Annotated in this window: 100 protein-coding genes (2 of these 100 running past the window's edge); 55 read left to right on the top strand and 45 right to left on the bottom strand. The window is 71.6% G+C overall.

Features of this window, described 5'->3' with window-relative positions; genetic code table 11:
* Together RM572_RS06190 and RM572_RS06185 are read left to right on the top strand one after the other, a co-directional pair.
* A protein-coding gene (locus tag RM572_RS06190) for a ferrochelatase (protein ID WP_311672261.1) crosses the window boundary here: on the top strand, positions 1–1,050 show its 3' portion. 63 nt of this gene lie to the left of the window's left edge; only the last 1,050 of its 1,113 coding nucleotides appear in the window; the start codon falls outside the window, past its left edge; it ends in the stop codon at positions 1,048–1,050.
* Positions 1,051–1,156: 106 nt separating this feature from the next.
* Positions 1,157–1,933 carry an inositol monophosphatase family protein gene (locus tag RM572_RS06185; protein WP_311672306.1) on the top strand — a complete coding sequence of 259 codons (777 nt, stop codon included), beginning with the start codon at positions 1,157–1,159 and terminating at the stop codon, positions 1,931–1,933.
* Positions 1,934–2,278: 345 nt separating this feature from the next.
* Here RM572_RS06185 and RM572_RS06180 read toward each other — a convergent pair whose 3' ends face one another.
* Positions 2,279–2,473 carry a hypothetical protein gene (locus RM572_RS06180; RefSeq protein ID WP_136182039.1) on the bottom strand — a complete coding sequence of 65 codons (195 nt, stop codon included), beginning with the start codon at positions 2,471–2,473 and terminating at the stop codon, positions 2,279–2,281.
* Positions 2,474–2,884: 411 nt separating this feature from the next.
* Between RM572_RS06180 and RM572_RS06175 the strand changes: the two genes are divergently transcribed.
* From RM572_RS06175 to RM572_RS06160, 4 genes are all read left to right on the top strand, one after another.
* The gene (locus tag RM572_RS06175) at positions 2,885–3,538 is read left to right on the top strand and encodes a response regulator transcription factor (RefSeq protein ID WP_027763166.1); all 654 of its coding nucleotides are present in this window, start codon (positions 2,885–2,887) and stop codon (positions 3,536–3,538) included.
* Positions 3,539–3,541: 3 nt separating this feature from the next.
* Positions 3,542–4,801 (top strand): sensor histidine kinase, encoded by a 1,260-nt coding sequence (locus RM572_RS06170; RefSeq protein WP_311672260.1) that lies wholly within the window; start codon positions 3,542–3,544, stop codon positions 4,799–4,801.
* Between the two features lie 426 nt (positions 4,802–5,227).
* Entirely contained in the window at positions 5,228–5,527 is a 300-nt protein-coding gene (locus RM572_RS06165; RefSeq protein ID WP_023528427.1) for a DUF4193 domain-containing protein, read from the top strand.
* 17 nt (positions 5,528–5,544) lie between these two features.
* Positions 5,545–6,447, top strand: a complete 903-nt coding sequence (locus tag RM572_RS06160) for a hypothetical protein (protein WP_311672259.1) — start codon at positions 5,545–5,547, stop codon at positions 6,445–6,447.
* A 53-nt stretch (positions 6,448–6,500) separates the two neighbouring features.
* Here RM572_RS06160 and RM572_RS06155 read toward each other — a convergent pair whose 3' ends face one another.
* Positions 6,501–7,028: a DUF3093 domain-containing protein gene (locus tag RM572_RS06155; protein WP_311672258.1), complete on the bottom strand. Its 528-nt coding sequence runs from the start codon at positions 7,026–7,028 to the stop codon at positions 6,501–6,503.
* Positions 7,029–7,089: 61 nt separating this feature from the next.
* Between RM572_RS06155 and RM572_RS06150 the strand changes: the two genes are divergently transcribed.
* The 6 genes from RM572_RS06150 (at position 7,090) to RM572_RS06125 (ending at position 11,103) form a co-directional block, all read left to right on the top strand.
* Positions 7,090–7,683, top strand: coding sequence for a PaaI family thioesterase (locus RM572_RS06150; RefSeq protein ID WP_311672257.1), 594 nt, complete (start codon positions 7,090–7,092; stop codon positions 7,681–7,683).
* Complete coding sequence (gene dut / locus RM572_RS06145) at positions 7,680–8,204, top strand: dUTP diphosphatase (RefSeq protein ID WP_311672256.1); 525 nt, start codon at positions 7,680–7,682, stop codon at positions 8,202–8,204. Before RM572_RS06150 ends, dut begins: the two co-directional genes overlap by 4 nt.
* Before the next feature lies 1 nt (position 8,205).
* Positions 8,206–8,997 carry a DUF3710 domain-containing protein gene (locus RM572_RS06140; protein ID WP_027763171.1) on the top strand — a complete coding sequence of 264 codons (792 nt, stop codon included), beginning with the start codon at positions 8,206–8,208 and terminating at the stop codon, positions 8,995–8,997.
* A 133-nt stretch (positions 8,998–9,130) separates the two neighbouring features.
* Positions 9,131–9,892 (top strand): ABC transporter ATP-binding protein, encoded by a 762-nt coding sequence (locus RM572_RS06135; RefSeq protein ID WP_311672255.1) that lies wholly within the window; start codon positions 9,131–9,133, stop codon positions 9,890–9,892.
* Positions 9,889–10,287: an OB-fold nucleic acid binding domain-containing protein gene (locus RM572_RS06130; protein ID WP_027763172.1), complete on the top strand. Its 399-nt coding sequence runs from the start codon at positions 9,889–9,891 to the stop codon at positions 10,285–10,287. Before RM572_RS06135 ends, RM572_RS06130 begins: the two co-directional genes overlap by 4 nt.
* Before the next feature lie 3 nt (positions 10,288–10,290).
* Positions 10,291–11,103, top strand: coding sequence for a DUF3159 domain-containing protein (locus RM572_RS06125; RefSeq protein WP_311672254.1), 813 nt, complete (start codon positions 10,291–10,293; stop codon positions 11,101–11,103).
* A 748-nt stretch (positions 11,104–11,851) separates the two neighbouring features.
* Here the strand turns inward: RM572_RS06125 and RM572_RS06120 are convergent.
* On the bottom strand, positions 11,852–12,520 hold the full coding sequence (locus RM572_RS06120; protein ID WP_027763173.1) for a potassium channel family protein: 669 nt from the start codon (positions 12,518–12,520) through the stop codon (positions 11,852–11,854).
* Positions 12,517–13,188 (bottom strand): potassium channel family protein, encoded by a 672-nt coding sequence (locus RM572_RS06115; protein WP_027763174.1) that lies wholly within the window; start codon positions 13,186–13,188, stop codon positions 12,517–12,519. The genes RM572_RS06120 and RM572_RS06115 overlap by 4 nt, the downstream gene beginning before the upstream one ends.
* A gap of 69 nt (positions 13,189–13,257) precedes the next feature.
* On the opposite strand from RM572_RS06115, the gene RM572_RS06110 reads away from it, so the two are divergent.
* The 4 genes from RM572_RS06110 (at position 13,258) to RM572_RS06095 (ending at position 17,693) form a co-directional block, all read left to right on the top strand.
* Positions 13,258–15,342: an APC family permease gene (locus RM572_RS06110; RefSeq protein WP_311672253.1), complete on the top strand. Its 2,085-nt coding sequence runs from the start codon at positions 13,258–13,260 to the stop codon at positions 15,340–15,342.
* A gap of 115 nt (positions 15,343–15,457) precedes the next feature.
* A complete protein-coding gene (locus RM572_RS06105; protein WP_311672252.1) occupies positions 15,458–16,837 on the top strand; it encodes a class I SAM-dependent RNA methyltransferase in 1,380 nt (459 codons plus the stop codon).
* A 155-nt stretch (positions 16,838–16,992) separates the two neighbouring features.
* Positions 16,993–17,253 (top strand): ribbon-helix-helix domain-containing protein, encoded by a 261-nt coding sequence (locus tag RM572_RS06100; RefSeq protein WP_311672251.1) that lies wholly within the window; start codon positions 16,993–16,995, stop codon positions 17,251–17,253.
* Positions 17,250–17,693, top strand: coding sequence for a PIN domain-containing protein (locus RM572_RS06095; protein ID WP_311672250.1), 444 nt, complete (start codon positions 17,250–17,252; stop codon positions 17,691–17,693). The genes RM572_RS06100 and RM572_RS06095 overlap by 4 nt, the downstream gene beginning before the upstream one ends.
* Before the next feature lie 121 nt (positions 17,694–17,814).
* On the opposite strand, the gene RM572_RS06090 is transcribed toward RM572_RS06095, so the two are convergent.
* Together RM572_RS06090 and RM572_RS06085 are read right to left on the bottom strand one after the other, a co-directional pair.
* A complete protein-coding gene (locus tag RM572_RS06090) occupies positions 17,815–18,753 on the bottom strand; it encodes an aldo/keto reductase (RefSeq protein WP_311672249.1) in 939 nt (312 codons plus the stop codon).
* Between the two features lie 306 nt (positions 18,754–19,059).
* A complete protein-coding gene (locus tag RM572_RS06085) occupies positions 19,060–20,727 on the bottom strand; it encodes a bifunctional NAD(P)/FAD-dependent oxidoreductase/class I SAM-dependent methyltransferase (protein WP_311672248.1) in 1,668 nt (555 codons plus the stop codon).
* Positions 20,728–20,803: 76 nt separating this feature from the next.
* Here RM572_RS06085 and RM572_RS06080 point away from each other — a divergent pair, with 76 nt between their 5' ends.
* A complete protein-coding gene (locus RM572_RS06080) occupies positions 20,804–21,361 on the top strand; it encodes a helix-turn-helix domain-containing protein (RefSeq protein ID WP_311672247.1) in 558 nt (185 codons plus the stop codon).
* Positions 21,362–21,429: 68 nt separating this feature from the next.
* Here the strand turns inward: RM572_RS06080 and RM572_RS06075 are convergent, their stop codons facing one another.
* Entirely contained in the window at positions 21,430–22,158 is a 729-nt protein-coding gene (locus tag RM572_RS06075; RefSeq protein ID WP_311672246.1) for a GNAT family N-acetyltransferase, read from the bottom strand.
* A gap of 571 nt (positions 22,159–22,729) precedes the next feature.
* On the opposite strand from RM572_RS06075, the gene RM572_RS06070 reads away from it, so the two are divergent.
* The 11 genes from RM572_RS06070 (at position 22,730) to RM572_RS06020 (ending at position 35,229) form a co-directional block, all read left to right on the top strand.
* The gene (locus RM572_RS06070) at positions 22,730–24,310 is read left to right on the top strand and encodes a sensor histidine kinase (protein WP_311672245.1); all 1,581 of its coding nucleotides are present in this window, start codon (positions 22,730–22,732) and stop codon (positions 24,308–24,310) included.
* A 3-nt stretch (positions 24,311–24,313) separates the two neighbouring features.
* Positions 24,314–24,718 carry a roadblock/LC7 domain-containing protein gene (locus tag RM572_RS06065; protein WP_311672244.1) on the top strand — a complete coding sequence of 135 codons (405 nt, stop codon included), beginning with the start codon at positions 24,314–24,316 and terminating at the stop codon, positions 24,716–24,718.
* The gene (locus RM572_RS06060) at positions 24,715–25,071 is read left to right on the top strand and encodes a DUF742 domain-containing protein (protein ID WP_027763182.1); all 357 of its coding nucleotides are present in this window, start codon (positions 24,715–24,717) and stop codon (positions 25,069–25,071) included. The genes RM572_RS06065 and RM572_RS06060 overlap by 4 nt, the downstream gene beginning before the upstream one ends.
* Positions 25,052–25,672 carry a GTP-binding protein gene (locus RM572_RS06055; protein ID WP_311672243.1) on the top strand — a complete coding sequence of 207 codons (621 nt, stop codon included), beginning with the start codon at positions 25,052–25,054 and terminating at the stop codon, positions 25,670–25,672. Before RM572_RS06060 ends, RM572_RS06055 begins: the two co-directional genes overlap by 20 nt.
* Positions 25,669–27,108, top strand: a complete 1,440-nt coding sequence (locus RM572_RS06050) for a cytochrome P450 (protein WP_311672242.1) — start codon at positions 25,669–25,671, stop codon at positions 27,106–27,108. The genes RM572_RS06055 and RM572_RS06050 overlap by 4 nt, the downstream gene beginning before the upstream one ends.
* Before the next feature lie 330 nt (positions 27,109–27,438).
* Complete coding sequence (locus RM572_RS06045; protein ID WP_311672241.1) at positions 27,439–28,557, top strand: selina-4(15),7(11)-diene synthase; 1,119 nt, start codon at positions 27,439–27,441, stop codon at positions 28,555–28,557.
* 31 nt (positions 28,558–28,588) lie between these two features.
* Entirely contained in the window at positions 28,589–29,935 is a 1,347-nt protein-coding gene (locus RM572_RS06040; RefSeq protein ID WP_311672240.1) for a cytochrome P450, read from the top strand.
* Positions 29,936–30,568: 633 nt separating this feature from the next.
* Positions 30,569–31,660, top strand: a complete 1,092-nt coding sequence (locus RM572_RS06035) for a polyprenyl synthetase family protein (protein WP_311672239.1) — start codon at positions 30,569–30,571, stop codon at positions 31,658–31,660.
* Positions 31,657–33,237 carry a phytoene desaturase family protein gene (gene crtI, locus RM572_RS06030; RefSeq protein ID WP_311672238.1) on the top strand — a complete coding sequence of 527 codons (1,581 nt, stop codon included), beginning with the start codon at positions 31,657–31,659 and terminating at the stop codon, positions 33,235–33,237. The genes RM572_RS06035 and crtI overlap by 4 nt, the downstream gene beginning before the upstream one ends.
* Positions 33,224–34,234 (top strand): phytoene/squalene synthase family protein, encoded by a 1,011-nt coding sequence (locus RM572_RS06025; protein WP_311672237.1) that lies wholly within the window; start codon positions 33,224–33,226, stop codon positions 34,232–34,234. The genes crtI and RM572_RS06025 overlap by 14 nt, the downstream gene beginning before the upstream one ends.
* Positions 34,231–35,229, top strand: a complete 999-nt coding sequence (locus RM572_RS06020; RefSeq protein ID WP_311672236.1) for a DUF5914 domain-containing protein — start codon at positions 34,231–34,233, stop codon at positions 35,227–35,229. The genes RM572_RS06025 and RM572_RS06020 overlap by 4 nt, the downstream gene beginning before the upstream one ends.
* Before the next feature lie 46 nt (positions 35,230–35,275).
* Here RM572_RS06020 and RM572_RS06015 read toward each other — a convergent pair whose 3' ends face one another.
* From RM572_RS06015 to RM572_RS05965, 11 genes are all read right to left on the bottom strand, one after another.
* Complete coding sequence (locus RM572_RS06015; RefSeq protein WP_311672235.1) at positions 35,276–36,868, bottom strand: FAD-dependent oxidoreductase; 1,593 nt, start codon at positions 36,866–36,868, stop codon at positions 35,276–35,278.
* Positions 36,820–37,539, bottom strand: a complete 720-nt coding sequence (locus RM572_RS06010) for a methyltransferase domain-containing protein (protein ID WP_311672234.1) — start codon at positions 37,537–37,539, stop codon at positions 36,820–36,822. The genes RM572_RS06015 and RM572_RS06010 overlap by 49 nt, the downstream gene beginning before the upstream one ends.
* Positions 37,540–37,569: 30 nt before the next feature.
* A complete protein-coding gene (locus RM572_RS06005; protein ID WP_311672233.1) occupies positions 37,570–38,760 on the bottom strand; it encodes a lycopene cyclase family protein in 1,191 nt (396 codons plus the stop codon).
* A complete protein-coding gene (locus RM572_RS06000) occupies positions 38,753–39,571 on the bottom strand; it encodes an anti-sigma factor (RefSeq protein ID WP_311672232.1) in 819 nt (272 codons plus the stop codon). The genes RM572_RS06005 and RM572_RS06000 overlap by 8 nt, the downstream gene beginning before the upstream one ends.
* 60 nt (positions 39,572–39,631) lie before the next feature.
* Positions 39,632–40,312 (bottom strand): class F sortase, encoded by a 681-nt coding sequence (locus RM572_RS05995; protein ID WP_311672231.1) that lies wholly within the window; start codon positions 40,310–40,312, stop codon positions 39,632–39,634.
* 26 nt (positions 40,313–40,338) lie between these two features.
* Positions 40,339–41,181 carry a DUF4397 domain-containing protein gene (locus RM572_RS05990; protein ID WP_311672305.1) on the bottom strand — a complete coding sequence of 281 codons (843 nt, stop codon included), beginning with the start codon at positions 41,179–41,181 and terminating at the stop codon, positions 40,339–40,341.
* Positions 41,182–41,528: 347 nt separating this feature from the next.
* Positions 41,529–43,184, bottom strand: a complete 1,656-nt coding sequence (locus RM572_RS05985; RefSeq protein ID WP_311672230.1) for a tetratricopeptide repeat protein — start codon at positions 43,182–43,184, stop codon at positions 41,529–41,531.
* A 247-nt stretch (positions 43,185–43,431) separates the two neighbouring features.
* Positions 43,432–44,034 (bottom strand): hypothetical protein, encoded by a 603-nt coding sequence (locus RM572_RS05980; protein WP_311672229.1) that lies wholly within the window; start codon positions 44,032–44,034, stop codon positions 43,432–43,434.
* A 67-nt stretch (positions 44,035–44,101) separates the two neighbouring features.
* Entirely contained in the window at positions 44,102–44,704 is a 603-nt protein-coding gene (locus tag RM572_RS05975) for a hypothetical protein (protein ID WP_311672228.1), read from the bottom strand.
* A gap of 52 nt (positions 44,705–44,756) precedes the next feature.
* Positions 44,757–46,949 (bottom strand): DUF6571 family protein, encoded by a 2,193-nt coding sequence (locus tag RM572_RS05970; protein ID WP_311672227.1) that lies wholly within the window; start codon positions 46,947–46,949, stop codon positions 44,757–44,759.
* 11 nt (positions 46,950–46,960) lie between these two features.
* The gene (locus RM572_RS05965) at positions 46,961–47,281 is read right to left on the bottom strand and encodes a hypothetical protein (RefSeq protein WP_311672226.1); all 321 of its coding nucleotides are present in this window, start codon (positions 47,279–47,281) and stop codon (positions 46,961–46,963) included.
* 394 nt (positions 47,282–47,675) lie between these two features.
* Here RM572_RS05965 and RM572_RS05960 point away from each other — a divergent pair, with 394 nt between their 5' ends.
* Entirely contained in the window at positions 47,676–48,338 is a 663-nt protein-coding gene (locus RM572_RS05960; protein WP_311672225.1) for a lysophospholipid acyltransferase family protein, read from the top strand.
* Positions 48,339–48,368: 30 nt separating this feature from the next.
* Here the strand turns inward: RM572_RS05960 and RM572_RS05955 are convergent, their stop codons facing one another.
* From RM572_RS05955 to RM572_RS05940, 4 genes are all read right to left on the bottom strand, one after another.
* Positions 48,369–48,644, bottom strand: a complete 276-nt coding sequence (locus RM572_RS05955; protein WP_311672224.1) for a DUF3253 domain-containing protein — start codon at positions 48,642–48,644, stop codon at positions 48,369–48,371.
* A gap of 183 nt (positions 48,645–48,827) precedes the next feature.
* On the bottom strand, positions 48,828–49,700 hold the full coding sequence (locus RM572_RS05950) for a hypothetical protein (RefSeq protein ID WP_311672223.1): 873 nt from the start codon (positions 49,698–49,700) through the stop codon (positions 48,828–48,830).
* A 152-nt stretch (positions 49,701–49,852) separates the two neighbouring features.
* A complete protein-coding gene (locus RM572_RS05945; protein ID WP_311672222.1) occupies positions 49,853–50,893 on the bottom strand; it encodes a hypothetical protein in 1,041 nt (346 codons plus the stop codon).
* 202 nt (positions 50,894–51,095) lie between these two features.
* Positions 51,096–51,332 (bottom strand): hypothetical protein, encoded by a 237-nt coding sequence (locus RM572_RS05940; protein ID WP_311672221.1) that lies wholly within the window; start codon positions 51,330–51,332, stop codon positions 51,096–51,098.
* Positions 51,333–51,911: 579 nt separating this feature from the next.
* Between RM572_RS05940 and RM572_RS05935 the strand changes: the two genes are divergently transcribed.
* On the top strand, positions 51,912–55,265 hold the full coding sequence (locus tag RM572_RS05935; protein ID WP_311672220.1) for a type ISP restriction/modification enzyme: 3,354 nt from the start codon (positions 51,912–51,914) through the stop codon (positions 55,263–55,265).
* 11 nt (positions 55,266–55,276) lie between these two features.
* On the opposite strand, the gene RM572_RS05930 is transcribed toward RM572_RS05935, so the two are convergent.
* Positions 55,277–55,504: a hypothetical protein gene (locus tag RM572_RS05930; protein WP_311672311.1), complete on the bottom strand. Its 228-nt coding sequence runs from the start codon at positions 55,502–55,504 to the stop codon at positions 55,277–55,279.
* Complete coding sequence (locus RM572_RS05925; RefSeq protein WP_394813531.1) at positions 55,501–55,740, bottom strand: hypothetical protein; 240 nt, start codon at positions 55,738–55,740, stop codon at positions 55,501–55,503. The genes RM572_RS05930 and RM572_RS05925 overlap by 4 nt, the downstream gene beginning before the upstream one ends.
* A gap of 204 nt (positions 55,741–55,944) precedes the next feature.
* Between RM572_RS05925 and RM572_RS05920 the strand changes: the two genes are divergently transcribed.
* The 9 genes from RM572_RS05920 to RM572_RS05880 all read left to right on the top strand — a co-directional run bounded on the left by RM572_RS05920 (position 55,945) and on the right by RM572_RS05880 (position 77,659).
* Positions 55,945–56,787 carry a helix-turn-helix domain-containing protein gene (locus tag RM572_RS05920; protein ID WP_311672218.1) on the top strand — a complete coding sequence of 281 codons (843 nt, stop codon included), beginning with the start codon at positions 55,945–55,947 and terminating at the stop codon, positions 56,785–56,787.
* On the top strand, positions 56,769–56,981 hold the full coding sequence (locus tag RM572_RS05915; protein ID WP_311672217.1) for a DUF397 domain-containing protein: 213 nt from the start codon (positions 56,769–56,771) through the stop codon (positions 56,979–56,981). The genes RM572_RS05920 and RM572_RS05915 overlap by 19 nt, the downstream gene beginning before the upstream one ends.
* A 145-nt stretch (positions 56,982–57,126) precedes the next feature.
* The gene (locus RM572_RS05910; RefSeq protein ID WP_311672216.1) at positions 57,127–58,317 is read left to right on the top strand and encodes a serine/threonine-protein kinase; all 1,191 of its coding nucleotides are present in this window, start codon (positions 57,127–57,129) and stop codon (positions 58,315–58,317) included.
* A 74-nt stretch (positions 58,318–58,391) separates the two neighbouring features.
* Positions 58,392–61,646 carry a DEAD/DEAH box helicase gene (locus tag RM572_RS05905; RefSeq protein ID WP_311672215.1) on the top strand — a complete coding sequence of 1,085 codons (3,255 nt, stop codon included), beginning with the start codon at positions 58,392–58,394 and terminating at the stop codon, positions 61,644–61,646.
* Positions 61,643–67,285: a hypothetical protein gene (locus RM572_RS05900; protein ID WP_311672214.1), complete on the top strand. Its 5,643-nt coding sequence runs from the start codon at positions 61,643–61,645 to the stop codon at positions 67,283–67,285. Before RM572_RS05905 ends, RM572_RS05900 begins: the two co-directional genes overlap by 4 nt.
* Entirely contained in the window at positions 67,282–74,115 is a 6,834-nt protein-coding gene (locus tag RM572_RS05895) for a DEAD/DEAH box helicase (RefSeq protein WP_311672213.1), read from the top strand. Before RM572_RS05900 ends, RM572_RS05895 begins: the two co-directional genes overlap by 4 nt.
* Complete coding sequence (locus RM572_RS05890) at positions 74,115–76,451, top strand: UvrD-helicase domain-containing protein (RefSeq protein ID WP_311672212.1); 2,337 nt, start codon at positions 74,115–74,117, stop codon at positions 76,449–76,451. Before RM572_RS05895 ends, RM572_RS05890 begins: the two co-directional genes overlap by 1 nt.
* 96 nt (positions 76,452–76,547) lie before the next feature.
* Entirely contained in the window at positions 76,548–76,985 is a 438-nt protein-coding gene (locus RM572_RS05885; RefSeq protein WP_311672304.1) for a DUF2397 family protein, read from the top strand.
* Positions 76,967–77,659 (top strand): DUF4232 domain-containing protein, encoded by a 693-nt coding sequence (locus RM572_RS05880; protein ID WP_311672211.1) that lies wholly within the window; start codon positions 76,967–76,969, stop codon positions 77,657–77,659. The genes RM572_RS05885 and RM572_RS05880 overlap by 19 nt, the downstream gene beginning before the upstream one ends.
* 71 nt (positions 77,660–77,730) lie before the next feature.
* Here the strand turns inward: RM572_RS05880 and RM572_RS05875 are convergent, their stop codons facing one another.
* On the bottom strand, positions 77,731–77,967 hold the full coding sequence (locus RM572_RS05875; protein WP_311672210.1) for a class III lanthipeptide: 237 nt from the start codon (positions 77,965–77,967) through the stop codon (positions 77,731–77,733).
* Positions 77,968–78,199: 232 nt separating this feature from the next.
* Between RM572_RS05875 and RM572_RS05870 the strand changes: the two genes are divergently transcribed.
* The 3 genes from RM572_RS05870 (at position 78,200) to RM572_RS05860 (ending at position 83,318) form a co-directional block, all read left to right on the top strand.
* Complete coding sequence (locus RM572_RS05870; RefSeq protein ID WP_311672209.1) at positions 78,200–79,402, top strand: sensor histidine kinase; 1,203 nt, start codon at positions 78,200–78,202, stop codon at positions 79,400–79,402.
* The gene (locus tag RM572_RS05865) at positions 79,390–80,034 is read left to right on the top strand and encodes a response regulator transcription factor (protein ID WP_311672208.1); all 645 of its coding nucleotides are present in this window, start codon (positions 79,390–79,392) and stop codon (positions 80,032–80,034) included. The genes RM572_RS05870 and RM572_RS05865 overlap by 13 nt, the downstream gene beginning before the upstream one ends.
* Before the next feature lie 245 nt (positions 80,035–80,279).
* Positions 80,280–83,318, top strand: a complete 3,039-nt coding sequence (locus RM572_RS05860) for a helix-turn-helix transcriptional regulator (protein WP_311672207.1) — start codon at positions 80,280–80,282, stop codon at positions 83,316–83,318.
* Between the two features lie 91 nt (positions 83,319–83,409).
* On the opposite strand, the gene RM572_RS05855 is transcribed toward RM572_RS05860, so the two are convergent.
* The 4 genes from RM572_RS05855 to RM572_RS05840 form a co-directional block, all read right to left on the bottom strand.
* Positions 83,410–85,011 (bottom strand): ABC transporter ATP-binding protein, encoded by a 1,602-nt coding sequence (locus tag RM572_RS05855; RefSeq protein ID WP_311672206.1) that lies wholly within the window; start codon positions 85,009–85,011, stop codon positions 83,410–83,412.
* Positions 85,008–87,701, bottom strand: coding sequence for a class III lanthionine synthetase LanKC (gene lanKC / locus RM572_RS05850; RefSeq protein ID WP_311672205.1), 2,694 nt, complete (start codon positions 87,699–87,701; stop codon positions 85,008–85,010). The genes RM572_RS05855 and lanKC overlap by 4 nt, the downstream gene beginning before the upstream one ends.
* Before the next feature lie 96 nt (positions 87,702–87,797).
* Positions 87,798–87,911, bottom strand: coding sequence for a class III lanthipeptide (locus tag RM572_RS05845; protein WP_311672204.1), 114 nt, complete (start codon positions 87,909–87,911; stop codon positions 87,798–87,800).
* A gap of 558 nt (positions 87,912–88,469) precedes the next feature.
* A complete protein-coding gene (locus RM572_RS05840) occupies positions 88,470–89,306 on the bottom strand; it encodes a hypothetical protein (RefSeq protein ID WP_311672203.1) in 837 nt (278 codons plus the stop codon).
* 260 nt (positions 89,307–89,566) lie between these two features.
* On the opposite strand from RM572_RS05840, the gene RM572_RS05835 reads away from it, so the two are divergent.
* The 7 genes from RM572_RS05835 (at position 89,567) to RM572_RS05805 (ending at position 94,220) form a co-directional block, all read left to right on the top strand.
* A complete protein-coding gene (locus RM572_RS05835) occupies positions 89,567–90,562 on the top strand; it encodes a hypothetical protein (protein ID WP_311672202.1) in 996 nt (331 codons plus the stop codon).
* A gap of 90 nt (positions 90,563–90,652) precedes the next feature.
* On the top strand, positions 90,653–90,808 hold the full coding sequence (locus tag RM572_RS05830) for a hypothetical protein (protein WP_210732773.1): 156 nt from the start codon (positions 90,653–90,655) through the stop codon (positions 90,806–90,808).
* 22 nt (positions 90,809–90,830) lie between these two features.
* Complete coding sequence (locus RM572_RS05825; protein ID WP_136181951.1) at positions 90,831–91,052, top strand: hypothetical protein; 222 nt, start codon at positions 90,831–90,833, stop codon at positions 91,050–91,052.
* Complete coding sequence (locus RM572_RS05820) at positions 91,025–91,999, top strand: sulfite exporter TauE/SafE family protein (protein ID WP_311672201.1); 975 nt, start codon at positions 91,025–91,027, stop codon at positions 91,997–91,999. Before RM572_RS05825 ends, RM572_RS05820 begins: the two co-directional genes overlap by 28 nt.
* Positions 92,000–92,022: 23 nt before the next feature.
* A complete protein-coding gene (locus tag RM572_RS05815) occupies positions 92,023–92,871 on the top strand; it encodes an urea carboxylase-associated family protein (RefSeq protein ID WP_311672200.1) in 849 nt (282 codons plus the stop codon).
* A gap of 115 nt (positions 92,872–92,986) precedes the next feature.
* Positions 92,987–93,586 (top strand): dihydrofolate reductase family protein, encoded by a 600-nt coding sequence (locus tag RM572_RS05810; RefSeq protein WP_311672199.1) that lies wholly within the window; start codon positions 92,987–92,989, stop codon positions 93,584–93,586.
* Positions 93,579–94,220 (top strand): class I SAM-dependent methyltransferase, encoded by a 642-nt coding sequence (locus RM572_RS05805; protein ID WP_311672198.1) that lies wholly within the window; start codon positions 93,579–93,581, stop codon positions 94,218–94,220. Before RM572_RS05810 ends, RM572_RS05805 begins: the two co-directional genes overlap by 8 nt.
* Positions 94,221–94,314: 94 nt before the next feature.
* Here the strand turns inward: RM572_RS05805 and RM572_RS05800 are convergent, their stop codons facing one another.
* From RM572_RS05800 to RM572_RS05785, 4 genes are all read right to left on the bottom strand, one after another.
* Complete coding sequence (locus tag RM572_RS05800) at positions 94,315–94,446, bottom strand: putative transporter small subunit (protein ID WP_027763205.1); 132 nt, start codon at positions 94,444–94,446, stop codon at positions 94,315–94,317.
* A 16-nt stretch (positions 94,447–94,462) separates the two neighbouring features.
* Positions 94,463–96,211 (bottom strand): sodium:solute symporter family protein, encoded by a 1,749-nt coding sequence (locus RM572_RS05795; RefSeq protein WP_311672197.1) that lies wholly within the window; start codon positions 96,209–96,211, stop codon positions 94,463–94,465.
* A 539-nt stretch (positions 96,212–96,750) separates the two neighbouring features.
* Entirely contained in the window at positions 96,751–97,686 is a 936-nt protein-coding gene (locus RM572_RS05790; protein WP_311672196.1) for an ABC transporter permease, read from the bottom strand.
* The gene (locus RM572_RS05785) at positions 97,683–100,475 is read right to left on the bottom strand and encodes an alpha/beta fold hydrolase (protein WP_311672195.1); all 2,793 of its coding nucleotides are present in this window, start codon (positions 100,473–100,475) and stop codon (positions 97,683–97,685) included. Before RM572_RS05785 ends, RM572_RS05790 begins: the two co-directional genes overlap by 4 nt.
* A 341-nt stretch (positions 100,476–100,816) precedes the next feature.
* Between RM572_RS05785 and RM572_RS05780 the strand changes: the two genes are divergently transcribed.
* Positions 100,817–102,067, top strand: coding sequence for an erythromycin esterase family protein (locus RM572_RS05780; RefSeq protein WP_311672194.1), 1,251 nt, complete (start codon positions 100,817–100,819; stop codon positions 102,065–102,067).
* Between the two features lie 27 nt (positions 102,068–102,094).
* Here RM572_RS05780 and RM572_RS05775 read toward each other — a convergent pair whose 3' ends face one another.
* A complete protein-coding gene (locus RM572_RS05775; protein ID WP_311672193.1) occupies positions 102,095–103,138 on the bottom strand; it encodes a hypothetical protein in 1,044 nt (347 codons plus the stop codon).
* A 310-nt stretch (positions 103,139–103,448) separates the two neighbouring features.
* On the opposite strand from RM572_RS05775, the gene RM572_RS05770 reads away from it, so the two are divergent.
* Positions 103,449–104,303: a helix-turn-helix domain-containing protein gene (locus tag RM572_RS05770; protein ID WP_311672192.1), complete on the top strand. Its 855-nt coding sequence runs from the start codon at positions 103,449–103,451 to the stop codon at positions 104,301–104,303.
* Positions 104,300–104,485: a DUF397 domain-containing protein gene (locus RM572_RS05765; RefSeq protein ID WP_311672191.1), complete on the top strand. Its 186-nt coding sequence runs from the start codon at positions 104,300–104,302 to the stop codon at positions 104,483–104,485. Before RM572_RS05770 ends, RM572_RS05765 begins: the two co-directional genes overlap by 4 nt.
* Before the next feature lie 24 nt (positions 104,486–104,509).
* On the opposite strand, the gene mnhG is transcribed toward RM572_RS05765, so the two are convergent.
* Genes mnhG through RM572_RS05735 form a run of 6 tightly spaced genes read right to left on the bottom strand, consistent with a single transcriptional unit; the run spans position 104,510 to position 110,600 of the window.
* On the bottom strand, positions 104,510–104,920 hold the full coding sequence (gene mnhG, locus RM572_RS05760; RefSeq protein WP_311672190.1) for a monovalent cation/H(+) antiporter subunit G: 411 nt from the start codon (positions 104,918–104,920) through the stop codon (positions 104,510–104,512).
* Positions 104,917–105,183 carry a monovalent cation/H+ antiporter complex subunit F gene (locus RM572_RS05755; protein WP_311672189.1) on the bottom strand — a complete coding sequence of 89 codons (267 nt, stop codon included), beginning with the start codon at positions 105,181–105,183 and terminating at the stop codon, positions 104,917–104,919. The genes mnhG and RM572_RS05755 overlap by 4 nt, the downstream gene beginning before the upstream one ends.
* Entirely contained in the window at positions 105,180–105,752 is a 573-nt protein-coding gene (locus RM572_RS05750; protein ID WP_311672188.1) for a Na+/H+ antiporter subunit E, read from the bottom strand. The genes RM572_RS05755 and RM572_RS05750 overlap by 4 nt, the downstream gene beginning before the upstream one ends.
* Positions 105,749–107,284, bottom strand: a complete 1,536-nt coding sequence (locus RM572_RS05745) for a Na+/H+ antiporter subunit D (RefSeq protein ID WP_311672187.1) — start codon at positions 107,282–107,284, stop codon at positions 105,749–105,751. Before RM572_RS05745 ends, RM572_RS05750 begins: the two co-directional genes overlap by 4 nt.
* A complete protein-coding gene (locus RM572_RS05740) occupies positions 107,281–107,745 on the bottom strand; it encodes an NADH-quinone oxidoreductase subunit K (protein WP_311672186.1) in 465 nt (154 codons plus the stop codon). Before RM572_RS05740 ends, RM572_RS05745 begins: the two co-directional genes overlap by 4 nt.
* Positions 107,742–110,600: a Na+/H+ antiporter subunit A gene (locus RM572_RS05735; RefSeq protein WP_311672185.1), complete on the bottom strand. Its 2,859-nt coding sequence runs from the start codon at positions 110,598–110,600 to the stop codon at positions 107,742–107,744. Before RM572_RS05735 ends, RM572_RS05740 begins: the two co-directional genes overlap by 4 nt.
* Before the next feature lie 187 nt (positions 110,601–110,787).
* Here RM572_RS05735 and RM572_RS05730 point away from each other — a divergent pair, with 187 nt between their 5' ends.
* The 3 genes from RM572_RS05730 to RM572_RS05720 all read left to right on the top strand — a co-directional run bounded on the left by RM572_RS05730 (position 110,788) and on the right by RM572_RS05720 (position 112,728).
* Positions 110,788–111,447, top strand: a complete 660-nt coding sequence (locus tag RM572_RS05730; protein WP_311672184.1) for an acetoacetate decarboxylase family protein — start codon at positions 110,788–110,790, stop codon at positions 111,445–111,447.
* Between the two features lie 79 nt (positions 111,448–111,526).
* Positions 111,527–112,180 carry a leucine efflux protein LeuE gene (leuE, locus tag RM572_RS05725; RefSeq protein WP_311672183.1) on the top strand — a complete coding sequence of 218 codons (654 nt, stop codon included), beginning with the start codon at positions 111,527–111,529 and terminating at the stop codon, positions 112,178–112,180.
* A gap of 113 nt (positions 112,181–112,293) precedes the next feature.
* On the top strand, positions 112,294–112,728 hold the full coding sequence (locus tag RM572_RS05720) for a VOC family protein (protein WP_311672182.1): 435 nt from the start codon (positions 112,294–112,296) through the stop codon (positions 112,726–112,728).
* Positions 112,729–112,809: 81 nt separating this feature from the next.
* On the opposite strand, the gene RM572_RS05715 is transcribed toward RM572_RS05720, so the two are convergent.
* The 5 genes in view from RM572_RS05715 to RM572_RS05695 are tightly spaced (at most 35 nt apart) and all read right to left on the bottom strand, a layout consistent with a single transcriptional unit that may run on beyond the window.
* Complete coding sequence (locus RM572_RS05715) at positions 112,810–112,953, bottom strand: hypothetical protein (RefSeq protein ID WP_168711332.1); 144 nt, start codon at positions 112,951–112,953, stop codon at positions 112,810–112,812.
* A 35-nt stretch (positions 112,954–112,988) separates the two neighbouring features.
* Positions 112,989–113,195 (bottom strand): hypothetical protein, encoded by a 207-nt coding sequence (locus tag RM572_RS05710; protein ID WP_311672181.1) that lies wholly within the window; start codon positions 113,193–113,195, stop codon positions 112,989–112,991.
* 24 nt (positions 113,196–113,219) lie between these two features.
* A complete protein-coding gene (locus tag RM572_RS05705) occupies positions 113,220–113,813 on the bottom strand; it encodes a DUF5947 family protein (RefSeq protein ID WP_311672180.1) in 594 nt (197 codons plus the stop codon).
* The gene (locus tag RM572_RS05700) at positions 113,810–114,457 is read right to left on the bottom strand and encodes a NifU family protein (protein ID WP_311672179.1); all 648 of its coding nucleotides are present in this window, start codon (positions 114,455–114,457) and stop codon (positions 113,810–113,812) included. The genes RM572_RS05705 and RM572_RS05700 overlap by 4 nt, the downstream gene beginning before the upstream one ends.
* Positions 114,450–115,343 carry the final stretch of a nickel-dependent hydrogenase large subunit gene (locus tag RM572_RS05695; protein WP_311672178.1) on the bottom strand. The gene runs 909 nt beyond the window's last position, so only the last 894 of its 1,803 coding nucleotides appear in the window; its start codon lies beyond the right edge, outside the window; the stop codon is at positions 114,450–114,452. The genes RM572_RS05700 and RM572_RS05695 overlap by 8 nt, the downstream gene beginning before the upstream one ends.

Genomic DNA, 115,343 nt, shown 5'->3' with positions numbered 1-115,343 from the left:
GAGGGCCCCGAGGACGTCGTGCCCTTCCTGGAGAACGTCACCCGGGGCCGCGGAATCCCCCGGGAACGCCTGGAGGAGGTCGGACGGCACTACTACCGGTTCGGCGGGGTCAGCCCCATCAACGCGCAGAACCGGGCACTGGCGGAGGCGCTGCGCAAGGACTTCGCCGCGCACGGACTCCGTCTCCCGGTCCACTGGGGCAACCGCAACTGGGAGCCGTACCTCACCGACGCCCTCCGCGACGTCGTCCGGGACGGCGCGCGCCGCGTCCTGGTGCTCACCACCAGCGCCTACGCCTCCTACTCCGGCTGCCGGCAGTACCGCGAGAACCTCGCCGAGTCGCTCGCCGCACTGGAGGCGGAGGGCCTGGCGCCGCCGCGCGTCGACAAGCTGCGCCACTACTTCAACCACCCCGGCTTCCTCGACCCGGTGACCGACGGCGTCCTCGCCGCCCTCGGCAGGCTCCCGGAGGCCGTGCGCGACGGCGCCCACCTCGCCTTCTGCACCCACTCCATCCCCACCGCGTCCGCCGAGACCTCCGGCCCGGACGGCGGCGCGTACGTCGCCCAGCACCTCGACGCGGCCCGGGTGATCGCCGCAGCGGTACGGGAGGCCACCGGCGTCGACCGGCCCTGGCGGCTCGTCTACCAGTCGCGCAGCGGCTCGCCGCAGGTGCCCTGGCTGGAGCCGGACGTGTGCGACCACCTGGAGGACCTGCACGGCTCCGGTGCGCCCGCGGTCGTCATGATCCCCGTCGGCTTCGTCTCCGACCACATGGAGGTGCTGTACGACCTCGACACCGAGGCCATGGCCAAGGCCGAGGAACTGGGACTGCCCGCCGCCCGCTCGGCGACCGTGGGCGACGATCCGCGCTTCGCCGCGGCCGTCCGCGAACTGGTGCGGGAACGGGCCGCCACCGAACGCGGCGAACGGCCGCGGCGCTGCGCGCTCGGCACCCTCGGGCCGAGCCACGACGTGTGCCCGGCCGGCTGCTGCCCGGCCCGCACGCCGAAACCCGCCGCGGCCGGTGCGGACAGCCCGTATGCCTGACCCCCGCCCGACCCCGACGACGAGGAGCACGAGCACCGTGACCGACGGACACCACCGGCCCCGCGACGCCTCGGACCCCGACGCGCTCGACCGGCTCAAGGCCGACCTGCTGGAGACCGCGCTGGCGGCGGCGGAGCGGGCCGGTGTGCTGCTGCGCGACGGGCGACCGGACGACCTGGGCGTGGCGGCCACGAAGACCAGCCCCATCGACGTGGTGACCGAGATGGACCTCGCCGCCGAGAAGCTGATCACCGGGCACCTCGCCGAGCACCGGCCGGACGACGGCGTGCTCGGCGAGGAGGGCGCCTCGGTGGACGGCACCAGCGGAGTGCGCTGGATCGTCGACCCGATCGACGGCACCGTCAACTACCTCTACGGCCTCCCGGCCTGGGGGGTCTCCGTCGCCGCGGAGTACCGGGGGGAGACCGTCGTCGGCGTCGTCGAGATCCCCTCCCGCGCGGAGACGTTCCGGGCCGTCGCCGGGCACGGCGCCTTCCGCAACGGCCGGCCGGTCCGCTGCCGGCCCTCTCCCTCGCTCGACCAGGCCCTCATCGGCACCGGCTTCAACTACGTCCAGGAGCGGCGCGTCGCCCAGGCGGAGGTGGCGCGCCGTCTCGTCCCGCAGGTCCGCGACATCCGCCGGTCCGGCTCCGCGGCCGTCGACCTCTGCGACGTGGCCGCGGGCCGGCTCGACGGCTTCTACGAACGCGGACTGCATCGCTGGGACTGGGCGGCCGGCGACCTGATCGCCCGCGAGGCCGGTGCCCTGACCGGTGGCCGGCCCGGCGAGCCGCTGGGCGAAGACCTGACGGTCGCTGCCTCCCCGGGGGTCTTCCGCACCCTCCAGCCCCTCCTCGACGCCCTCGGCGCCTGGCACGACTGAACCCTTCCGTGCCCGCCTCCTCACGGCGCGCAGCGGAGCACCGGCGGCCGTCGCCGCCTCCCCGGAAGCACCGTCGTGACGGCGCTCGCCGGGCGCACCGGGGACGTCCGGCCGAGCCGGAGGGCCCGGCCGTGCGCGGTCCCTGGCGGTCCTTGGTCCCGCCGGGCGCTCGCTGTCCGGGCGGGACCGCGGTAATGCGTCCCGCGTCGTCCCGCGTCCCTCGCGGGCGTGTTCCCCGCGGGCCGGCCCTCGCTTCGCGCGCCGGGCCGGCTTCCGGCTCCGCACAGGGGTGTGTCGGCGGCGATGGCGCAGCCCGTCGTGGAGGGACGGCCGCGAACGTCCGCGTCAGCAGGGGGAGGCGCTGACCCCCCGGCTGATGCGGTCCACGTCCACGCCGTGATCGGCGGCGATGCGCCGCAGATCCTCCAGTTCGGCCTGCTCGACGTCCACGAGGAAGTCGTCGCCCGACTCACGAGCGGCGTGCAGATCGGACTGGGTGCTCCGTATCCGCTGCAGAATGCCTGCGGTGAACGCGTCCATGTGCGCCCCCTCGTCATGGTCGGCGGCACGGGGGTGTGCCGAGGGTGATGGGCACGATCACGACGTGCTGCCCGGCCGACGCGAAAGCCCGGGTGGGTCGGGCCATGCCGCCGGCAAGGCGTGATCGTTGGGTGTGCACTCGTCCTCCCCACCTTGATGCCGGGGAAAACCTCACCGGCGGCGAAAAAAATCCCGGTCGTCCCGCGTCCCGCTTCCGCACGCCCGTCACCTCCTCTTACCGCCGGTTTACCGGCGGGGCGGGCAGGATGAGGTGAGGACGCCGCGGGGGTGCGGCGCGGCGGCGGGCGCCGCCGCGCCCGTGACCGCCCCGGCGGCGCCGCCACCCGCCCCGCCGGGGCGCACCGAGGACAGGGCCGGACCGACCGGACCGGACAGGGAAGGAAGACCGCCGTGCGCGTACTCGTCGTCGAGGACGAGCAGCTGCTCGCCGATGCCGTGGCGACCGGACTGAGGCGGGAGGCCATGGCCGTCGACGTGGTCTACGACGGCGCGGCCGCCGAGGAGCGCGTGGGCGTCAACGACTACGACGTCGTCGTCCTCGACCGGGACCTGCCGCTGGTGCACGGCGACGACGTCTGCCGGGCGATCGTCGAGTCCGGTCTGCCCACCCGCGTGCTGATGCTCACCGCGTCGGGCGACGTCAGCGACCGCGTCGAGGGCCTGGAGATCGGCGCCGACGACTACCTTCCCAAGCCCTTCGCCTTCAGCGAGCTGATCGCCCGGGTCCGTGCCCTGGGCCGTCGTACGACCGCCGCGCTGCCGCCCGTGCTGGAGCGGGCCGGGATCAAGCTGGACCCGAACCGCCGCGAGGTGTTCCGGGAGGGCCGGCAGGTGCAGCTCGCGCCGAAGGAGTTCGCGGTGCTGGAGGTGCTGATGCGCGGCGAGGGAAACGTGGTCTCCGCCGAGCAGCTGCTGGAGAAGGCGTGGGACGAGAACACCGACCCGTTCACCAACGTCGTCCGCGTCACCGTGATGACCCTGCGCCGCAAGCTCGGCGAGCCACCGGTCATCCTCACCGTCCCCGGCGCCGGGTACCGGATCTGAGCCATGGCCGACGCTCCTACGCCCGCGCCCGCTCCGCCGCCCCCCGACGCGCCCCCGAAGCCCACCTGGGACCCGCGTGAGCCGTCCCGCCCGTACCCCTGGCTGCGGCCCACGATCCGGATACGGCTCACGCTCCTGTACGGCGGCATGTTCCTCATCGCCGGCATGGTGCTGCTGACGATCATCTATCTGCTCGCCGCCCAGGCGCTGTACGAGATCAACGAGCTGCCGTTCAAGATCATCGGCGTGGAGGCGCAGCTGACCTCCAACACCTGCCCGGAGCTGGCCGGGCGGATGCCCGCCGAGGAGCTGATGCGCCGACTCGCGCAGTGCAACGACGTGCAGCGCGCCCATGCCCTGGACGAGCTGCTGCGCAGCTCGCTGCTGGCGCTGATGGGCCTCGCCCTGGCCGCGTTCGCGTTCGGCTACGTCATGGCCGGCCGGGTGCTGTCCCCGCTGGGCCGCATCACCCGCACCGCCCGCCAGGTGGCCGGGTCCGACCTGCACAAGCGCATCGAGCTGGAGGGCCCGGACGACGAACTGAAGGAGCTGTCCGACACCTTCGACGAGATGCTGGACCGGCTGGACCGGGCGTTCACCGCCCAGCAGCGCTTCGTCGCCAACGCCTCGCACGAGCTGCGCACCCCGCTGGCCATCAACCGCACGCTGCTGGAGGTGCAGCTCTCCGACCCTGAGGCGTCCCCGGAGGTCCACCAGCTCGGCAAGACCCTGCTGGCCACCAACGAACGCAGCGAGCAGCTGGTGGAGGGCCTGCTGCTGCTCGCCCGCAGTGAGAACGAGATCGTCGACCGCAAGCCCGTCGACCTCGCCGAGGTGGCCGGCCGGGCCGTGGAGCAGATGCGTGCCGACGCCCAGACGGCGCACGTGGAGCTGGGCGGCCTGCGCCCGCCCGCGTACGTGCAGGGGAACGGGGTACTGCTGGAGCGGGTGGCGCTGAACCTGGTGCAGAACGCCGTGCGCTACAACCTTCCCGAGGGCGGCTGGGTGGCGGTGAGCACCGAGGCGCAGCCCGGGCACGCGCTGCTGGTCGTGGAGAACACCGGGCCGCACGTCCCGGCCTACGAGGTGGACAACCTGTTCGAGCCGTTCCGGCGTCTTCGTTCCGAGCGGACCGGAAGCGACCGGGGCGTCGGCCTGGGGCTGTCCATCGTGCGGTCCGTGGTGCGGGCCCACGGCGGCACCGTGCAGGCGCGGCCGAGGGACGAGGGCGGCCTGGTCGTGTGGGTCGTGCTGCCCGTCTGAGCCGGGCCTCGCGGCTCGCCCGAGGGTCGACCGAAGGGGTGTGAGGAGGAGCACATGTACGGAATTCGGCGGACACGGACGCCGCCGGGACGGGCGCCCGCGCGGCTGTGATCGATCACACAGGCGATTTCGGCCGCATCGACGCTGTGTGATCTTCGACCGGGAAGAAATGCCGGAACGTCCGGGTTTCGCCTGGTGCCGATCGTGGGCAGACCACGGAGTGTCGCGCGCCAAGTGCGACTTTCGGACCGTCTACGGTCCTGATCGACTGCCCACCCGATCACCTCTTCGGGGGTCGGGTCGGGTGTCGATTGAGTAACAGACCTTGATGTGAGGCAAAATCTCCGCCTCAGGTCGGGCACAAGCCCGGCCTCTCACGCGTTACGTGCGCTGAGACACCGCATACACCCAGAGGGGGAGAGCGACATGGCAACGGATTACGACACACCACGCAAGACCGACGACGACGTCAACGAAGACAGCATCGAGGAACTCAAGGCGCGACGGAACGACAAGTCCGCGTCCAACGTCGACGTGGACGAGTTCGAGCAGGCCGAGGGCCTCGAACTGCCCGGCGCCGACCTGTCCAACGAGGAGCTGTCGGTCCGCGTCCTGCCGCGGCAGGCGGACGAGTTCACCTGCATGAGCTGCTTCCTGGTGCACCACCGTTCGCAGCTCGCGGCCGAGAAGAACGGGCACCCGATCTGCCGCGACTGCGCGGCCTGATCCGGTACGCCCCCGCCGTGGCGGCAGACGACGCACGTGATGCCGAGCGAGGAGCCCAGGACGAGGGCGCCTCGCTCGCACCGGTGCCCGCGCGCCGCCGCCTGCCGCGCGCCCCGTGGGCGCGCCGGAGCGGCGCCGACGCGGCCGACGGCGACGCCGGTGCCCGAGGAGGGGCGGAATCGGCGGCCGAGACCGAGCGGGCCGGGAGCGGGGACGTGCCGGAAGCAGCAGACCCCCTCGATCCGGACGCCCCCGACGACCGCTCACGGCGCGGCCGGGTCCGCGCCTTCCTCGGCGTGGTCGCCGACCGCATCGTGCAGACCGCGCCGCGCATCCCGGTGCGGGACCTGGAGACGCTGCGCCGCCAGTTCCCGGGCCTCGGCCCGGAGGAGATCGCCGACCGGCTCGTCTCGGGTGCCCTGAAGGGCTCGGCGACGGTCGGCGCCGGCGTGGGCGCGGCCGCGATGATGCCCGTCCCGCCGGCGATGCCCACCGAACTCGCCGCCGAGATCGTCGGCGTCGCCTCCATCGAGCTCAAGCTGATCGCCGAACTGCACGAGGTGTACGGCCGCCGCGCCCCCGGCACCCTCCAGCAGCGCACCGCCGCCTACCTCCAGGCGTGGACCTCCGAGCGGCGGATCGACCTCACCAAACCCGCGACGGTGAACGCCGCGCTCGGCGTGCAGATGCGCCGCGAACTGCGGCAGCAGCTCCTCAAGCGGACGCTGCGCAACCTGCCCAGCCTCACCCCGTTCATGGTGGGTGCGGCCGTGGGCGCGGTGATGAACCGGCGCGACACCGCGAAGCTCGCCGAGCGGGTCCGCACCGACCTCCGACGCGTCGCCGTCCCCTGGCACGAGCTGCCACCGCCGGGTGAACTTCCCCCGCCCGGTGCTCCCGGGCTCCCGCCCGGCCGCTGAGCCCGCCCGCAAGGGTCCCGGGCCCCACCGGGCCCACGGGTCCCTTCGGCCCGTCAGCCCTCCGGAGCGGCTTCCCCGGCCGCCTCCAGCGCCGCCACCAGCGCCTCCGGCCGCCGCGTCGAGACGTACACGTACGGCGTCGGGTCCTCCGGGTCCGTGACCTCCACCCGCACCGCCGTGCGCACGTACCCCCGCAGCAGCATGTGCGCCCGCGGATCGGCCTTGTACGTGCGCCACGCCTGCGCCTCGTCCGCGTCCAGCGCCCGTGCCTCGCCCAGCGCGGCGACGGGGATGCGCGCGTCCCCGGCGACCAGCGAGCCGGCGACGACCCGCACCCGGGCCGACCCGTACGCGCTCACCCCGACCGCGGCCGCCGCGCCCGTCACCACCAGCCCGACCAGCATCGCCACCGCCCCCACCGGCAGCAGAATCAGCCCGCCCGACAGCCCGGCCAGCACGGCGATCAGCCACCACGACCTCGGCGCCGTCAGCCGCTCGTCGAACGGCCTGGCCGGCCGTGCGGCCCCCTGCGGGGAAGGTGCGGACGGGGACGACGGCGCGGGGGTGGAAGGCTGCTCCATGTCTCCAGCTTGGCACGGCCGCGCGGGGCCGCCGCCCTCCGCGCCGGTAAGGTCTGCACACGTGAGTGCAGACCGACCCGCCCGAACCTCCCTGACGCCGCCGGACGACGCCGTGACCCCGGTCCGTCACCCCGACGCGCCCGCCCCCGGCGAGGTGCTCGGCTCCCACTACGACCAGTGCTTCGGATGCGGCGAGAAGCAGCCGCACGGCCTGCACCTGGAGGCCCGCGCGGGGGAGGGCGTGACCGTCACCGCCGAGTTCACCGTCAAGCCCGCCCACCAGGGCGCACCCGGTCTCGCCCACGGCGGGGTGCTCACCACCGCCCTGGACGAGACCCTCGGCTCCCTCAACTGGCTGATGCACGTCATCTCCGTGACGGGCCGTCTGGAGGCCGACTTCGTCCGCCCGGTCCCCGTGGACACGGTGCTGCACCTGGACGCCCGGGCCACCGCCCGGCACGGCCGCAAGATCTACTGCACCGCCACCGGCCGCATCGGCGGCGCGGACGGGCCGGTCGCCGTCCGCGCGGACGCCGTCTTCATCGAGGTCAAGGTCGAGCACTTCGTCGACCACGGCCGCGAGGCCGAGATCCAGGCCGCCATGGCCGACCCGGACCAGGTCCGCCGCGCCCGCGCCTTCGAGGTGAACCCGTGAGCCGGCCGCCCGTCGACGTGCTGATCCGCCGCCTCGACCCCGAGGTGCCGCTCCCCGCCTACGCCCACCCCGGCGACGCCGGCCTCGACCTGGTCACCACCGAGGCCGCCGTGCTCGCCCCCGGCGAACGGACGCTGCTGCCCACCGGGGTTTCCCTCGCGCTGCCCGACGGGTACGCCGCCTTCGTGCACCCCCGATCCGGCCTCGCCGCCCGCTGCGGCCTCTCGCTGCTCAATGCCCCCGGAACCGTGGACGCCGGGTACCGTGGAGAGATCAAGGTGATCGTGGCGAACCTCGACCCGCGCGAGACGGTGCGGTTCGAACGGTTCGACCGCATCGCCCAACTCGTCGTGCAGCAGGTGGAGAAGGTGCGCTTCCACGAGGTGGAGGAGTTGCCGGGCTCGGCACGGGCCGCGGGGGGCTTCGGTTCGACCGGGGGCCACGGCACCGGCACCGCTGCACGCCAAGAAGATTCCGTTGTGGTCGAATCCGGCCTGGACGCCGACCTGAGAGGACAGTGACGTGTTCGGACGTCGTCGCAAGAAGAGCGAAAAGCCTGAGAGGGGCGCCTCGGACGAGTTCGAGACCGAGCAGTCCGACGGTGGCGGGAGCGACGCCACCGGCGCCGACGGCGTGACCGACGCCGAGGCGCAGCGCGTCAAGCTGCCCCCGGCCCCGCGACCGGACGGCCCGTGGGACCTCTCCGAGGTCGGCGAGCCCGGCAAGGGCCGCGTCAATCTCGGCGGCATCTACGTGCCCGGCGTGGAGGGCATGGAACTCCGCGTCGAGGTCGCCGGCGACGCGATCGTCGCGGCCACCGTCGTGCTCCGCGACAGCGCCGTCCAGCTCCAGGCCTTCGCCGCCCCCAAGCGCGAGGGCATCTGGGAGGAGGTCCGCGAGGAGATCGCCGCCGGCATCACCAAGCAGGGCGGCGTCATCGACGAGAAGGAGGGCTCGCTCGGCTGGGAGCTGCGCGCCCAGGTCCCGGTCCAGCTGCCCGACGGCAAGCACGGCGTGCAGGTCGTGCGGTTCATCGGCGTCGACGGCCCGCGCTGGTTCCTGCGCGGCGTGATCTCCGGCCAGGGTGCCGTCCAGCCGGAGCAGGCCGGGCTGCTCGAGTCGATCTTCCGTGACACCGTCGTGGTGCGCGGTGAGTCGCCGATGGCCCCGCGCGACCCGATCGTCCTCCAGCTCCCCGAGGACGCCCAGATGGTTCCCGAGGGTGTCCGGCAGGAGACCGTCGAGGAGGGCTCCCGGTTCGCCGGAGGCATCGACAAGCTCCAGCGCGGCCCCGAGATCACCGAGGTCCGCTGACCCCTGCCGCAGCCGCGCACCGCGCGGTACGGTCGTCCCGGCCCCGCCGCCGCGACACGCCTCAGGGCGTCGCGGAGCGGGGCCGGAGGTCCGTAGGGGGACCTCCGGGCACGCACGGGGACCAGGGGGGCACATGAGCGACGCCGCACCGGAGGAGGCCGGCACCTCGCCGGAGCAGCGGCCCGAGCCGATGGTCGTCGTCGAGGGCCTGCACCGCACGTACGGCGGTGGCGCCACAGCCGTGCATGCGCTGCGCGGCGTCTCGTTCACCGTGCCGCGCGGCCGGCTCACCGCCGTCCGCGGACGCTCCGGATCGGGAAAGACCACCCTCCTCAACCTCGTCGGCGGGCTCGACACTCCCGACGACGGCACGGTCACCGTCGACGGCACCGCCCTCGCCGATCTGACCGGTGAGCAGCTGCTGGAGCTGCGCCGGGACCGCGTCGGCTTCGTCTTCCAGGGCTTCGGCCTGCTTCCGGTGCTCACCGCAGCCGAGAACGTCGGCGTCCCACTGCGCCTGCGGCGTGCCCCCACCGCAGAACGCGAGGAGCGCGTCGCGCTGCTGCTCTCCCTCGTCGGCCTCGCCGACCATGCTGCACAGCGTCCCGGTGAACTCTCCGGCGGCCAGCAGCAGCGCGTCGCCCTCGCCCGCGCCCTCGCCAACCGCCCCCGCCTGCTCCTCGCCGACGAGCCCACCGGCCAGCTCGACGCCGACACCGGGCTCGCCGTGATGGAACTGCTCCGCGCCGTCGTCCGCAGCGAGGGCGTCACGGCCCTGGTGGCCACCCACGACGAGGCGCTCCTCGGCCTCGCCGACGAGGTGCTGGAGCTCACCGACGGCCGGGTCCGGCAGGGCCGGGAACCCTTGCCCGGCGCGGGTACGCTGGCGCTATGAAAGGTGCCACCCGCGACGAGCCCGCCCACGGGCGCTTCCGGCGCTTCCTGGAGCGGCTGTCCTCCTCGGAGGAGGATCTGCGGTCCGCCGAACTGCGCGAGGACACGGCGACCACCGGCTGCACGCGCATCAGCGAGTGCACGGACCGGCAGTTCGTCCGCGTGACCGGTACACTGCGCACCGTGACGCTGCGGCCACGCGCCGGAGTTCCCACCCTGGAGGCCGAACTCTTCGACGGTTCGGCCGCCCTGGACGTGGTGTGGCTCGGCAGGCGGGCGATCGCGGGTATCGAACCCGGGCGCAAGGTGATCGCCTGGGGCCGGGTGGCGATGAACCGGGGCCGCCCCGTGCTCTTCAACCCCAAGTACGAATTGCGACCCCTCGGACAGGAGTAGCGGGTGACCTCACTCGACAGGGACACCGCCCACCAGAACCGTGAAGGGGTCACGCCCCCGCCCGCCGAGGACGGGGCCCCGGCCTCACCGGACGGAGCGACGTACCAGGCCGAGACGCACGCCGCGCTGCTGGAGGCGTTCGGCGGCCTCCGCGGGTTCATCGAGACGACCGTGCCCGGGCTCTGCTTCATCCTGATCTACACGATCAACCGGGACATCCACACCGCGGCTATCGCCGCACTCGTCCTCTCCGCCCTGATGGGCGTCGCACGGCTCCTCGGCCGCAGCACGGTCAAGCACGCCTTCAGCGGCGTCTTCGGCGTCGCGGTGGGCGTCGCCTTCGCCGTCTTCACCGGGGACGCGAAGGACTTCTACCTGCCGGGCATGCTGTACGGGCTCGGTCTCGCGCTGGCCTACCTGATCAGCGCGGCCACCGGCTATCCGCTGCTCGGCATCATCCTGGGGCCGATCTTCAAGGAGAACCTCTCCTGGCGCACCCGTAACCCGGGCCGCAAGCGCGCCTACGTCAAGGCCAGCTACGCCTGGGGCTTCATCTTCCTGACCAAGTCGGCGATCCTCTTCCCCCTGTACTTCTTCGCCGACCCGACCCGCTTCGGCTGGGTCACCGTCGCCCTGAAGATCCCCCCACTGCTGCTGGCCGTCTACCTCACCTGGATCTTCCTGGCGAAGGCCCCGCCGCCGATCAACGTCCTCGCCGAGATGGAGGCCGAGGAGGAGGCGAAGGCGGCGGCGACCGCTCCGAAGGCCGACGACGCCCCCGGGCCCGCGCCCGAACGCGGCCGCCACCGCGCGTAGGCGCTCCGGGCCGGGCGGCCGACCCCGCCCCGCCGGGACCGGGGCAACCCCGGGGGACGGTGCTCCGCCCGCATACACCCCCGCCCTGTTCGCCGCCTCGGCCCCCCGCAGCAGCGACGGGCCGAGCGCGTGCCGGACGGCGCCGCCGGGACCCGGCCGGTCGTGGAGTGGGAGCGCCGCCGGGCGCCCCCTCTCCGCCGTCACCGGCTCCCCAACCCCGCCGGTCGCCCCGACGAGGCGGCTGCTGGGCTCTCGCTCCGGTTGCCGTCACCTCCTCACAGCCCTGCGGCGACGGACTGCGCAGGGCCGCCGGGATGCGGCTCCACCTCCTCCCGGCGCCCCGCGCCCGCAGGCGGGGTGGTCCGGCACCGGCCGTACCCGGTCCGCCCGGGCGCGCCGGTCTGCGGCTGCGCGCCCTGTGCGGGGGAGTGGTCCTCGGCCGACGGCGCCGGTCCCGTCCCGTCTCGGTGCGTCCGCTGACGGCGTCGCCCGCCCTCGTCCAGCGGTGACCCGTCCGCGCGTCCGGCCCGCGAAACGGTGGCCGTCGCGCCGGAGGCCGCCGGCTCTCCGGCCGGCGAAGCGGGCCGGGCCCCGGTCCTTCTCCCGGCTGCTGCGGCGAGCTGCCCGGCCGCCGGCGGAGGTGGTCTCCGGGCGCGAGAGCCACCGGCGGGGAGTCCCCCCCCCGGCACAGGAGGTGGGGCGCGGAACCCCGCGGCCGCGAGGCGCCGTACGTCGGCTGCCTCGGGCGTCAGCCCGACCCGCGGACGGACAGCAGGTCCTCCAGCTGCTCCTCCCGCGCCGGCGCGGCCACGAACAGCAGTTCGTCCCCGGCCTCCAGGGCGTCGTTCGGGTTCGGCGTGAGCACCCGGTTCCCCCGGATGATCGTCACCAGCGCGGTGTCCTGCGGCCAGGCCACGTCGCCGACCCGCGTCCCCGCCAGCGCGGCCTCCGGCGCGAGCGTCAGCTCGACCAGGTTCGCGTCGCCCTGCGAGAAGCGCAGCAGCCGCACCAGGTCGCCGACGCTCACGGCCTCCTCGACCAGCGCCGACATCAGGCGCGGCGTCGACACCGCGACGTCGACGCCCCACGACTCGTTGAAGAGCCACTCGTTCTTCGGGTTGTTGACCCGGGCCACCACCCGCGGCACCCCGTACTCGGTTTTCGCCAGCAGCGAGACCACGAGGTTCACCTTGTCGTCGCCGGTCGCCGCGATCACCACGTGGCACCGTTCCAGCGCCGCCTCGTCCAGCGACGTGATCTCGCACGCGTCGGCCAGCAGCCACTCCGCCAGCGGGACGCGCTCGACGGAGATCGCCGACGGCGTCTTGTCGATGAGCAGCACCTCGTGGCCGTTCTCGAGCAGTTCGCCCGCGATGGAGCGGCCGACGGCTCCGGCACCCGCAATCGCCACCCTCATCGCTGCTGCGCCTCCTCGGGCCCCTTCGCGAAGGCCGCTTCCGTCTCGGCGACCTGGTCGGTGCGCATCATCACATGCACCAGGTCACCCTCCTGCAGCACGGTCTGCGACGTCGGCAGCATGGCCTCGCCCAATCGGGTGAGGAAGGCCACGCGTACGCCCGTCTCCTCCTGGAGCCGGCTGACCCGGTGGCCCACCCACTCCTCGGACGCGTGCACCTCCGCGAGCTGCACGCCGCCGCTGGGGTCGCGCCACAGCGGTTCCGCGCCCGACGGCAGGAGCCGTCGCAACATCTGGTCGGCGGTCCAGCGCACGGTCGCGACCGTGGGGATGCCGAGCCGCTGGTAGACCTCGGCGCGCCGCGGGTCGTAGATGCGGGCGGCGACGTTCTCCACGCCGAAGTTCTCCCGCGCGACCCGTGCCGAGATGATGTTGGAGTTGTCGCCGCTGCTGACGGCGGCGAACGCGCCGGCCTCCTCGATCCCGGCCTCCCGGAGGGTGTCCTGGTCGAAGCCGAGCCCGGTCACCCGACGCCCGCCGAAGCCGGAGCCCAGCCGGCGGAACGCCGTGGGGTCGCGGTCGACCACGGCGACCGTGTGACCCTGCTGTTCCAGGGCCTGTGCGAGCTCGGCGCCTACGCGTCCGCAGCCCATGATCACAATGTGCACGCCCGTCCCTCTCATCCGCTGCAGCGGGCCGTATCAGCATCGCACGAGTGCCCGCGTACGATCCTCCCCGTGCCGAAGTTGACCGACCTGCCGAAGCGGATTCTCATCGGGCGGGCCCTGCGCAGCGACCGGCTTGGACAGACCCTTCTGCCCAAGCGCATCGCCCTTCCCGTGTTCGCCTCGGACCCGCTCTCCTCCGTGGCGTACGCGCCCGGCGAAGTGCTGATCATGCTGTCCCTCGCCGGGGTCACCGCGTACCACTTCTCGCCGTGGATCACACTGGCGGTCGTCGTACTGATGTTCACCGTCGTGGCGTCGTACCGGCAGAACGTGCGGGCCTACCCCTCCGGCGGCGGCGACTACGAGGTCGCGAACACCAACCTGGGCCGGCGCTCGGGTCTCACCGTGGCGAGCGCGCTGCTGGTCGACTACGTGCTGACGGTCGCGGTGTCGATCTCCTCCGGAGTGGAGAACCTGGGGTCGGCGATCCCCTTCATCGTGGAGCACAAGACCGCCTCCGCCGTGGCGATCATCGCGCTGCTCACCGTGATGAACCTGCGCGGCGTGAAGGAGTCGGGGAAGCTCTTCGCCATCCCCACCTACTGCTTCGTCTTCGGCGTGTTCTGCCTGATCGCGTGGGGCGCGGTCCGCCACTGGATGTTCGGTGACGACCTGCGCGCGCCCAGCGCCGGCTACGAGATCCAGACCGAGCACCCCGGCGGTCTCACCGGCATCGCCCTCGCCTTCCTGCTGCTGCGGGCCTTCTCCTCCGGCTGTGCCGCGCTCACCGGCGTCGAGGCGATCAGCAACGGCGTGCCCGCGTTCCGCAAACCGAAGTCGAGGAACGCGGCCAACACCCTGGCGATGATGGGCGCCATCTCGGTCACCATGTTCTGCGGCATCATCGGCCTCGCCCTGGCGACCGACGTGAAGATGGCGGAGAACCCGGCGACGGAGATCCTCATCGACGGGGCGCCCGCGGGCGAGGACTACGCCCAGGACCCGGTGATCACCCAGGTCGCCGCGGGCGTCTTCGGCGACGGCTCGTTCGCATTCGTCTTCCTCGCCGCCGCCACCGCCCTGGTCCTCTTCCTCGCCGCGAACACCGCCTACAACGGATTCCCGCTGCTCGGCTCGATCCTCGCCCAGGACCGCTACCTGCCCCGCCAGCTCCACACCCGCGGCGACCGGCTGGCCTTCTCCAACGGCATCGTGCTGCTCGCCGGCGCCGCCGCGATACTGGTCGCCGTCTACGACGCCGACTCCACCAAGCTCATCCAGCTCTACATCGTCGGCGTGTTCGTCTCCTTCACCGTCAGCCAGACCGGCATGGTGCGGCACTGGAACCGCCTGCTCTCCGAGAACCCCTCCCGGGCCGCGGCCCGCCGCATGAAGCGCTCCCGCGCCATCAACGCCTTCGGCGCCTTCTTCACCGGCCTGGTGCTGGTCGTCGTCCTCCTCACGAAATTCACCCACGGCGCCTGGGTCTCCCTCGTCGGCATGGCGCTCTTCTACGCCGTGATGACCGCGATCCGCCGCCACTACGACAACGTCTCCGAGGAACTCGTGGTCGAGGAGACCGAGGAGGAGCCCGTGCGCCCCTCCCGGGTGCACTCCATCGTCCTCGTCTCCAAGATCCACAAGCCGACGCTGCGCGCCCTCTCCTACGCCCGCCTCGTCCGCTCCGACACCCTCGAGGCCGTCACCATCAGCGTCGACGAGGAGGAGACGCGCGAGCTGCGCGCCGCGTGGGACCGCCGCGGCATCGACGTGCCGCTGAAGATCCTGGAGTCGCCGTACCGCGAGGTGACCCGCCCGGTGATCGACTACGTCAAGCGGCTGCGCCGCGAGTCGCCGCGCGACGTGGTGGCCGTCTACATCCCGGAGTACGTGGTCGGCCACTGGTACGAGCAGCTGCTGCACAACCAGAGCGCGCTGCGCCTCAAGGGCCGCCTGCTCTTCACCCCCGGCGTGATGGTCACCTCGGTGCCGTGGCAGCTGGAGTCCTCGGAGATCGCCAAGCGGCGGGCCCGCAAGTACGCCGACTGGAACGCGCCCGGCGCCGTCCGCCGGGGGCCCGTCCCCGGCGCCCCACCGCGCGGCAACCGCAACGGCCACCGCAACGGCGGCGACGACGGCCGCCCGCGGGGCTGAGCCCCCGCCCACGGCCGTCCGCCGGGCGGGAATCCCACCGCCGGCCCGGCACTAGACTGGACGGCTGCCGCCCCAGCAAGCCCGTCAGCACCCGACGCAGTGGAGCCACCCCCTCATGTCCCAGTCCCCGGACGCCCCCGGCGCCGACCGTCCCGTCGACGACGCCGCCACCGCCTCCGGTGAGGCGTCCCTCGTCGGCCAGGAGCACACCGTGACCGTCGGGCCCGTCGCCCACGGCGGCCATTGCGTCGCCCGCACCGACGAGGGCCAGGTCCTCTTCGTGCGGCACACCCTTCCCGGCGAACGGGTCCGCGTCCGCGTCACCGAGGGCCAGGAGGGCGCCCGCTTCCTCCGCGCCGATGCCGTCGAGGTGCTGGAGGCGTCCAAGGACCGCGTCCCCGCCCCCTGCCCGTTCTCCGGCCCGGGCCGCTGCGGCGGCTGCGACTGGCAGCACGCCAAACCCGGCGCCCAGCGCCGGCTCAAGGCCGACGTGCTCGCCGAACAGCTCCAGCGCCTCGCCGGCCTCACCGCCGAGGACGTCAACTGGGACGGCACCGTCGAACCCGCCCCCGGCGACAAGGTCCCCGCCGGGGAGGTCCCCGCCTGGCGCACCCGCGTCCAGTACGCGGTCGACGCCGACGGCCACGCCGGTCTGCGCCGGCACCGCTCGCACGAGGTCGAGCGCATCGACCACTGCCTCATCGCCGCCCCCGGCGTCAGCGAACTCGGCGTCGAGAAGCACCTCTGGCCGCAGATCGCCACCGTCGAAGCCACCGCCGCCACCGGCTCCAGCGACCGCCAGGTCCTCCTCACCCCGCGCCCCGGCGGACGTCTCCCGCTCGTCGAACTCGACCGGCCCGTCTCCGTCCTCCGCATCGGCGAGAAGGACAAGAGCGTCCACCGCGTGCACGGCCGCCCGTACGTCCGGGAACGTGCCGACGACCAGACCTGGCGGATCTCGGCGGGAGGCTTCTGGCAGGTCCACCCGCAGGCCGCCGGGCTCCTCGTCGACACCGTGATGCGCGGCCTCACCCCGCGCAAGGGCGAGACGGCCCTCGACCTCTACTGCGGCGCCGGTCTCTTCGCGGGCGCCCTCGCCGACCGCCTCGGCGAACAGGGAGCCGTCCTCGGCATCGAGTCCGGCAAGCGTGCCGCCGAGGACGCCCGCCACAACCTCGCCGGCTTCCCCCGCGTCCGCGTCGAACAGGGCAAGGTCGAAGCCGTCCTCCCGCGCACCGGCATCACCGAGGCCGACCTCGTCGTCCTCGACCCGCCGCGCAGCGGCGCCGGCAAGCAGACCGTCCGTCGCATCGCCGCCCTCGGCCCCCGCCGCATCGCCTACGTCGCCTGCGACCCCGCCGCCCTCGCCCGCGACCTCGCCTACTTCCGCGAGGCCGGCTACATCCCCCACTTCCTCCGCGCCTTCGACCTCTTCCCGATGACCCACCACATGGAATCCGTCGCCATCCTCAAGCCGGCTCCGCAGGACTCCTGAGGAAATCGAAGCCGGTATGTGGACGTGACTTTCCGACACGGGACGGCTGAGCCTCGCGGCGTGGCTCGGGGCACGGGTGGGTGACCGTGGTGTGGCCGTCCGAGTGGGCAACAGCTGCATATACATCAGTCTGGTACATGTGATATGTGTGGTACATGTCCATGAAGCGCACCAACGTCTACGCCGACCCCGAGGACCTCGCCATCATCAAGGAGGCGGCGAAGCGGCGCGGCGTCAGCGAGGCCGAGATCATCCGGCAGGGCATCCATCTCGCGGCGCTGGCCAACCGCGTCTGGGACGAGCCCCTCTTCTCCCGCACGTTCGAGGGGGCCGGCCGCACTCTCGGCAAGAGCGAGGTGCGTGACACCGTGGCCGACGCCGTACGCCGCGAGACCGGAGCCGGAACCGCTGCGTGATCATCGTCATTGCGGACACGTCCGGGCTCCTCGCGGCGCTCGACTCCACGCACCCCGAGCATCAGGCGTCGAATGAAGCGATCATGGCCGCCGGCCTCCTGGTGATGTCGCCTCTCCTGCTTGCAGAGATCGATCACGTCGCGACCCGGGAGCTCGGTCGCGAAGCCGCGCACAGTGCGGTCGACGACATCCGGGCCTGGATGCGCCGCGGTCGCATCGCCGTCCCCGAGATCACGGAGGACCACCTGGGGATCGCCCAGTCCGTGCGTGCCCGCTACCGGGACCTCGACCTGGATCTGGCAGACGCGGTGAACGTGGCCCTCGCCGCCGACTACGACACGGACGCAGTGCTGACCCTCGACCGCCGCGACTTCCGCGCGGTGCGTCCGCTGGGTCGCCACAAGACGTTCCGGGTTCTCCCGGACGATCTCCCACTCTGAGGTCGGCGGCGCGCGGCTGAGGCTGAGGTGCCGACTTCCCTGGCGGTGACGCCCACTCGACGCTGGTCCTGGCCCCTGTGCGGTGTGGTCACGCAGCCGGCGTCCGGCCTCGCGTCGCCGCCTATGCGCCGTCCAGCGCCGTCAGTTCATCCTCGGTGAGGAGGGTGGATGCGCCCACCACGGCCTGCTCGACCTGTTCGACGCTGCTGACTCCGACGATCGGGGTCAGCGCCGGGTTCCCGGAGGCCAGCCACGCGAGCACCACCTGGCCCGGTCGGAGTCCGCGCGCGGTGGCGACGCGGGTCAGCGCCGCCAGCCGTCGTTCGGTGCCCGGGTGGCGGTATTCGGGTTCGAGCGGGCGGTCATCGCGGTCGTACCGGCCCTGGAGGGTGGCGGTGTAGACCCAGCCGTCGCACGACGGGTTGCGTCGCAGGAAGTCGAGGCCGTCCGGCGACAGCATTCCCAGCGGGATCGGCTGGCCCTCCACGGCCATGCCGCCGGCGGGCTGGAGGTAGGAGTAGCGCTCCTGGTACGCGCTGGGTTGCGGGTGGCCGGCGTGTTCGGCGGTGGCCCGGATCCGCTCGAGCAGCCAGGACGGGTGGTTCGACACGCCCCAGCGGGCGGTCAGGCCGTCCCGGACCAGGCCGCCGAACGTCTCGACCAGGTCCTCCACCGGAACGGTCGGGTCTTCGACGTGCGCCCAGTACAGGTCCACACCGTCTACGCCCAGCCGTTCCAAGCTCTGTGCCATGGCTCCGCGAACGACGTCCTCGCGCAGCCCCTCGAGGTGGTCGGGGAACCCGCCGACCCGCGTGGGCTGGGCGCCGACCTTGGTGCTGAGGCGGACGCGAACCCCGGGGTTGGACGCCAGCCAGCGGCCCAGCAGCGCCTCGCTCTGGCCGCCGAAGCCGGTCTCGGAGGTCCAGAAGCTGTAGTTGTCGGAGGTGTCGACGAAGGCTCCGCCAAGTTCGGCGTACCGGTCGAGAATCGAGAAGGCGGTCCGTTCGTCCACCCTGGTGCCGAAGTACATCGTCCCGAGGGCCATCATGGGCGTGGTCATGGCGACACCTTCGTCGCTGGAGCGCGCTCCAAGTCAAGCTTGTGCGTTGACGCAGGAGCGGCCACGGGCACTCCGACCGGCTCGTGCCGCGTCCTACTCCTCCACCGGCACGTCCAACCGGTCCGGTTCCCACCACGCCGCCGCAGTCGACGGTGCCGGCGGGGAACGTGGCTCGGGGGCGGTCGGAAGCACCGGACCGGATGCGGCGGGGGAGTCCGAACGCCGTGGCGGTGCCCCACGGGGCATGCACTCGTACCGGTGGCCGGACCCCGCGGTCCGGCCACCGCTCACCGGTCGGCAGCGCGGTCAGCGCGCCCGCCGGGTCGCGCGCAGGACGACGTCGTCCACGTGGTGGGTGCTGGCCGCGCCGGGGGGCCGGGGCCGGGTCTCGTGGACCTCGACCTGCCAGGTGTCCGGGTCGGCGGTGAGCGCGGCGGCGACCTCGTCGACCCCGACGAAGGCCTCCGGGTCGTACATCCGGGTCTGGGTGGCCACGTCCACCGGGTCGCGCAGGGGGGTGAGGTCGTGGTGCACGACCAGGAACGTGCCACCCGGGGTCACGGCGGCGAGCAGGCTGCGCAGGCCGCGCTGGTCGGGGGTGCGCTTGAACGAGCCGTACTGCAGGGAGACCAGGTCGAACGCCTCGGTGCCGAAGGGCGCGGGATCGTTGACGTCGCTGCGCAGGAGGTCGACGGCGAGTCCGCGCCGGTCCGCCTCGGCGCGCACCCGGGCGAGCGCGTTGCCGGCGATGTCGGTGGCGGTCACCTTCCAGCCGCGCTCGGCGAGCCAGAGGGCGTCGGCGCCCTCGCCGGTTCCGACGTCGAGCGCCCGGCCCGGGGGCAGGCCGGCGACCTCGTGGACGAGCGTGCCGTTGGGGTTGCCGCTCCAGGCCCGGTCCGGGCCCCCGTAGCGGTGGTCCCAGTCGGCCTCCTCGCCCGAACGCCGGACGGCCCCGTGCAGATCCTCTTCGGCGAGGCTGAAGGCGATCATGGCGCCGACCTGGCTGCCCTGGGCGGCCGACGGCAGCACCTGCAGGCTCGGGTCGGTGACGTTGCCCGCCGCGTAGATCCCCGGTACGGCGGTCTCGCCGCGCTGGTCCACCGTGAGGACGTCGCCGGCGCCGGTCGGGTGCGGGGTGGCGGTGAGCCCGGTCCCGGCCAGCATGTCGACACGTGCCCGGAACCGCGGGCCGACCACGACGGCGTCGGCCTCGAGGACGCGACCGTCGCCGAGCTCGACTCCGGACACCTCGCCCTCCGGCGCGGTGAGTACCCGGCCGACCTCGCCGTGTTCGACGGCGACGCCGGAGGCGGCGAGCGCGGCGACGGCCTCCTCGTCGAGTCCGGTCGGATCGTGCAGTACGACGGTCAGCCGGTCGGTCAGGTGCCGGAACAGCGGGGCCGGGTGGAGGCCGAGAGGGTGGGTGACGATCTGCACCAGGCGACGGTCGCGCACTTCGAAGCCGTGGCAGAACGGGCAGTGGATCACGCCCCGTCCCCATCCCTCGGCGACGCCGTCCAGGGCGGGGAGTTCGTCGGACAGGCCGGTCGCGGCGAGGACGCGGCGGGCCGTCAGTGCGTGCCCGCCGGTGAGGTCGAGCCGGAACCGGCCGTCGTCGCGACGGTGCACCCCCACGACCCGGCCGGAGAGCACCTCCCCGCCGTACGCGCGTACCTCGGCGCGCCCGGTCTCCCTCAGTTCGTCGGGCGCGACGCCCTCGTGCCCCAGGTACCCGTGCATGTGCGCGGCCGGGGCGTTGCGCGGGGTGCCGTCGTCGACCACGACGACGCTGCGTCGCTGGCGGGAGATCTGCAGGGCGGCGGCGAGACCGGCGGCGGAGCCGCCGATGACGGCGACGTCGCAGTGACGCTCCTGGGCGGGGTGCCGGGTGTGGCTGTCGTGGCTGGTGTCGTCGGGGTGCCCGGCGTGCTGGGGGTGGGCCGAGGTGCGGGTCTCCGCGGGGTGGTCGCTCATGGGTCCGACGGTACGGCGCCCGGCGGTCTCCGCAAAGCGCCTTGCGGAATCAGCAAGGAAAGGTCAGGATGAGGGCATGCACGGAGTCGCCGACATCGAGGCCCTGGCGCGGTCGCGCCTGCGCAGCATGCGCACCACACTGGGGTACTCCCTCGACGAGCTGGCCGAGCGCACCCACCTCAGCCCGTCGACCATCAGCCGCGTCGAGACGGGCAAGCGCACGCTGAGCCTCGACGTGCTGGTGCCGCTGGCCAACGCCCTCCAGGTGAGTCTCGACGCGCTCTTCGAGGTGCCCACCGACGACGACGTCGTCATCCGCCCGGTCGCCCACAGCAGCGGCACGCGGACGACGTGGCCGCTGAGTCGTCCGGACGGGCGCACGGTCGCGATGAAGATGCGCCTCGAACCGTCCGACGCGCCGCCGAGTCAACGGGTGCACCCGGGCCACGACTGGTTCCTCGTGCTCGAGGGCCGCGCGCGCCTGTGGCTGGGCGACCGGCAGATCGACGTCGACACGGGGGAGGCGGCGGAGTTCGCGACGATGGTCCCGCACGCGCTCACGGCCCTGGACGCTCCGGCCGAGTTGATCATGATGTTCGACCGTGAAGGGCAGCGCGCCCACGTGCACCAGTGAGGCGGCTCGGGGCGGATTCCGACGGGCGGAAGCGGTCGAGCCGCCCGAGGGTGCACCGCGGGCCCGCCTCAGGGGACGTCGGGGGTGGTGAAGCCTCGGAAGGTGACCCGCCTGCGTGAGGTGAAGCCGAGTCGCTCGTACAGGGAGATCGCTGCGGTGTTCGCCTCCGCCACGTGGAGGAAGGGCCGTTCGCCGCGCGCCACGATGCGTGCGGCGAGTGCGGTGACGAGGCGGGAGGCGTGGCCCTTCCCGCGTGCGTCGGGTGCGGTGCAGACGGCGCTGATCTCGGTCCATCCCGGAGGGCGCAGACGCTCTCCGGCCATGGCCACCAGGACGCCGTCCGTCCGGACGCCCAGGTAGGTGCCGAGTTCGTGGGTGCGCGGCCAGAAGGGCCCCGGCTCGGTCCGGGCGACGAGAGCGAGCACGTCGGGCACGCTGTCCGCACCCAGCTCGACGAGGTCGGTGCCGGGCGCGGATTCCGGCCGGCCGGGGCGGGCGTCGCCGTTCCAGATCATCTGACGGCCCTCCAGGGTGAAGACCGGCTGCCAGTCCGGCGGCGGGAGGGACGGGCAACTGAACATGTCGGCGAAGGCGCCGGGGCCGAGCAGCCGGGCGAGGTCGGCCCAGTCCTGAGCGTCCGGGTCGGTGGCCACGGCGGAGAAGGTGGCCACGTCCGTGAGGTAGGTGGCGGCGCCGCCGGCTCTTCGGGCGAAGGCCGCGTGCCGGCCGCCGAGCGACCGGCCCACGGGGTCGTCGAGGACCGGGTCGTCGAGGACCGGCTCGTCGTCGTTCGTCATGGTGCAGTTCCTTCCTGCGGGCAGCGGGGCCGGCCGGAGGGCGGCCGGTCTCGTCGGGTCACCGCCCGCGGGGCCGTCCACGTCCTCGCCCGCGCCGCGGCACGGACTCCGGTCCGGAGCGTGGCGCGCGTCGGGCGGCGTCGGTGCCGCGGTTCGCCACGGTCGGCGGGCAGCATGCCGGCCGTGGGCGCGAGCCGTGCGGGCGTTCTTTCAGTCTCCCCCGCCCCGGGTCATCGGCAGGCGGCGGCTCCGTCGCCGTACGGTGGACGGAGCCGAGGAAGCGCTGGTTGGGGCGCCGTCGCACGACCGGCGGGCCGGGTTTCTCCTCGGAGCCTCGCGCACCTGACGGGTCATAAGCAAAAGCTGACGGTCCGACAAAAGGTCTATGTGATCTACGAGTTCATTGCAGCTATGCTGCCGAGGGCTCGGAGCGCTGACGCAGTGGATCTCCTCTGCCGCTCCCTGTCCTGTTGCCGTGTCGAGGGTGTGCGCCTCGGCTGAACGGTCTTCCCGTCGCTGTACGAAGAACACCGCCTGTGGCGCGCGTCGCTTCAATATTGTGAGGATGCTGATGGTTCGTGCTGGATCGTCCCCCGGAGCCCCGCGGTCCGTACCTGCGGCGGCGTGGTTCCTGCCCGCCGCCGTGACGGCGGCGGTGACGGTCGTCGCCGGCCTGATGGTGCAGCCCGCAGCGCGCGCGGCGGTCGTCTGGTGCGGTGCCGCGGCCACGCTCGCCGTCGCCGCGCTCGCGGCGGAAGTGGCCCGCCGCGGCGCGACGGCCGCCGCCGAGCGGGCCCGGCACGCCGAACGGGAAGAGGCGCTGCGCAGCCGCCTGATCCAGCAGGAGGCGGCCACGACGGCACTGGCGCAGCAGCGTCTGCCCGAGGCCGTCGAGCGCCTGCAGGAGGGCGAGTTCGCCGAGGACGTCCTGCTGTCGATGGAGTCCACCGGGGACGGGCTCAGCGACGAGTTCCGGGCAGCTCACCGGGCGCTGCTGCACAGCGTCGTCCAGGCCGTGCAGGCCGAGGAGACCCTGCGGGACTCCGCGCAGCGCGGCGTGGTCAACATCGCCCGCCGTGTGCAGGCCGTCATCCACCAGCAGGCCCGCGACCTGCGGGAGATGGAGGAACGGCACGGCAGCCGGCCCGACTTCTTCGCCGACCTGCTCAAGCTGGACCACGGCACCGCGCTCATCGGCCGCCTCGCCGACAGCATCGCCGTGCTGGGCGGGGCACGCCCCGGCAGGCAGTGGAGCAAGCCCGTGGCCCTCTACAGCGTGCTGCGCGGAGCGATGTCCCGCATCACCGACTACCAGCGCGTCGAGCTGCACTCGGTCGTCGACGTCGCGATCACCGGCCCGGCCGTGGAACCGCTCATCCACGCGCTCGCCGAACTGCTCGACAACGCGACCCGGTACTCGCCGCCCAAGGCGAAGGTGCATCTGACGGCGAGCGAGGTCCACGCGGGTGTCGCCGTCGAGATCGAGGACGGCGGCGTCGGCCTGAGCGAGGAGGCCAGGTCCCGCGCCGAGCAGATGCTCAAGGAGGCGCAGGCCGGGATCGACCTGAACGACCTGGGCGAGGCGCCGCGCCTCGGGCTGGCCGTGGTCGGCCGCCTGGCCAGGGCCTACGACTTCCAGGTGTCGCTGCCGCCGTCCGCCTACGGCGGGGTGCGGGCCGTGCTCGTCGTGCCCAAGCAGCTGGTCACCACGGCGCCGGTCACGGTACGCGCCCACGGCATCGGTGCCGCTCCCGGCGCGGGCTCGCGCGCGCACACCCCGGCGGACGCCGGAGCGGGCGGCGGTGTCCGCCCCGGTGCCGGACACGCCCCGCGGCGGGCGGCGGCCGCCGCCCCGGCACCGGCCCACGGTCTCCCCGAGAACGCCGAGGAGGCGGCTCCCGCGGAGGAGCCGGTGCGCAACGCGAACGGCCTGCCGCAGCGGCGCCGCCGGCGGCAGGGCCCGAACGGCCCGGGTCGCTTCGGTCCCGCGCGCCCGGCTCCCGCCGCTCCGCCGGTCGCGCAGGGAGAGGCTCCCGCACCGCAGCCCGGCATGTGGATGGCCGACCTGGCGAGCGGGTTGTCCGGCGAGGGGCGCACGAGGCCGGCACCCCGCCACAGCAGCACAGACACGACGTCGGATGAGGGTGAGTGAGCGATGAATCGGCGGGTCGACATGGACTGGATGCTGAAGGACCTGGCGGAGAGCGTCCCGCAGACACGCCATGTGGTGGTGCTGTCCTCGGACGGCCTGTGCATGGCGCGGCACGCCACCGACCAGGACACCGCCGACCGGATCGCCGCCATCGGCTCGGGGCTGCAGAGCCTTTCGGTGGCGATCGCCGCGGAGTTCGAGCACAGCAGCGGCCGGATGCGGATGGTCGTCATCGAGGTCGACGGCGGCTTCATGTACCTGATGGCGGCCGGTGCGGGAGCGCATCTCGCCGTGCTGGCGGACGAAGGGGTCGACGCGGGTCTCGTGGGCCAGTGCATGCGCGACCTGGTGGCGCGTATCGGCGCCCACCTCACGAGCCCTCCGCGGCATGACGGATCCTCCGTATGAGCGGAGGAGACGAGGAGTGGGAGGACGCGGAGACGCCCGAGCGGCTCTACGTCATCACCGGAGGCCGCACCGACTCGCCGGAGACGGCGGGTCTGGGGCTGGTCACGCTGATCGTCGCCCGCGTGCAGCCGAAGGTCGGGATGCAGCCCGAACACGCGGCCATCCTGCGGATGTGCGGTGCCCCGCTGTCCCTGGCGGAGATCTCCGCATACCTGCGGCTGCCGGTCAGCGTGACCACCGTGCTGCTGACGGACCTGTTGGACGAGGAACTGGTGCAGACGCGCAACCCTGCATCCACGCTTCCGGACATCGCACTGATTGAGGCGGTAATCGATGGACTCAGCAAGCTCTGAGACGGTCACGGGACCGCGGAGCGAGGACGCGCTGCCGTCGTCGACCAACGTGGCGGTCAAGCTCGTCGTGGTGGGCGGCTTCGGCGTCGGCAAGACGACGCTGGTCCGTTCGGTCAGCGAGATTCGTCCGCTGACGACCGAGGAGACGATGACGCAGGCCGGCGCCACGGTCGACGACAACACCGGCGTCGAACGGAAGACGGCCACCACCGTCGCGATGGATTTCGGTCGCATCAGCCTCAATGAGGAGATGGTCCTCTACCTCTTCGGCACGCCCGGACAGGAGCGGTTCTGGTTCCTGTGGAACGGCCTGTTCGACGGAGCACTCGGCGCCGTCGTCCTCGTCGACACGCGACGCCTCGAGGCGAGCTTCGACGTGATGGGCCGGCTGGAGGAGGCGTCGGTCCCGTTCATCGTGGCCGTCAACGCCTTCCCGGACGCCCCCTCCTACGCCCAGGACGACCTGCGCGACGCGCTCGACCTGCCGCCGAGCGTACCGATCGTGGCGTGCGACGCCCGGCACCGCGATTCCAGCCGTGACGTCCTGATGACGCTGATGCACCACCTGCGTTCCCTGGCCACGACTTCGGAGGCGATGTGAACTCCCCGAACGAACCCACCCCCGGGCCGGGGCCGGCCGCACCACCGCCCGGATGCCCCGCGCACGCCGCCGGGGCGGACGGCCTGCGGCGTCTCTACGGGCCGGAGGCCGACGCCGACCCGATGGCGCTGTACGAGAAGCTGCGCGCGGAGCACGGGGCCGTGGCTCCCGTGCTGGTGCACGGAGACCTGCCGGCGTGGCTGGTGCTCGGTCACCGGGAGAACCTGGAGGTGGCGCGGACCTCGACGCTCTTCAGCCGCGACTCGCGCCGCTGGCGCGACATGGCGGAGGGCAACGTGCCGCCCGACCACCCCCTCACGCCGATGACCGCGTGGCAGCCGCTGTGCGTGTTCGCCGACGGCCCCGAGCACGAGCGGCTGCGCCGCGCCGTCACCGACAGCCTGTCCCGGTTCGAGGCGCGCGGCATCCGGCGCTACGTCACCCGCTTCTCCCACCAGCTCGTCGACGACTTCGCCGCCGCGGGGCGGGCCGACCTGGTCGACCAGTTCGCCGCCCAGCTCCCGCTGCGCGTGGTCACGCAGCTGTTCGGCATGCCGGAGGACTACGGTCCCCGGCTCGTCGACGCGGCGCGCGACATGCTCGGCGGCACGGAGACGGCGGTGGCCAGCAACGACTACCTCACCGAGACACTCCAACAGCTCGTCGAGCGCAAACGCGCCACGCCCGGCCACGACGTGGCCTCCAAGCTCATCGAGCACCCGGCCCGGCTGAGCGACGACGAGGTGCGCGAGCACCTGCGCGTCGTGCTGGTCTCCGCCAACGAGCCGACGGTCAACCTGATCGCGGGCACCCTGCGGCTGGTGCTCACCGACCGTCGCTTCCGCGCGAACCTGGCCGGTGGCCACATGACGCTGCCGGACGCCCTGGAGCAGGTGCTGTGGGACGACCCGCCGATGACGACCAACCTCGGCCGCTGGGCGACCGGGGACATCGAGCTGGCGGGCAAGCGGATCAAGGAGGGCGACCTGCTGATCCTCGGCCTGGCCGCGGGCAACGCCGATCCGGCCATCCGTCCGGACACGTCCGCCTCCCTGCACGGGAACCGCTCCCACCTGGCCTTCAGCGGCGGTCCGCACGAGTGCCCCGGTCAGGACCTGGGCCGGGCCATCGCCGACACCGGGATCGACGTCCTGCTCAGCCGGCTGCCCGACCTGCGCCTGGCCGTACCGGAGGAGGAGCTGACCTGGAACGCCTCGCTGATGTCGCGTCCGCTGGCCGCCCTGCCCGTCCGCTTCACCCCCGGGCGGCTCCGGTCGGCGAAGGGTTCGCCCGCCCCGGAGCAGGCCGCGGGCGCCGAACTCCCGCCCCAGCGCAGCGTTCCCTCCCCTCCGGCCCTCGCGGACGCACCCAGCCGGACGGCGCCCGGGGCTTCCACGTCCCGTCGGCCCTTCCGCCGTCTCCGGTGGCGCCGTTAGGGACTGTCCGGCCTTGCCGGTTCCGGGGCCCCGGTCGCGCGACCGGGTGAGACGCGTGCGGGTGCGGGTCCTGGGGCGGTTGTCGGGCGCGGGTCCGGTGCGCGCATATGATGGCGCAATATGCCCTCTTGACATGCCAGTTCGATATCCGGGGTCTTGAGTGCCCCGGAACGATGTGATCCACTTCTGGCCGTCTTCGATACGCGATGCAGCCACCGCGATACCCCCGCGGTGGCTGCATCGGTGTGTCGTGGACCTGGTCGCGGTGCAGGCGGCTCCCCGAGACCCCGTGGAGAGCGGCCGTCCGCTGAACGACTGAGGTGATCGCTCGTGCACCACGGGTTGCTCGTCCCGCCCGTCTACTCTCCGATACCCCCGGCCATCCACCCGCGGCACCAGGCCGTCGACCGTCAGAACGCCGCATGGGCGCACGCCTTCGGCATCGGCTCGACGGAACTGCGTGACAAGCTCGTCGCCAGCGAGATCGGCACCTTCGCCGCGCGCATCCTCCCCGAAGGCGACGAAGAAGTCGCCCGGCTCCTCGCCGACTTCATCCTCTGGCTGTTCGGCGTCGACGACGGCCACTGCGAGGAGGGGGAACTCGGCGCCGACCCGGGCCTGCTCGCCGGTGAACTCTCCCGCCTGCTGCGCGTCGCCCAGAACCCCGAAGCGCCGATGCTGCAGCAGGACCCCCTCGCCCACGGCCTGCGCGACCTGAGCCGCCGCATGGCCCACCACGGCACGCCGGCCCAGGTGACCCGCTGGGTGGACGCACTGCGCGAGTACTTCCTCTCCGTGGTGTGGGAGGCCGGCTACCGCAGTCACGCGACGGTCCCCGACCTCAACGACTACACCCTCATGCGCCTCTACGACGGTGCCACCTCCGTCGTCCTGCCGCTGCTGGAGATGGGGCACGGCTACGAACTCGACCCCGGCGAGCGCGACCACCGGTCGGTCCGGGCCGCGGCCGAGATGGCCTACTTCGTCATCACCTGGGACAACGACCTCTTCTCCTACCACAAGGAGAGCCGCGCCGGGCAGCACTACCTCAACGTGCTGCGCGTCCTCCAGCACCACCGAGGAATGGACCCCGAAGACGCACTGCGGACCGCCGTCGCCCAGCGCGACCGCGTCATGGTGCTCTTCGAGAGGCTCTGCGACCACCTGACGTCCACCGTCGCCGGCCCGCGGCTGCGGCAGTACCTGCGCAGTCTCGGCCACTTCATCCGGGGCGCGCAGGACTGGGGCATCAGCTCCCACCGCTACACCACCCCCGACGACCCGGCACGGCTGCCCTCCACCTTCCTCGACGCCCCGACCGACGACAGCAGCGAGCCGCTGGACATCCCCTGCATCGCCTGGTGGTGGGACCTGCTGCCCCGCACGCAGGACGCCCCCTCGCCCCCACTGCCGCACAAGACCTCACTCACCGAACTGATCGCGAACTGACGGCCGGATGCCGAGACAAGGAAACGCTGTGATGGCCGCAACCAGCGCCGCCGCGGTGCCACGGGCACCGGGCCGCATACCGCTGATCGGACACGTCCTCCCGCTGGTCCGCCGCCCGCTCGACTTCATGCAGTCGCTGCGCCACACGGGCGACTTCGTGCGGGTCGACGTGGGAACCCTGCCCATCTACTTCGTCAACAGCGCCGAGCTGACCCACGAACTGCTCGTCACCAAGGCGCGCCACCTCGACAAGGGCCGCTTCTTCGTCCGCGCCCGCGTCCTGGTGGGTGACTCCCTGCCCACCGCTCCCAGCCACATCCACAAACGCCACCGGCGGCTGATGCAGCCCAGCTTCCACCAGGCCAAGATCGCCGGGTACGCCGCGACCATGGCCGCCCGTGCGCGTGCCATGGCCGACGCGTGGACCGACGGCCAGACCGTCCAGGTCGACCAGGAACTCGCCGAGTTCTCCGTGGGCACCCTGGCCGAGACGATGTTCTCCGCCGACATCAGCCGGCCGGCCGCCGAGGCCGTCCGTGTCGACGTGCCGATCCTGCTGCGCTACGCGCTGCTGCGAGCCGTCACCCCGCGCCTGCTCGACCACCTGCCGATACCGGCGAACCGGCGCTTCAACCAGGCGGCGAAACGGTTGCGCACGGTCATCGACGACGTCATCGCCGCCTCCCACAAGGAAGGCGACGTCGACTACAACGACCTGCTGTCCATGCTGCTCAACGCCCGCGACGCGGACACCGGGGAGAAGCTCACCGACCGCGAGATCCGGGACGAACTCGTCGCCATCATGTTCGCCGGCACCGAGACGACCGCCTCCACCCTCGCCTGGACCTTCCACGAACTCGCCAAGGCACCGGAAGTGGAGAAGAGGCTCCTCGCGGAGATCGACGAGGTGGCACCGGACGGGAACATCGCCTTCGAAGACCTCCCGAAGCTGACCTACACCCGGCAGGTGATCGACGAGATCGGCCGCATGCACTCGGTGCCGCTCCTCATGCGCCGCGTCACGAAACCGGTCGAGCTCGCAGGGCACCGCCTGGAGGAGGGCACCGAACTCGCCTTCAGCCTCTACTCCCTGCACCGCGACGAACGCCTCTACGACGACCCGCACACCTTCGACCCGGACCGCTGGCTGCCCGAACGCCGCGAAGGGCGGCCCCGTGAGGGGTACATCCCCTTCGGCGCGGGAAACCGGAAGTGCATCGGCGACGGCTTCGCGCTCACGGAGATCGCCATCGCGATGGCCACCGTCCTCTCCCGCTGGCGGTTCGAGCCCCTGCCGGGCCACGCGGTCCGGGAGGTCGCCTCTGCCGTCGCCCACCCGGACAAGCTGCCGATGCGGGTCGTGTCCCGCCGGACGTAGCCGCCGTCCGCCCGGCCCCCGGCCGGGTCCCGGTCCGGTCCGTCTCTCCGCGGACCGGGCGGGTCCCGGGCCGTCCGCACCTGCGGGACCTCTCGCGCAGGGGTGCGTCAGCCTCTCACCGTCGGTAGACGGCAGAAGCACGAGGCGTGGACCGGGACGTCGTCCCCGCCGTGAGCGGCACCACGCGACCGTCCTGACACCTGTCGTGACTATGACACCTGTCACGACTCGCATGACAGGCTGTTACATAGTGCGCCTGCCGGGTGACCGCTGGAACAGTGATCGTCGCAGGCCGCCCCCCTGGGGCACATCCCTCAGCTCCCGTCCCGTGTGACGCTCTGTCGCGGGTCGGGGCGGCGTTCCGGATCGGGGAGAGGTCTCCGGGACGCCGTACTCCACGCCCCCGCCCGCACGTGCAGCGGGCGGGGGCGCTCTCGCGTCCGGAACCACCGACGGGGCCATCGGGCCCACGTTCGTGGCGTTGAATCCGATCGCGCTGCTTCTCCGGTAGAAGGAATCATGAATCTCTCGTCCGAGACGGAGGACCGCACCTGTCCTGTGAGCCCGCAAACCCCACTGCGGTCCCGCTGTGGCACGCAGACTCCGCACCCGGACGTGGACACTCCGGGAGCCGTGGAGGCACTTCTGGCCTCGTGGCTGGAGGACCGTGTGGTCGAAGCGGCTTCACTCGATGAGGTGTTCTGCGACGAGGTCGCCCGGCCCGTGGCGGACTTCGTCCTGCGCGGCGGCAAGAGACTGCGTGCCTCGTTCCTCTGGTGGGGGTGGCGTGCGGCGGGGGGTCCGGGCCGGGAACCCGAGGCGCGCGGCGCGCTGAAAGCCGCGGCCTCTCTCGAGTTGCTGCAGGCGCTCGCCCTGATCCATGACGATGTGATGGATCGCTCCGAGACGCGGCGCGGAAGGCCGGCCCTTCACGTGGACTTCGCCGCCCGCCATCGCGGGGCCGGCATGAACGGCTCTCCGGAGGTCTTCGGCACGAGCGGTGCCGTGCTGGCCGGTGATCTCGCTCTGATGTGGGCCGAGGACCTGTTCGCCGAGGCGACACGCGAGCGTGCGGCTCCTCGTGGCGAAGACGTCGGGTGGCGGGCCATGCGGGCCGAGATGGTCGCCGGCCAGTACCTGGATCTGCGCACGCAGGCCGTCGGAGCGTTCTCACCCGAAAGCGCCTTGCGGGTGGCGGCGCTGAAGACGGCGGCCTACACCGTGCGGCGTCCGCTGGGCATGGGCGCGGCCCTCGCGGGCGCCTCCACACACACCCGCAGGTGCCTGGAGGCCGCGGGGCACAGCGCCGGCCTCGCCTTCCAGCTCCGCGACGACCTCGACGGCGTGTTCGGCGACCCGGCCGCAACCGGAAAGCCGGCGGGGGAGGACGTGCGCGAGGGGAAGGCCACCCATCTGGCGGCCCTCGCGTGGCAACGGGCGGAAGCGCGCGAGGACCACCAGGCGCTCGAGGTGATGAGGCGCGTCTTCGCCGACTCCCACCTGGGCGCCGAAGCGCTGCAGGAGTACCGGCACGCGCTGGTCCGGGTCGGCGCGCGTGACGCCGTGACCGAGCGGATCGAGGCACTGGTGAAGCACGCCACCACGGAGCTTGCCGGCGCCCGGCTCGACTCCGACGCCGCGCAGCGGCTCGTCGACCTCGTCCACGCCGCCACCCGCGTCGTCCCCGGAGCCCCGGGGGCCGCAACGGACCGGAGGAGTACGTGACGCGAACGGTTCCCGGCCCCACCGATCATGTCGTGGTGGTCGGCGCGGGACTCTCCGGGCTCTCCGCCACACTGCATCTGCTCGGCTCCGGCCGGGAGGTGACCGTCGTCGAACGTGACGCCGGACCGGGCGGCCGGGCGGGCCACACCGACCTCGGCGGCTTCCGGCTCGACACCGGCCCCACCGTGCTCACCATGCCGCATCTTCTGGACGAGGCGTTCGCCGCCGTCGGCACGTCGGTGAGGGCCCGACTGGAACTGACGCAGCTCCACCCGGCCTACCGAGCGCTTTTCGCCGACGGCTCCAGCCTGGACGTGCACACCGACGCGGAAGCGATGGAGGAGGAGATCCACCGCTTCGCCGGGCCGCGCGAGGCAGCCGGGTACCGCGCTCTCCGCCGTTGGCTGCAGCGCCTGTACCGCGTGCAGATGCGCCGTTTCATCGACGCCGACTTCGATTCCCCCCTCGACCTCCTGCATCCGGACCTGGCGCGGCTGGCCGCACTCGGCGGCTTCGGCCGCCTCGAGAACCGCATCGGCCACTTCCTGCGCGACGAGCGGCTGCGGCGCGTCTTCACCTTCCAGTCGCTCTACGCCGGGGTGCCGCCGGCCAAGGCGTTGGCGGCCTACGCGGTCATCGCCTACATGGACACCGTGGCGGGCGTGTACTTTCCCACCGGTGGCATCCACGCCGTCGCTCGTGCCATGACCGCGGCAGCAGCCGAAGCCGGGGCCGCCTTCCACTGGAACACCGAGGTCGGCAGCCTGGAGCGGTCCGGCGACCGGATTCGCGCCGTGCGCACCGCCGACGGTCGTCGCCTGCCCTGCGACGCCGCCGTCCTGACCTGCGACCTGCCCGCCGCCTACCGCCTGCTGGGCCGCACACCGCGCCGACCGCTTCGGCTACGGCACTCACCGTCCGCCGTCGTGCTGCACGCCGGAACCGACCGCACCTGGGACGAGCTGCAGCACCACACCCTCTCGTTCGGTCACGCCTGGCATCGCACCTTCGACGAACTCACCCGCCACGGGCGTCTGATGACCGACCCGTCGCTGCTGATCTCACGCCCCACCGCCCACGACCCCGGCCTCGCCCCACCGGGGCGGCACCTGCACTACATCCTGGCGCCCTGCCCCAACACCGACATCGGCCCGAGCCCCGCCGCCTGGCGCGACCTGGGGCCCCGCTACCGGGACGAGCTGGTCGCCGAGCTCGAACGCCGCGGCCTGACCGGCCTGAACACCTCCATCGAGGACGAGCAGTTGGTGACCCCCGCCGACTGGACGGCCCAGGGCATGGCCGCAGGCACCCCCTTCTCCGCCGCCCACACGTTCGCGCAGACCGGCCCGTTCCGTCCCCGCAACCTGATGCGGGGCATCACCAACGGCGTCCTCGCCGGCTGCGGAACCACCCCCGGCGTCGGCGTCCCCACGGTCCTCATCTCGGGGAAGCTCGCCGCCCAGCGGATCACCGGAGCGAGGGCGCTTCCCGCGTCCCGTCACCACCACTGCGCCGAGAGCATGCCGCACTGCGGCAGCCGCATCCCGGCAGGAGGCACCGATCATGACGGCACGTGAACTGACCGCCGCCGGCATCACCGAACCGGGCCTGCGCCGGGACTACACGCTGTGCCGCGCCCTGAACGCCCGCCACGGCCGCACCTACTTCCTGGCCACGCGCCTGCTGCCGCCCGCTCGCCGCCCGGCCGTGCACGCGCTGTACGGCTTCGCCCGCTGGGCCGACGACATCGTCGACGACCTCGCCGCCGACGCCGCCGTCCACGAGCGGGCGGCAGCCCTGAGCCGCTGGGAGCAGGAGCTGGCGGCCGGCCTCCGTACCGGCTCCAGCCGCGAACCGGTCGTCCGAGCCCTGGCGCACACGGCCCGCACCTACGGCATCCGCCACACCCACTTCACCGACTTCATGGCGTCCATGCGCATGGATCTCCAGGTCCGCGCCTACGCGGACTATCCGGCTCTGCAGACCTACATGCACGGCTCTGCGGCCGTCATCGGCCTGCAGATGATGCCGGTCCTGGGCACCGTGGTCCCGGCGGAGGAGGCCGAAGCCCACGCTGCCGCGCTCGGTGTCGCCTTCCAGCTGACCAACTTCCTCCGCGACGTCGGCGAGGACCTCGACCGTGACCGCGTCTACCTGCCCGGCGACCTGCTGGCCGCCCACGGCGTCGACCGGGGCCTGCTGCAGTGGAGCCGCGCCACCGGACGCGACGACCCCCGCATCCGCAGCGCCCTGCGGGCCGCCGACGCCCTCACCCGCGAGGTGTACCGGGAGGCCGAGCCGGGCATCGCCCTGCTCGATCCCGTCTCCCGCCCCTGCATCCGCGCCGCCTACACCCTGTACTCGGAGATCCTCGACGCCGCCGCCGACGCCGGCTACCCGGTCCTGCACCGCCGCGTCGCCGTCTCGCCGGCCCGCCGCGCCGTGGTGGCCGCACGCGGCGTCACGGGAGTCGCCGCCGCCCGGCTGCGGCACGCCCCGTCCGCAGCACGTCGACGCCCCGGGACGCCGGAACCCGTCCGTCACCCCGTTCTGCCGCGAGAGGACTCGGCATGAACCCGCTCCGCGCACCTCGCCGCCGGCCTCGTCTTCCGCTCTCCTGGCGCCGCCGGCCCAGCCGCTGGGACGCTCAGGAGCCCACCTGGCGCGAGGCGAGACCCGCGCTCATCGCGGCCGCCCTGAAGACGGCGTCCGCTCGGCCGACCGGCAACTGGTATGTCGTCGCAGGCAGCCGCGAGGTACGCAAGGGTGCCGTCCTGGGCCGCACCGTGGGCGGTCTGGAGGTCATCCTCTGGCGTGGGGACGACGGTGCGCTCCGTGCGGGGCCGGGTGCCTGTCCGCACCTCGGTGCGCCGCTGCGTGACAGCCCGGTGCGCTGCGGGAGAGTGGTCTGCAACTGGCACGGTCTCGCGCTGGACGGCGCGCCGTTCGCCGGCTGGGAGCCGTACCCCGCCCACGACGACGGCCTGCTGGTCTGGGTGCGACTGGACGCGCCGGGAGGCGAGTCCCCGTTGCGGAGCCCGCTCGTCCCCGCACGTCCCTCCCTGCCCGGCGCGGTCGGTGCCGTCGTGAGCGCGCAAGGCGTGTGCGAGCCGGAGGACGTGGTCGCCAACCGGCTCGACCCCTGGCACGGCGCCTGGTTCCACCCCTACTCCTTCGTCGACCTCACGGTGGAGAACGCCGCCGACGAAGGCTTCACCGTACGGGTGTCGTTCAAGGTGGCCGGCCGGCTCGTCGTGCCCGTGCGCGCGACGTTCACCGCCCCCGGACCCCGCACCGTCGTCATGCGGATCGTCGAAGGCGAAGGCGAGGGGTCCGTGGTCGAGACGCACGCGACCCCCCTCGGGCCCGACGCGCACGACCGGCCCCGCACGCGTGTCGTCGAAGCCGTCGTCGCCACCTCCGAACGGACCGGGTTCGTCGCCGCGCGGCGCGCCGCCCCGCTGCTGCGGCCGCTCATGAGTGCGGCGGCCGCGCGCCTGTGGCGCGACGACCTCGCCTATGCCGAACGCCGCTACCTGCTGCGCTCCACCGGTCGTTTCCCCGGCTGACCGCACCACCCGGCAGCCCGAAGGGGACGAGCAGCGGGGCTGCAGGTCAGGCCAGGGCGGCTGCGGCCCTCAGCGCGGCTGAGCGCCCCGCCCGCGGCACGGTCCACAGCGTCTGCCCGCGCACACCCCACTGCCGCAGCAGGGCATTCGCCGCCTGGAATCCGGTGGTCGCCGCCCTCTCCATCAGTGCCACCGGCAGGTCGGTGCGCACCAGATCGCCGGCGAGCATCAGCCGTGCGTGCGGCGTGGTCACTCCGGGGCGGCGCCGGTGACCGCCCACCTCGAAGAGCGGGCAGTCCGCCCGCCACTCGTGCCGCGCGTCGATGATCCGGGCGTGACGCGTTTCCGGATACACCGCGTGCAGGTGTGCCGTCAGCTGCTCCTCCGTGGCCGCGCGGTCGGTGCCGTCGGCCACGGCGTAGGCGTGCAGTTCGACGACCGAACCGCCGGTGCGCGCCGCCCATCGGCGGGCCTCACCCTCCCACCGGTCGAGGACGCTGACGTTGTCCAGCGGGCCGTAACCGCTGGTGCCCAGGAACCCCGGCCGGTCGGCGGCCACCGGGCGGTCCAGCCACAGGCGGGAGACCAGGAACGGCGGCGCGGCGCGCAGCCCGGCCACCCGCGAGCGCCAGTCGGCGTCGCCCAGACCGGGGGAGCGCTCCACGAGGGACCGCAGCCCCGTGGTGTCCAGTGCGAGCACCACCGCATCCACCTCCTCGCCGCCCGGTTCGGAGACGACCGTGAACCCTCCGTCCCGGGGCTGCACGGTCTCCACCGGTGTCTGTGTCCGCATGCGTACACCGTGACGGGCCAGGTAGCCGGCGAGCGGTTCCCACAACGCGTGCGGGAACGGTTCACGGGGGACGTCGAACAGCAGGCCCTCGCTGGAGCCGAGGAAGTAGATGTGGAACATCAGGACGAGTTCGGCGGCGGAGAAGTCGCGCGGGTCGGCGAAGAAGCTGCGTGCGAACACCTCGAACGCGAGATGCCGGGCGGCGGGCGGAAACCCGATCGCGTCCAGGTACGAGGCGGCGCTGACGCCGTCGAAGCGCGCGTACACCTCCGGGACCCGCACATCCAGCAGCGACAGTGCCGCCCGGGGCCGGATCCGGGTCAGATCCCGCCAGGCGAAGGCCTCGCTGCGGGCCACGAACGCCGCCGCGTTCCACGGGGGCGTACGGGGCAGTCCGCGGAAACCGTCACGCAGACCGTCGCGGTGCCACAACGGATAGTCCGCGAGCGGCGTGAGCATGCCGAGGGATCCGTCCACCCGCCGCAGCAGCCCCCGCAGGTTGTAGTACTGGCGAAAGAAGGCGTGGAAGCCGCGGCTCATCGTGACCCGGCTGCCGTCCGCGAGACGCTCCGGCCGGCCCAGCAGCCGACCGCCCAGCCCGGACTCCCTCTCGTACACCGTGACGCGCGCACCACGTTCGGCCAGCCCGGTCGCCGCCGCGAGCCCGGCGATGCCGCCGCCGATCACCGCGACGCGCGGCGGCGTACCCGTCAGCCGCGGCGCCCCCGGTGGCGGCCGCAGCGCCTCCGCGCGCGGGTCGCGTCCACGTCGTGCCCGGCCGTGAGCATCCACACGGATCACGCGGCACCCCCTCGGCGCGCGACGAAGGTGTGGACGATGCCCCATTGCCACCCGGTGGCCGGAAGCACCCGCACGTCCTCGAATCCGGCCCTGCGCAGCCGGGCACGGAAGTCGGGGGCATCGTCGAAGTCCAGGACGCTGCGCCACAGATGCCGGTACAGGCGGCCGTCGCCGCGCAGTGACGCCACGGGGACGAGACCGCCCCGGCAGACTCCCGTCCACAGCGCGCGGTGCGCCCGGGCGCCGCTGAGGGTGTACTCGTGCACCGCCAGCCGCCCAGCCGGAGCCAGCAGGTCCCGTACCGCGGCCAGCACCCCGTCGGTGTCGGAGAGGTTGCGGAAGAGGTACGCGGCGAAGACCGCGTCGAACGGGCCCCGCACCCCGGCTTCCGTGAGCTTCTCGACGGGGCCGTGTACGAACTCCACCGCACCGGGCGGCCACGGTTTGGCCTCCGCCCGCTCCAGCATCCCCGCCGACGCGTCCACGGCGGTGACGTGGGCCCGTGGCGCGGCGGACAGCAGCGCGGCGGTGGAGGACCCGGTGCCGCAGCCCAGATCCAGGATGCGCGGTGCCGCACCGCGGTCAGGAAGGCGCAGTCGTCGCGCGGAGCGCCTGAGCCCGGCCCGGTAGCCCGGGTTGGCGGCCGTGAAGCGGTCGTAGGTGCCGGCGGCGTGGTCGAAGGCGGCGGAGAGTTCTTGGTCGTGCAGCAGGGGCACCGCGTCTCCAGGGTGGGTGTGAGGCAGGCGTCAGGTCGTCGTGGGCGGTCGGGGCCGCAACCAGGGGAGTTCGGCCACGGTGCGGAGCATGGGCAGCACCGGGGTGCTCGCCCCGACCCGCAGGTCTTCGAACGGTGTCGTCGTCCCGTCCAGAAAACGCAGCAACCGCCGGGTGTCGTTACGCGTGAACAACCGCTCGAAGAACGCGGCGCCGTCCACCCGGCCGGTGTCCAGGGCGCGCAGCATCACCGCGTCCATCGCCCGGGACCTCGCCGTGTGGGCGGGAGGGGGCGTGGGAGTGCGGCCGGCGAACAGGGCGTCGGCCACGGCGCGCACCTGGCGCTGCGCGGCGGTGAACGTGTAGCCCGTGGAGGGCCGCGTCGCGCCGCCGGCCGTACCGATGCGGAAGACGGAGGCACCGACGCGCCGGGGGAAGCGGCCGTCCGTCATCGGGATGGCGCCCTGCTCGGTCGCCTCGACCTCGAAGCGGTCGAGTCCCAGGACCTTCCCCGTGTAACGGTGCAGGGCTTCGTCGTACTGCGCCACGGTCAGGGGTCTGCGGGAGAACTCGGTGTACTCCACCAGCGCTTCACGTGTGCTGAAAGGGAGGACGTAGCCGAAGGACAGACCTTCCTGCGGCTGTTCGGTGCGCAGATCCATCAGCACCGCGGCTCCCGGATCGAACGCGGCGTGCTCCGTGCGCAGGAACCAGCCCCGGAAGTGCTGCCACAGCAGGGTCCGTGCCGCAGGCAGGGCGTGCGGACGGGAGTCGAAGACCCACCGGGCGCACACCGTACTCACCGCTCCGTCCGGACCCGTGCAGCGCACGCGTGCCTCCCGCTGCCCGTCGTCGATGCCGGTGACCGTGGCATCGAGACGGGACAGGGTGCGAACGGCCGCGAGGCGGCGGTCGGTTTCCCGCTCGTAGGAGGGAGAACGGATCATCAGGTAGCGCATCGGCGAGATGTCCGCTGCGACGACGCGGCCGCTGGGTCCGTGCACGCGGACCCTCGGCCAGGACGCCGTGGCGAGTGCTTCGAGTTCTCCCGGGGCATCGTGCCAGAAGCACCACGTCCGCTCGGGCGGGCGCAGCCGTCCGAGTGGCGTCTCGATGAGAAGGACCGTCGGCCGAGGGGCTCCCGGCGGCGGGTCGGCCAGCATCCGTGCGAGGGAGAGACCTGCCGCTCCGGCCCCGACGATCGCGACGTCGACGTCAGGCACCGGCCGCACCGCCGCGGCCGTTCAGCGGCAGGGAGCCGCGGACCACGCTCCGACCCGAGTGGGCCGTGGTGCCGTCATACGGCTGGGCCGACACGTCCAGCAGGGCGTACACGTCGGTGTCGACTCCTTTCGGAAGGGTGAGGGTGGAGCTGCCTCCCGTGCCCAGGGTGCCGAGCGGAATCAGCTTCCGGTGCGTGCGGTCCATGAGCCACACCTCGTAGTACCCGGCCGTGGACGGCAGACCGTGCACCGTCACCCGGACGCGGCCCGGCGCGCCGTCCCGCACGAGCTGCACCTCGCCCCGCGCCTCGCCGGTCCCGCCCGCCTCGCCCGCCTCCGGCGGAGTGAGGGCTCGTGTCCCGGCCGCTGTGGGTGACGTCTCGGGCTGCCGCATCTCCCACCAGGTTGCGGCACTGCCCGCGGCGGCGCCGCCCAGCACCAGGCAGACGACGGAGACGACGCCGGCCAGCCGGCGAGAGGTCCGCCAGGTACGCCGGGTACGCCCTGCCACGGTGGGCGTCTCGCGGTCGGTGGCAGCGGATTCCCCGCCCGTGTCACCCCGCGTGGCGCCCCACGTACGGGCGTCCTTCGTCACGTCGGCCAGCAGCGCCTCCCACACCCTGGGCGGCGGCGGTACCGGGAGGTCTTCCGCCGTCAGCGACCGCCCGGCGTGGGCGACCCGCTGGAAGGACGCGAGTTGCTCGATGCAGGCGTCGCAGTGACGCAGGTGGCTGGTCTGCCACGGGGTGAGTGCCGCCGCCTGCCCGTCCAATGCGCGTGCCGCGAGGTCTGCCGGATCGATGTGACGCACTGCGGAAGACCTCCTTCTGACACCACCCCGGTCGGGGGTGCCGTGGCGCACACAGGGTGATCATGCCCGCTGCCGGGGTTCTGCGGTGACGACCAGGTTGTTCCGGTAGCCGCTCCCCTCGTCGTACGGGGGAGCGCAGGTGATGAGGGTGAGCACCGGAAGCCCTTCCCGGCGGAACAGTCCGGACGGCAGCCGTTCCTGGTCGACGACCTCGCGTGCGGTGATGCGGTACCGCGCCGGTTCCGCTCCGTCCCGGCGGATCGATACCTCGTCCCCTGCACGGACGTCGTAGAGAGCGGCGAACTCCCCGAGCTCCCCGGTGGCATGGTCGACGTGTCCCACGAGCACCGCGGATCCGCGGACCTCGCCGGGTGCGACGCCGAAGCGGTACCAGCCCGCCGAGTCGGGCGACGTCGGGACTTCCACCGTTCCGTTCTCCAGCACTCCCACGGGCTCCACGCGCGCCGCGAGGCCGACCCGGTCGATGCGGATGCCCGTCGGCTCGGCGGGCGGCCCGGCCGGCAGCGCGTCCGTCCCGGGTCGCCCTGCTCCGCTCGCGCTCGGTGGCGTCGAGTGTGGGGCCGGAGCGGGCGCCCCGGAGCTGCGGGTGTCGCCGGTCGCCCGGGTGCCGAAGTCCGGCGGCGGACCGCCGCCGGGCAGCAGCACCAACGCCACCGCTGCCACGGTGCAGAGCACCGCGGCAGCGAGGGCTGCCCGGACCGGCGGCAGGCGTCGTCGCATCGGGTGCCTCCTGCGATCCCCTCCCCTCAGCGACGGGAGGCCGCGGCCGTCTGCCGGCGCTGACGCAGTGCCAGGGCGCCGGCCGCCAGGGCGGCCGCACCTGCGGAGCCGGCCAGCCAGAGGGCTGCGGAGTTGCTGCCGGCCTGGGTGTCGCCCGCGCCGGCCTCGACGCCGCCCGGTTCGGAGTGCATCCCGGAGAGCGTCTGCACCTTGAGCGCGAGGTTGTCCTCCTCGGCGCTGCCCCAGGCGTAGACGATGTTGCTCGTGCCTTCCTTCAGGGGCAGGTCGGCCGGGCCGATGGCCACGTCATCGGTCCCGGCGAGCGTCACGTCGGCGGAGACGGTGCCCGCGTCCACCACGCCGGACTTCTCGTTCGGGTTGGTCAGGTCCTTGAACACGGCCTTGTCGTTCGCCCGCACATCCACGGCCGGCGCGGCAGCGACGTGCCGCACCGTCAGGCGGGACTTGCCGGCGTCCACCTTCGCGGTGTCGTTGACGAACGCGGTCAGTTGCGGCTCGCCGTCGGCGCTCAGGTGAGCGGCGACGGTGGCGTTGGCTCCGGCGGGCACCTCGACGGTCTTCTCGATCGCAGGGTCGTCCGACTTCGGGTCGGCGCTGTCGGGGAAGACCTTCAGGTCGTAGCTGCCGGCCGCCAGCGGCATGGGCTCCGTGAGCGTGCCCGGCTTGAAGTCCGGAATGAGCTCCTTGTCGCCGGCGTAGACGTCCACGGTCATCCCCGGGACCCCGTGGAAGACGGACACCATGGCCTTGTCCTGCTCGGAGGCGCCGGCGGGCGCAGCGGCGGTCAGGCCGAGGGCGCAGGTGCCGAGAGCAGCCGCAACGGCGGTGCTCCTGCGGATGTACGACATCTCTCTGGTTCCTTTCACGGGGAGCTCCGCCCGGCGCGGAAGCTGCTGACCTGTATTCCGGGAATCGGGGTGTTCCGGATGCACGGTCGGCCGACGAACCGGGTCATGTGGGGGCAGGGCGGGCACCGGCGGGGGCACCGACGCCGCTGGCTCGCCGGGATGTGCCCGCTGACACCCCGGGTGGGAGTGGCATGTGCATGCAGCGACAGGGGCGGGCAGAGCGAAGTACGCACTACGACGCACGTTCACGATCACCGACACCCGTCGCCCGAGCCCGGCGGGAACGACTACGCGCGCCTCACCGTCAGGGCCCAGGACACCGGGTGCGAGCTGAACGCGTGGTGGGACTACGCGGCCTGAGCGGACAGCCGGCAGAAGCACGAGGAGTGCACCGGGACGTCCGCCCTGGCCCGCGCGAGGCGCAACTGCTGCTCGATGAGGGCGGCTTCACGCGTGCGGCCCAACCGCTCCAGGCACTCGTGGTAGCCGTGGAGGCTCCATACGTTGCCCGGGTGCTGCTGGGACCGGGGGATGCTGCCGTCCAGGCCCAGGTCGGCCCGGTACACCGCCTCGGCCTCCTCGACGTGGCCCTGCTCCAGCAGCAGCGCGCCGTAGGCGTGCCGGGTGGGCTGCATCCAGCCCCAGGGTTCGTCGTAGGGGAGGTGGTCGTCGAGTTCGATCGACCGGCGCAGCGCGGCGTAGGCGTCGTCGAGGTTCCCCCTGCGGTACTCCAGTTCGCCCTCCAGCATCGAGGCCGCCACCGCGAGGATGTCCTGACAGGTGTTGTTGAACAGCATGCGCGACTCCGGCACCCGCAGCCGCGCCGCGTCGAACATCGCCTGCTGGGCGGCGGCCGCGTCCGTCCGGCCGGAGGCGGCGTGGGCGATGGCCTTCGCGTAGTGCAGGAGCGCTGTGGTGACGCAGTACAGCTCGGAGTCGCCGGGCAGTTCGGCGTCGATGATCTCCTGCCACATGCCGAAGCGGATCAGGACGTGCAGGCGCAGGGGGAGAAGGCCCTCGAGCCAGTCCGCCATCGGCGGCACCTGCACACGGAGGAGTTCCTCGGGCACCGCGGCCTCGAGCGCGTCGCACGTCTGCAGCGCAGCCGCCCGCTGCCCGAGGAACATCGCGCCGTAGATCTTGAAGTGGTAGTCGTGGCAGCGGTACAGCGTGTAGAAGTTCATCGGTCCGGAACGCGCCACGCACTTCTCGTCCGCCTCGATGGCACGCGAGTTGGACGAGACCACGCGGGCGTAGTCGCCGCACAGGACGTCGAGGTGGGTGGGCATGTGCTGCAGGTGGCCCGCGTCGGGGACGAGGTCGCGGAGCCGGTCGGCCATCGGCAGGGCCTGTTCCGGCGCGGACGACATCTCCATCAGGTGGATGTACAGGTGCAGCACGCCCGGGTGGTCCGGTCCCCCGGGCAGTCCCAGCGCGTGGTCGAGGACGGCGCGGGCCTCCACGGCACGGGACCCCGGCGCCGGCTCACCGGTCCACTGGTCCCACAGCTGCCAGGGGGTGAGGTTCAACAGCGCGTCGGCGAACAGCGCGGCCACGTCGAGGTCGTCGGCGTGCTCGCCGTACACGCGGCGCATCGCCTCGGCGTAGCGGTGGTTCCACACCGCCAGGTCCGGCACCGCCCGCGGCCGCGGGTAGCGGTGCCGCAGCGCCCCGACGAGCGCCCGCTCCACCGGCGCAGCCCGGTCCGCGAGCCGTGCCGCCTCTTCGGACGCCTCGAACGCCCGGGAGACGCTCGTCGCGAGATCGACCGGGTCGAAGGCCTCCCACGGCTTGTTGTAGTTCGGCCCCAGCGCGAAGGCGACGCCCCAGGGAGCCATGGCGCACTCCGCGTCGTGGGCGCGCGCCCGCTCGAAGCAGTCGATCGCCTCCTCATGGTGGAAGCCGTAGCTCCACATCAGGCCGCGGTCGAACCAGACCTGCGCCGCCTCCACCGTGGTCGACACCGGCCGGCTGTAGCGGCCGAGGTCGTAGTAGTCGCTCATCGCACGCACCTCCGGCCGTCTCCACCACCACGGGCCCCGTGCGACGGCGGACCGCCTCCCTGCCGCGGCCGCGGCCTCGCTCCGACACGAAGGCGAGCCGCCCCGCATGCCGATCGGCGTCGCCGTGTCCTACGCAGGGCGGAGGTGACGCCACTGCACTTCCATTTTGAACGGTTCGGCCGTCAGCGGCCAGTCGAGGCCACCGCGTTTGGAGGACGTCGGCCCCGGGAGGCAAGCGTCAAGTTCACTATTCGATCTGCATGGACTCGGGTAGTTTCGGCGGGTCGTCGCACTGCTGGACAGCGTGGCGAAGAATGGACAGCGCGAGGTCTGCTGCGTTCTGACGTTGCTCCAGACTGTCCGCGTCGGGGGCGTTCGGAGCCCAGGCAGAAGCCCTCATTGCACCTTTCCGAAAGTCCGGTGGCAACGTCTTCGATTGGGAGAGAGCGCAAGGCGCCAAGAGGACTGCGCCAGCCTCGCTGGAGGCGCCGCCGACCCCTCGGGTTCCGGACGTCAAACGCACCAGCCGACCTTCGTTGTGTGAGGGTAGTGAGGCTATGATTTCGTTGAGTGACGTCTTGGTCGCAAGCGTGCGGTTGGGGACGAAGTCTGCGTCGAGGGCCACGGCAAGCCCCTCGCTCCCCGTCCGGTCGCCTACCGTGCACGAGAATGAGTAGCCCCGCGATTCGCTCTCGACGAACCGGGGTTCCAGCCGGTCCAGGTCTTCCGGAGCCAGCTCCTGCATCTTCACGGCGTCCACCTTGCTGGTCAGTACGTCGTTGCTGCACTGCGCGTTGAGAAGGTGGTCCTCGTTCGCAGAGCAACTCGACACGACGAGCGACGTCACCACGGCTGCCCCGATTATGCGTCCTCGCGTCATGAGAGAGCCTGCCACCCCTTGTATTCGACCTGCACGGCTATGCCTCATCCACGTGAACGCTGGTAGGAAGCTTTGCGGGGTCGTCGCATGCTTCGACTGCGTGGCCGAGAAACGACAGTGCAAGATCGGCAGTGTTCTGACGCTGTCTCAGGTCATCCGGATCGGAGGCATTCTCGGCCCTGGCGCCGGCAAAAATAACCCCTTCTCTCATTTCCGGGGTCAGGATCCCCGCTTCGGAGAGAGTGCACGGGGCGTACAGGATGGCACTTGCGGCACCGGAGACTCCGCCGACGCCCGGTTCGTTCGATTTTACCCGTGCCAAACGACCGTCGACGGTCATGGGTTCTGTCAATTCGCGAAGGGATTTCTCGGATGGACGTCTGACATCCGACAGGTAACCTGCATTGAAGTAGATGATGAGCCCCTCGCGCCCCGAGCCATCGCCTACTGTGCACGAGGCAGTGTAGCCTTGTGCTTCACTCTCGTTAAATCGGGGTTCAAGGTGATCGATTCCGTTCGGTGCGAGTTCAAGAATTTTTTCGGCATCCTCTCTACTCGACACCACATCGCTGCTGCAGTGCGCGTTCGCCATCAGATCATCCGTTGATGAGCAGGCCGACAGGGAGAGGGATATGGCCACGGCAGACCCGAGGAAACGCGTGCTTTGCGCAGTCGCTTTTTGGTTATGCATGCTAGGCCCCTTCGGGGCGGTTCGTGGCGTACATGTCCACATTCGAATGCGCGTCGCGGTAGCCATCGCTCACACCTCTTTCGATTGCCAACCTCCACTCGTCCATGGTCATACCTGCTGGTGGTCCGACGTCTGCCTCCTTCATGGTCTTCCAGATGTTGTTGTGAGACGCCTCTTCTGCTTTCGCGTACTCACGGGCTGCGTCGTCAGAGCCCTCAATTGTCGTGTCCTGGGCTGAACCGGTCACTTCTCCGACAACGATCTTTGCGACCTCGGCCCCCGCAGCCGCACCGATGGCGGCACCTGCCGGGCCGCCGGCACCGCCGCCCACCGCCGCGCCTCCCACGGAGATCAGAGCCTCGGCCCATTTGCCCCCTCGCTCGAGTGCATCGTTGTACTGCTGATCACTGCCCAGTTCCGATCGGATGATCTCGTCGCTCTTCGCGTTGGCAGCAATGCCGTCGATGAGGCCGGTGGCTCGCGAGATTTCGTACATCTCGTCGGCAGGGTCAACCTGGAGGGCTCCTGGGTTCTCCGCGTGGTGAGCCATGACGGAAGCAGTGTATTGATTCTCTCCCAGAGTGATCGCTGCATATCCTTGCGGGTCACAACTGACCGCATAGAGGAAGCGCGATGCCTCATCCTGAGACAACTCCGCAGGGGCACCGTAGGAAGGCATGATCTTGGTCGCCAATTCTTCGTCATTGAAGAATGCGCGATTGAGATCCGGCATGTACTCGCCGGCCATTTGCCCCAAGCTGTCCGACATCCCGTCAGTCGCCAACTCGCGATTCTCCGAGACGGCTCCGATGACGTCCTTGAAAATCGTCGCTTGCTGTTCCGTGTGGGGCGGCGACGGGTTCGGCGGGTTCACGTCGTAGGCGTGCCCTGTGGTGGCGGCTTCCAAGGCGTGACCGAGGTGGGCCTTGTCCCCGTCGCCGCCGTGCCACTCGCGATCCTTGAGGAGATAGTCGAGATTGTCGACCTTGCCGTCGTCGGTGTCCGTGCTGCCGGAGAGGAAGTCCGTGGCCGCTTCGGGGTTGTGACCGAGGGCGTCGGAGAAGCCGACCATGGGGTCGGAGGTGATGAGGTCGAGAGCGGAGCCGCCGCCGCCCCAATGTGATTCGCGGTCGGAGCCCCAGAATTGGTAGCGGTCCTGCTCTTCCTTGATGAGTTCGGTGCCGAAGTCGTTGAGGAAGCCCGAGTCCCATTCGCCGTTGGCCATCAGGCTGCTGGTGAGCTGGTAGCCGTTGTAGTCGTGGGTGCCTGCACGGCCTCCGGAGGAGTGGTAGTCGTTGTCTCCTGCAGCCATCAGGTCCTTCTCGAACCTGTCCATGGCCCGGCTGTCGACCGTGGTGGCGGTGCCGAGCGTGGTGCCGAGATTCTTCTGGATCTTCTTGAGTAGTTCCTTCTGGTCGTGGCCCGAACCCGGGGGTGGGTTCATCATCGTCATGTAGGACTGCAGCGTCCCGTCCGCCCCTCGTGTCCTGGCGAACTTCTCCGCGAAAACGGGGTCATTCCCGTGTTTGCTGAGCAGTTTGTTCAGCTCACTGAGCTCGGTGGGGGAAGCGCGCCCCTTCATGAGTTCGGCCGCCCGCTCGGCGTCCTTCTCGGCCTGGGCGACCTGTTCGAGGGTGGTGTGACCTGCCTTGGTGAAGGTGTCGTCCTCTTCGCCGTTGCGGTCCGCCTTCAGTGCGGTTTCCGCGGTCTCGTCCGCCGCGGTGGCCTTCCGGAGGATGTCGTCGATCTTCTCCGCGTAGCGGTTCACGAGCCGCTGGCGGCCCGCACGCCAGTCGTCCATGCCCGGGTCGTGGCGGGCGGCCTTGTCCTGGTGCGTCGGGTGGTGGTCCGAGATCGCACCGTTGCCACCGACCTGCAGGTGCTTCTCCTGCATCTCCCCTTCGAGGGTGCGGAGCTGCTTCTGGAACTCGTGGAGGTCGTGATGGATGTCGTCCAGCAGCTTCGCCATGCGACCGGCTTCCCCGGCTGCGGCGTCCATCTGCTTCTTCACCTGGACGATCTCGCTCTGAGCGGCGGCGGCGGCCTCGCCCTCCCAACTACGCTCCAGGCGGCGTCTCACTCGCTGGTCGTAGTCGTCTCCCAGGCCCTCATAGGCGGATTTGACGGATCGCCAGTCCTTCGCCGCCTGCTCCAGGCCCGACAGATCGGCCTGGTCCAGCTGTTCGTAGTTCATGACGGCCCCCCTCAGTCGAAGTCCTGGCGGATCTTTTCCTGGTTCGCCGACTCCTGCTTCTCTCGCTCGGTGTACTTCACCTCGGAGTCGTGGAGCTTGCGGCTGATCCCGTCCAGCCGGTCGTGCAGATGCTTCACCTGGCGGTTCCAGCGATCCGCGAACGTGACGAGCCCTTGCGGCGTCTTCCAGCCACCCGCCTTGTTGATCTTCGGCCCTGCCGCACGGGTCGTGTCGTCGGCCTCGTTGTCCTTCCGGCGCAACTGGCTACGGATGCCCACCAACGCATCCGCCGCGGCGGTCAGTTCCTTGGTCTCGACCTTGGTCCGACCCATCTCCCCCATCCCCGTCACGTAATCGTCTGCGTGCTCAGCGTGAACGTCGACCGGTCATGCTACAGAGCCCCGGGCGCGCCCGAATCGGGGGGTTCGCGCCATGGTCCCTGCGGACTGCCTGCTCACGGGCGTCGTTCCGCAGATGCCGACGATCCCCGCCGCGTCGTCGTCGCGGACCGTGCCGAGTGAAGCAAGGCCCGCCGTCGAAGCACTCGGCCGGCTCCGGCGCGAGGTAGGTCATGCACGGCAGGTGAACATGTGCGCCCGGAACGGCGGCTGTCGGAGGCGACGAAGGACCTGCGCCGGAGCGGAACATGAGTACCGCTACTCAGGCTCGGGGCGATGGCCGCCGTCGATGATGAAGGCCGACATCGTAGAGACCGGGAGCACGCTCATGCTCAACCGCATCGCTGCCACGCTGGTGCCCGCCGCAGGCCGGCTGTCGGTCACCACCGACCCCGATGCCGCATTCGCGCCGGGCAGCATCCTCGCTGCCAACCACACCTCCCTCGCCGATCCCGCCATCGTGGTCGCCGCCCTGCACCGCCTGGGTATCGAGCCGGTCGTCATGGCAGCCGCGGGACTGTGGCGCATTCCCCTGCTGGGGTGCGCTCTCACCCGCGGAGGACACATCCCGGTCCGTCGCGGACACCGGCGCGCCGCGGACGCGCTCGACGCCGCAGCCGACGCCCTGAGCAAGGGGCGGCTGGTCCTCATCTACGCCGAAGGGGGCTTGCCCCTTCGGCGGGACGCTGCGGAAGCGGCACCGGGCACCTTCCGCAGCGGTCTGGTGCGGCTCGCCGAACGCACCGGTGCTCCCGTCGTCCCCGTGGGTCAGGCCGGTGCCCGCCGGGTCACCTCGGGCGGTGCCGTCAAGCAGCTCGCAGGGCTGGTCACGGCGCCGTTGCGCCGGCCGGACCTGCATGTGCACGTGGGCGCGCCACTGGCCCTGTCCGGCGACCACCCCGCGAGCACGGCCCGGGCCCACACGGCTGTGACCACCGCGTGGCGCGTGGCCGCTTCCCGCCTCGGCGAACCCGCGGCGCTCGCCGCATGAGGTCCCGTCCCGGAAGCCGTCGCGACCCGGCTACCGACGTGCCAGCCGGATACGGACGGGCCCCCGCACCTCGGTCTCCGTGACGGGCCGCCCAGCCTGGGTCACCACGACCGTGCCGGCCGCTTCCAGACGCCAGGCCGCCCGGCGGGCCGCTTCCATCAGGGCTCGCCAGCCCTCGCCGTCGCCCTCGTGGACCTCGCGCGCGGCGTCGGACGGGCAGATCGAAGCAGTCTCGGCACGGCGCTGCAGCAGGCTCACGATGGCCCGCTCCAGCCGCTGGTCGAGCTGCTCATCCCTCTCCGCCACGCTGTCCAGTCTGGCACCGGATCCCGGCACGTCGTGCGTGCCATGGCACGCCCGGCTCGGGCGGGGCGCCTCCCTCACGGGTACGCCCCGCCCGAGCGGAACGTCGGCCCGTCGGCGAGGCAGTCGTGATCAGGTCTCGGTCTCTCGGGTGAGGAGCGGCTTCCTGCCCGACGGGTGGGACGTTCACGTCCTGCCGTGCTGCCTGCGTGCGGTGCGCAGGGTGTGCGCGGTGTCCAGGAGGTGGGCGGCGGAACGGCGCCCTGCGGCGGCGGCAGGTGGTTCGGTGCCGCGAAGACGATGCAGAAGTTCGGTTCGCCACCCGGGTTCCGGGCCGAGGGCGAGCTGCAGCGGCAGAGCGTCCTTCTCCTTCTGGGGCATGCCGGCGATCAGCGGGGCGAGTTCCCTCTTCGTGGGCCTGGCCGGCTTCCCGGGGGTGGTGGGGCTGTCCTGGGCCGCGGCTGTCAGCAGGTCGTCGTCGACACGCAGCAGGTCCGCGAGCGCGCGCTGCGGGCCCGTCAGTTCGTCGAGTCCGGACGGAACGGGCGGCTCGGGACAGGTCTGGTACTCCTCCTCTTCGTCGTCTTCGAGTTCCCAGGCGGCGAGCGCGGAGAGCCAGGCGAGGTAGAGGGGGCGCAGGTCGCCGTCGACGAGTTCGTCGCGTAGTCCGATGAGGGCGGCCAGGGAGTCCTCGGCGCCCTCTACCCATTCGCCGCTTTCGTCGTCGCTGGTGAGGTCGAGCAGGAGGTGGGTGCGGGTGGTCCATGCGTCGATACGGTGGTCGAGGCAGTACGGCTTCACCGTGGCCAGGGCCAGCGCCCGCTTGGGCAGGCGGAGCATCAGTCGATGGGTGCCCCAGTTGGTGACGTACAGGTGTGCGTCGAAGTAGCGCTCGGTCATGCGACGCGGATCCCCGCGCAGGTCACCCCACTCGTAGGTGTTGGTGAAACTGGTGGCGGTGATCTGGGCCCGGGTGGAGATCGCCCGCAGCTCTTCCTGTTCCTCCCGGCGGAGTGGGCGGTCGAGGGCCTGGAACGCGTAGTACTGGTACTCGCTCACCTCGCGGACGTTACCGCTGCCGCACGCGTCCAGTGACGCGGAGGCGTGCGCCGCCCGACCGCCAAAGACGGCTCTGCCTGGCTCGCGACGCGGTGTGCTCCGCCTGCCGGGCTGTTCGTCCGAAGCAGCGTCAAGCGCGACGTTGTTGAGGGCTACCTTGCCCGGCCCTGTGTGCGCTTGACCGCGCGAGCGGAGAGGAAGGCGGCGAAGCCGGGGGCGTCCAGCGGTTCCGGGCCGTCTCCGGCGGCCTTGGCGGCAGCAGCGCGGCAGTCGGGACAGAGATCGTTGTCGCTACCAGGCGCCGGGGTGAACAGGCGCGGCTGTGTGTGGCGCGTGCGGCACTCGCGCATGCCGGAGAGACGCGCTCGGGGGCGCGGGCCGGACGGCGGTGGGGGAGGAACGTCGGGGAGGGCGTTCGCCAGGCGCCAGCGGAGGAGGGCGACGGTCGAACGCGCACCTGCAAGGCCCTGGCTGAGAGCGTGCCGCAGTTGATCGCGTGGCAATCCGGTGTCCAGCCAGGCGACGGCCAGGGGAGCGAGGTGACGGGCGGTGTGCCGGGGGAGGCTGAGCCGTGGGTCGTCGCGTCCGAGTGAGTGCAGGAACGCCTCTGCGTCCAGCAGGCGGGTGGACGACTCCTCGGAGCGCTGGGCGCCGCTGTTGGTCGCTGCCGGCTCCGCCTGGTCATGCGGCGGCTCTGTCGTCACCTCCGCTGCACGCTCGGGTGCGGACGAGGCGGGTTGGTGGGTCTTCTTCCCGGTGTTCTCCTGTGGTTGACGGCCGACGGCCTGGCCGGTCGGTTCACCGGCGGCCGGTGTCCCGTCACTCGGCCGCGCTTCCGCGAGGCGCGCCCCACCGGGCGCGGGCTGGAGCCCGTCGCGCGCTGCGAGCGCTTCCTTCGTGCTCAGCGGTGCGTTGGAGACGAGCTGGACGGTGACGAAGCGACCGCCGCCGGTCTGCGTCCGCCACTCGTGCAGGTAACCCTCGTCGCGGAGTTGGCGTTTGGCGTTCTGGAAAGCGCACTTGCCGATCCCGGCGCGCCGGGCGGTGTCGCTGAGGCACTGCCGGTCTCCGGGCGGGAGTGACAGCTGCCAGTTCAGGAGGGTCTTCGCGTCCGACGACAGGCGGGGATGGCGAAGGATGGCGTTCGGGATCTGCGCGAACGCCCGCGCAGGCGCGATAGCATGCCGGAGCATTTCGGGGACTCCTTCGAAGTCCTCGGGGTGTAGGCCCCCGGGCTGGTGCGCTAACACCTCCGGGGGCTGCCTCATGTTCGGAATGGGGCAACCCGTTCAGACGGCAGCGTACACCGCACGGTGACGGTGTGACGACTACTCGTCGCGCAGTGTGATGATCGGCGCGGACAGTGTGGGTGGAGAGCCTCAGCAGGCAGAGTGCTCATGTCCCGGGAGCGAGCACCATCCGGGCGACTGCGGTCATCGCCAGGAGCGCAGGAATCACGAACCACCATTTCCGCAGACCGGCGAGAGCGACGAACGCGGCTGTGACGGCGACCGCAAGGACTTCCGTCAAGAGCCCCAAGCCGGCCATCAACCGGACCGTGTCCGGGACGCTCGAGTCCCACGGCCCCTCCGAGGTCGTCTTGAGGGCGTTGAGGACGAAGAAGCCTCCCACGACATGAAGGGTGACCAAGACGAGGCCGCACACTCCCTGTGTAGCCGTCCGCGCCCCCGTGCTGGGGCGCAGACGGGTCTCTGAATCAGTCACGCAGAGCCTGCCTCGCGCTGTCGATGTTGTTCGCGAACCCTCGGCCGTATGCCTGAGCAGCGTCACTCTCCCCGTAAGGGCCTCCGTTGTACCGTGCCGCGCGCTCCTGCGGCAGGGCCGGTGTCATCTCGTCCGCCGGGACGTCGGCGAACCCGCTCCCAGCCTTGAGCTGGGCCAGATATTCCGAAGCGATGTAGATGCTGGCCCCCGGACTCTGCGGGGCCCCTCGACCGGGCCGGGTCTCAACAGCCTCAGAACGCGCCGTCTGTGCATCCCGCGCGCCTTCGGTGCGCACTGCGCAGTCCTCTAGTCCCCGAGCCACGCTGTGGCGGCGGTGACTCGTCGCCGTGACGGACGACCTGGAGGGGAGACCGGGTGCCGGAGAACTGGATTCGTGCCCTCGTAGCGGACTTCGGCGCCGAGTGTGAGGCGCGTCTGCGGGTCAGTGACACGGAGGCGTCCATCAGCCCACCGGTGTCGACTCTGGTGGAAACCGTTGGGGCACGCTGGAAACTGACGCCCCGACTGCACCCCGAGTATCCGCTTCCCGAAGCCCGGGTGCGTCCGGACTACGCGGTGGAGACGACCGGACGCATCACCGGCTTCCTGGAGCTGAAGGCGCCCGGCCACGACATCACACCGGACGGCTTCACCAAGCGGGACCGTGAGCAGTGGGAGCTGATGCGGCGGCTGCCCAACGTGCTGTACAGCAACGGCCACACCTGGTGTCTCTACCGCGGAGGCCCGCGACCCTTGAGGACGGTCCGCCTCGACGGCGACCTGTACCGGTCCGGCAACCGCATGCGCACCCGGGACGCCGACGGCGCCGCGTTCCAGGACCTGCTGGCGGACTTCCTCGGGTGGCAGCCCGCTCGCATCACCACCGTGCGCCAGCTGGTGACGTCCATCGCTCCGCTGTGCCAGTACCTGCGCGAAGAGGTGCTGGAGCAGCTCGCCATCGAACGCCGACTCCCGGACGGTCCCCGCGTCCCGCGGCGCGCTCCCAAGCCGTTCACCGCGCTCGCCCACCACTGGAGCACGGTGCTCTTCCCCTCCACCGACGGACAGGACCCCGACCACCTGTTCGCCGACCGCTACGTGCAGACCATCGCCTTCTCCCTGCTGCTGGCCCGTATCGAGGGTGTGTCGCTCACCGGACGGCATTTCGGCGACGTCGCGAGTGAGCTGAAGGCGGGGAACACGGTGATGGGCCGTGCGCTCCAACTGCTCACCGAGACGGTGGACACCGAGTTCGCTCGCCGCATCGACACCCTCGTATGGGTCGTCGATGCCGTGGAGTGGAAGGCGATCAAGGCCCGCGAGCCCGACGCCCACGTCCACCTCTACGAGAACTTCCTGCAGGAGTATGACCGCAAGCTGCGCAAGCGCTCCGGCACGTACTACACGCCGCCGCGCCTCGTGAAGGAAATGGTCCGCTTCACCGATGCCGTGCTGCGCACCCGGCTCGGCTGCACGGAAGGCTTCGCCGATGACCAGGTGACGATCGTCGACCCCGCCATGGGGACGGGGACCTTCCTCAGCGAAATCATCGACCAGGTCGCCGAGCAGCGCGCCCTCCGCGGGGAAGGCTTCCGCGGCGAGGCCGTGGAACAGCTGGCAGGCCGGCTGGTCGGTCTCGAACGCCAGATGGCCGCCTATGCGGTCGCGCAGATGCGGATCACCCAGACGCTCCGGGAGCAGGACACAGACACCCAGCTCGGCGATCTCCGACTCCATCTCGCCGACACCCTCGCAGACCCCTACGAGAGATCCACGCTCTTCACCTTCTTGCCCGCCGGCGACCCTCTGGTCGAGAACAGCCGCCAGGCGGACTGGATCAAACGTGAGGAGAAGGTCACCGTCATGATCGGCAACCCGCCTGACCGAGAACGGGCCGAAGGCGAGGGCGGGTGGGTGGAGAAGGGGCACGAGGCGGAGAACATCCCGCCGCTGCTCGACGCCTTCCGCTTGGGCGGCCGGAACGGCACCCAGGAGAACAAGCTCAAGAACCTGTACGTCTACTTCTGGCGCTGGGCCACCTACAAGGTCTTCGACCAGCACCGTCCGGAATCGCACCGCGGGATCGTCGCGTTCATCAGCACCGCGGGCTTCCTCAGCGGCCCAGGCTTCCGAGGGATGAGGGAGTACCTGCGCCGCACGTGCACCGAGGGCTGGATCATCGAACTGAGCCCGGAACGCATTCAACCGCCTACGCGGACCCGTCTCTTCGAAGGTGTGCAGCAACAACTCGCCATCGCCGTGTTCGTCCGCAGCGGAGTTGACGACAAGCCGGCAGACATTCGGTACGCAGCCCTGGACGGCGCCACCCGTGAGGAGAAGTACACGCAGCTCGAAGCCCTGGACCCGGACAGCGAACAGTGGCGCCCGGTTCGTACCGACGGCCGCGCCCCGTTCACCCCTGCCGCAGAGGGCGACTGGGACACGTATCCCGCCCTGGGCGATCTGTTGCCGTGGGCGGTGCCCGGCATCCTGCCGAAGCGAACGTGGGCCTACTCCCCGGACGCCGACACCCTGCGGGCCCGATGGCGGCGGCTGGCGTCCGAGCAGGACATCGCCGAGAAACGCGCCCTGTTCAGGGAGACTCACAGCCGCTCCGTCGACCGGCCGGTCAAACCGCTGCCCGGCTCCACGCAGCGGAGGAAGTCGATACTGGAGGCGGACCCGGAGTGCCCGGATCCGGTGCCCGTCGCCTACCGCCCCTTCGACCGTGAGTGGATCATCCCGGACAACAGGGTTCTGGACAGGTGCTCACCCGACCTGTGGGAGAGCCGGCTCCGAGAGCAGGTGTATCTGGTCGAGCAGCACTCGAAACGATTTGGCGATGGCCCCGCCGTCCTGTTCACCGCGTCGATGCCGGACTTGGACCACTTTGATGGGCGCGGCGGCCGAGTGCTGCCGCTCCTGCAGAAGGACGGCAGCCCCAGCGTGGTGCCTGGGCTCCTGCCGCACCTGCGCAACTCTTACGGCGATCTGCCCGTAACCGCCGAGGACCTGGCCGCCTACATCGCCGCGATCACTGCCCATCCCGGCTTCCGCGCTCGCTTCGACGACGAGCTCACCACCCATGGCATCCGCGTGCCGCTGACGGGTGACTCCGTGCTGTGGCGGGAGGCGATCGCCGTCGGACGCAAGGTCATCTGGGCCTCGACCTTCGGTGAGCGGTTCGTGGACCCGGCAGAGGGGAGACCCAGCGGCGCCGACCGGGTGTGGGCGACCGCGCATCCGCAGGTCACCTACCAGAGGAAGGTCGGCGGGGAGGAGCTGCCCGAGCGCTTCGTCCATGACCCGGACTCTCTGGAACTGCGCCTTGGCCAGGGCGCCTTCGGACCGGTGACGACTGAGGTGCGGGAGTACCAGGTCGGCGGACAGAACGTTCTCGACGGCTGGCTGAAACGCAGAACCGGGCCTCCGTCCCGCAGAGCGGTCAGCGAACTGGACCGCATACGCCCCGACCGATGGCAGCCAGAGTGGAGCAGAGAACTGCAGCGAGTGCTGGCCGTGCTGTCACACCTCGTCGCGTTGGAGCCGTCCCAGGACGAGCTGCTCGCCCGTGTTTTCGTCTCCCCGCTGATCAGTGTCGCCGAGCTGGAGCGCCGAAGCATCTTGCCCGTTCCGAAGACCTCACGCCGTTCCGTGCCGGCGCCGGTGCAGCCGGACGACCTCCCCGGCACCGAGGGCATCGAGCCCCGCGAGCCGCACGCCGTTCGGCCGCTCACCGCACAACAGGACGGCCCGGCCTCCGCCCCCGCTGCGCGGGCTCGACGAAGCCACAAGCCCACGACCCACCGGCCACACCAGCTGAAGCCGAAGGACCCGTAGGGCCGGTGGCGTCACACCCTTCGTCGGCTGCGCGCGTTGGCCTCGGCGACCAGCGCGCTCAGCAGCTCGGAGCGGCTCAGCGCACGGACCGCACGCGGTGCGGCGTCCCACTCGCGGCCGCCGCCGAGCGGGCGCAGTTGGAGGTACGGGCCCTCGTGCCCCATCACCTCGCCGACCTTGTCACGATCGGTGTCGTGAACGGTTTGCCCGATCGCCGGGGTGGCCACCTCATCGGTCACGAGGTGAGGCCTCGCACGATGACGTCGGCCAGCAACACCGCCACGGATGCCGAGCACACTCCGAGGTGCACGAGCGCGTACCGCGCGTCCCCCTCCCGCTCCTCGTCCTCGTCCGCATCCGCCGCCCAGGGCGTGCGGACGTCCATCGCGGGGAGCTGGACGCCGGCCCGCGTGATGGCCGAGGCGAGTGCGTCGCGGGCGTCGAGAGCTTCCTGGATCTTCGGGTTGTGCGCCATGACCATCCTCGTCGGAGAGCGAATTCGTCGTTTGCCTGACCCGGTCGAACAGCGTGGATTACGCTGAGTAGCGCGGGTGTGACGAGAATGCCCCCGAAGGTGACCGGCCCGGCTGTGGACGGAGCGGTGCTTCCGCAACGGCCCCAGGACGTGCCACACCTTCCACGCCCGTGAACGCAGAACGCCTCGGAGGGGAGCAGCGGAATGCCGCAGCGTCGCGTCGTCACCGGCCGCAGCCAGGAACCGCGACAGCGATTCGCGGAGGAACTGCGCACCCTGCGGAGAACGAGCGGAATGAGCCTGCGGCAGCTGGGCGAACGCCTCGGCTGGGACTGGTCGCTCTTCGGCAAGATGGAGAAGGGCGAGACCCTGGGCAGCCCGGAGGTCGTCCAGGCGCTGGACACCCACTACAAGACGCCGGGCCTACTGCTTGCCCTGTGGGAGCTGGCGGCGGGGGACCACACGCAGTTCCGAGAGCGGTATCGGCGGTACATGGCGTTGGAGGCGGAGGCCGTCAGCCTCTGGCACTTCGCAGTGAGCGTCCTGCCGGGTCTGTTGCAGACTCCCGGATACGCGCGGGAGGTGCTGACGGCCGGCGGCCTGCGCGGCAATGAGCTAGATCAGCAAGTCGAAGCACGGATGGGCCGACGGGAGTTGCTGCAGGGGGAGGACGCGCCGCCGTTCCGGACCATCTTGTCGGAAGCGGTCCTACGGACGCCACTGCGGGACGCGGGGGAGTGGCGCGCACAATTGGAGCACTTGGCGGAGATGGCGGAGCGCCCCGACGTGGCGGTGCAGGTGCTCCTTCACAGCGCTGGAGTGCATGGGCTGATGAGCGCGGACATGTGGTATCTGCTTCTCCCAGAGGGCAGGACTGTCGCGTACACCGAGAACGGATATCAGGGCGAACTCATCGAGGAAGCCGGCCCTGTCGTGCGCTTGCAAAAGACGTACGATGCGGTGCGCGACTTGGCCCTCCACCCAGCCGAGTCGCGGAAGTTCATTGGGCAGATGTTGGAGGAAGTGACGTGCGATCCATTGACCTGACCGCCGCCACCTGGCGTAGGAGCTCCTACAGCAACCAAGACGGCGGAGCGTGCGTCGAGGTTTCCGACGACTTCGCCAACGTCGTCCCTGTGCGCGACAGCAAGCTCCCGAGCGGCCCAGCGCTCGTCTTCGGCGTCACTGGCTGGAATTCGTTCGTGTCGGCGGTCAAGGGCGGCGGTCGCCTTACCAGGTGAGTATGGTCGCAGCCACTCCCTCGCATTCGCGCATGTCAGACCGAGGAAGCCCCTGACAGCACGCCAATCGCAGCGCTAGGGTGAACGTTCGGTGAAGGTATGGCGTGCCCGGACAAGGTCGGCACGAGAGGGTGACGCGTGAGTCATGAGTGAGGCGCCCACGCACATCGGCCGGTACACGGTCGAACACGAGCTGGGCGCGGGGGGTATGGGGCGGGTCTACCTGGCCTACTCGCCTGGTGGCGATCCGGTTGCCGTGAAGGTGATCAGGAACGACAGGCTCGACCAGGCGACCCGAGCGCGTTTCGAGCGGGAGGCGTTGATCGCTCGGACGGTCGTCGGGACCAACCGCGTGGCCCGCTTCCTCGACGCCGATCCGTATGCCGATCAGCCGTGGATGGCCGTCGAGTACGTACCCGGCCGGACCGTCCAGGAACAGGTGGGAGACACCGGCGTCCTCCCGGTGCCGTTGGTGGCTTCTCTCGGCGCGCTGCTTGCCGAGGGGCTGGAGGCGGTGCACGCCGTCGATCTGCTGCATCGCGACCTCAAGCCGCAGAACGTCATGCTCGGGGAGTACGGCCCGATCCTGATCGACTTCGGGCTCGGTGCCTTCATGGACGCGGGCAAGGACACTCTCACTCAGGACGGGATGATCGTCGGCACGGTGCGCTGCATGCCGCCGGAGCAGGCGCGCGGCCGTCCCAAAGTGCAGGCTCCGGCCGACGTGTACGGCCTCGGCACGGTCCTGCTCTACGCGGCGACCGGCCACTACCCGTACGAGGGCTACGGCTGGCCGGCGATAGTCGCCAAGGTGACCGATGAGGACGAACCGCCGGACCTCTCCGGACTGCCGCAGGAACTCGTCCCCCTCGTGGCCGCCCTGCTGGCCCATGCCCCCGAGGACAGACCCACCCTCGCGGAAGTCACCACGCAGTGTGTGGCCTTGATGGAGGACGCCGGTCTGACACCGGCCAAGGCTCGGCATGCCCTGGTCGATGTCTGTACTCGGCCCGAGGGGAAGGCTGGTGCGCACCATCGGCCCGGGCCCTCCCCCGTGGTGTGGGAACGGATCATCGCCGAGTACGGCGACGCGCTCGACGTGCACACCCTGGTCGTCGACGAGGAAGGGCAGGACAGCCCACTGGACCGTCCTGAAATGCTGGGGCCTGCCGAGGACGAGGAGCAGCCGTCGCCGTCGGCCCCGCCGCACGCGGAGGTTTCCGACACAGGCCCCGCTGGGCCGGACGAGCCGCTCCGCAGACCGGGCCGGAAGCCGGCTTCGCAGAAGGTGGCCGAAGAGTTGCGGGCCAGGTACGCGATGCAACCGGCCCTGTAGTCGGTGAGCGGGAGGCGACGCGGGGGCGTCGTCAGTGTCGTGCCGCACGGTAGGGGACGTAGGTGGGGAGCGAGATGCGGGACATCGAGGACGACGCGGGAGTGGAACGGTTCGTGGGCGGTACGTCCGCGATCGGTGGCGAAGCCACAAGGCAGGGGACCTTCGATTCGGTGGGCGGTGAGCCGCTCCCAGCGGAAGCCTCAGCCGACGTTGCCGCCGACACCGGAGCGGGCACGCGGCGGGCCAGGTTCGCGCCCGGCTCCCAGGTCCTCGTGCGTGACGAGCAGTGGTTGGTGAAGAAGGTCGCCGACACGGCGCACGACGGCTGGATGGTCGAGGTCACCGGGGTCTCCTCCCTGGTGCGCGGCACGGACGCCGTCTTCTACGAGAAGCTGGACCACATCGAGCCGCTCGACCCGGACAAGACACGTCTGGTCCCCGACCCCTCTCCCAACCACCGCAAGGCGCGCCTCTACCTGGAGGCCGTCATCCGCAAGACGGCCCTGCCGCAGACCGAGCACGGGCTCGCGCTGGCCGACAACTTCCTCATGGACCAGCAGACGCACCAACTCCGCCCTGCTGAACTTGCTCTGTCCATGGAGAATCCCCAGCCCCGCGTTCTCATCGCGGACGTGGTGGGCCTCGGCAAGACCCTGGAGATCGGCATCCTTCTCGCCGAGCTGATCCGCCGGGGCCGCGGCGAGCGGATTCTCGTGGTCACGCCGGCGCACGTCCTGGAGCAGTTCCAGCGTGAACTGTGGACCCGCTTCTCCATCCCGCTCGTCCGCCTCGACTCCACGGGTATTCAGCGGATCCAGCAGGACATCCCGGCCGGGCGGAACCCGTTCGCCTACTTCAAGCGGGCGATCATCTCCGTGGACACCCTCAAGAGCGACGTCTACGCGCACCACCTGGAGAACACCGACTGGGACGCCGTGGTCATCGACGAGTCCCACAACCTGGTCAACCGGAACACGAAGAACAACACCCTCGCCCGCCTCCTGGCACGCCGTACCGACGCACTCGTCCTGGCATCCGCAACGCCCCACAACGGCGACGGTGAGTCCTTCGCCGAGCTGATCCGCATGCTGGACGAGGCCGCGATCGCCGACCCCACCTCGTACGAGGTGAAGGACCTGGGCCACCTTTACATCCGGCGAACCAAAGCCGACCCCGAGGTACGCGACTCCCTCAAGGGTGTCTGGGCCGACCGCGGCCCGTCGAAGCCAGTGATCGCCACGGCCACGGAGAAGGAGCAGGCAGTCCTGAAGGAGATCGCGACCCGCTGGATTCCGCGCGACCCGGAGGCATCCTCCGTGTGCGTGGACTCGATGGTCGCCTACAACCTGCTGAAGGCGTTCCTCTCCTCCCACCGGGCGTTCCAGGACTCGATCACCGCTCGGCACAAGACGCTCGGCAAACCCCAGAAGGGCCGCAGGGGCCAGGACCCTGCCGAGCTGGAAGCCGCACGCCGCATCGAGCGCGACGCGCTTCTCGACCTGGCCCGCCTCGCAGAAGACTTGGACGACGACGCGTCGTCCAAGCTCGACGCCCTGGTCGAGGTGCTGAAGGAGATCGGTGTGGGCCCCGGCTCGGACACCCGCGTCGTGGTCTTCTCCGAGCGCGTCCCCACCTTGAAGTGGTTGGCCGAGACCGTTCCGGCCCGACTTGGCTTTCCCGCGGAGAAGCAGCTGGAGGAGAGCGAGCGGAAGTCGAAGCCGTGGAAGGCGTACGGCGGCGTCGTCGAGGTCATGCACGGCGACGCCACCGGCGAGGACGAGCAGAAGCGCATCGTTGAGAACTTTGGCCTGCGCAACGCGGCCGTCCGGCTCCTGTTCACCGGCGACGTGGCCTCCGAAGGTGTCAACCTGCACCAGGAGTGCCACCAGCTGATCCACTACGACCTGCCCTGGTCGCTGATCCGCATCGAGCAGCGCAACGGCCGCATCGACCGCTACGGGCAGGAGAAGAATCCCTGGTTCCGGGCCCTGGTTCTCACCAGCGAGGTCGAGTGGCGCACCGACGACAAGACCGGCGAACCCCTGCCGCTGGATGACCGCCTGGTCGGTGCGAAGCTCCTCGCCCGCGAGGCGAAGGCACACGAGATCGAGAGCACCGAGGGCACCGCCGTGGCCGTCACCGGGATCTACAAGGCGAAAGAGGAAGAGGACCGGCTCACCCGCGACCTCATCGCAGGCCGTACCGTCGAGGAGTCGATCAAACAGTCCTCTGCGGGCGGCGGCGCAAAGGCCATGCTTGGGAAGCTGATGGGCAACGTTGGAGCCAAAAAACCGACGGACGACGTCCCGCGCGCTACCGTGCCCAGCCTGTTCGGTACGACCGGCAGCACGACCGCCACCTCCGACTACTTCGACGAGGCGCTGCGTCAGATCTGTCACCCCGTCAGCCCGGACATCGCCCTCAAGCTGCGTCGTGAGAAGGACGGCACCCTCGCCTTCCAGCCCCCGTCGGATCTGCTCCACCGGCTGAAGGCGCTACCCAAGAGCTACCTGACCGAGCAGCAGATCCTCCCCACAGCCCAGCGGGAAGGGCGCATCCGTCTCACCTTCGACAAGGCGCTGGCCGCCAAGCGACTCAAGGCGGCCCGTGAGGACTCCAAGAGCCAGTGGCCCAACGTCGGTTACGTCTCCGACGTGCACCCCGTCCTGGACTGGGTCACCGACAAGGCGCTTGCCGCACTCCGCCACGACGAGGCGTTCGTGCTCGCCTTCGACCCTGACGCCGAAAAGGCGGCCGAGATCGACCCGGGGCTCCCCGCCGGGCTCGACGGCCCCGTCTACCTCCTCCAGGGCAGCTACTCGAACAAGGCGGGGCGTCCCACCGTCGTCGAGTGGATGGCCGTAGTCGGCCTGCCCGACGCCCCCCGCGTCCACCGGGTCGACGATGCTTTCCTCGCCGCTTGTCGTGTCGGCCCCACCATGCCCGGCCGTGCAGCCCCGGTGAACCTCGCACTCCTCCAGTCGCATGTCCCGGACGCGGTCGAAGCCGCCCGACGCTTCCTGACCGACCGCGAGGCCGCGTACGCGGAGCAGATCGATGCCGTCCTCGCACCGTACGAGAAGCGCGTGACGGAGTGGAAGCAGACCGCGCTCTTCACCGCCGCGAACCGCCGCTCGCAGAAGGCGCAGAACGACGTGAAGCTCACGGCCGACCGGCGCAGGAGGCTGATCGGCTCCCTGCGGACCTCCGGCGCCCCTCTGCTGCGCCTCCTCGCTGTCCTCGAACCGCTCGCCGCCACCCCGGCACCGGCCGCCGCCGCGCCCGCCGATACCGCCACGCCCGACGCCGGAGAGACGACCGCCCGATGAGCACCGACTTCGACTCCTTCTCCAACCGCGGCGAGTACCTGTCCGCGCATTACTTCGCCGAGCAGCTCGCGGATGGCCTCAAGAAGGGCGTCTTCGCGGCGTGGGCGGACCGTGAGTCCGACGAGAATGATTCGCGTCCCACGCCGCGTGTCGCTCTGCGCGGCCTGCGGTCCGTCTACCTCGACGAGAAGTACCGCGGCTTCTTCGCCGAGCAGGCCAAGGCGGACGCAGAGGACGACGAGTATCCCGGCAACGAGGACTTCGAGAAGCGCTGGAACACGTACCGGGATCAGGAGTGGTGCGAACGGGTCGCCGACTGGCATCGCAAGGTGCTCGTCGCCCTCGGCTACCCGGAGGGCGACGTCGCCTCCGGTCCGCGCGAGCTGACCGTCCACCGGGCAGGTCGTGACCACACCGTCCAGGTCGCCTGCCACGGTGACGGCATCGTCGCCGTCGACTGCGGCTGGTCCGCGAGCAACGATACGGCCCTGGACGCCGACGCCTACGGTTGTCTTCTCCACCCTGTGCGGGTCAGCGCGGGTGAGACCTACGAGTCGGGGCACACACTCGCCACCTGGCTGTTTCAGAGCGAGCTGGGTAGCGAAGGCGGCGGCCCACCGCGTTTCGTCCTGCTGCTCTGTGGCGGCGTCATCGTCCTCGCCGACCGGCATGCCTGGGGCGAGGGGCGCTACCTCGCCGCCAACCTCGACGCAGCCCTGGAACGCTACGACCGCAAGCAGTACGGCGAACTCGCCACGATCGCCGGTCTGTTCAGCCACGATGCGCTCGCGCCCGCCGAGGATGGCAAGGGCCCCGCCATCGACGCCCTCGTCAAGGCGTCCCGCGACAACGCGGTCGGCGTCTCCGGCGAGCTGCGCCAGGGCTTGCAGAAGTCCGTCGAGATCATCGCCAACGAGGTCCTGGACCGTCTGAAGCAGACCGGCCTCGATCCACGCGATCTCGAAACCCCGGGCGAACCCTTCGCCCGGCAGCTCACCCGCGAGGCGCTGCGCTACCTGTACCGCGTCCTCTTCCTGCTGTACGCCGAGGCCCGCCCCGAGCTGGGCATCCTCCCGGCGGACGACGGTACGTACGAGGCGGGATATTCGGTGGCCCGTCTGCGCGATCTGGTCGAGCGGGACGCGCAGCTGACGGATGAGACGGCCCGCAACGGATTCCACCTGCACGCCTCACTCGACGTGCTGTTCAACAAGGTCAACCACGGCCACCGGCCCTACGGCACCGAGGAGTGGGACGAGCGTCCCGGTGACGACGCGGAGACCCGCAAGACGAAGGCCAAGCGGCGCAGTGAGGGACGCGGCCTGCGCTTCGAGCCGCTGCGCAGCGAGCTCTTCGAACCGGCGTCGGTCAAGCTCATCGGTCGCGGCATCCGCGACCCGCGCCGTGACGACGACCATCCCGACGGGCCTGCCTGGCTCGACCTACGCCTGCGTAACAGCGCGTTGCACGAGGTGCTGCGCCTGCTCACCATGAAGAAGGCCAAGCGGCGCGGCGAACGCGGCGGCTTCATCTCGTACCGCAACCTGGGTATCAACCAGCTTGGCGCGGTCTACGAGGGCCTGATGTCGTACACGGGCATCATCGCCGACAAGGAGCTGTGCGAGGTCGCGAAGGGCGGTGACCCGGAGAAGGGGTCCTGGCTCGTAGCCTCGCACCGGCTCAAGGAATACCCGGAGAACACCTGGGTCGAGTACGACGAGCGGGACCGCGAGGAGAAGGGGCTGCGCGGGCGGAAGAAGTACCAGCCCGGAGAGTTCGTCTACCGCCTTGCGGGCCGTGACCGGGAGACCTCCGCGTCATACTACACTCCCGAGTCGCTGACCCAGGTCACCGTCGAGCTGGCGCTGAAGCACCGCCTCGACCAGGAGAAAGACGACGCAGGGAACGTCATCAAGACCCGCGCCTCGGAGCTCCTGCAGTACCGCATCTGCGAACCGGCGCTCGGTTCCGGCGCGTTCCTCAACGAAGCCATCAACCAGGTCGCCGAGGAGTACTTGCGGCGCCGGCAGGACGAGCTGGGCGCATCGATCCCCACCGCCGAGGCGTTGACCGAGAAGCAGAAGGTCAAGGCGTACATCGCGCTGCACAACGCGTACGGCGTGGACCTCAACTCGACAGGCGTCGAGCTGGCAGAGGTCTCCCTGTGGCTCAACACGATGCATCCGGGAATGCGTGCGCCGTGGTTCGGGCTCCACCTGCGGCGGGGCAATTCGCTCATCGGGGGCCGGCGGGCGGTGTATGCAGCAGAGGACGTCGCGCCGCAGAAGGGCATGCCCGGGTGGCTGAAGGGCAACCGGGCCCAAGCGCCTACGCGGCTGCCCTTCCGGGACAACGAGGCTGGTGGTTCGTGGCAGCCGTTGCCCGACGGTGCGGTGCACCAGTTCCTTCTTCCCACGTCAGGCTGGGCAGCGGTGACGGGCGCGAGCGGCGACGCGAAGAAGTTGCTGACTCAGCTGGCCGAGAACGACGTCGAGCAGCTGAAGGTTTGGAAGAAGGGCTTCCTCAAGAGGCCGGAGCGGAAGTACACGAAGGCCGGTACGCCGAGGATCGATCGGAAGACTGGTGACGAAGCCGCCTCCCAGTACACGAGGCTGCGCGACGCGGCACAGCGGGCGGAGCTCTTGTGGAAGCTCGTCGTCAAGCGGATGGAGCTGTCGGAGCGAGAGATCGCCCGCAGTATCGACGTGTGGGGTGCGGACTCGGAGAAGGACGGAGAGTTCGCGTTCCTGCGTCCGGCTGAGAGCTCGGAGGAGAAGGATGGCGCAGCTCGGCTTTCGAAGGAGAAGGTCTACGCGGATCTCTTCAACGCGGTCGACACTCCCTACTGGCGGCTGAAGCAGGTGATGAACGCCTGGTGCGCGCTGTGGTTCTGGCCGGCTGACCAGGTCGGCCTTCTCGATGGAAGCGACGCGGAGTACGCGGCAGAGTCCGTTGACGTCGAAGAACTGCTGGGGGGCGTCGGGGAGCCCGATACTCCGATGGCGAGTGCGCGCAGACCACTGCCGACCAATGAGCCAGTGCCTCCGACGAGCAAGCCGCTGCCCCGGTTCGTCGAGGCCGGGTTGCTCTTCCAGATGGCGGGTGACCAGCCCTCTCTCGATGACGCCAGCATGGATGCTGAGGGTGACTACTTCTACGAGATGCAGAAGGCTGGCGGCGTACCGAACCAGCGTAGAAAGCCGAGTACCCCCACTCCGAAGCGCCGCCGCCCTGTCATCCCGCTCGAGGACCTGAACGACTGGCTGGACTTCCTGGAGTCCATGCTCGGCACAGGTCCGGTCCCCGACGATAGCATTGGCTCCACCCTCGACAGCCTTGAGGAGCTGAAGGACTATGAGGCGCTGCTCCTAGACGAAATGTGGATGGACCAACTCGACCCCAAGATCCGCTATCCATGGATGCGGGTTGTTGAAGGGATCGCCGAGGAACAGGGCTTCCTGCACTGGGAGCTGGACTTTGCCCTCGTGTTCGCGGTGGGTGGTGGTTTCGACCTGCAGGTGGGAAACCCGCCGTGGGTTCAACCACAATGGAAAGAGAACTCTGTTATCGCGGAGTTCGAACCGTGGTTCATGCTCAACGAGAAGCCTTTGGCTTCTGAGAAGCAGCGACGGCGCGCGGCTGAGCTGGCCGATGCCGACGTGACGGCGTACGTGCTGGGTGAGGTGACAGTCACGGCGACGCTGGCCGACTATCTGGCGGCTCCGCAGGCGTATCCGCTCATCGCGGGCAGTCAGCCTGATCTGTACCGTGCGTTCATGTGCCAGGTGTGGGAACATACGGCGGCTTTCGGAAGCGCGGGCTTGGTCCACCCCGACACTCACTTTAACGGGGACAAGGAGGCCGCCCTCCGTGAAGCTGCCTACCGTAGGCTGCTGGTGCACGCTGACTTCGTTAACGCGGGCAATCGCTTCTTCCCCCCTCCCATCGGCCGATCAAGTCACTTCGGCGTTCATATCTACGGAACTCGTGGAGAGATCGATTTTCAGCATCTGTCCTGGCTCTTTTCCGTCGAGGCGCTGCGGCTGTCCGCGGTACACGACGGTAGGGGTGACGCGCCGGGTGTGAAGTTCGCTGGTCGTTGGGACGAACGACCCCACGGCAAACGGGTCGTTCGGGTGACAACGGATACCTTGGCGCGTTGGCAGAGGCTCTCCGGAGAGCAAAATGTTCCTGTCGAACAGGCGCGTCTGCTGACTCCGGTGAGCACGGCCGAGGGCCCGGCTATTGACGCGCTCGCGGGGTATCCGCTGCGCCTCGGAGCACTGTCCCCACATATCGGCAATGGATTTCATGAGAGCGGAGCCAAGAAATCCGTTCACGGCCCCAATGGGGACATGTCTCTGATCGACTATAATAAGAACCTAGAGGGCACGGAGGATTACCAGGCCGATACATGGGAAGATGTCGTCTTCAAGGGCCCGCAGATCGGAGTCGCCAACCCGTTCTTCAAGCAGCCTAGTCAGGGTGGAGGTGATGTCTGGGGGCTAAACCATGAAGAGTTGCCGTCGGATGCAATCCCAGAGTCAGAGTATCGACGCATCGCAGATGAGGAGACGTACCACAAGGCGCAGGAGGCATGGCTGGACCATGTTCGATTGAGGCAGTTGCTGGCGTCCGAAGACGAGGTGTCCACTGCCCGAAGGTGGCTTGCGCAGGAGCTGAATTGTGCCGTTGGGGAAGTCTCCGATGAAGCAGTCGAGCAGAACCTCGTGAGTGCGGCTACGAAGTCCTACACGCGGTTCTATCGAACCGCGTGGCGCAGAATGATCGCACCCGATACCGAGCGAGCTCTCTATGCGGCGATTATTCCTCCAGGGCCCTCGCATGTGAACGTTGTGAACAGTCTGGCCATGCGTGACATGCGTGAAACAGTACTCGTAGCTGGATTCTGGTCTTCACTTCCGACGGACTATTATCTGAAGATTACGGGGCGAGGCGACCTACTGGGCAGAAGCGCGCGAGCAATGCCCGCACCCCATGCTCAACATCCCCTCGCCCCCGCCCTCCTGCTCCGTTCCCTTCGTCTCAACTGCCTCACCACCGCCTACGCCGACCTTTGGGAGGAACTGCATGATCCCAAGTGGGCCGGATACGAGCCCTGGGCTCGCCCGTGGACGCTGATGTCCACGCAACTCCACGAGGCCACTCCCAATTGGCAGCGCGGCACCCCTCTCCGCACCGAGTACTCCCGCCGCGCCGCCCTCGTGGAGATCGACGCGCTCGTGGCAGTGTGGCTCGGCATTGACGCAGACACCCTCATTACGATGTACCGGGCCCGCTTCCCGATCATGCAGGACTTCGACAGGGTGACCTGGTTCGACGCCGCTGAGCGCAAGATCGCCGGCGACCGGTACACGTACGGCCACGGTCAGGACAAGGACCACTGGAAGCAGTTCGAAAAGTACAGGGCCGACCCCGCGTTCAAGGCGCACCAGGCCGACCCCGCTAGCAACCCCGCGCCCGAAACCCCCGTCCCGGACGGCTACACCGCCCCCTTCTACAAGGCCAACCGGGAGACGGAGATGCGCGAAGCGCACGCCTACTTCCAGAAGCGGTTGGACGCCGCCGTGGCGGCCGGTGAGTGGGACCCGGTGAAGCAGGAGGTGCCGAAGTCGTGAGGCCGACGCTTGAAGCCGAAGGGCTCAAGGAGAGCCTGCTCCAGTACCTGTCGACCACGTACGCGCTGACCGACGAGGGCGCGCGGAAGGCGCTGCACCGGTTTCTCGGCGACGAGACCTCCGGCATGTTCCGGGGCCCGTTCCTGCGTGTGCGCACCCCCTTCGTGACGGCCGAGCCGCCCTCCTGGGAGCAGTACCTGGACTGGCGACGCACCGATGGCTGGACGCCGTACGCGCATCAGGCCGTCGCGTTCGAGCGGTTGTCCTCCGCAGGCGGCCGGACGCCCCGGCCGACGCTCGTCACCACCGGCACCGGTTCCGGTAAGACGGAGTCGTTCCTCTATCCCGTCCTGGACCACTGTGCGCGCGAGCGCGCCGCCGGCCGAGGCGGGGTCAAGGCAGTGTTCCTGTACCCGATGAACGCGCTCGCTACAGACCAGGCGCAGCGCATCAACGGCCTCCTCACCGATCACCCGGAACTGAGTAAGGTGCGGGCCGGCCTGTACATCGGTGACCGGGCGGCCACCCGGTACGGGCGGGTGTTCACCGACCGGTCCGACATGCAGGTGACGCCGCCGGACATCCTCGTCACCAACTACAAGATGCTGGACCTGCTGCTCCAGCGCGCCGCCGACGCCCCCCTGTGGACGGACGCCGACATCCGCTACGTGGTGGTCGACGAGTTCCACACCTACGACGGCGCGCAGGGCACCGACGTGGCGATGCTGCTCCGCCGGCTCGCCTCCGCCGTCGGCGCCTCGGAGCCGGGCCGCCCGCTCGGCCGTATCTGCCCGGTCGCCACGTCGGCGACCCTGGCTTCCGGCACGGACGCCGACGGCGTGCGGCAACTCCTCGAAGTGGCGACCCAGGTATTCGGCACCGAGTTCCACTCCGACGCGATCGTCGGCGAGCAGCGGCAGACCGTCGACGCGTTCGTGCCGCGCGCGGCATTCGACCCGCTGGTGCCGATCCCGACGCCGGACGAGCTGGCCGCTCTGCCCGACCCGACGCTCGGCGAGGAGGAGTTCGCCGCGCTCACCGAGGCCGTCACCGGCGAACGGGACACCGACCCGCACACTCTCGGCCGGGTGATGAAGCGGCACCCTCTGACCTCGGCCGTGCTGCACGCCCTGGACGGGCAGGTGCGTTCCGTGCCCGAGGTGCTCGACCTGATGTGGCGCAGCGGCGCCCAGTCCTGGGGCCGCACCATCACGCTGCGGCCCGAGGTGGCGGCGACGGCACTCGCCCGCCTCGTCGCGCTGCTTTCGGTCGCCCGTGCCCCGGAGTCCACGCCCGCCCAGCCGCGCCCCTTCGTGCAGGTCGAGGTGCACCAATGGGCGCGGTCCGTCTCCCGCCTCGTCCGCGGTGTGCTGCCGTGGCCGAAGGCCGAGTTCCAGTGGGACACGGCCGGCACACCGGAGACGTCCGAGCACGGGGCCGCGCGCACCGCGCCGGTGACCACGGCGACCGCGGGGCAGAACGCGAACCTTTTCCTCCCCGCGGTGTACTGCCGTGACTGCGGTCGCTCCGGATGGGCCGTCTTCACCCCGGAGTCCGACGACCTGGACGTCGAGGTCGACACGCACAAGATCCGGCGGGCCTCGGTCAGCCAGGACAAGATGCGGGTCCGCAACCTGATCGCCGCCACCGACGGCGAGGCGAAGGAGGGCTCCGCGGCCGCGCCCATGGAAGGCGCGGGCCGCGTCGCCGGGCGTGCCGACGCCAACGCGCTGAGCGTGAGCGGGGCCGGTCAGCTCCGCGTCCTGGACGGGCCTCAGCGCAGGCTGCGTCTGCCCGACCCGGTGGACGACTACGACCCGGAGACCGGCGCTCCCCGGCTGGCTGGCTCCGACTCCGCGTTCGTCCTGGTCTTCCTTGGGGAGACCGCGACGACCGCAGCCGAAGACGACTGGTGCCCTGCCTGCGGCTCGCGTAACACCATCCGCTTCCTCGGCACCGGCGCCGCCGCGCTCGCCGCCGCCTCCGTCACCCAGCTGTTCACCGGCGGGGAGCTGGACGAGGAGCAGGGCGAGACGAAGACGCTGATGTTCAACGACTCGGTGCAGGACGCCGCACACCGGGCCGGATTCGTGGCGACCCGTTCGTACACCTTCTCGCTGCGCGCCCTGTTCAAGAGCCACCTGTCGGAGGACGCTCCGACGGCGCTGCACGACCTGATCGCCGACGTGGTCGCCGCGACCACCGACCGTGCGACCCTCGCCGCCGTCGTTCCCACCGACCTGCACGACGTCAAGGGCGTCAAACGGCTGCTGTCCGGCCAGGGCCGCGGCGGGGACCACAAGACGTGGGAGCTGATCGGAGAACGCTTCGCGTTCGAGGCGCTGATGGAGTTCGGGTTCCGTTCCCGCAACGGCCGGACGCTGGAACTCACCCGGACCGCCACCGCCCAGGTGCGGATAGCCGACCCGGCCGCCGCCGTCGCACTCGTGCGGGCTGCGCACACCGCGCCGTACGGGAAGGGCGGTCAGCTGCCCGTCCCCGACGCGCTCGACGACGCGCAGTACCTCGGCTTCCTCCGGATCTTCCTGGAGCGGCTGCGGACCCGTGGCGCCATCGGCCACCGCTGGCTGGCGGGATACCTCAAGGAGGCCGGCACCAGCCGTTACTTCATCTGGGGCAAGCGGCCCGTCGGCATGCGGGCCTTCCCCAAGGGGATCGCCGCTCCCGTGTTCCTGCTGAGCGCGCCGAAAGCCAGGAGCGAGTTCGACTTCGCCACCGGGCGGCTCTCCTGGTACGAGCGGTGGGCACAGCGCAGCCTCGGACTGCCCCGCGAACAGGCCGCCGAGTTCTGGTCCCGGCTGCTGCCCGAACTCGTCGCCGCCGGACTGCTGGCCGTACGCACCCCCGAAGACGGCAGCCTGCGGATCTACGGGCTCAAGCCCGGAGCCGTCGACGTGCAGCTGCTGAAGGACGACGAGGTCAACCAGGCGTTCGTCCGCTGCCCCTCCTGCTTCTGGGAACAGACCGTTCACCCCGACCTGCTCGGCCAGTGGGACGGCCAGAAGTGCCCCGCCTACCGCTGCCGCACGGGCCGTCTCGTCGCCGGAAACCGGCCGGACGCGCTCGGTCTGCACCAGCGCGACCGCGACTACCGCGAGGACTACTACCGCAGGCTCTACCGCAAGGCCGGCACCTACCAGGTCATCACGGCCGAACACACCGGCATGCTCACGCGCCGGGAACGTGAACAGGTGGAGGGGGCGTTCCGCGACGGCAACGGGTTCAAGGACCCCAACGTGCTCTCCTGCACCCCGACTCTGGAGATGGGCATCGACATCGGCGACCTGTCGGCCGTCGTGCTCGCCGCGCTGCCCCGAGGCGCCGCCAACTACGCCCAGCAGGTCGGCCGCGCCGGACGGCGCACCGGCAACGCCTTTCTCCTGACCATTCCCGACCGCAGCCGCCGCGACCTGTACTACCTCGACCAGCCCCGCGAGATGATCGCCGGACAGATCGTGCCGCCCGGCAGCCACCTGTCGGCCGTCGAGATCCTCCGCCGCCAGTACCTCGCCCACCTCCTCGACCTCGCCGCGCAGGGCCGGCTGAAGCGCGCCGACGGGCAGCCGCTCGCCGCGATCCCGCCGGACGCACCCGCTCTGTTCGGCCCCTCCGGATACCTCACCGACCTCGTCGGAGCAGCGCTGGCAGGCGCCGACGACCTCGCCGAGGCGTTCCTCGCCCTCTTCCCCACCGGTGTCAGCCCCAAGGCCGCCGACGATCTGCGCGCCTACGCCCGACGCGGGCTGCGCGGCGCCGTCGAGGAGGCGGGACGGCAGTGGAAGCGCGGCGAGGACGAGTTGCGGCGCAGGCTGAGGTTCATCGACGAGGCCGTGCACGAACTGCACGAGGACGACGACGAACAGCGCCTGCGCAAGGTGGAACTCGAAGCGGAACGCCGGGCCGTCGGCAAGCGGCTGATGAAACGTGGTCTCATCACCGCCCAGCAGGCGCTCTGTGACCTCGGCCTGCTGCCGAACTACGCCCTCATCGACTCCGTCACCACCCTCAACGCCACCCTGTACTGGCCCGACGGCGCCCACCCGAAGACCGGCCGGGAACGCTTCGACTCCACGATGCGCCCCTACGACCGGCCGCGCCGCTACGCGCTGTCCGAACTCGCTCCCGGCAACACGTTCTACGTCAACGGCTACAAGCACCAGATCACCGGAATCGAGATCGGCAGCTCCACCCGGCCCGACTGGACGCCCTGGCGCTTCTGCCGGGAATGCGGCTACGTCCGCATCGAGAACGCCGCCGAGGACCGGTCGCCCTGCCCGCGCTGCCACAGCACCGGCATCGCCGACGACGGCTCCTGCCTCCACCAGGTGATCGAACCCGCCGTCGTCACTTCCCGCGGCAAGCGCGACGACGCTCGCATCGGCGACGACAAGGACGACCGCGAGAGGCGCTTCTACACCGTCGTCGACGCGGTCGACATCCCGGTGGAGGACATCGAGGCCGGGTCGTCCTGGCGGCACACCCGTGAGACGTTCGGCGTCGACTACTCCCGCAAGGCCGTCATCCGGAAGATCAACGTCGGCCCGCTGCGGTTCGACGCGCGCGCCGAGGACGAGCTGGCCGGGCAGGACGTACGGATGGCTCCCTTCCACGTGTGCACCGCCTGCGGAGCGGCCACCGCCGACGGCAAGCCCGTCTTCGACCACGACACCGACGCCCTCGACAGCTCCGCCGTCCGCAACCCGGCCGTCAAGCACCACCAGCCGTGGTGCCCGCTGCGCCGGGTGAAGAAGGGCCCCGAGGCGCCGAAGCAGGAGCCGGTGCTTCTCGCCCACCAGCTCACCACCGAGGCCCTGCGGATCCTGCTGCCGGCCGCGACCGTGCTCATCGACCAGAAGATCCACTCCTTCCGCGCGGCGCTGCGCCTCGGCGTCGACCGGCACTTCGGCGGCGACCCCGCCCACCTGGACACCACTCTGGCCACGATGCCCGACAAGGCCACCGGCGAGAAACGGCACTTCCTCGTGCTGTACGACCGTCTCCCCGGCGGCACCGGCTACCTCGACCGGCTCACCCGCCCCGCCGCCTTCCGCGACACCCTCGCCGACGCGCGCGAGGCGCTGATCGCCTGCCCGTGCAAGGACGAGGGACGTCGCGCCTGCCACCGCTGCCTCCACCGGTACGCCGAAGAGCGTCACCAGGACGACGTCTCGCGCCAGGAGGCCCTGGAGATCATCAACAGTCTCCTCGGCCCCGTCGACGAGAACGGTCACCCGTTGACCGACGAGGACGGTGCGACGCTCGACCACTGGCAGGTGCAGGAGATCGCCACGACCGAGGCGATCGGGCTGGACCGACAGGTCGAGTCGGACCTGGAGGCCCGCTTCCTCGCCGCTCTCCGCAACTGGAGCACTGGAGAGGACGACGCATCCCTGGAGGAGAGTGGCGCGCACAGCGGCCACCTCCGCTTCGCCGGCGCCGCGACATGGCGGCTGACCTCCCAGCGGGACGAGGAGTTCACCCGCACCGATTTCACCTTCGAGCGGAGCGGCGGCGCTCCCCAGAAGGTGCACGTCTTCCTCGACGGCCACCGCTACCACGCCACCCGCGAGCACAACCGCATCGCACCCGACTCCCGGAAGCGCGACGAACTGCGGGCCGGCGGAGCCCTCGTCTTCCAGATCACCTGGGACGACCTCGAACTCTTCGAGAAGGGCGAGCGCGCCAAGGCGCGCCCGGTGTGGCCGCCCTACCGGCGCACCGCACAGGACACCGCGAAAGACTGGTACGAGGAGTTCGGCGGCGACCGTGGTGAACTCGCCGACGCCGTCTTCACCAACCCCGTCGACACCCTCCTCGGCTACCTCCGCGACCCCGCCCGTACCCGGTGGGGCAGACGGGCCGCAGCCCTGGTCGGCGGGTTCCTCAGCGCCCCGGAACCACTGGCACAGAACGTCGACCGCGCGCAGGCCCGCGAAACGCTACGAGCTGCGCTTCGCTCTCTCGGGAAGGGCGGGAACCCGGCAGCCGACGTCGAACCCCTCGCCGGCGAAGGGGAGATCCTCGTCCTCTTCACCACCGACGAGCACGGCTTGCCGCTGCTCCACACCGTCGACCCCACCCGCGGGCCGGAAGGGACCGGCGGAGTCGGCTGGGGCGCCATCGCCGTACTCGACGACCACGACGACGACCAACTCGGCACCGCCGTACACAAACTCCGCTGGCGGTCGTGGCTCTACTGGTCGAACCTCCTGCAGTTCCTCGCCTTCACCGGCGGCGACGGCGTGCAGCTGGCCGGCAGCCTGGCCGCCGACTTCCCCGTGGAAGTCCTCCGCGTCGGAGGGGGTGCGGGTGAACTGGAGACGCTCACTGCCCTGCTGTACACGGAGACGGCTGGGGCAGAGGCGGCGGAGGACGGCCCGGCACGCCCTGCGCGGGCCGCGGAGCTCTCCGCCGACTCTTCGTCGGCCTCCTCCGTAGCCGAGCGGGCACTCGAAGGCATCCTGCGGGACGCCGGATGGGACGAGGACATCCTCGAACTCCTCGAAGAGGACGAGCCCGACTCCGACCTGACCCGTCTCGCCAGGAGCCTGGCCGAACACGGCAAGAAGGCCCCCGACTTCGGCTACGAGCTCGGCGACCGTCGCTGGCAGGCCGACTTCGCCTGGCCCGACCCCGGCGTCAAGGTCGCCGTGGTCGTGAACGCCGCTGACCACGACAGCGAGGAACTGCGCAAACGGGACACCGCATACGCCGGTGACGGCTGGACCCTGCGCACTGCCGCCGACTGGCTCGACCACCTCGACACCCTGCTCGAACTGCTCCCCGACACGGAAGGCCCGACATCCTGATGACCGCACGGCTCAGCCTGTACGAGAAGGCCGAACAGGAGCTGTACAAGCTCGACCGCTCGGTCAAGGGCAAGTTCTACGACTTCTGCCACCGCTTCCGGCAGAACCCCGATCACCCGGGCCTCGACCTCAAGCCCCTCAAGGGCGACGGCCGCGTCTACCGGGCCAAGATCGACCAGTCCTACCGGGCGCTCCTCGCCAAGATCGGCATCGACCCCGCAGGGCACGAGAAGTGGCTCGTCGTCGCCGTCCGACACCGCAAGCACGTCTACGAAGAGCTCTCCGTCGCGATCAACCGCATCACCGGAGAGATCGAGTTCGTCGACCTCTCCGTGGTCGGTCAGAGCGTCCTCCAGCGGGCCGGGATGACGCTCACCCCGGCCGAGCAGCCCGAAGCCGCGGACGAACCAGCGACGCCTGCGGCACCCGGCACGGCCGAACCCACGACGACCCCGCCTGCCCCGGAGGCCGAACCACTCCTGTCCGGTCTCACCGCCGACGACCTCCGCGACCTCGGCGTCGCCGAACAGCTCATCGGTCTCGCCCTCGCGGTGACTGAGAGCAAAGAGCTCGACGACCTCGTCTCCGGCGCGCCGCTCCTCACCAAGGACATCCTGTACGGACTCGCCGCCGGGCTGGGCCTCGACGAGGTGCGCAAGGAGATCACCGCCCCGGTCGAGGTCGAACTCGAGGAGACCGACCGGCAGGACCTCGACGCGGCCCTGGCCCGCACCACCGTCACGACTATCGACGACGCCCTCAAGGACGTCCTCGAAGAAGGCGACTTCCGTGCCTGGAAGATCTTCCTGCACCCCGCCCAGGCCAAGCTCGTCGACCGCCGCTACAGCGGCCCCTTCCGGGTGTCCGGCGGCCCCGGTACCGGAAAGACCATCGTCGCGCTGCACCGCGTCAAGCACCTCGCCGAACAACTGCCCCCCGGCCACAGCAGGCCGATCCTGCTCACCACTTTCACCAAGAACCTCACCACCGACCTGCGCGCCCGACTCGCCTCCCTTCTCGAACCCGAGCAGCTCGCCCGCGTCGACATCACGCACATCGACCAGCTCGCCGCCCGCGTCCTCAACGAGAACACCCTCTCCGGCGCGGGAAAACAGCGCATCTACGACAGCGTCGCCCTGAACACTCTTCGCCAAGTCCTCATCGAGCTCGACGAGAAGCGCTGGGACGCCGAATTCCTCTATGAGGAGTGGGAGCAGGTGATCCTCGGCCAGTCCCTCGGTACCCGAAAGGCATACTTCGACGCGCGCCGCGCCGGTCGTGGCCGGTCCGTGAGCCGTCCCGACCGGGCGCAGATCTGGAAGATCCTGGAGCAGTTCACCACCCGGCTCGACAAGGAGGGCCGCGAGACCTGGGGCCAGGCCGCCGAGCGCGCCGCTCGTTTCGAGAGGCAGCGCGCCGTCAAGATCGAGCAACGTCAGGAGTACAGGGACGAGATCGGCGGCAAGGACCTCATTCACCGCGACGACAGTTCCGGCATGTACTACCTCGGCCACCGCTACCGGCACGTCGTCGTCGACGAGGCACAGGATCTCCGCCCGGCCCACTGGAAGATGCTTCGCGCCATGGTCGCGCCGGGCGAGGACGACATGTTCATCGCCGGGGACACCCACCAGCGCATCTATGACCAGCAGGTCACCCTGGGCACTGTCGGAGTCAACATCCGAGGCCGCGCAGCACGCCTGACCCTCAGCTACCGCACCACCCGCGAGATCCTCGACCGCGCCATGGAAGTGGTGAACCCCAAGAGCGCTCAGATCACGTTCGACGATCTCGACGACGGCACCGACAACCTCGATGGCTACCGCTCGGTACTCCGAGGCCCTGCCCCGGAACTCGTCCCCTGCGACTCCTGGGACGACGAACTCGGCCGGCTGGCCGACGCACTGAAGGGCTGGCGCGCAGAACTCGCAGCCGGGGGAGTGGACGGCAAACCCCGAGACCCACGCGGCAACATCGCCGTCTGCGTCGCCGACCGCGAAGCCGTCAACCAGGTCATGTACCACCTGGTGACCGAGGCGGGCCTCACCGTCGCCGAACTCACCAAGGACGGCGCCAAGGGCGACGGCGACATCCACGTGGGCACCATGCACCGCTTCAAGGGCCTCGAGTACCAGAAGCTCGCCATCGTCGGCGCCCGCGACGGAGTCATCCCACGCGCTTCACTCATCCAGCGCTACCGTGCCGACCCCCACCGCCTCGCCCGCGAGGAGATCAAGGCCCGTTCCCTCCTCTTCGTCGCGGCCACTCGCGCCCGCGATACCCTGCGCATCAGCTGGTACGGAAAGCCGAGCCCGTACCTGCCCGACAAGAAATGAAGCCTCCAGCGGGGGATCGCCGGATTCCAGACGCTCGGGGCGCCCCAGCCGCCCGTCCGGAACAATAAGCGGCGATGAGTTTTCAGTCGTCTCCGGCTGCCCGGCGGGCCGGACGCCGCAGTTCCGGCCCGCCCCGCTGACCACGCGCCTTTCGCGCACCTGACCGAGCCGAACGCCGTCCTCCACCGGGCGGCGATGCGCGCACGTTCCTCGCTGCCAAGGAGCGGTTCGAGGTGCATCTGCGGCCGGAGGGACGTGCACGCCGGGATGGCGGCCGGCAGCCGGCCGACGGACCCCGAGGCGGTGATGAAGGCGCTGGACGCCCTGGTCGGTTGGGGGAACTTGCGGGCCGACCCGGACACCTCGCGGGTGACGGCGGTCGAGAACTTCTGCCGCAAGCGGTTCATCTACCAGCTCACCCGCGCCGGTGAGGCGACCGAGGCGCGGTGCCGGCTGTCCCCGAAGCCGTCTCCACTCCATGCGTGCCGGCGGGATGGGCGGGAACGGATGGCGGTATGGACGGTGACGCGATGACAGGAGACGGCCGGCGCCGAACGGTTCGCCGGAGCGGGTTCGGACGGGCCTCGGTGACCCTCGGGGTGGTGGCGGCCCTGGCCTGGAGCGTGACCGCGTGCGGCACGGACGACGCGGGTGCCGATACCTCCGCATCCTCCGTTTCGGCGGGTGAAGGAGGCGGGAGGGGCACGGAGTCGCCGCCCGGAGGGTCCGGGAAGGGCGAGGACGGTGCGGCTGCCGCCGGAGGCGGCGGCGCTCTCGACGGGACGGGCGCCGGCGCGGACGGGCTCGTCCGGTGTGCCGCGAAGGATCTGAAGCCCGCGGTGGCGCAGGCCGACGCCGCGGCCGGGAACGTCTACTACGACCTGAAGCTGACCAACGTCGGCGAAGGGGCCTGTGAGCTCCGGGGGTTTCCCGGCGTCTCGCTGATCCAGCGGGACGGTGGGGAGATCGGCGAGCCGGCGGATCGTGAGGGAGAGCAGGGCACGGTCGTCGAGCTCGAGCCGGGGCAGGCTGCCCAGGCCACGCTGCACACCGTCAACAAGGGTGTCGCCGAGGCCGGATGCTGGAAGCGCCCGGATCTGCTCAAGGTCTATCCGCCGGATTCGCTGGACGCCCTGACGCTCCGTACGGATGCCGTCCGGGTGTGCGGGGACACCTTCACCGTCGGTGCGCTGAGCGCCTCCTCCTGACGCCGGGCGGCGGCAGGGCCTCGACCGGGGCGGATCCGTGCGGGGCACCTGCGGGCCCCGCACGGAGACGGTCACTTCTCTACGGGCCGGTTGCAGCAGTCGCTGAAGCTGCTGGTCACGCTCACGACGCCGGCGGTATGGGTCGTCGTACGCGGCTGCAGGTTCTGCAGTCTGAGGACGTTCACACGGATCACCTCCCCCTCGGATTCCGGGAAACCGCGCCCGGCGGGGATCCGGAGCGGGCGCTCGTTTCCCTCGATGGGCTCACCCAACTGCTCGCGTGCCGCCGGGGCATGGGTGAACGCCACCCGGATACCTCCGGTGCTCCGCCCGGCGGAAGAGTGGTGGAGGCTGCGGTGGTGCCGGCGGGAGACTGGTGATCCGCGTGCAGCCCCGGTGGTATGGCGGGTGCGGGCGCGGCCTGGCGTATGCATCGGCGGCGGGCAGAATGTGCGGGGACAGCGACGCTTGTGGACGCGCCCCGGCCTGCGCAGGGCGGCAGACGGGCCGGCGGGCGCCACCACGGGGAGGGGGCGTGTCGTGGCAGTGGGCTTCGTGCCGATCCTGCGCTTACGCATACCGGGTGGGAAGCCGGAGGCCAGGTCGGGGCTGCAGCGCGCCCAGTCGTTCATGATCCTGGCCACCCTGCTGTACCGGGCGAGCCACCTGACGGCCGGAGTCGTGGCCGTCACCAAGTACCAGCGGGACCGTCCGCTGCACAGCGCCATGCTCGCCGTGGCGCTGGGGCTGAGTGCGCTGAGCTACGGGACGGCGCTGCGGCACGGCTGGTTCCGCCGGTGGCATGTCTGGGTGGACGTTCTCGTCGTCGGCTGCGCGCTGCCGTTCGTCCTGTGGGCGGGGGGCGGAGTGCCGGAGCCCTCCACCATCGGATGGGCGATGCTGCTGGGCGGTTCCGCGAGCGCCACGGCGGCCATCGCCTTCGAACGCCTGCACGTCCCGGCCGCGGTGCTGCTCCTGGTGGTGACCCACCTCGTCGGCTACCAGATGGTGGGGGCCGGGCCAGCGGTCCACGTCGGGCACGTCAACTCGCTGCTTTCGTCCGCCGTGATGGCCTGGGTCTTCTGGTGGTACCTGCGTCGGCAGGGGCAGTTGCTCGACGACGCCAACGCGCGTGCGCTGGCCGCCGAGGCGCACAAGGCGCGCTATGCCGAACGGCTGGAGCACCACCGGAAGCTGCACGACACCGTGCTCGCCACGCTCACCACCCTCGCCGCCGGTGGCATCGACGCCAACGCCGCCCAGGTGCGCGAGCGGTGCGGGCGCGAGGCCGCGTACCTGCGCAGGCTGATCGAGCAGACCGCGGACGAGGTGCCCGAACGTCGCATCGGTGCGGCCCTGGAGGAGGCGGTCGGCTGCGCGGAGAGCCTCGGGCTGCGGGTGACGGCGCGTTACCACCGTCTCCCGGACGTGCCGCACGAGGTGGCCGCGGCGCTCGGTGACGCGGTGCGGGAGGCGCTGAACAACGTGCGGCGCCACGCCGGCACCGGTCACGCCTATCTCACGGCGGCCGGAAGCACGGAGGGCGCGGAAGGCGGGCAAGGAGGCGGGGAGGTGGTCGTCACCGTGGTCGACCGCGGGCCCGGCTTCGACCCCGAGCAGTACGCGCCCGGTATGGGTCTGCGCGGTTCGGTCTGCGCTCGCATGGCCGAGGTGGACGGCAGCGCGACCGTGGACACCGCACCCGGCGAGGGCGTGCGGGTGGAGCTGCGGTGGCCGCGCTGATCTCGGTCGCCGTGGTCGACGACGACCGGATGCTGCTCGACGGCATGCGGTCCTGGCTGGCCGGTGTGCCCGGACTGCGGCTGGTGGCGACCGCCGCGACGGTGGCGGAACTCCTCGGTGCGCAGGGCCCGGTACGCCCGGCGCCGGACGTCGTCCTCCTCGACCTGATGCTGCGGGACGACTCGGACCCGTCCGACAACATCCGCCGGCTGGTGGGCGCCGGGAGCCGGGTGCTGGTGATCAGCACCGTCCCGGACGGCCGCCGGATCGTCGAGTCGGTCCGGGCGGGCGCCGACGGCTACCTGACCAAGGACAACGATCTGCCGACGCTGGTCTCCGCGATCGAGGACGTCGCCGCGGGCCGCAGCGTCCACTCCCCGGAGCTCGCCTTCGCCTGCGCCCACGACGACGGCCCAGGCCGCCCCCGGCTCTCGCCCCGGGAGCGGCAGGTCCTCCTCGACTACGCCTCGGGCATGACGCTCAAGGCCACCGCGCGGCGCGCGGGCATCACCGCGCACACGGCGAAGGACTACCTGGACCGGGTCAAGGCGAAGTACCGGCAGGCCGGGCGCCCCGCCTACACGAAGATCGATCTGGCCCGGCGGGTCCGCGAGGACGGCCTCGAGGCGTAGCCGGCTCCCCGCGCAAGCCCCCCAAACAGACGGCTGGAGACAGGGGGAGCGCGTTCCTATCGTCGTGCCCGTCGGCGGCGCCGGACGGGAACTCCCCGAACCTGCGGTCCGGCGCCGACCGCCGCCTTCCGCGACCGGACGACGTCCCGGGCACGATCCGGTGCGCCGCCTGAGCGGGCACCCGGAGCCGGACCGTACGGGACGGCTCGCCCGGCCCTCGTGCGTCCCTGTGTCAGGAGAGGCAGATGACGACTCCCCACCTCGGCAGCGCTGCCACCGCCGGCCATCCCGCTCCTCGCAGGGGGCGCGTGCCCCTCGTCGGTCGGGTGGCGGAGCGGGAACAGATCGAGAGCGCACTGGCTGCGGCACGGCAGGGCAGCGGCGGGGCCGTCTTCGTCACCGGTGACCCCGGTGTGGGCACGACGCGGCTCGCTGCCGAAGCCGTCGACGTCGCAGCGGAGGCGCATATGGTCGCGGTGCGGGGCCGGGCGCGCGTGCTCGACGCGAACGCCGCGTGCCGGCAGGCCCCGTACCAGCCGCTGGTGGAGGCGCTGCTGTCGCTGGGCCGGGCCGGGCTGCTGCCCGGCCGCGAGGCCCTGGGGCCGTACGCGCCGGCGCTCGCCCGGCTGCTGCCCGACGCACGGGTTCCGGGTGCCGCGGCGTCTTCGTCGCTCATGGTCGCCGAGGCCGTGCTGCGGCTCCTCGCCCTGGTCGGCCGGGGCCGGGGCTGCCTGCTCGTGCTGGAGGACCTGCACGAGGCCGACCCGGCGACGCTGGCGACCGTGGAGTACCTGCTGGAGCACGTCGAACGGGAGCCCGTCGTCCTCCTGCTCACCGTCGGGCGTCAGGTGTGTGCCGCGGCGGGCCTGGCCTTCCGGGCGCGTCAGCGCGGCACGGCCACGACCCTCGACCTGCGCCCCCTGGACCGTGCGGAGGTGCGGCTTCTCGTCGCGGCCGAACAGGGGGTCAGCCCGGAGGAGGCCGACCCGGACGTCGTCGACCGGGCGGCGACGGACTGCGGCGGCCTGCCGTTCGTGGTGCGGGAGTGGCTGCACGACCACTCCCGCGGAGCTTCCGGCGCCGGGGCGCCGGCAGTGCCCGCAGCCGTGGTGGAGAGCGTTCGCCGCCGGATGGAGGGGATCGGCCCGGTGGGTGTGGAACTGATGCGTACCGGGGCGGTGTTCGGTGGGCGCTTCCCGGTGGCGGTGGTGCAGCATGCGCTCGGCTGCACGCACGCCGAACTGTCCGCGCTCCTGCACGAGGGCGTCGCCGCCGCGCTGCTCGCACCGCCGGGCGCAGGGGGAGCCCCGTGGTACGCCTTTCGTTACCCGCTGGTGGCGGGGGCGGTGCTCGGCGGCGTCGGGCCCGGCGAACGGGCCGGGTACGCGCGCCGCGCGGTCCGCGCCCTCGCCGACCTGTACCCGGCACTGCCCGGGGCGTGGTGCGGGCACGCCGCCGCACTGCACGAACGCGCGGGTGACGCGGCCGAGGCCGTCCGCCTGTACGGCGAGGCGGGGAGGCGGGCGCTGTCCGAGGGCGTGCTGGACCGGGCCGTTGACCTGCTCGCCCGGGCACAGGAACTCGCCGACGACGCAAGCACGCCCGAAGAGCGCGCGGACGTGCTGGAACTCCTGCTCGACGCCGTCGCCCGCTCCGGCAGGCTGGACCGGCTCCCCGCGTCGGCGACCGGCCCCACCTGCCCGGACGGCCTGGGTGTGCCGGCCCTGCGCAGGGCCGGGCTCCACGCGCGGCTGGCCGGCGTCGCGGACCTTGCGGGACGGCCGTCGGAGGCGCTGCGGCACCTGGACATCGCCCGCTTGCTGCTCGGGGACGCGCCCTCCGACGCCTGCGCCGCCCTCGTGGACGTGACGGCCGCGCAGGTGGAACTGAGCAGACGCGCCCCCGAACGGATGCGCACCGCAGCGGAGTTCGCACGCCGCGGCCTCGCGGCGGCCGGGCGCGCCGACCTCCCGGAACTGGCCGGGCGGGCACGCCTGGTGCTGGCGCGCGTGCTCCTGCAACGGGACGGGGAGGCCGCGGCCGGACACCTCGCACGGGCGCGCGTGCTCGCTCACACGCACCGGATTCCCGCCCTCGCGGCGGAGGCCGAAGTGGGTCTGGCCGCGATCACCTCACGCGTCGACGGAGACCTCACCCGACTCGAGGGGGCCCGGCAGGAGGCGCTGCACACCGGTGTCGTGCCGCTCGTCCACGAGGCCGACCTCCTCCTGGCCCTCGAACAGATCCAGCGCGGCGACTTCGAGTCGGCCGGAGGCCGGATCCGTGAGCGGATCGCCGATGCGACGCGGCTGCGGCTGGGGCGGTCCCTGGCCGAACTGTGGCTGGCGGAGGCGGTGCGCCACGCCCACCAGGGCCGACGGGACGACATGGAGGAGGCGCTGGAGGCCCTCGCCCCGCTCGTCGACGCGGCGCCGGGAGCGCTGCCGAGGTCGTACGGGCTGGCGCGCGCCTTCTGCGCGCTGCTGGAGGAGCGACACGACGTCGCCGAACGCGAGTTCGCGCACGCGCTCGTGTACGACGCGGAGAACCCGTCGAGCGGCGACTTCGGCCGGTACGGCATCGTCCTGCTGCTGGGGGTGCTGTCCGGGCGCATGGCGTGGCCGCACCATGCGAGCGTGGTGGCCGTCAGCGCCGCCGGCACGCGCTGGAACCGGCAGTTCGCGGGCATGGCGCACGCCGTGCTGCTGGGCCGTGAGGGCCGGGCGGGCGAGGCGACCGCCGCCGCGGCCGACGCCCTGGAGGCGGCCGCGCCGCATCCCGTGGCCCGCGCCCTGTGCCGGCGCCTCGTCGCGCAGTCGGCGTACGACCACGGTTGGGGCGCGCCCGTGGACTGGCTGCGGGAGGCGGAGGACTACTTCCACGGTGCGGGCGTCTCCGCGGTCGCCGGTGCCTGCCGGGTGCTGCTGCGGGGCTTGGGCGCGCCGGTCCGGCAGCGGCGTTCGGGCACCGGGAGCGTGCCCCCGGCGCTGCGCCGGTACGGGATCACGGCCCGGGAGTTCGAGGTGGCGCGGCTGCTCGCGGACCGGATCCGCAACAAGGACATCGCCGCCCGGCTGTGCATCTCCCTGCGCACGGTCGAGAAGCACGTGTCCAGCCTCCTGCAGAAGACCGGCCACCCGGACCGGGGAGCCTTCGCCGCGGCCGCCCGCGAGCTGCCCGGCGGGTTCGCCGGGGCCGGCGGGGCCGATGGGTCCTCCGGGTACGGCGGGTCCTGCTTCCCGGGACCGGGGTCCTCATGGGGAGCGCGGCGTTCCGCGCCGTGAGCAGGACCCCTCCGGGTCGCGCCGTGAGCAGGACCCCTCCGGGGAGGGAGGGGCCGGGCCGGCGCGGCGGTCTCGCCGCGCCGGCCCTCGCTCAGCCCACGGGGCTCGCGCCCGGAGCGCCGACCGGCATCCCCGAGTCCCGGCCCGCAGTCTCGGGCCGGGCCTCTCCGCCGTTTCCCGCAGGGGCGGGTGCCGCCAGGTTCGCCACCCGGTCGAACCGGTCGTCGAGGTCATCGTCCCCGTGGTGCACGACCAGCAGGCCGGCTCCCGCCGTCCGTTCCAGCAGCGTCCGCAGGACGAGTTCCCTGCTCTCCTCGTCCAGGTTGGCGAACGGCTCGTCGGCGAGGTAGAGGTCGGCCTCCTCGCACAGCAGGGCGGCGATCCCCACCCGTTGCCGCTGGCCGGACGACAGCTCCGAGGGCAGTTGACCGGCGAGGGCCTCCAGGCCCATCGCGGCCCGGAGCTGCTCGTCGGCGACGAGGTCCCGCACGGGGAGGGGCGGCAGGTTCACGGGGGCGGTCAGGCTCGCCACCCGGCGCGGCAGGGTCACCGTCCCGGTGTCCGGGGCGAGCGTTCCGGCGATGAGGTGCAGGAGCGTGGTCTTCCCGCAGCCGTTGGGGCCGCGGAGCAGCACGCGTTCGCCGGGGGCCAGCGTGAAATCGGCGACCGAGACCTCCGCCCCGTCGCCGAAGCCGATCCGCGCCCCGCCGACCACGACCAGGGCGCCGTCCTCGTGGTAGGGGACGGGCCGGGACGCGCGCAGCGACTCGATGCGCTTCAGCACGGCGGCACTCCGGCGGGTCTGCGGGATCATGTTGATGAGGTCGAAGATGCCGGTGACCGCCCGCCACAGCGAGTTGACGAAGGCGAGGAAGCTGCCGAACGTCATCCTGCCGGAGAAGACGAAGAACGCGCCGATGATCATCGAAGCGGTGTCGGACAGGTTCATCACCAGGTCGCTGAGGGTCCGCTGCTTCAGCGCCAGCCGGTAGTTGACGAAGGTGAGGCCGAGGAAACCGCGGAGTGCCTGTCGGTTCACCGCGCGGGTCCGGGGCTGGAGCATGACCAGGCCGCGGAGGGCATGGAAGGACTGGAGTGTCCGGGTCAGCTTCTCGATGTACCCGGCCTCCGCCTCCCGCTCGGGGTCGGTGTTGGTCTCGATCTTCTTGGCGAGACGGTTGCTGACGAGCACCAGCGGCGGCACGATGATCAGCAGGATGAGGCTGGCCTGCCAGGACAGGTACAGCAGCACTCCGATGAACACCACGGACGCGACGGCCTGTTTCGCGATGCGGATGCAGACGTCGATCGCCGGAAGGACGCCCTCGTGGGCGTCGTTGTGGATGCGGCTGACGTAGGACGCGCTGCCCTTCTCCGACATCGTGCGCCCGTCGAGGGCGAGGGCCCGCTCCAGCAGCTCCGTCTGCAGCACCAGCATGAACGCGTTCTCGCAGTGCTTGCGCCACGAGGAGGCCCAGTAGCCGCCGATGTTGAGGGTGAGTCCCAGGGCCAGGTAGCCGCAGCCGAGGAGCAGGAAGCGCCGGAAGTCGCCGGCCACGATGGCCTGGTCGAAGAGCGCCTTGAGCATGAGCGGATGCAGCAGGGCCTCCAGCCCGCTCATCGCCGTCTCGGCGAGCCCGACCAGGACGAAGCGGGTCCGATGCCCCCGCAGCGTGTACCACAGCTCGTTCACGAGGCCACCTCGTCCAGCAGGAAGTCGCCGCCGCCGCCGTGATTGGCGCGGTGGAGGGCGCGGAGCACGCCCGCTGAGCCCGTCGAGTAGTCGCAGGCGCAGCGCAGCAGGCCCTCGCCCGGAACGCCCAGGAGGGTCACTCCTTCGGGACGCGGGAGCGCGAAGCGCTCGGCGGGCTCGAAGAGGAACACCTGCCGGACGAAGTCGAGCTGCCGCAGGGCGGTGTCCCGGTACGTCGTGTCGCCGGTGGCCTCTGCCGCGTCGAGCAGGGCGTCGGCGACGCCGCTGAGCCCGAAGGTGTATCCGGCCAGTACCGACTGCCTGATGTCCAGCCCCCGCAGAATCGTCCGTGCGGCGTCGGTGTCGCCGTAGCGCAGCAGCACCTGCGCCACGCCCGCCGAACCCACTTCGACGTAGGGCTCCAGGGTGCCCTCGTGCTCGAACATGACCAGGCCGTCCTCGAGGGGCTTGACGTGGGCCATCTCCCAGGCAAGTGCGGCCCGTCCGAGCTTCAGCCAGCGTTCCTCGCCGGTCACCTGGTGCATCCGCAGCAGGAACATCGCCACTCCGGCCTGGCCGAAACCGAGACCGGTGAAAGGGTCGTCCTTCGTGAAGTCGTTGAGCCAGTAGGCGTGGTCGCCCTCGCGACGGACGGTGGCCTGCAGCGCGTCGGCGCTTTTCCGGGCGGCGGCGAGATCGCGGGGGTCGCGGCTGCGCAGGAAGAAGCGCAGGTTCGTCATGCCCAGGCCGGCGAGGCCGTAGTAGAAGGTGTAGTCGTCCCCCTCCGAGGCCCGGGCGTTGGCCTGGGCGAGCAGCTCTCGGGCGTGCGCCTTCAGACCGAGCGAGTCGGCGGCCCAGGCGATGCCGGACAGGCCGCTCATGAGGCCGTCCGGGTACCCGGACACGTCGAGGTCCGAGAGCCTGTCGTCGAGCCAGCCGCGCCACTCGGGCCGTATCGGCACACCGGAGGCGTGCAGCGCCCACAGCACCCCGCTCGCGCCGAAACCGAGGCTCAGCGGATTGCTGATGTGGGCGAACGGGTCGACGGGGAAGAGGGTGGGCAGGGTGGGGTCGGCGACGGCCTCCACGAAGGCGGCGACGCCCCTCTCGGCGTCCAGCAGTCCCGGGTCGCCGGTGACCACGGGCTTCCGCGGTGGTGCGGCACGTACCTGGGCGAGCAGGCTCTCCTGGTCCGCCAGCTCCTCGACGATCTCGGGGAGACCGATGCGCGCCGCCGCCAGGCCGGTGATCAGCTCGTGGATGCGGGCCGGCCAGCAGAGCTTGTCGGTGAAGATCCGGTAGGCGTCCAGGACGTCGGTGCGCAGGTGGGACATGGCCGCGATCGGGAAGACGAAGTACGCCATGGTGGTGGCCAGCCCGAACAGGTCGCCCTCGGTGCCGTGCTTCTCGAACAGGCTGCGGGAGAGGCTGAATCCCGGGGTGAACAGCTCGACGGGCTTCTCCAGTTCCTCCTCGCCTTCCTCGCCGCCCGCCCCGGTTTCGGAGAGCCGGCAGGCCTCCAGGTCGACGATGGTCACCTCGTAGGTGTCCGGGTCGATGAGCAGGTTGGCGGCGGTGAAGTCGCCCAGGATCACGCCGCGTTCGTGCGCGGCGTGGATGGCACGGGCCAGTCCGCGGAAGACGGTCAGGTACATCCGCAGGAAGTGCCGGGACTTCTCGATGTCGAAGCCCGGCCGGGCCAATGGGTTGTGCTCGAGGAGGACGGAACGGATGTCGGAGCCGTCGACGAACTCCTCGGCGATGTAGGCGTGCTCCCAGTGGCGGAACGTGGCGATGGGCGCCGGGTAGGAGCCGACGTCGGAGAGCCGGTTCAGGAAGGTCCACTCGCGGGCGAGGATGTCCACGGCGTCGTGGTCGCGGCGCGGATTGACGTTCGTGTGGGGGCGGGCCTCCTTGAGGACCACCTGCCGGTCGCCGTGCGCGGTGTCCTCGGCCGTGTACACGCCACCGCTGTTGGAGAACTGGAGCGCGCCGGTGACCCGGAAGCGGCCGTCCAGCAGCTCCTCGTCCTCGGTCTCGTCCGCGGGTTTCCAGTCGTCGAACGGCCAGGGCTCCCACCAGGGCTGGGAGTAGACGGGGCGGCGGTCGTCGGCGACGGGTCCGTCCGGCGAGACGATGTGCGGCATCCGCCGGCCGAGCGCATCGACGGAGTCGGTGGGAAGGAGCTGGCCGTAGCGGAAGTAGAGCGCCTTGTTGTCCCGGTACCGCATGTCGGAGAGCACGTACGGGCCCTCGGCGCCCTCCAGGATGCCGTCGAGGTCGGACAGCACCTTCCGGAACTCGTCGACGTCCCGGGGGTAGACGGTGATGAACTTGCCACCGCTGCCGCGGGACATGGCCTTGGAACTGAGCATCTCGAAGATGTTGAGATCCAGAGCGATCTTGAAGTCGACCTCGTGCGCCGTCAGGTACGCGAGGGCCGACGCGGCGACCTCGCGTACGTTGCGGTGGTTCGCGGAAACGTGGATCTTCCAGCCCTGATCGGGAAGAGAGGGGTTGAGCCGGTGACTCCACCAGATGCCGTGCCGGAGGAACCGCGCCCGCACACGGTCGTCCAGCGTGGTCAGGAAGTGGTCCTTCCGCGGCTCGTAGTGCGACTCGAGCGGGTCGAAGAAGAGCGTGTCGTTCCAGGCGAAGAGGAATCTGTTGACCCAGCGTTCGTTGCGCATGTCGACCTCTGTGTGGTCCGGGTGGCCGCCGCAGCGGCGGAGGGAAAAAGCGGCGTCCGGGCGGGCCGCGATGCGGCCGGCCCGGACGCCGTCAGATCACTTCGGGTCGTGGATGCAGCAGGTGCTGTGGCTGCTCGACACGCTCACGGGGCCGGCCGCGTGGTTGCTGGTGGTCCGCGGCTGCAGGTTCTGGAGCTTCAGAACGCTCATCAGTTCATCTCCTCGGTTGGGTGCGCCAAGCGCGCTGCTGTGACCGGACGGAAGTGCGGCCGAGCACGAGTCAACGACCTGGACCGCACCCGCACATGGGAGATCACCCCCCATATTCCGCACCGCCCTTCCGTCGAACACCCGCCGGTAGGCGGACGGCAGGGCGGGGCAGACCCGGAATGCGGGGGAGGCCCACCGGGACGTCGCAGGGAGAGAAAGCGGCGAAGACGGCCTCCCTGTGCACCTTCGCCCCGCCGCCGTGGGCGAAGGTCGACCTCGGCCACCAGTTCCTGCGGCGCGCGTGGGGACGGGGGCATGCCGCCGAGGCCTACGCAGCGGCACCCGACGGGTTCGACGGCGTCCTTCCGGGTGAGCCGGCGGCACGCGCCAAGGGGACCGCCGACGTCGGCTCGATGCGCCTCGCGGCGCAGCTGGGGTTCACCGAGGCGCAGCGCTTCCGGGCCCGGGACGCCGAGCCGTGGGTCCGCCTGCGCGGCTCCCGTCACGGCCTCCGGCTGAGGCCGGCGGGGTGGGCCCCCGCCGGCCGTAGGGGACGGCTCAGGCGCGACGGATCTGCAGGATGGCGACGCGGGCGTCGTGGGAGTCCACGTGCATCGGGACGGTCTTGGTCCGCTGAAGCCGGATCTGGGTGCCGTTGGTGCCGGGCACCCAGCCGATCTGGTCGATGCCGCCCGGGAAGGCGCGCTTCTCGTGGTTCGGGAGCAGCAGCGGCATCGGGGAGCGGTTCACGTCGCCGGTCCAGACGACGGGGAAGCCACGTGAGCGCCAGTGACCGATGACGTCGTCGCGGTGGGCCCGGAAGTGACGCCCCCACATGTCGTCCCGCCACCCTTCGTGGGGGTCGTCCTTGCCGTTCCAGGCCCCGGCCACGTAGTGGGTGTTGACGAACACGAACCTCGTCTGCGGATCGTCGACCCGGGCCAGCACGGCCTCGGTGACGACGCGGTGCGGTGACACGCCCGCCTTGCCGCCGTGGACCCGGGTGACCCGACGGTCCACGATGTCGTAGTCCCGGGGGATCGACATCGGCACCCGGTGCGCCACGTCGTCGTACTCGAAGATGTTCCGGAAGCTGCTGCCGAAGTGCTGGTTGATCGCGCGTGGCTCCACGCCGTCGTCGTCGCCCTCGCCGATCTCCTGCCAGCCCACCAGCGGCTTGGCCAGATTGCCGTTGATGGTGACGGCGTGCCGGACGGCGCGGACGGCCTCCGCCCGGCGGGCCAGATTGTTGCGGCCGATGTTCGCGGTGACGACCACGAGGCGTGTCCAGTCGGTGGCCGCCCGGGCCTTGCCGGTTGCGGCGACGACTCCGGCGGCACCGAGTGCTGCGCCGCCCCCCAGGGCCAGGGCACGCCTCCTGCTGAGCGCTTCCATGCTTGTGTTCTCCCTCATCTTCCGGCGGTCGGTACGTGCCGCCCTCGGCCGACGGGTGGTCGGCCTCCCCGTGGGAGGACCCTTGCACGAGTGGATCACGCAGCGGAAGAAGGCGTCGGCCGTTCGCTCGCCGGGCCGGTCGGCAGCGCCGCGACGGGGGCGCGGGCGGCTTGCCGACGCCTCGGACGCGTGTGCGCACATGTGTGCTTATGCTGAAAAACAGGACACAGTGACCCCGAGAAGTGAGCCGGGAAGCGCGTATGGACTCCGAGGCCGAGTACGAGGACGACACTTCTGCTGCGGAGGAGAACGGGGAGCCGGAGGGCTCCGGGGCCGTGGAGCCCCGGGCGGAGGATCCGGATGTGCTGCTGGACGTGCCCGGGCTGTCGGTGGACGAGATCAGCCTCGAGGTCGAGGATCTGCGGGCGCGGGTGGCGTTGCGGGCCGAGGTGCTGGACCTCCTCAAGCTGAGTGTGGGAGCCGACGTCGAACTGGGGCGGGTGCACCTGGACATCAAGGGCGTCGAGGCGCAGGCGCTGCTGAAGGTGCGGCTGGACAACGTCGCCGAGATCGTCGGCAGTGTGCTCGGCACGATCGACCGGAACCCGCAGATCCTGGAGCAGATCACGTCCGGCGTCGGCGAGGCCGCTCGCGAGCTGGGGGAGGGAGGACGGCAGGCGGTCGGCGAGCTGGGACGCGGAGCAGGCGAGGCCGTGGAGGAGGTCGGCGAGGGCGCCGGGGGAGCGGTGCAGGACGTGGGCCGGGGCGCCGGCGGGGCTGCGGAGGCCGTTGGCGAGGGCGCGGGCCGGGCCGTGGAGGACGTGGGCGAGGGCGCCGGCGAGGCCGTGGAGGAGGTCGGTGGGGGTGCCGGGGAGGCGGCGAAGGAGGTCGGCGGGGGTGCCGGGGAGGCGGCGCAGGAGGTCGGTGGGGGTGCCGGGGAGGCGGCGCAGGAGGTCGGCGGGGGTGCCGGGGGAGCGGTGCAGGACGTGGGCGGGGGTGCCGGGGAGGCGGCGAAAGAAGTCGGCGAGGGCGCCGGGGAAGCGGTGGAGGACGTCGGCGAGGAGACGGCCGAAGCGGCGGGAGAAGCCGGCCGGGGCGCCAAGGAGGCGGGGCGCGACACGGGGAACAAGGCCGCTCGGGGCGCGGCGAAGAAGGCCGCACGGGGGAAGGCCGCTCCGGGCGAGGCGCGGAAGAGCGCCGCACAGCGCGGTTCCCGCACCACCCGTGGCGCGCAGCGTCGCGCACGGCCGCCGTGAAAGCGGGGCGCCCCAGGGGGCGACGACATCGCCTTCGCCTCACGCGTCGATGCGCGGGAGCTCCGCTTCCACACGCGGCCGGAGACGGCGGTGCGCTTTCACGGCTCGCCCGGCCGGAAGTCCGAGTCCCGCAGCGAGCGCCGCAACCTGCCGGCGAGGATCGACGGGCCGTCCGACCACCGCGACGTGCGGATCGACTACCACCTGGTCAGCCGACTCGACCCGGAGACCTGGGCGGAGGGGTAGCACCCGTCCACCCCCGATCCTCGTGACCGGGATCACGGACGACGCCCTCGACGCCGCGACGCTCGCGGCGCGCTTGTGGGGCGGCGAACAGGCGTACCCGCTGGTGACCGGGGCGTCGGGCGGTCCCACCGCGCACGGCGACCGCCTGGCCACCCGCCGCGACGCGCGGTCCGTGTGGTGGGACCGCCGTGGCCCCTCCGGGCCCGGCATGCCACGATGCCGTCCGTGGATCTCTCATGGCTGATGATCGTTGCCGGGGCCCTCGTGGGCATCTCGGTCGGGCTGACCGGTATGGGTGGCGGGGCCCTGATGACACCGATCATGGTGCTCGTCTTCGGGGTGAACCCCACCGCCGCCGTCGGCAGCGACCTGGCGGCCTCGGTGGCGATGAAGCCGGTCGGCGCCTACGTGCACCACAAGGCCGGCACGGTGCGCTGGGACATCGTGAAGTGGCTGCTGCCCACTGCCGTGCCCGCCGGGTTCGCGGGTGCGTGGCTCATCAGCCTCTTCGGTGAGGGCGAGGAGGTGCAGCACAGGCTCGAACTGGCGATCGGTGCGGCGCTGCTGCTGGCCCTCGCGGGGATGGTGGCGCGCAGTATGCTCACCCGCCGCCGCAACGCCCTGCCGTCGACGGAGCCGACCCGCCTCAAGCCGGTGCCGACGCTCATCGTCGGCCTGGTCGGCGGCCTCGTCGTCGGCGTCACCTCGGTCGGCTCCGGCTCGCTGATCATCGTCATGCTGATGCTCACCCATCCGCGGCTGCGCGCCCAGGAACTCGTCGGCACGGACCTCGTGCAGGCCATCCCGCTGGTCGCCTCCGCCGCCCTCGGACACCTGCTGTTCGGCGACGCCAAGATCGCCCTGGTCGGCACCGTGCTGCTCGGCGCGATCCCCGGCATCTACCTGGGCGCCAAGCTGGCCACCCGCACCCGCGACGACGTGCTGACGTGGATCCTCGCCACCCTGCTGCTCGGCTCGGCGCTGTCGCTCTGGGGAGCCCCCGGCCCGGTCATCCTGATCGCCTGCGGCGCCCTCGTCGCCTTCGCGTCGTTCCGCATGTTCGCCGTCCCCGCCCTGCGCCGCCGCCGAGAAGCCGCCGGGGCCGGGGCTGCCAAGGCCTCCGGCCACACCGCCACCGACCCGGACGCGGACGCGGACCCGGAGCGGTCGGAGCCCACCACACGCCGCTGAGCACGCCACCGGAGGGGACGCACATGGCCACCGATGCCGCCTACCGGGCCACTGCCGGTGGCCCTCTCGACGTGGACCGGGCGTTCTACGACGCGCTCTCCGGCGCCACCGAGAGCCGGGAGCTCGTCGACCGCTTCACGATCCCGGTCCGCTCCGGGCGCGCCTGGGAGGTGCCCGCCGGCCACCTGTGCCGCCTGGTGACGGTCGAGGGCCCGCAGGTCGGGGACCTCAACGTGTGGAACCTGCACGACCCTCGCGAGCGCCTGTGGGCGTCCCGCACGCGCCAGCTCCAGCGCGCCCACGTCAGCACCTACGACCGGCTGTGGTCCACGCTGCCCTTCCTGCGCCCGCTGCTCACCGTCACCGGAGACACCCTCGCCGGGTACGGCAGGGACGCCGAGGGCGGTCGCGTCCACGACCTGCTGGGCACCCGCTGCGACCCGTACGTCAACCGCATGCTGACCGGCGAGGACTTCGACTTCCACTGCCACTCCAACCTCGTGCGGGCCGTGCTGCCGTACGGGCTGACCGAGTTCGACGTGCACGACGTGCTGAACGTCTTCCAGTGCACCGGGCTCAACGAGAACGACCAGTACTTCATGAAGGCCTGCCCGGCCCGCCCCGGGGACCACTTCGAGTTCTTCGCCGAGCTCGACCTGCTGTGCGCCCTGTCCACCTGCCCGGGCGGCGACCTGTCCGTGCCGCTGTGGGGGCCGGACGCCCGCGATCCGCTCGACGTCTGTCACCCGATCGGCGTAGAGGTGTACCGCGTCGATCCCGGCCTGCTCTCCGGCTGGTCCCCGCCGGAACGTGCCGCCTACCGGAACGTGCACGGCATGACGTCACCCGCCTGGGGCGACGGAAAGCGCTGAACGGCGACCGCGCCGCGTCGTGCCGGGCGATGATTTCCGGGCGGGACGGCCGTCCGAAGAGCCGTAGACCCCGCAGCGACGGATCGACGGATCGACGGATCGAGGAGCGAGTCCCATGCGCATCGTGAGCATCGCGTTCATGAGTCTGGACGGTGTCGTGCAGGCGCCCGGCGGGCCCGAGGAGGACACCGACGGCGGCTTCGCGCACGGTGGTTGGACGGGTCCGTTCTTCGACCCGGAGGTGGTGGGCGGCGCCTTCGACGACGCGCTGAACGCCGCCGACGCGGCGTTGTACGGCCGCCGCACCTGGCAGGCGATGGCCCGTGCCTGGCCGGAGCGTGCAGGTGACCCGTTCGCCGACCGGCTGAACGCGCTGCCGAAGTACGTGGTCTCCCGCACCCTGGCCGAGGACGACCTGACCTGGGACAACACCACCCTCATCCCCGGTGACGAGGCCCCCGCCCGCCTCCGCGCACTGCGCGGCGGGGACGACGGCAACCTGCTGGTCATGGGCAGCCCCACCCTCGTCCGCAGCCTGCTGGAGGAGGACCTGGTCGACGAACTCCGCCTGATCGTCATGCCGGTGCTGCTCGGCGGCGGCAAGTCGGTCTTCCCGGCCGGCGGCGCCCTCCGCACCCTCGAACTCGCCGCCAGCACGACCAGCCCCGCCGGTGTGCTGGTGTGCACCTACCGCCGCGCCGCCGCGGATGGCTGAGCCGGCCGCACCGGCGCCGGCGACGCCGGGCCCCACCCGCCCCGAGCACTGGGACGCCCACTACGCCGCCGGTCGCGGCTTCGCGCCGCTCGGCGACACCGAGCGGCGCCTTCTCGCGGACCTCTGCCCGGCGCGGGCGGGCGCCCTCGCGCTGGAGGTCGGATGCGGCCTGGGGGAGCTCGCGCGCCACCTGGCCGCCACCGGGTACCGGGTGGATGCCGTCGACTGCTCCGGCGAAGCCGTGGACCGTGCCGCCGCGGCAGCCGGTCCGGACGCCGCGACGAGGGTACGGTTCCTGCGCTTCGACATCGAGGACGACGACCTCGGAGCGCTGCCGAACCCGGCCTACGACCTGGTCGTCTTCCGGCTGAGTTACGCCTTCGTACGCGACCGCGCCCGCCTCCTGCGCGCACTGGGCCGACGGCTCCGCGACGGAGGCGCGCTGGTCGTCATCACCCCGGTCGCCGCGCGGACACCCGCGCACAAGCGGCACATCGCCCTCGACGAGAGCGAGATCGCCACGCTGACCGGAGGGTGGACGCAGGCGCTGCGCCGGGACGCGGACGGCCTGGCGATGCTCGTCCTGCGCGGCCCGGTTGCGCGGGACGCGACCACGGCGACGTCGACGTCGTGAGGGAGACGGGCGCGGGGACGCGCGGTGCGCGGTGACCGTCGTGGGCTGCTGCTGCCGGGTCGCCGACAGCGCCGCAGCGGCCCACGGCGCCGGGTCAGATGAGGGGCCTGCCGTTGCGGCGGGCCTCGGCCCACTCGCGGTAGAACGCCCGGCTGATCACGAACAGCACGCCGGCCACGATGACCGGCCATATCAGGATGTACACGGTCAGGGCGAGAGTGGTCACGGTGCCTCCGGGTTGCTCACTTGATCTTCACGGTCGACTCGGACTCGGCGTCGTCGATGCCAGGCTGTGGCGGAACGCCCGCCTCGACGTCGTGGGCGGCCGGTGCCCGGGCCGCGGCTTCGCCGTCGTCGAAGTCGCCGGTGCGCTGGGCGATGACGGCGAAGTCGAAGCCTTCCCGCTGCCGCGTGGACATGGCCCAGCAGATGACGGTGCTGACGGAGTAGGCGACGAGGGAGCCGCACAAGGTCGCGTACTCGTGCAGGGAGCCGAGGGCGAACGGGGCGGAGAGCGCTGTCGCCAGCACGCCGACGACCTTCGCCACCTTCGCGCCCAGGAAGCCGAACACCATCAGGCCCAGCACGACGCCGATGCCGATGACCGACAGCACGTCCACGGTGATGCCGACGGCTCCGTGGGCGGCTTCCATGGGGATCCAGGCGAAGCGGACCGGCAGGAACACCGCGAGTGCCGCGAGTACCGAGGTGGTGAACGCCCTTCCGGTGACCTTGTCCCAGTAGAAGCTGGCCAGCACCGGGAAGACGAGGGCGCCCCACAGCGCGCCGACGAACACCAGCAGGTCGAGGATGCTCAGTTGCAGGCTGGCGAAGGCGACGGCCGCAGCGGTCGCCACGACCATCGTGAGGCGTCCGACGAGCAGCATCGTTCGCGGGTTCGCGTTCTCCTTGCCGGAGATGTTCTGGCCGTAGACGTCGGTCATCATGATCGAGGACAGTGCCGAGAGGTCGGAGTCGGCGGTGGAGGACAGCGCGCCGATGATCATGACGAAGAACGCGGCCAGCAGCAGGGGCGGCAGATAGGTCGCGGCCATCCCCGGGATGATGTTGTTCAGATCGCCGCCGGCCGGCTCGAAGCCCAGGTACAGGGCGAGTACACCGAGCATGCCGACGCCGATCACCATGGCGCCGTAGCCGATGGTCGCGGTGACGAAGGTCGGCTTGATCAGGGTCTCCTTCACCGCGAAGAGCCGCTGCGCGATGGTCTGGTTGCCGATGGCGTACGCCAGCACCGCGGCGATGTAGGGGGCGCCCTGCTGCATGAACGCCTCGCTGGAGAAGAAGTTTCCCTGCTGCGGGGTCAGGTTTCCCGCACCCGTCTCGAACACCGCCGGGAAGTCCGCCGCGACGAAGACGAACGGGACGATGACCGCCACTGCTCCGAGCATCGCGAGGACCTGCACGAAGTCGGTCAGCACCGAGGCGCGGAAGCCGGACCACAGGGTGTAGAGCAGGACGCCCGCAGCCACGGCGAAGACTCCCTGGACGAAGGTGAACGGCGACAGCAGGGAGATCAGCACGCCGCCGGCGATGAAGTTCGACATGAGGCTGATGAGGCTGCCGACGACGTTGGAACCGGCGAGCATCAGCTGACTGGAGCGGCCGTGCCGCGCGTACATCACCTCTGCCAGCGTGTGGGCCTTCGGCGCGACTGCTCGGATGCGCTTCCCGAAGGGGTAGATGAAGAGGATCATCAAGGCGCCCCAGAGCCCGTAGTGGACGGGCCCCGATATGCCGTACTGGTAACCGGACGTGGCGGACGCGTACATCGAGGACGCCCAGATCCAGGTCGCCGTCATGCTGGCGGCGGAGATCCCGAAGCCGATGTTGTTGCCGGCGGTCATGTAGCCGTCGGCGTTCTCTTCCCTCTTGCCGATGCGGGTCGAGATCAGGAAGGTCCCTCCGTAGAAGAAGACCAGCAGACCCACTACCACCACGGCGCTGAACCGGGCTGTCTCCAGTCCGTCCACAGGCGCCACCTCCTCGTGCTCGGTGGAGCCCGGTCGGCCGCGGCTCCGGCACCGGCCGGGGGCCTGTGGGCGCGTTCTGCGCGCTGCGAGCGGCGGGAAGGGGCTCCAGGCCCGGCAACGGTGGCGTCGGCACCGGAACCGGGGGCGTTCACAACAACGTGCGGACCCTTTGAACCCGCAAACCTTCCGCACGTTAACAGCCTCTTTACGGCGCCACGCCTGTGGGCGGCTCCGGGGTCCGTGAGGTGCACTCCTGCCTGATTCGGGGCAGTAACAGGTGATGCTTGCACGTTCACCTCATCGACATGCCCGCTTTGTCGTGCCCGTGGTGTCCGTTTGCGCCTGCTTCTTTACGCGTCGCAGATGCGACGTCAATGTGCTTTCGGTGTGGTAGGGATCACCGGCCACGACGCGTCCGGGCCTTCCGCCGGGTCCACCGAGGCGAGGGCGGAGGCCCGTCCGGACATCAGGCCCGACAGCCCGGCGCCGGGGCTCTCGCCACCGGCGCCGGGCTGTCGGACCGGGCTGCCCCGGGGGAACTACGACACGATGTCCTTGCGGGAGAAGTTGCGGAAGGCGAGGGCGAAGAGCACCAGGGCGAAGGTCACGGACACCGCAGCGCCCTTGACCATCCCGCCCCACTCCACCTGAGGTTGCAGCGCGTCGACCCAGGCGAACTGCCAGTGTGCGGGCAGTGCTTGACGCCAGCCGCCCAGCGCCTCCACCGCGTCCAGGACGTTGCCGATGATCGTCAGCCCCACGGCGCCGCCGACGGCGCCGAGCGGGGCGTCGGTCTTGGTCGACAGCCAGAACGCCAGCCCGGCGGTGACCAGTTGGGAGACGAAGACGAACGCCACGATCACGCCGATCCGCAACAGGGTGTCGCCCGCCGGCAGCGAGCCGCCGGCCGGCAGCTTCAGCGGCCCCCAGCCGTAGGCGAGGGTTCCCGAGACGAGACCCACCAGGGGCAGCAGCAGCATCGCCGCCGCGCTGAACCCGAGCGCGACCGCGAGCTTCGACCACAGCAGCCGCGTGCGGGGCACGGGCGCGGCGAGCAGGTAGCGGAGGGACGACCAGTTGGCCTCGGAGGCGACCGTGTCGCCGTGGAACAGCGCGACCGGCACGACCAGCAGGAAACCGGCCGACACGAAGAGGCAGGTGGCGGCGAAGTTCGCACCCGAGGCGGTGGCGGTGTCCATCAGGTTGATGCGCCTGCCGGGGCCGTCGTCGGCGGGGCTGCCTCCGATCGCGAAGGCCGCGATGAGGATCAGCGGCAGCGCGCCCAGGACGGCCGCCATCGCGAGGGTGCGGCGTCGCTTGAGCTGCCGCAGCGCCTCCACCCGCAGCGGCAGCGTGCGCCCGGCGCGGTAGCCGGGCGCGGACGGCCCGGACGGCCCTGCCTTCGTGGCGGACGTCGCGGGCGCGGATGTGGCGGGCGCCGGTGCGCCCGGTCCGGTGTTCACCGGCGCGCTCATGCGGATGCTCCGATCAGGGTGAGGAAGGCGTCTTCCAGGCGGTGGTGCGGGGCGACGCCGCTCACGGGCACGTCCAGACGTACCAGTTCGGCGACGAGCGTCGCCGCCGGGGCGCCGTCGAGCCGCACGAGCAGCCCTTCGTCGGCACGTACGGCGGAACGGATCCCGGGCAGCGCCGCGATCTTCTCGACGGTCGGCTCGGGGACCGCGTGCTCGGTGGTGACGAGCAGGGTGTCGCCCTCGCCGGTGATCTCGCCGACCGGGCCCGCCTGGACCAGCCGGCCGCGGTCCATGACCACCAGGTGGGTGCAGCACTGCTCGACCTCGGAGAGCAGGTGGCTGGAGACGATGACGGTCCGGCCGTCGGCCGCGTAACGGGTCATCACCTCCCGCATCTCGCGAATCTGCGGCGGGTCGAGACCGTTGGTCGGCTCGTCCAGGATCAGCAGGTCCGGCATCCCGAGCATGGCCTGGGCGATGGCGAGCCGTTGCCGCATGCCCTGCGAGTACGTGCGGACGGCGCGGGCCAGCGCGTCGCCGAGCCCGGCGATCTCCAGGACCTCCTCGATCTGCGCGTCGGCGGCCGGGCGCCCGGTGGCCGCCCAGTACAGCTCCAGGTTCTCCCGGCCGGACAGGTGCGGCAGGAATCCGGCTCCCTCGACGAACGCGCCGACCCGGGACAGCACGGGCGCACCGGGCCGGATGGCGTGGCCGAAGACCCGGATCTCCCCTTCGTCGGGGCGGATCAGGCCCATCAGCATCCGCAGGGTGGTCGTCTTGCCGGCGCCGTTCGGGCCGAGAAGGCCGAGCACCTGGCCCGGCTCGACGCGGAAGGACAGCTCCCGCACGGCGTACCGGTCGGAGGCTCCGGCGTAGCGCTTGGTCAGGCCGGTGATCTCCAGCGGCACCTCGGCACGTCCGGGGTCCGGGGCGGGCGGCACGGACCGGCGGCGTGCGGTGAGCAGGAGGGCGGCGGCCAGCACGGCGCCTGCGGCGGGCAGTGCCCACACCCACCACGCCAGCCCCGCGTCCTCGGTCCGCACGTCCGGCGCGGTGGGCACGGAGAGGGCTCCCGTCACGGAAGCGGTGTAGCGCGCGGGCTCGTCGGGGGACGCGTACCCGAGGTCGGTGGCGGCCAGCACCAGCCGCAGCCGGTGCCCGGCGTCGACCTCGTGGTCGACGGCCGGAAGGGTCAGCTCGACCTTCCTGCCGTCCCGCGCGTCCTCGATCCGGACCGGGGCGACCAGCTGCGAGGGCAGGACCTGCCGGCTGCCGCCCGGCCCGACGTCGTAGAGCTTGCCGAACAGCACCGCTTCGCCGCTGTCGGAGGCCACCTCGACGTCGACGGTGGGCGTGCCGGTGATGCGCAGTGGGCGGTCCAGCGGCGCCGACTCGAACCGCGCGTGCTGGCCGGGGAAGTCGAGGGAGATCCCGACGCCGAATGAGGAGAGCGCGCCGGCGCCGCCGCTCAGTCCCGGGACGGAGGAGATGGCCGGCGGTGCGCCGCCCGCGGGGTTGGCGAACCGCTGTTCCGGTCCGGAGAGTTCCACCTCGCGGGTGCCGGCGGTGAGGCCGGGGTAGGAGGTGCTGGTCGCGCCGCGTGAGGTCACCTGGCCGTCGGTGGAGTCGATGCCGCCGGTGCGGGTCACGCGGAACGCCGGGCCGGTGTCCGCGTTCTCGTCCTGCTTGAGGTGGCGGTCGAACCAGGCGCCGATACGGGCCTCGACGCGGGCGGTCTCGCTGTCACCGCCGTCGTGGCCCCCGGAGATCCAGTCGACGGCGACCGGGGCGCCGTTGCCGCGGATCGCCTCGGCCATGGCGTCCGCGTGGGAGAGGGGGAAGAGCGAGTCGGACTGCCCCTGGACGAGGAGCGCGGGCTCGTCGATGCGGTCGGCGAACGCCGACGGGCTCCGGCTCTCCAACAGCGCGCGGGCCTCCGGGTCGGGCTTCCCGGCCACGGCGACCCGCTGGTACATGGCGCAGAGTTCCTTCGTGAACGCGCCGCACGCCGTGGGGTCGGCAGGCTCCGGGGTGCCGCCGTCCGCAGGAGACTCCGCAGGGGCCGCGGAGTCTCCTGCGGGGTTCGCCCCGGACCGTTCGCGGCCGTCCGCGGGGTCCTCGGCCGGCGGCTCGCCGGTCGTCGGGCCGCCCGGTGCCAGGCCGCCGGGGGCGGCCGCCGTACCGGTCGAGAAGAAGATCCCGGCCCACAGCTTCTTGAAGACGCCGTCGGGGAAGAGCGCGTCGGCGAGGTTTCCGTAGGTGATCCGGGGCGCGAGCGCGTCCACCCGCTCGTCGAGGGCCGTCGACAGCAGGGAGACGGCGCCCCCGTACGAGGAGCCGCTGATGCCGACGCGCGGGTCGCCGTCCCCGTCGCGCTGCACCTCCGGACGCTCCGCCAGCCAGTCGATGAGCCGGGAGACGTCCGCGACCTCGCGTTCCGGGTCGTTCAGGCCGATCTTCCCGGTGGACTCACCGAAGCCGCGCGCGGACCAGGTGAGGACGGCGTACCCGTCCCGCGCCAGCTGCTCGGCCTGCGCGCGGACGTCCTGCTTGCTGCCGCCGAAACCGTGCGCGAGGAGCACCGCGGGCCGCGGCCGGTCGCCACCCGTCGTGAAGTACGAGGTGTCGATTTCCGCCCCCGGCATGTCGTGCACCCGTTCCTGGCGGTGCACGGTGGGTGCTGAGTCGTCGGCGGACGCGACCCAGCTGCCGGTCCCGGCGAGTACGGCGACGGTGGCCGCGCCCGCGAGCCACCGGCGGCCCTTCCGCCGGAAATGTCGGATCTGCATGAAGTGAACCTCAACGTATGTGGAATCTCGGCTTCTGGTGGTCAACGGCCGCCGCCACCCCGGCGTTCCACCTGGCCCGGCCGACCCTCGGCCGGTGGCCGATGTCCCACCCTGCGTCGACTCGGGTACGCGGCCGGCTCCCCTGCCCCGGTCGGCGTCGCCCGACCGCGGGCGGACAGCCGTCCGCGTGCCGCCCCCCGGTGCCGCCCCGGCGGCGACGGCCGGCCGTCGAAGGGCCGGGCGTGGCTCTGAGATGACCGTCCTTTTGAAGGTTTCGTCTCGTGTTCGCCCTGAATCTGCGTCGAAGTCTCCACCGAAGGTTCAACGATACCGTTGAAGGTATGGATGCCGACATCAAGCCCACCACCCATGCCGTCGAGGCCGGCGCCCTGAGGGAAGTGCTCCCGGCCCGGCCCCGGATGCTCGCCCTGGGGGAGCCCATCCACGGCGAGGACGCGCTGCTGGAGGTGCGCAACGCCCTCTTCCGGCAGCTCGTCGAACAGGAGGGCTACCGGACGATCGCGATCGAGAGCGACTGCCTGGCGAGCCTCGTCGTGGACGACTACGTCACCTCGGGCGCCGGGACCCTCGACGACGTCATGGAGCGCGGGTTCAGCCACGGATGGGGCGCCTCCGCCGCCAACCGCGCGCTCGTGCGCCGGCTGCGGGAACACAACGACGACCGGCCCGCGTCCGAACAGGTCCGGTTCGCCGGGTTCGACGGGCCGCTGGAGATCACCCACGCCGCGAGTCCCCGCCACGCCCTCACCGCCCTGCACGGCTACCTCGCGGCCTGCGTGGACACGGACCTGATGCCCTGTACGGCGTCGGCGCTCGACGACCTGCTCGGCGCCGACGCCCCGTGGACCGAACCCGCCGCCATGAGGGATCCGGCCGAGTCGGTGGGGCAGTCGGCCGAGGCCGGTCGGTTGCGGCTGCTCGCCGACGACATGGTGGCCCTGCTCGACGCGCACCGGCCGCACGCGGTCGCGGCGACGTCCCGCGAGGCTTTCGACCGCGCGCGCCTGTACGGGCGCACGGCGACGGGCCTGCTGCGCTACCACCACGCGATGGCCGACCCCTCACCGGCTCGCATGACCCGGCTGTGCGCGCTGCGCGACCTGATGATGGCCGACAACCTCCTCGCCCTCGCCGAACGCGGCCCGGTGCTCGCCCACGCCCAGAACTCCCACTTCCAGCGGGAGAAGAGCTCGATGCAGATGTGGCAGGGGCGGGTGGAGTGGTGGAGCGCCGGCGCGCTGGTGAGCGAGCGGCTCGGCGAGGAGTACGCCTTCGTCGCCACCGGCCTCGGCACCCTCCGCCACCACGGTGTGGACACCCCGCCGCCGGACAGCCTCGAAGGACTCCTGCATGCGCTGCCGGAAGACCGCTGCCTCGTCGACGCACCCCGGCTGGCCACCGCCCTCGGCGACACCCGTCTCGCGCGCCTCGCGCGGCGAACGTCCCCCTGGTTCGGCTACGCCCCGCTCGACCCGGACCACCTGACGAGCGTCGACGCCCTCCTCTTCCTCAAGGACGTCCCGCGGAGCGCGCCTGCGGCCGCGGCCCGCGCCTCGTCAGGGCGGGCGTAGCCGGCGCTGACGCCCCGCCTTCGGCGGTCACCTGGGGCGTCGGTGGCGGTGGATGCTTCGGGGGCGTGGGGTCGGGCGGGGGGTGGGGGGCCGGCTCTGGCGGGCGGCGGTGAACTCCGCGTAGCCGGAGCCGGCCGGGGGTGGTGGGGGAGTGGGTGTGTCGGTGGTGCGGCAGGCGGGGCAGCGTGTCTCGTCGGTGCCGGGTGGTGGGGTGAAGAGGCGGGGCTGGTCGTGGCGTGTGGTGCATTCGCGCATGCGGGAGAGGCGTGGTTCCGGTGCGGGGGTGGCGGGTGTCGCGGGCGGGGGTGGGGGCACGTCGGGGAGGGCGTGCCGGAGTCGCCAGTGCAGGGCGCCGAGTGGGTTGCGGGCGCCTTCCAGGCCGTCGGTGAGGGCGTGGCGGATGTGCAGGAGGGAGAGGCCGCTGTCGAGCCATGGTGCGGCGAGTGGTGCCCAGCGTTGTGCGGTGCGGGCGGGCAGGGCGAGTTGGGGGTCGATGCGGCCGAGGGAGAGCAGCAAGGTGTGTGCGGCGGCGTGTTGCGCGGCGGGGCCGGGGCCGGGCGTGGCCACCGGTTCGTCTGCGGGTTCGGGGGTGGGGTTGGTGGGTGGGGTGGTGTTCTCCCGGGTGTTCTTCTTGTGGAGGCGGCCGACGGCCGGACGGGTCGGCTGTCCGGGGGCCGGTGGAGCGGCACTCGGCGGCTGCACGTCCGTGCGGGACGTCGTCTTCCTGTCACCGGGCGGGGGTTGGTGGCCGTCGCGGGCGGCGAGAGCTTCCTTCGCGCTGAGCGGGGTGTTGGCGACGAGCTGGACGGTGAGGAAGCGTCCTCCGTCGGCGCGGAGCGTCCACTGGTGGAGATAGCCCTCGTCCAGGAGCTGGCGTTTGGCCTTCTGGAAGGCGCACTTCTTGATTCCGGCGCGGCGGGCGGTGTCGCTGAGGCACTGGGCCTCGCTCGCGGGGAGGGAGAGCTGCCAGGTGAGGAGGGTCTTCGCGTCCGGTGACAGGCGCGGGTGGCGGAGGATGGTGTTCGGGATCTGCGCGTACGCACGCGCAGGAGGGATAACATGCCGAAGCATCTCGGGGACTCCTCTTAAGTCCTCTGGGGTGTAGGCCCCCGGGTCGGTGCGTCCAACACCTCCGGGGGCTGCCTCATGTTCGGGACGAGGCAACCCGTTCAGTCGGCACAGTACACCGCACGGTGACGGTGTGGCCATCAACCATTGCGCAGTGTGATGATCTGCCAAGGTGTCCCAGGTTCGACGCCTCTCCCCGTGTACGCATGGTCAGCGTACGCGCACGTTCGGTGGCGTGTGGTGAGTCGCCTGCGTCACGCTGTACGCGGTCGGGTGCGCGAGGCGCGCCGGCGTCGAGCGAGGAGAGGCGCGGATGACGACGGGTGGAGTGGAGACCACGGCGGGGGAGTGGGAGCGGGAGCCTGATCCGTCGGACAGCCTGCGGACGTTCGGCGCCGTGGTGCAGGCGTTGCGCGAACACGCCGGAATCAGCCGCACGGAGTTCGGGACGCGGGTGCGGTACTCCAAACACACCGTGGCCTCCGTGGAGTTGGGGCGGCGCATGCCGGACGCGTCGTTCGTGGACCGGGCGGAGGAGGTGCTGGGAAACACCGGCGCGCTGCGCCGGGCGGCACAGCACCTCTCGCGCGGCGAACCGGGGCTGGCGGTGTGGTTCCGCCGCTGGGCGCGACTGGAGAGGGTCGCGGTGAGCCTGTGCACGTACGAATGCCGGCTGGTGCCGGGCCTGTTGCAGTCCGAGGGCTATGCGCGGGCCGTCTTCGACAACAGCATCCCGCTGCTGACGGACGAACAGCTGGAGGCGCAGGTCGTCGCGCGGCTGGAGCGTCAGGAGATGCTGGCGAACCGGCCGCACGTGCCGTTCAGCTTCATCGTGGAAGAGGCGGTGCTCCGGCGCGGGCTGGGCGGCACGGACGTGATGCGTGGGCTGTTCGACCACGTGCTGGCGTACACCGCGCCGCGCAACGTGACGTTGCAGGTGGTGCCGCTGGGCGCGCCGTATCACGCGTGTCTGGACGGGCCGATGCGGCTGTTGGAGACCTCGGAGGGGCGACGGCTGGGTTACTCCGAGGGACAGCAGAACGGCCGCCTCATCGCTGACGCGAAAGAGGTGAGCCTGCTGCACCAGCGTTATGACACACTGCGCTCGCAGGCCCTGCCGCCACAGGAATCGCGGGACCTGCTGGAGCGACTGCGAGGAGAACTGTGAGCACCGACGCACTCACCTGGTTCAAGTCCAGCCACAGCGGCACGCAGGGCGACGACTGCGTCGAGGTGGCCGTGGCCGCCGACGCCGTTCACGTGCGGGATTCCAAGGACCTCACCCGCCGCCCCTTCGCCGTCGGCCGTGAGGGCTGGGCGGCGTTCCTGCGTTTCGCCGCCTGCGGATGACCCGCCGGACGGGCGGGCGTCGCGTCAGCGGTCGGCGTCCGAGGCGGCCCCGCCGCCGTCCGGATCACGCCCCGACGTCGCCGCCCGCTCACGGGCGAGGCGTTCGCCCAGCTCGTCGACGACCAGGCGCTCCGGGTCGATCGCGCCGGTGCGATACGCCGTACGTCCGACGACCTGACCGGTGACCGGCACGGTGACCAGCTGGAACAGCGCCACAAGGGCCAGCATCAGCGCGTAGGAAAGGGGCAGTTGCACAGCCGTTCCCGCGAGGACGAGCAGCAGCCCTGCGGTCTGGGCCTTCGCGGCTGCGTGCAGCAGGGAGAGCGTGTCGGGGAAACGCAGCATTCCCACCGCGCCCAGGAGGCAGAACGTCGCTCCGCTCAGGAGCAGGACGGCGGCGACGACATCGCGGACGGTCCCGGGGTCGGGGGTCATCGCATGCCCTCCCGGCGCTCGACGAGGTAGGCCGCCGTCACCGTGCCGACGAAGGCCAGCAGCGCGAGCACGACCAGTACCGGCAGGCTCGTGGTCTCCCGACGGGCGGCGATGCCCGTCGCCGCCCCCGCGACGATGAGCGTCACGAGCATGTCGAGGGCGACGATCCGGTCCAGGGCGCCGGGCCCGCGCAGCAGCCGCACGGTGGTGAGGAGTCCGGCGACGGACACCATGGTCAGGGTGACGGCGAAGACGACGTTCACGGCGGGTCCTCCTCGGGGCCGGAGCCTGGGCGGTCGGGATGTGCGGACGTCCCTCCGGGGCGGGGCTCCGCGCCGCGCGGCGCGAGCGTGTGGATGACGCGGTGTTCCGCGTCCCGCACCCCGGCGCGACGGCGCTCGGCGGCCGTGCGGTCGCGCACCGGAAGAGTGTGGACGTACAGCAGGCGCCGCTCGCGGTCGATCTCGACCACCAGATCGCCCGGTGTGAGGGTGGTCAGCACGGCCGTGGCGGTGATGAGGAAGTCGGTGTCGGAGTGCAACCTCACCTCCAGGACGGCGGCTCTCGTCGCGGGCCCGCGACGCAGCGCCGCCCAGGCGACCGTGGCAGCGGAGGCGAAGACCTCGACGACGACGTACGCCAGGAGGCGGACGAGCCGCAGGGGCCGCAGCGCGGCGTACGGCCGGTCGCGGGGAAGGGGGAACGCCGCCAGCACCGCGGCGGAGGCGACCAACCCGCCGAGCACGGTGAGCGTGCTGACCTCGCCCCACAGCAGCAGCCACAGCAGCCACAACCAGACGAGTGAGGGCAGCCGCCGGACGACCTTCTTCACCGTCCCGCCCCCTTCAGCACGGCACTGCGATAGGAGTCCGGGCGCAGCAGATCCTGGGACGCACGTGCCCCGATGTCCGCCAGCGGACCGGCAGCCAGGGCCACGGTGAGGCCGATCACGGCCATCCCCGCCGTCGCGCCCACCATCAGGCTTCCGGCGCCTCGCCCGGCGCCCGGCCGGCCGGTGTGGCGCCCCGCTGCCGGCGTGGTCTCCGCCTCGGGCCGCTCCGTGCGCAGGAAGGCCCGGTGCCAGATCCGCGACATGGCGTACAGGGTCAGCAAGCTGGTGAGCACCGCGGCCCCGGCCAGCACGTACGCGAGGAGAGTGCCGTGGCGGACGCCGGCCTGGAGCAGCGCCACCTTCGCCACGAACCCGGAGAACGGCGGCACGCCGGCCACACTCAGCGCGGGCAACGCGAACAGCAGCGCGACCACCGCGCTGGGCGCAGCCTTGCCCGCCATCCGGTGCAGCGCGGACGTGCCGGTCCGGGCCACCACGAGCCCGGCGACGAGGAACAACGCGGCCTGCACCACGATGTGGTGGACCATGTAGAGGATCGTGCCGGTGAGTCCGGCGACGTCGAAGAGCGCCAGGCCGAAGAGCATGAAGCCCATGTGGCTGACCAGGGTGAACGCAAGCACCCGGTTCACGTCCTCCTGGGCGATCGCGCCGAGGATGCCCAGCAGCATCGCCGCCACCGCGACCACGGCCACCAGGACCCAGAGGTCCGTGCGCGGGAAGACCAGGGTCTGCGTGCGCAGGATCGCGTACATGGCCACTTTGGTGAGCAGCGCCGCGAACACGGCGGTGATCGGGGCGGGAGCAGTGGGATAGCTGTCGGGGACCCAGAAGTGCAGCGGCACCAGCGCGGCCTTGATGCCGAAGACCACCAGCAGCAGCAGGCCGAGCGCGGTCCGCAGTCCCTCCGGCAGGGAGTCGACCCGGCCGGCCAGTTGGGCGAGCGTGACCGTGCCGGTGGCGGCGTAGAGGAGGGCGATCGCCGTGAGGAACAGCAGCGAGGAGACCAGGGAGGTGATGACGTACGTCATCGCGGCGCGGGTCCGTGGCTCGCCGGCGTCCAGGGTGATCAGCACGTACGACGCCGCGAGCATCATCTCGAAGGCGACGAACAGGTTGAACAGGTCTCCGGTGAGGAACGCCAGAGCGACCCCGGCCACCAGCAGCAGGTAGGCCGGATGGAACACGCTCGCGGTGCCCGGCCGTTCTTCGGCCGCGCCCTGCCCGATGGCGAAGACGAGCACCGCGAGCGCCACCGCCACGGCGACGCTCAGCAGCAGGGCGGACAGCCGGTCGGCGACGAGGGTGATGCCGACCGGGGCGTCCCAGCCCCCCGCCCGCAGCACGAGCGGCCCCCGCCGGTCGGCGAGCACCAACAACGCGACCGCGTCCGCGAGGACGGTCGCCAGCACGACGACGCTGGCCGTCTGCATCGTCACGTGACGCCGGGTCAGCAGCGACATCCCCGCTGCCAGCACAGGCACCAGCACCGGAAGGGCGAGCAGAACCGTCACGGCTGTCCTCCCCGCCGTCCGTCGGTACCGGGCACGTCGCCCTCTTCCACGGGCGGGACGTCCACCAGCGCCGGGTCCTCGCCCGCCCGTTCGCGCGTGGTGCCGATCAGACGGTCCTCCAGGTCGTCCTGCACCTCGTCGTGGCCGGAAAGCCGCCACGACCGGTATGCCAGAGCCATCAGGAAGGCCGACAGGCCGAAGGTGATGACGATCGAGGTGAGCGCCAGAGCCTGCGGCAGCGGGTCGGCGAACCGCCCGAGGTTCCCGGACGCAGCGCCGCCCTCCACCACGGGAACCCGTCCCGGTCCGCCTCCGGCCACCAGGAGCAGCAGGTTCGTGCCGTGGCCGAGTACCAGGAACCCGAGCACGATGCGCATCAGCGGCCGTTGCAGCATCAGGTAGAAGCCGACCGCGAACAGCACTCCCACGGTGAGGGCCATGGTCACGTCGAGAGTTCTCATGCGGTGCGGTCCTCCAGTGACGTGCCCACGGCCGACAGCAGTTTCAGGGTGACGCCGACGACCACCAGGTAGACGCCGACGTCGAAGAAGAGGCTGGTGGCGAACTTCAGGTCACCCAGCAGGGGAAGGTGCGCCGTGACGAGGGTGCTGGTGAGCATCGGCGCGCCCGCCGCCATCGGCAGCAGCGCGGTGACGGCCGCGACCGCCAGCCCGCCGCCCGCAACCGCGCCCGGGCGCACCGGAAGGGTGAGGCCCAGATCGGCCCGGCCGCCCACCAGATAGCGCAGCACCAGCGCCTGGCCGGCCACCAGGCCCCCGGCGAAGCCTCCGCCGGGCCGGTAGTGACCGGAGAACAGCAGGAACAGGGAGAACACCACGATGGACAGGAAGAGCAGGCGGGTGACCACCTCCAGCAGCACGGACCGCTCGAAGCCGGGCCGTTCGTGCGCTCCGGGGAGCCACCTTCCCCGGGGTTCGTCCCAGTGCGCCCGCGCCCCGGCTGCTCGTCGGTCCCCCGCCCGCCGCGCCGGACCGGAAACCGCCGAGGGCCGCGAGGGCAGGACTTCCCCGCTGCGTCCCCTGACCTGGACGAGGCTCACCACGCCGATCGCCGTCACCAGCAGAACGGAGATCTCCCCGAGCGTGTCCAGGGCACGAAACTCGACCACGACGGCGTTCACCGCGTTGTAGGCGCCCGTCTCCTTCAGCCGCAGCAGCAACTCCTCCGAGGCGGGCCGGACCCGCGGCCCGGAGGTTGCCGCCAGGGCGAAGAAGGCCACCAGCACGCCGACGCCGACGGACACCGCCCCGCGGAGGGTGCGCACCCTCCGAGCGGTGTGTCCCGGCGTGAACCGGGCCGGCATCCGCCGCAGCACCAGCACGACCACGACCAGCGTCATCGTCTCGACCAGGAACTGCGTCAGGGCCAGGTCCGGCGCGCCGTGCACCAGGAACAGCCCCGCCACGCCGTACCCGACCGCGCCGACCAGCAGCACGCCCGTCAGCCGGTGGGTGATGCCGACGACGGCGACGGCGGCGGCCACCACCACGAGAGCGGGAGGCACCTCCATCAGCGACCACCACAGGGGCACGTCGTCCAGCTCCGGTACGGCCAGCAGAAGCGCACCGCCGGGCACCAGCAGCACCGTGGCCAGCAGCACGGTCAGATAGGCCGGAAGCGAGCCCGCCTGGGTACGACGGGTGACGCCCACGGCGACGACCCCCAGCGCCTGCACGACCGCGCGGTAGCCGAGTGAGGGGCCCGGGGGCCGGAATCGCCTGCCCAGCGCTCGCACCGCGCCACGGGCCACGGCGTCCCGCAGCAGGAACACCAGAACACCGGCGGCCAACGTCAGTGCGGAGAGCCCGAGCACAGGCGTGAAGCCGTGCCACAGGCTGATCTTGTACGCACCTTCCGGCCCTGGCGGAAAGGCGCGGGCGTACGCGGTGGCCAGGTCGGCGGTCCCCGTGTACCAGACGCCCAGCACCGCTCCGGCCGCGGCGAGCGCGGCCGTCGGGGCGAGGAGCGCGGCGGGCGGGGGCGAGACCTGCGCCGCCGAATCGCCCGGACGGCCGCCGAAGGCTCCGCGGACCAGACGGGCGCCGTAGGCGACGGTGAAGGCGGCCCCCAACGTGAGGCCCACCAGCAGCCCCTGCCGTGCGGGCAGCCCGTAGCCGTGCAGGAAGGCTTCCAGGGCCGTCTCCTTGCCGAGAAAACCGACCAGGGGCGGCAGTCCCGCCAGCGAGGCCGCGGCGAGGGCCCCGACCGAGGCGAACAGCGGCCATCGCCTGCCCACCCCGGACAGCTCCCGCAGGTCCCGGGTCCCGGCCTGGCGATCCAGGATCCCGACAGTCAGGAACAGCGCCGACTTGTACGCCGCGTGCGCGAGCAGCAGCACCACACCGGCGAGTGCGGCCGTCCGGGTACCCGCGCCGAACAGCGCGGTGAGCATGCCGAGCATGCTCACCGTCCCGTAGGCGAGCAGCCGCTTGAGGTCCGTCTCCCGCAGCGCCAGCACGGCGCCCAGTACCAGCGAGAGCAGCCCCACGCAGAGCACGAGCGGCCGCCAGACGGGCACCTCGGCGAAGCCGGGCGCCAGCCGGGCCACGAGATACACCCCCGCCTTCACCATGGCGGCCGCGTGCAGGTACGCGCTCACCGGTGTCGGGGCGACCATGGCGGCGGGCAGCCAGCCGTGCAGCGGCATCTGCGCGGACTTGGCGAATGCTCCGACCAGGACGAGCACCACCGCCGCGCCGACCGTGCCGCCCCGGGGCGGATCGGCCAGGACCTCGGAGATCCGGTAGCTGCCCGCGGCTTCGCCCAGCATCACCAGCCCCAGCAGCATGGCCAGGCCACCCGCCACCGTCACCAGCAACGCCCGCTCCGCCGCGGCCCGCCGCTCCGCCCCTTCGCCCCGCCCCGCGATGAGCAGGAACGACACGACGGTGGTCAGCTCCCAGAACACGTAGAGCACCAGCAGGTTGTCGGCCAGGACGAGGCCGGTCATCGCCCCGGCGAACGCCAGCAGCAGCCCGGCCTCGCGGCCCGCGTCCCGCTCGACGTAGGTGCGGGCGAAGACGAGCACGGCGGTACCCACGCCGCCCACCACCCACAGCATCGTCAGCGCGAGCGCGTCCAGCCGCAGGTCCAGGACCAGGCCCAGGGAGGGCGCCCAGTCGAGACGCGCCACCACGGGCTCGTTCGCCAGCACGCGGTCCGCCTGCACGGCGCCCCAGGTCACCGTGGCCAGCGGGACGAGTGCCGCGAGCAGCCACACCGCGCGCCCCGCGTGCCGCGCCGCCCAGGGGAGAGCCGCCGCGACTCCCGCGTGCGCGGCCAACAGGAACCACACGGTCCGTCCTCCCTGATGCGCTTCCGGGCATCATCGCTCGCCCGTCCGCCGGGACCGGGCCACCACGCGGTGCCGCACCGGCCACCCGCCCCGTTCGGCACACCCGGAGGGTGGAGTCGCGGCGTGACGGCCTTTCGCCCGGGCATGCTGTGCCTGCGGGAGACGGCGGACCGATGAGGTGAGTACCGTGCCGACGCGGCATCAAACACCAGGCGCGCCACCGCCCGAGCCGTGGCGGCTGGCCGGGGACATGGACGCCGCTGTGTGGCGGCTGCCGGTGCGGGAGGTGCCGCGATGGCGGCTGCCGCACGGGGCACGGCCCCTCGTCGTCGGCGGCAAGGTCACCCTGGTCACGTTCTGGGTGGACTACCGGCCCCCCGGCGTGCTGGCCTACCGCGAACTGCTCGCGGCCCTCGCGGTGACCCACCGCGGGCGGATCGCCGGGACGGCCGTCGCCGGATGGGTGGACGACGAACGGTCCCTGCGCGGGGGCCGGGAGCTGTGGGGCATCCCGAAGGAGCGGGGTGTGTTCGTCTTCAGCCGCGACGCCTCCCGCCTCCGGGCGCGGCTGACGACCGCGGACGGCGGGACCGTGCACGGCGACCACCGGACGGGCGTGCCGCTGCCCGGGCCCTTTCCGGTGCGCGCCCACCTGGTGCAGGACGTGGGCGGGGAGGCGGTGCGCGTGCCGCTGCGCGTGACCGGCCGTCCGTACGTGGGGCGGCGTGCCCGGTTCACCGTGGACGGGGGAGGTCCGCTGGGATTCCTCGACGGGCGCAGGCCCACGGCGACCGTGGCGCTGCGGGGCTTCCGGTTCGCCTTCGGGCGCGCGGCCCCCGGCGTCTGAGAGAGGCCCCGGCGGTGCGCGTGTCCGCATGGCAAAACGCGTTATGCACCTTACGCGGGGCCGTGCCAGGCTGCGTCTCGTGCTGGGGATAACGGATCTCCCCACCTACCTGGTGGGGCTCGCGCTGATCATTCTGCTGCCGGGACCGAACTCGCTCTACGTCGTGTCGGTCGCGGCGCGGCGCGGCGTGCGCGCCGGGTACCAGGCGGCGGGCGGAGTGGTGTGCGGCGACGCAGTGCTGATGGCGCTCTCCGCGGGCGGAGTGGCCTCGTTGCTGCAGGCCAGCCCGCTGGCCTTCGCGGTGGTGAAGTTCGCGGGGGCCGGGTACCTGACCTGGCTCGCCGTCGGCCTGCTGCGGGGGGCCTGGCGGCTCTGGCGGCGCCGGGGCGAGAGCCGCGCGCCCGACGCTCCGGCCGAGGCCGCAGCCGGCACGGGGGAACGGCCGTACCGGCGGGCGCTGGTGGCCAGCCTGCTCAACCCGAAGGCGATCCTGTTCTTCGTCTCGTTCTTCGTGCAGTTCGTGGACCCGGCCTACCCGCACCCCGCGCTGTCGTTCGTCGCGCTGGGGCTGTGGGCGCAGCTGTTCAGCATCGCCTACCTGTCCGTGCTGATCTTCTCCGGTACGCGGCTGGCAGCCGCATTCCGCCGGCGCCGCCGCCTCCAGGCCGGCGCGTCGGCCGCTGCCGGAACGGCGTTCCTGGGCTTCGCCGCGAAGCTCTCCCTGGCGAGCTGACCCCGCACAGAGCCCTGAGCCGCCCCGGTGGGAGGAGGGGCGGGCCCCGGGCCGGTGCGGCGCTCGCCGAAAACCCTTCGAGACGACGCACATCCCGCTTCTACGATGGGCCGATGCCGTCGATCAAGCAGATCCAGATCACCTTCGACTGCGCGGAACCGGAGCGCGTCGCGCGCTTCTGGCGCGAGGCGTTGGGGTACGAGGTGCCGCCGCCACCGGAGGGTTTCGCCACCTGGAGTGATGCCGACCGCGCACGGCCGCACGGGCACCAGGGGCCGGCGTACGCGTGGATCGATCCCGTGGGCACCGAGCCGCGGATGTTCTTCCAGCGCGTTCCCGAAGGCAAGACCGTCAAGAACCGCCTGCACCTCGACGTGCGGACCGGCACCGGGCTCGTGGGTGAGGAGCGCGTGGCCGCGCTGGAGGCCGAATGCGCACGGCTCGTCGCGCTCGGCGCCGTCCGCGTGCGCCTGCTGCCCGCCGACGAGGAGGACGAGTCCTGCCTCGTGATGCAGGACGTCGAGGGCAACGAGTTCTGCCTCGACTGACCGTTCGCGTCAGGAAATGCGCGCCAGGAAAGGGGCCCCGGCGGACGCCAGGCGTCCACCGGGGCCCCTCCTCGACGCGGGCTATCGCGCGCCGGCGTGGTCGTCCATCATCCGGATGATCCTGATCTCCCGGATGAGGCCGGGGAACTCGCGCACGAGCAGGGCGAGCGCCAGCCCGCCGAGCAGTGCGCCCTGTGCGATGAGCACGTTTCTGGCCATGGCCATGGTGACGCTCCTTCCTGGTACCGGTTCGGCGGGGCTCAGCCCGGGGGGAGGTTGGGCATGGTGTCGGACACCGGGTCGTGCTTCCTCCACTGCACTCCGGTGGAGCGCCGGGAGTCGGCGGTGCCGTCCGGGTGGTGGCCCGGCTGGCTCTCGTAGGGGCCTGCGTTTCCCTCGTGGATGCCGGGCACGTGGGAGGTGGCGTCCGGCTTGGTGTCGGGCCTTCCGACGCGTATGCGACCCATGACGGTCTCCTTTCGCTGCGTCCGTCAGTCGTCCTCGGTGAGTTCCGTGAAGAAGCGCTCGACCTCGGGCCAGACCCGGCCGCCGCCGGACAGGCCCCGCCACTCCTGCCGCACCAGGGCGACCAGGCGGAAGCAGTCGTCGAGCGGGACGATCCAGTGGTGCTGCTGCCCGCGCACGGTGTTGACGAGCAGCGCCTGCACGCCGGGCTCCAGCGCGGCGAGTTCCGGGTGCTCCTCGCCCAGCCGTCGCCACGCCGCGGCGTCGACCTCCGCCTGTGCCGGACCTGCCGGGCCGGGGAAGTGCGCCTCCACGCCGCCGTCGGCGTCCGGTACGAAGAACGCCAGCCCGACGGGCACGCCCAGGGACTCGGTGGACAGGGGAGCCAGCCGCCTGCGCCGCCGCGGCACCAGCCGGAAGTGCCCGTTGCTCGCCGCCTGCTGCTCGAAGAGCAGAGTGCAGGGCACGCAGACGCACAGCATCTCCCCGCGCGCGGTGTCCAGCATGTGCCGGTGGGTGGCGGCGACCGGGGCGCGGCACATGTCGCAGTGCTCGGCGGCGCGCGCCGCGCGCCGGGCCCCGGCGCCGCGCACGACCCGCGCGAGCGCGCCCGTGCTCATGTCCGCTCCCCGGCGGTCACCGACGGCGGGCGGGCGACGGTCAGCGTATCGAGGGGCACGAATGCCTGGTCGGAGCCGCCCCCGGCCGGTGCCCGCCGCACCTCGGTCAGCTCGGGCGCCACGCCCAGCACGGCCTCGCGCACCGCGTCCTCCAGCGTCGCCGCCGACGTCCCGCACCCCTTCGCCTGCAGGCGCACGGTCGCCACGGTGCCGTCGATGCCGACGAGTTCGACGTCCCCGCCGTGCTCCTGCACGCCGGGCCGTACGCGCTCCACGGCGGCGGCCACCCGCGCCTCCACGGGCTCGGGGTGGAGTTCGTGGAGCACCATCAGGTGGGCGAGCAGCTCGTCCGCGCCCATCCGCGCGCGCAGTTCCTCTCCGGCCAGGTCCAGGACGCGCGCCAGCGCCTCGCCGTAGATCTCGGCGAGCGTCTGCACGGCCGCGACGGCCGCCTCGGTCGTGGGGCCGGCGACGCCCTCGACGCGCCCGAGGAGGTCGTCGGCGCGGGCCAGGCGCTCGCCGACGGCCGCGTCGTCGAGTCGGCCGGTCGGCACGGCGGGCGGCACGGGGGGCGGCGCGCCCGTCGTACCGGCCGGGGGCGCGGTCCCGGAAGCGGCGCCACCGCCGCAGCAGGCGTCACCCATGGCCGGCCGTCCCGAAGTTCGGCGAGTGCACCTTCTTCAGCTCGTTGCCCTTGCCGAGGTACATGTGCACCCCGCACGGCAGGCACGGGTCGAAGCTGCGCACCGTGCGCATGATGTCGACGCCCTTGAAGTTCTCCGGGCCGTTCTCCTCGAAGATGGGCTGGCCCTGCACCGCGTCCTCGTACGGGCCGGGGGTGCCGTAGCTGTCGCGCGGGCTGCCGTTCCACGGCGTCGGCGGGTACGGGTGGTAGTTCGCGATCTTCTTGTCCTTGATGACCAGGTGGTGGGAGAGGACGCCGCGCACCGCCTCGTGGAAGCCGCAGCCGATGGCCTCGTCCGGCACCTCGAAGTCGGTGAAGACGCGGGTCTCGCCCGCACGCACCAGCTGCAGGGCCTCCTCGACGAACTGCATCGCCATCGCCGCCGCGTAGGCGACGAAGTAGGACCGGGCCCGGCCGCGCTCCAGGGTGTTGCTCCACTGCGGGACCTTCCACTCCAGCGTCATCTCCGGCAGCGCGGCGCTCTTCGGCAGCGAGATCTGGACGCTCCGCCCGGTGGACTTCACGTAGCGGGCGTCCACCAGACCGGCCAGCGCGGTGGACCAGAGGCGGGCGATGGGGCCGCCGCCGGTGTCGAGCGCCAGGTGGTCGCCGGACTGCTGGTCGTACCAGCGCGGGCTCATCACCCAGCTGTAGTTGCCGCCGAAGTCCCGCTTCTGCGGCATCGGGACGGTCGTCTGGTTCCACGGGTGGCGCATGTCGACCGGGTTGCCCAGCGGGTCGTGGGTGACGAACGGCTGCTCGTTCGTCCAGTCCTCGTAGAAGGAGCTGCCCAGCAGGATGCGCATGCCGAGGTTGATGTCGACGAGGTCGTTCGTGCGCAGCTC

Origin of the sequence: Streptomyces hazeniae (genome assembly GCF_031845485.1) — a bacterium.
Classification (GTDB): domain Bacteria; phylum Actinomycetota; class Actinomycetes; order Streptomycetales; family Streptomycetaceae; genus Streptomyces; species Streptomyces hazeniae.
This window is presented reverse-complemented; position numbering and strand designations above follow the sequence as displayed.

Coding starts and splice junctions, on each gene's coding strand:
- RM572_RS06040 (WP_311672240.1), top strand. CDS start 28,589: ATGGCCGCAACCAGCGCCGCCGCGGTGCCACGGGCACCGGGCCGCATA.
- RM572_RS05780 (WP_311672194.1), top strand. CDS start 100,817: ATGGATGCCGACATCAAGCCCACCACCCATGCCGTCGAGGCCGGCGCC.
- RM572_RS05815 (WP_311672200.1), top strand. CDS start 92,023: ATGGCCACCGATGCCGCCTACCGGGCCACTGCCGGTGGCCCTCTCGAC.
- RM572_RS05965 (WP_311672226.1), bottom strand. CDS start 47,281: ATGGGTCGGACCAAGGTCGAGACCAAGGAACTGACCGCCGCGGCGGAT.
- RM572_RS06170 (WP_311672260.1), top strand. CDS start 3,542: ATGGCCGACGCTCCTACGCCCGCGCCCGCTCCGCCGCCCCCCGACGCG.
- RM572_RS05970 (WP_311672227.1), bottom strand. CDS start 46,949: ATGAACTACGAACAGCTGGACCAGGCCGATCTGTCGGGCCTGGAGCAG.
- RM572_RS06180 (WP_136182039.1), bottom strand. CDS start 2,473: ATGGACGCGTTCACCGCAGGCATTCTGCAGCGGATACGGAGCACCCAG.
- RM572_RS05715 (WP_168711332.1), bottom strand. CDS start 112,953: ATGGCCATGGCCAGAAACGTGCTCATCGCACAGGGCGCACTGCTCGGC.
- RM572_RS05880 (WP_311672211.1), top strand. CDS start 76,967: ATGGACGGTGACGCGATGACAGGAGACGGCCGGCGCCGAACGGTTCGC.
- RM572_RS06015 (WP_311672235.1), bottom strand. CDS start 36,868: ATGGGGCATCGTCCACACCTTCGTCGCGCGCCGAGGGGGTGCCGCGTG.
- RM572_RS06105 (WP_311672252.1), top strand. CDS start 15,458: ATGTCCCAGTCCCCGGACGCCCCCGGCGCCGACCGTCCCGTCGACGAC.
- RM572_RS05945 (WP_311672222.1), bottom strand. CDS start 50,893: ATGCTCCGGCATGCTATCGCGCCTGCGCGGGCGTTCGCGCAGATCCCG.
- RM572_RS05845 (WP_311672204.1), bottom strand. CDS start 87,911: ATGAGCGTTCTGAAGCTCCAGAACCTGCAGCCGCGGACCACCAGCAAC.
- RM572_RS06130 (WP_027763172.1), top strand. CDS start 9,889: ATGAAAGGTGCCACCCGCGACGAGCCCGCCCACGGGCGCTTCCGGCGC.
- RM572_RS05995 (WP_311672231.1), bottom strand. CDS start 40,312: ATGCGACGACGCCTGCCGCCGGTCCGGGCAGCCCTCGCTGCCGCGGTG.
- RM572_RS06080 (WP_311672247.1), top strand. CDS start 20,804: ATGCACGGAGTCGCCGACATCGAGGCCCTGGCGCGGTCGCGCCTGCGC.
- RM572_RS05900 (WP_311672214.1), top strand. CDS start 61,643: ATGAGCACCGACTTCGACTCCTTCTCCAACCGCGGCGAGTACCTGTCC.
- RM572_RS05925 (WP_394813531.1), bottom strand. CDS start 55,740: ATGGCGCACAACCCGAAGATCCAGGAAGCTCTCGACGCCCGCGACGCA.
- RM572_RS05790 (WP_311672196.1), bottom strand. CDS start 97,686: ATGAGCGCGCCGGTGAACACCGGACCGGGCGCACCGGCGCCCGCCACA.
- RM572_RS05775 (WP_311672193.1), bottom strand. CDS start 103,138: ATGCTTCGGCATGTTATCCCTCCTGCGCGTGCGTACGCGCAGATCCCG.
- RM572_RS06155 (WP_311672258.1), bottom strand. CDS start 7,028: ATGGAGCAGCCTTCCACCCCCGCGCCGTCGTCCCCGTCCGCACCTTCC.
- RM572_RS05710 (WP_311672181.1), bottom strand. CDS start 113,195: ATGGGTCGCATACGCGTCGGAAGGCCCGACACCAAGCCGGACGCCACC.
- RM572_RS06060 (WP_027763182.1), top strand. CDS start 24,715: ATGAGCGGAGGAGACGAGGAGTGGGAGGACGCGGAGACGCCCGAGCGG.
- RM572_RS06070 (WP_311672245.1), top strand. CDS start 22,730: ATGGTTCGTGCTGGATCGTCCCCCGGAGCCCCGCGGTCCGTACCTGCG.
- RM572_RS05805 (WP_311672198.1), top strand. CDS start 93,579: ATGGCTGAGCCGGCCGCACCGGCGCCGGCGACGCCGGGCCCCACCCGC.
- RM572_RS05700 (WP_311672179.1), bottom strand. CDS start 114,457: ATGGGTGACGCCTGCTGCGGCGGTGGCGCCGCTTCCGGGACCGCGCCC.
- RM572_RS05840 (WP_311672203.1), bottom strand. CDS start 89,306: ATGGAAGCGCTCAGCAGGAGGCGTGCCCTGGCCCTGGGGGGCGGCGCA.
- RM572_RS06075 (WP_311672246.1), bottom strand. CDS start 22,158: ATGACGAACGACGACGAGCCGGTCCTCGACGACCCGGTCCTCGACGAC.
- RM572_RS05720 (WP_311672182.1), top strand. CDS start 112,294: ATGCCGTCGATCAAGCAGATCCAGATCACCTTCGACTGCGCGGAACCG.
- RM572_RS05910 (WP_311672216.1), top strand. CDS start 57,127: ATGAGTGAGGCGCCCACGCACATCGGCCGGTACACGGTCGAACACGAG.
- RM572_RS06120 (WP_027763173.1), bottom strand. CDS start 12,520: ATGAGGGTGGCGATTGCGGGTGCCGGAGCCGTCGGCCGCTCCATCGCG.
- RM572_RS05990 (WP_311672305.1), bottom strand. CDS start 41,181: ATGTCGTACATCCGCAGGAGCACCGCCGTTGCGGCTGCTCTCGGCACC.
- RM572_RS05960 (WP_311672225.1), top strand. CDS start 47,676: ATGCTCAACCGCATCGCTGCCACGCTGGTGCCCGCCGCAGGCCGGCTG.
- RM572_RS06085 (WP_311672248.1), bottom strand. CDS start 20,727: ATGAGCGACCACCCCGCGGAGACCCGCACCTCGGCCCACCCCCAGCAC.
- RM572_RS05835 (WP_311672202.1), top strand. CDS start 89,567: ATGGACTCCGAGGCCGAGTACGAGGACGACACTTCTGCTGCGGAGGAG.
- RM572_RS05820 (WP_311672201.1), top strand. CDS start 91,025: ATGCCGTCCGTGGATCTCTCATGGCTGATGATCGTTGCCGGGGCCCTC.
- RM572_RS06100 (WP_311672251.1), top strand. CDS start 16,993: ATGTCCATGAAGCGCACCAACGTCTACGCCGACCCCGAGGACCTCGCC.
- RM572_RS05785 (WP_311672195.1), bottom strand. CDS start 100,475: ATGCAGATCCGACATTTCCGGCGGAAGGGCCGCCGGTGGCTCGCGGGC.
- RM572_RS06020 (WP_311672236.1), top strand. CDS start 34,231: ATGAACCCGCTCCGCGCACCTCGCCGCCGGCCTCGTCTTCCGCTCTCC.
- RM572_RS05705 (WP_311672180.1), bottom strand. CDS start 113,813: ATGAGCACGGGCGCGCTCGCGCGGGTCGTGCGCGGCGCCGGGGCCCGG.
- RM572_RS06065 (WP_311672244.1), top strand. CDS start 24,314: ATGAATCGGCGGGTCGACATGGACTGGATGCTGAAGGACCTGGCGGAG.
- RM572_RS05905 (WP_311672215.1), top strand. CDS start 58,392: ATGCGGGACATCGAGGACGACGCGGGAGTGGAACGGTTCGTGGGCGGT.
- RM572_RS05810 (WP_311672199.1), top strand. CDS start 92,987: ATGCGCATCGTGAGCATCGCGTTCATGAGTCTGGACGGTGTCGTGCAG.
- RM572_RS06025 (WP_311672237.1), top strand. CDS start 33,224: ATGACGGCACGTGAACTGACCGCCGCCGGCATCACCGAACCGGGCCTG.
- RM572_RS05985 (WP_311672230.1), bottom strand. CDS start 43,184: ATGAGCGACTACTACGACCTCGGCCGCTACAGCCGGCCGGTGTCGACC.
- RM572_RS05860 (WP_311672207.1), top strand. CDS start 80,280: ATGACGACTCCCCACCTCGGCAGCGCTGCCACCGCCGGCCATCCCGCT.
- RM572_RS06165 (WP_023528427.1), top strand. CDS start 5,228: ATGGCAACGGATTACGACACACCACGCAAGACCGACGACGACGTCAAC.
- RM572_RS05740 (WP_311672186.1), bottom strand. CDS start 107,745: ATGAGAACTCTCGACGTGACCATGGCCCTCACCGTGGGAGTGCTGTTC.
- RM572_RS06055 (WP_311672243.1), top strand. CDS start 25,052: ATGGACTCAGCAAGCTCTGAGACGGTCACGGGACCGCGGAGCGAGGAC.
- mnhG (WP_311672190.1), bottom strand. CDS start 104,920: ATGACCCCCGACCCCGGGACCGTCCGCGATGTCGTCGCCGCCGTCCTG.
- lanKC (WP_311672205.1), bottom strand. CDS start 87,701: ATGCGCAACGAACGCTGGGTCAACAGATTCCTCTTCGCCTGGAACGAC.
- RM572_RS06135 (WP_311672255.1), top strand. CDS start 9,131: ATGAGCGACGCCGCACCGGAGGAGGCCGGCACCTCGCCGGAGCAGCGG.
- RM572_RS05920 (WP_311672218.1), top strand. CDS start 55,945: ATGCCGCAGCGTCGCGTCGTCACCGGCCGCAGCCAGGAACCGCGACAG.
- RM572_RS06090 (WP_311672249.1), bottom strand. CDS start 18,753: ATGACCACGCCCATGATGGCCCTCGGGACGATGTACTTCGGCACCAGG.
- RM572_RS05890 (WP_311672212.1), top strand. CDS start 74,115: ATGACCGCACGGCTCAGCCTGTACGAGAAGGCCGAACAGGAGCTGTAC.
- RM572_RS05770 (WP_311672192.1), top strand. CDS start 103,449: ATGACGACGGGTGGAGTGGAGACCACGGCGGGGGAGTGGGAGCGGGAG.